The following is a 93,248-nucleotide window of genomic DNA, read 5'->3' as shown; positions in this document are numbered from 1 at the left end:
GGCACCAACGATCGCGATGCGGAGCGGGCGGGTCGCTGCACTCTGTTCGGTCATCTCTTACGCGCACCCTTACGAGTCGAAATACAATCTTGCGGTCAGTCCTAGCCGTCGTTCTTAGCTTAGGCTAAGTTGACGCCCGGGCTCGAATCTCCCCGAGGCCCCCGACGCTGCAGCGTTGCTGCGCCGTACTGCTATTCCCCCCGCGCGGGCGGAGAATTCAGACGATTCTATCGGTGGGGTGGACGGCGGCCCGCCGGGGTGCGGTGAACTGGGCGGATGCCCACTGCGTCGGGTACCCGGTGTCGAGGCTCCTACACCCCCGGCTACCAGGCATGATCTACCCCATGAGTGATCGAAGCGAGCGGCCGGAGAACGCGGCCGAGCGATCGGAGAACACGGCCGATGAGGAGGCCCGACCGATCCCGATCGACCAGACCGGGACCAGGTCGATGCTGCCGTTCCTGGCCGCCGCGGGCATTATCGCGCTGGTCGTGGTGGGAATCGTGATCGCGGGCCTGGTATCCCCGGCTGAGAAGAATGTCACAGATTCCGATCGGCTGGCGGTGGCCGCCCGCAACCTCGTCGGCGCGCTGGCCGCGGACGATCCGCTGAACGGGCGCATCGTCTGCGCGGGCTTCGACGACGACCGCTCTCCGGTGCGGATCGAATCCGACGACGCCGCACCGGCTCTGGAATTCGTGCGCCTCACCGACGCCCGCGTGGACGGCGACCGCGCCACCGCCACCGTCACCGTGCGGCTCGACGGGAACGAGAGCACCTCGACCTGGAACTTCACCCGTGCCGACGACCGCTGGGTGGTCTGCGACAGCTGACCGTCCCACTACTCGGACACATGCGTTTGACAGTCGGGCGGTGGTCCGGGCAATCTCAGATCCAGGTCATGAGTACCAGCGCCAAGCCCCGGCTGGCTGGTCGGCAACCCTCCTCCGCGGTGGGGTGCTCCGGGTGACGACCTGGCCACGCACCTCGGTGCGGCAAGTGCGGATTCACAGGAGGTTTCAAGCAATGAGCTATGCGGGTGACATCACGCCACGGCAGGCGTGGGAGCTGTTGCGCGACAATCCGGAGGCGGTGCTGGTCGACGTGCGCACCGAGGCCGAATGGCGGTTCGTCGGCGTACCCGACACCGGCGGCATCGGACGGCCGACCGTGCTCATCGAATGGGTGGACGTCACCGGCTCGCCCAATACCCGGTTCACCGATCAGCTCGAGCAGGCGCTGGCCGAGCGGGACCCGAACGGCGACGCGCCCGTGATCTTCATCTGCCGGTCCGGACAGCGCTCCATCGGCGCGGCCACGGCGGCCACGGCGGTCGGCTTCACGCCCGCGTTCAACGTGGTCGATGGCTTCGAGGGCGCGCTGGACGCGCAGGGCCACCGCGGCGGCTCCGGCTGGCGCGCCGAGGGTCTGCCGTGGCGGCAGTCATGACCCGACCGATAGCGGATTCGTGTGGCGCGCCGCCGGTGCTGTGTCGGATTGCGACAGTCATGACCCGACAGGTCGATGGGAGGCAGCTGTGATCACCGGAGGCGCTTTCGACAAGCCCCTGCCCGAAGGGGTGGGCCCCGCGACCCTGGGCGTACGGGGTGGCTTGCGCCGCAGCGGTTTCGAGGAGACCTCGGAGGCGCTGTACCTGAGTTCGGGATTCGTCTACGAGAGCGCCGAGGCGGCCGAGGCGTCGTTCACCGGCGATATCGAGCACTACGTGTACTCGCGCTACGGCAACCCGACCGTCGCCATGTTCGAGGAGCGGCTGCGCCTGATCGACGGCGGCGAAGCGTGTTTCGCCACCGCGTCCGGGATGTCGGCGGTGTTCACCGCGCTGGGCGCGCTGCTCGGCGCGGGTGACCGGCTGGTCGCCGCGCGCAGCCTGTTCGGCTCGTGTTTCGTGGTGGCCAACGAGATTCTGCCGCGCTGGGGCGTGGAGACCGTCTTCGTCGACGGTGAGGACATCGACCAGTGGGAGCGGGCGCTGTCGGTGCCCACCCAGGCCGTGTTCTTCGAAACGCCGTCCAATCCGATGCAGTCGCTGGTGGATGTGCGCCGCGTGGTCGAGCTGTCGCACGCCGCGGGCGCGAAGGTGGTGCTGGACAACGTCTTCGCCACGCCGCTGCTGCAACGCGGATTCGATCTCGGCGCGGATGTGCTGGTCTATTCCGGCACCAAGCACATCGACGGCCAGGGCCGTGTGCTCGGCGGAGCCATTCTCGGGTCCAAGGACTACATCGACGGTCCCGTGAAAACCCTGATGCGCCATACCGGTCCGGCGCTGAGCCCCTTCAATGCCTGGACGCTGCTCAAGGGGCTGGAGACCATGCCGCTGCGGGTGCGCCAGGCCAATTCCTCGGCGCAGCGCATCGCGGAGTTCCTGGCGGGCAAGGATTCGGTGGCCTGGGTGAAGTACCCGTTCCTGGCCTCGCATCCGCAGTACGAGCTGGCCAAGAGTCAGATGTCGGGCGGCGGTACCGTGGTCACCTTCGAGCTGAAGGCCGGTGCCGGCGAGGCCAAGAAGCGCGCCTTCGAGGTGCTCAACCGGCTGCGCATCATCGACATCTCGAACAACCTCGGCGACGCCAAGACCCTGATCACCCATCCGGCCACCACCACGCACCGGGCCATGGGGCCGGAAGGCCGTGCGGCCGTTGGCATTACCGACGGCGTGGTCCGCGTCTCGGTGGGCCTCGAGGATGTGGAGGATCTGCTCGGCGATCTGGACCATGCGCTGAGCTGACCGTTCGGCAGCGCGCGAAACCCCGGCCGCTCGACGGGCCGGGGTTTTTCGTACTCCCGCCATTGACAGCATTCTGTCAAATATGACAGGATGCTGTCATGATGAGAACAGTGCACACGGCCGTTTACGACACCTTCGCGGATTGGGAGGTCGGCCACGCCACCGCGCACATCAACCGCGCCGCGTGGCACCGGGAGCCGGGCACCTGGCAGGTGCGCACGGTGGGGATCGGCAGCGAGGCGGTCACCTCGGCCGGTGGCATGCGGGTGGTGCCGGATGTGACGCTGGCGGAGCTGTCCCCGGCCGACAGCGCCATGCTCGTCCTGCCGGGCGCGGACACCTGGGAAACGGGTGCGCTGACCCCCTTCGCGGACAAGGCGCGCGAATTCCTGGCGGCGGGCGTGCCGGTGGCGGGCATCTGCGGGGCCACCTTCGGTTTGGCGGCGGCCGGGCTGCTGGACGAGCGGGCGCACACCAGCAATGCGGCGGAATACCTTGCCTACAGTGGTTATTCGGGCGCGGACCGGTTCGTGTACGAGCCCGCGGTCACCGACGGGGATCTGATCACGGCCACCGGCACCAGGCCGGTCGAGTTCGCGCGGGCGATCCTCGCCCGGCTCGATATCTACGAGCCGCACATTCTCGACGCCTGGTACAAGCTCTACGGCGACAACGATCCGGCCGGATTCTTCGCCCTCGCCGAGTACGAACAGAGCCGGTCGGCCGAGGCGACGGCGTGACACAGCCCCGCTCCACCGGGCGGGCGGGCGGCGAGACCCGGCGCGAACAGGAACTGTTCAGCACGGCGGCGATCACCTCGTTCAAGCTCAACGGCCAATTCCTCGCCATCGCCGAGGAGTTGGCCCGTCCGGCGGGGCTCACCGCGGCCTGGTGGCAGGTGCTGGGCGCGGTGCTGCGGGAGCCGCTGCCCGTGGCCGGGATCGCACGCGCGATGGGCATCACCCGGCAGAGCGTGCAGCGGATCGCGGACCTGCTGGTCGACAAGGGCCTCGCCGAATACCGGCCGAACCCGGCCCACCGCCGCGCCAAACTCGTCGCCCCCACGGCCGCGGGCTACGCGGCCGTCCAGCGCATCGACCCCCAGCACGCGGACATCTCGGCCCGCCTCACCGAACACCTCGGCATCGAGGAGTTCACCCGCGTGGTCGACGCGCTCACCACCCTCACGGCCGCGCTCGACGCACTCGAGCGCGAGTGAATCTCACCGGCGCGGTCGGCGATGTCCGGCAGCGATGCCCTATGAAGGTGTCGGCCACTCCTGCGGCGGCGTGCGACAACTATGCCCGGTGGATTACACCGGGAACGGCGCGCCGATGCGTGTCGGAGGATCGGCGCGATGCACTTGGACGAGTACCGGGTGGCGTTCTCGGCCGTGGCGTACCCCGGATGATCGGTATCGCGAGGTCCGCCCGAGAGCTGGTCGATCCCGACCGCCGGCAGATACCGAACAGCTGATAGCGCCGCCGCACTGTGGTGCCACAACAGGTTCGGCGCGACCGGGCGTGAACCCAGCCCCGCCCCCGCTGGACCGCTGCGGGTCGGTGCCGGGGTGCGCTGCGAGTGCCGTGCGTCAGGCCGCCGAGAACGGGTCGCGCGTGCGGCCGACCAGATCGGCGACGGAGTCGAGAATGAGGGTCGGCCGGAAGGGGAAGTCCTCCGCGGTGGCCCGGCCGGAGATGCCCGTGGTCACCAGGATGGTGCGCAGCCCGGCCTCCAGTCCGGAGATCACGTCGGTGTCCATGCGGTCGCCGATCATGACGGTGGACTGCGAATGCGCGCCGATGCGCCGCAGCGCCGAGCGCATCATGAGCGGATTGGGCTTGCCCACGTAGTAGGGCTCCTTGCCGGTGGCGCGCGTGATCAGGGCCGCGACCGAGCCGGTGGCGGGCAGTACGCCCTCACGTGACGGACCGGTGGCGTCCGGATTGGTGGCGATGAACCGCGCACCCGCCAGGATCAGCCGAATGGCGGTGGTGATGGCCTCGAACGAATAGGTGCGGGTCTCGCCGAGCACCACATAGTCCGGATCGCTGTCGGTGAGCACGTACCCGATCTCGTGCAGGGCCGTGGTGAGCCCGGATTCACCCACCACATAGGCCGTGCCATTGGGCCGCTGCTCATTGAGGAAGGTCGCCGTCGCCAGCGCCGAGGTCCAGATCGACTCCACCGGAATGTCGAGCCCGGAGTGCCGCAGCCGCGCCTGCAGATCGCGCGCGGTGTAGATGGAGTTGTTGGTGAGCACCAGGTAGGGCATGCCATTGGTGCTCAGCTCCGCCAGGAATTTGTCGGCCCCCGGCACGAGATGGTTCTCGTGCACGAGCACACCGTCCATATCGGTCAGGTAGGACAGGATCGGCTCAGCATTGGTGGTCACGAGCCAATTGTCCGCTATCGGGAGCGAATCGGCGATCAGCGCGGTGGTTACCGGGCAGTCGGGGCCGCCGTAAGCTGGAGGTATGGGTCGGTTGCTGTTCCTTGTTCTGGTCTTGGCCGTCGTGGGCCTGGCCATCTGGTGGATCTCGCGGGAGTGGTCCGGGAACGTGGAGCGGGTGGCCGATGCGAAAGCGGAGGTGAATCGGCACCTGGACCGCATGTCCGGGGAGCTGGCCCAGCTGGATCCGGAGAACGACGAGGCGCTGCGGGCCATGTCCGAGGCCGTGGACCGGCTCAATATCGCCAGGACACAGGTGGTGAAGGCCACCACGCTGGGGCAGGTGCGCGTCGCCAAGGAAACCGTGCGCGGCGGGCTGTACTTCATCCGCAAGGCCCGCGAGGCCATGGGCTTGGACCCGGGTCCGCCGCTGCCGCGGTAGCCGGAGCCCGGGCGTCGGAGCCCGCGCTGCCCGTGGCGGCGGTCGCCGAGGAGGCGCTCGGAATACCCGTTCGGGCGCGTCGGTTCGTCTCGACGGATGCGACCCTCGCCACCTCGCCGCCCATTTCTGACCTAGGGTGCGAAGTAGGCCGTTCGCGCGCCGCCACAGCCAGCGCGCCCGAGCGGCCCCGCGGGCCGAGAGAACCCGCACACACAGCGCAATACAGGCGACAGGAGTGGCGCAGGTGAAGAACCTAAAGCTCGGATACAAGGCGTCGGCGGAGCAGTTCGGCCCGCGGGAACTGGTGGAGATCGCGGTGCTGGCCGAGGAGCACGGCATGGACAGCGCCACCGTGAGCGACCACTTCCAGCCGTGGCGGCACAATGGCGGCCACGCGCCGTTCTCGCTGGCGTGGATGGCCGCCGTCGGCGAGCGCACCCGGCGCATCCAGCTCGGCACCTCGGTGCTGACCCCGACCTTCCGCTACAACCCGGCCGTCATCGCGCAGGCGTTCGCCACCATGGGCTGCCTGTACCCGGATCGCGTCATGCTCGGCGTCGGCACCGGTGAGGCGCTCAATGAGATCGCCACCGGCTACTCCGGCGAATGGCCGGAATTCAAGGAGCGTTTCGCGCGGCTGCGCGAGGCCGTGGACCTCATGCGCGCGCTGTGGACCGGTGACCGCGTGGACTTCGAGGGCCAGCACTACACCACCGTCGGCGCGTCCATCTACGACGTGCCCAAGGGCGGCATCCCGATCTACATCGCCGCGGGCGGCCCGCTGGTGGCCCGGTACGCGGGCCGCGCGGGTGACGGCTTCATCTGCACCTCCGGCAAGGGCATGGAGCTCTACACCGAGAAGCTCATGCCCGCGGTGGCCGAGGGCGCGGCCAAGGTGGGCCGAACCGCCGAGGACATCGACCGGATGATCGAGATCAAGATCTCCTACGACACCGACCCCGAACTGGCGCTGGAGAATACGCGCTTCTGGGCCCCGCTCTCGCTGACCGCCGAGCAGAAGCACTCCATCACCGACCCGATCGAGATGGAGGCCGCCGCCGACGCGCTGCCCATCGAGCAGATCGCCAAGCGATGGATCGTGGCCAGCGATCCCGACCAGGCGGTCGAGCAGATCAGGCAGTACACCGACGCGGGCCTGAACCATCTGGTCTTCCACGCTCCGGGCCACGACCAGAAGCGCTTCCTGGAGCTGTTCGAGCGTGACCTCGCCCCGCGCCTGCGCGCCCTGAGCTGAGCGCCAGCGTGGCCGACACGTCGCCTTCACACCCGCACGGCTTCGATCGGCGACAGCTGCCACGCACCACCCCCGGTCAACTCCAGCCGGTGGGTGTGATGCCGGTCCACCGTGCTGCGGTGCGCCACGCTGACCAGCACGGTATCCGGCGTCTCGGTGCGCACCAGGTGGTAGAGCGTGTACTCGAGCCCCTCGTCGACGGCCGACGTCGCCTCGTCCAGGAACGCCACCTCGGGCCGCAGCAACAGGATTCGCGCGAACGCCACCCGCTGTTGTTCACCGGGTGAGAGGGTGGACGCCCAATCGGTCTCCTCGTCCAGGCGGTCGGTGAGGTGGCCGAGGTTCACGGTGATCAGCGTCGCCCGCAGCGTCTCGTCGTCCACTAGATCGGGGGCCGCCGGATAGGTGATGGCGGTGCGCAGATCGCCCAACGGCAGATACGGCCGCTGTGACAGGAACAGCGCGGCATCGCCCAGCGGACGGCTCACCTGCCCCTCGGTATACGGCCAGAGCTGGCCGATACTGCGCAGCAGCGTCGTCTTGCCCACCCCGGAACCGCCCTTCACCACCAGCGCGTCACCGGGCTCGAGCCGCAGGTTCAGATCGGTGATCAGCGGCGTCCCATCGGGTTTGCGCACCTGCACGGCGGTGAGTTCGAGCCCGGCCGCCACCTCGCGGGTGCCGACCACCGGCAGCGCCCGCGCCTTCCGGTCCGCCTCGCGCAGCCCGTCCAGGCGGATCAGCGTGGCCCGGTAGTAGGTGAACGCCGCATACGAGGACTGCGGCATCGACAGCGCGTCCTGCACCTGCCCGAAAGCGCTGGTGGCCTGTTGGAGATCGCCCAGGGTGGCGGTGCCCGCCAGCACCCGCGGCCCCACCAGCAGCACCGTGAACACGCCGCCGACCTGCTTGGTGGTCAGATTCCAGCCGAAGAACCGCAGCAGCCGGTACACCCGCGCCCACATATTGGCGATCACCGCCGCGAACCGGCGGTCCAGACCGCCCCGTTCCTCGCGTTCGCCGTTGTAGAAGGCGACGTTCTCGGCGTTCTCCCGCAGCCGCACCAGCGCGAAACGGTAGTCGGCCGTGCGGCGTTGGAACCAGAAGTTGAGTTTGATCAGCGGATGGGCGATCCAGAAGGCCACCGCCGTCGCGAAGGCCACCCACGCGAACGCCGCGAAGACCAGCGCCCTGGGCACGGTGACGCCGAAGACGTCCAGCGGGCCGGAGATGCGCCACAGAATGGGCGTGAACGACACCAGTGACAGCCCGGCCCCGATCACGCCGTTGCCGCTGATGCTGTACGGCCCGACATTGCCGCCGAAGCACAGCGCGTACGACCCCTCCACGAAGTCGTACACATCCTGCTGAATGCGCTGATCGGCATTGTCGACGGTCTCGTCGATGAACCGGCCGCGGTAATACGCCTTGCCGTCCAGCCAGTCGTCCAGAAAGCGGGTGTTCAGCCAGGTCCACCAGTGGATGTGGAAGGCCTGCTGCAACCAGTAGGACACCACGCCCATCACGACCAGGATCACCGACAGCACCCCGAAGACGCCAAGGCTCTGCCAGAACAGCGCGGCCGCCCGCTCGCTCTCCGGACTGCCCGCGCCGTCCACCAGCGCCTGCACGCCGAGCTGCAACGCGGTGAACGAGTCGTTGTAGAAGTAGGTGAACAGCACCGTCATGCGCACGCTGTAGACGGCCAGCAGCAGGACCACGGCGAACAGCGCCCAGGCGGGCCAGCTCTCCCGACCGGTGAAGTAGCCGCCGGTGATGCGCCAGAACATGCGCCCCCAGTCGGTGCACCGCACGATGGCGGTCGCGCCGAGCAGGAAGATCAGTGCGGTGATGGTGAAGGCTTTGGCGATCCAGAAGAGGCTGTGGAAAGTCTCGTGTCCCCAATCGAGACCGGAGGCGCCGATCATGGGCGCGAGCCTAACCGCTACGGTCCGGCGAACGGCGGCGTGAAACGCTGGCCGCTAAGCTCGTGATCATGGCCGCTTCCGCCCCGTCCACCGTGTACATCGCAGCCCCAGAGGGCGATACCGGAAAGTCGACCATCGCGCTCGGCGTGCTGCAGATGCTGGCCGCCACCACCCCGCGGGTCGGCGTGTTCCGGCCCATCACCCGGTCGGCCACCGAACGCGACTACATCCTCGAACTGCTGCTCGAGCACTCCACCGCCGACGACGACTACGACTCCTCCATCGGCGTCACCTACGAGCAGGTGCACGCCGACCCGGACGCCGCCATCAGCGAGATCGTCATGCGCTTCCACGAGATGGCCCGGCACTGCGACGCCGTGCTCATTCTGGGCAGCGATTACACCGATGTGGCCAGCCCCAGTGAGCTGCGCTTCAATGCCCGCATCGCGGTGAACCTGGGCGCGCCGGTGCTGCTGGTGGTGCGGGGCGCGGGTCGCACCTCCGCCGAACTGGGCCAGGTGGTGGAGCTGTGCGACGGGGAGCTGAAGGCCGAGCACGCGCGGCTGGTGGCGGTCATCGCCAACCGCTGCGACCCCGAGCAGCTCGAGGCCGACGCCGCCGCGCTGAAGGTGTGCGATGTGCCGTCCTGGGCGCTGCCGGAGGTGCCGTTGCTCACCGCGCCGACGGTGGAGGAGCTGTGCGGGGCCATCGACGGTGAGATCTACAGCGGCGACCCGGAACTCATGCAGCGCGAGGCGCTGCGGGTGATCGTCGGCAGTATGACCACCGAGCACATCCTGGAACGGCTCGAGGACGGCATCGCCGTCATCACGCCCGGCGACCGCTCCGACGTGCTACTCGCCCTGGTGAACGCCCATGAGGCGGCGGGCTTTCCGTCGCTGGCGGGCATCATCATGAACGGCGGCATGCTGCCCGAGCCGACCATCGCGCGCCTGATCGCGGGCATGAAACCGAAGCTGCCCATCATCAGCACGCAGCTGGGCACCTTCGAGACGGCCAAGGCGGTCTCGCTGACCCGCGGCCGGGTGTCGTTGTCGAGCATCCGCAAGGTGGACACCGCGCTGGCGCTCATGGAGGAGCGGGTCGACGGCGCGGAACTGTTGCGGCAGATCGAGGTTCGCACGCCGGGGGTGATCACCCCGCAGATGTTCGAATACCGGCTCATCGAGCGGGCGCGCGCCGACCGCAAGCGCATCGTGCTGCCCGAGGGCGACGACGACCGCATCCTGCGCGCCGCCGGTCGCGTACTCCAGCGCAAGATCGCCGATCTCACCATTCTGGGCGACGAGACCGCCGTGCGCGGGCGCGCCGCCGAACTGGGCGTGGACATCGATGCCGCCGAGGTGCTCGATCCGCGCACCTGCCCGCTGCGTGAGGAATTCGCCGAGGAGTACGCGCGGCTGCGCGCCCACAAGGGCATGACGGTGGAGCGGGCGCGCGAATTCATGACCGACATCTCGTATTTCGGCACCATGATGGTGCAGATGGGGGTCGCCGACGGCATGGTGTCGGGCGCGGCGCACACCACCGCGCACACCATCCGCCCGTCCTTCGAGATCATCAAGACCGAGCCGGGCGTGTCCACCGTGTCGAGCGTGTTCCTCATGTGCCTGGCGGATCGGGTGCTGGTGTACGGCGACTGCGCCGTGGTGCCGGATCCGACGTCCGAACAGCTGGCCGATATCGCCGTATCCTCGGCCCGCACCGCCACCCAGTTCGGCATCGACCCGCGCATCGCCATGCTGTCGTACTCGACCGGCGAATCCGGTTCCGGCGCGGATGTGGACAAGGTGCGCGCCGCCACCAAGCTGGTGCAGGAGCGCACGCCGGAACTGCTGGTGGAGGGGCCGATCCAGTACGACGCCGCCATCGAGCCGACGGTGGCGAGCACCAAGCTGCCGAATTCCGAGGTGGCCGGGCGGGCCACGGTCTTCATCTTCCCGGACCTCAATACGGGCAACAACACCTACAAGGCGGTGCAGCGCAGCGCGGGCGCGGTGGCCATCGGCCCGGTGTTGCAGGGGCTGCGCAAGCCGGTCAACGACCTGTCGCGCGGCGCGCTGGTCGCCGACATCGTGAATACGGTGGCCATCACCGCCATCCAGGCCCAGCGGGAGGCGTAGTCGTGAAGGTGCTGGTGATCAACTCTGGGTCCTCCTCGATCAAATACCAGCTGCTGGAACCGGATACGGCCACCGTGGTGGCCTCCGGCGTGGTGCAGCGCATCGGGGAGCAGGTGGGCGATGGCGCGCCCACCATCGAACACAGCTGTGACGGCAGGACATTCGAGCACGACGGACCCATCGCCGATCACGCCGCGGGGCTGCGGCTGGTCTTCGAGCTGTTCACCGAGAGCGGCCACGATCTCGCCGCCGAGGAGCTGGGCGCGGTCGGGCACCGGGTGGTGCACGGCGGTGAGGTGTTCTACGAACCCACCCTCGTCACCGACGAGGTGGTGCGGGCCATCGCCGACCTGTCCACGCTCGCGCCGCTGCACAATCCGGCCAATGTCACCGGCATCGAGAGCGCGCGGGCGCTGCTGCCGGACGTGCCGCAGGTGGCGGTCTTCGACACCGCCTTCTTCCATCAGCTGCCCGCCGCCGCCAAGACCTACGCCATCGACGCCAAAACCGCTGCCGCGCACGGTATCCGCAAGTACGGGTTCCACGGCACCTCGCACGACTACGTCTCGCACCGGGTGGCGGAGGTGCTGGGGCGCGACTACGCCGAGATCAATCAGATCGTGCTGCACCTGGGCAACGGTGCGTCGGCGTCGGCGGTGCGCGGTGGGCACGCGGTGGACACCACCATGGGCCTGACGCCGCTGGAGGGCCTGGTCATGGGCACCCGCTCCGGGGATCTGGATCCGGGCATCATCTTCCATCTGATCAGGGCCGCCGGGATGGACGTGGGTGAGGTCGACGACCTGCTCAACCGCGATTCCGGGCTCAAGGGCCTGTCCGGGGTGAACGACTTCCGCGAACTCGGCCGCCTCATCGACGCGGGCGACGCCGCCGCGAAGCTGGCCTACGACGTGTACGTCCACCGGCTGCGGCGCTATATCGGCGCGTACCTGGTGGAACTGGGCCGGGTGGACGCCATCGCCTTCACCGCCGGGGTGGGTGAGAACGACGCCGGGGTGCGGGCCGACGCGCTCGCGGGGCTGGCCGGTTTCGGCATCGAGGTCGACCCGGAGCGCAATGCGGTTCGCGACCGCTCCGCCCGCCGCATCTCCCCGGACGGCGCACCGGTGGCGGTGCTGGTGGTGCCGACCAATGAGGAGCTTGCCATCGCCCGCGCCAGCGCCGCACTGGTCGGCTGAAACCTGCTTCACCAGTTCTGAACTGGGTCTTAACGAAACTCTCAGCATTCGATCGGCATAGTGGTCACCGAGCCGGAACACAGCTGTCCGGCCGCGCCAGAGCCCGTGTCGTGCAAGCACAACCGCGGTCGGGCCGGAGCCATCCCTCGCCGGTTCCGCCCACATTCGATCGGCTGCCCCCGATCGGAGCCGCCCGCGACACGGGCTCTGTTGGTGCCCGGAGTTGATGCCCCGAGTTGATGCCCGGACGGGATCAGATCCAGGATTTCGCGCGGATCGCGTTCGCCAGATCCACCAGCGCGTAACGGTGGGTGCGCCCGGGTGCGGAACGGGCCAGGGCGCGCAGATCCGCTTCGATGCCGCGGCGCAGCTCGCGTTCGGTGAACGGGGCGCGGAAGATCTCGGCGTCCGGCGACTTCGGTGTGCGGCCCGCCTGGAGCCAGCCCAGGGCGGTGCCGAGCACCAGCACCCGCAGCTGGCCGGTGCGGCTCTCGCCCGGCGGCAGCGCCTGGACGCGGGCGGCCGCGATATGCAGTGTGGTCTCGTCCAACTCGTCGACGGGGGCGGAGGTCAGCAGCATGAGGATGGCGGTCATGCGGGCGTCGGCGTAGTAGCGGGAAGCCGGGGGCACCTGGTCCAGGGCGCCGACGGCGGCGGCGATGTCACCGGCGGCGGCGAGCTGGCGGGCCAGGCCGAAGGCGGCGGCCACCACGCCCCGGTCGGTGCGCCAGACGGTGGCGTAGTACCGCTCCGCGAATTCGCGCCACTGCTCGGGATCATCGGAATCCCAGTGCTGCAGAATCAGTTCCGCGGTGGCGGCCAGGGCCAGCTTGGGCGCGATCTCGCCCGGCAGCGCTTGGAGCACCGCGTCGAAGCGCCCGAAGGCGCGCTCGTAGTCCAGGTCCAGCAGTTCAGCGACGCCGAGATACCAGTCGACGCGCCAGTCCGAGGCGGGCGGCGCCGCGGTGTCGCCGAGCCGGTCCAGCAGCAGGCGGGCGGCGGCCGGTTCGCCGAGATCCAGGTGCGCCCGCGCTTCGGCCAGGGTCACCTCCAGTTCGAAACTGGCCGGCGCCCCGCCGGGTTCGGCTCCGGCGCGCTGGCGGGCGTGGCGCAGTTCGTCGAGGGCGTGCCGGGGCTCGGGGTGCGCCGCACCCGCCAGCAGCGGCGCGGAGGGGTCGGCCGGATCGATCAACGGCACCTGCAATGCCGCCGCCACATCCCGGGCGCGCAGCAGGGTGTCGCGTTCCAGACCGTCCACCAGCCCGTCGGTCTGCGCCACGTATTCCGCCGTGCCGAAACAGGTCCGGGGCGGGCTGAACAGGGTGGACAGCTGCGGATGCTCGGTGCCGGTCTCGACGGCCAGGATCTCGCGAAGCACCCCGGTGAGCTGATTGGCGAAGACGCGTGCGGTGGGGAAGCGGCGCGCGGGATCGGGGTCGGTGGCGCGCAGCAGCAGCCGGTGGAAGAACTCGTGGCGGGCCAGCACCGGCTGCTCGTCCGGGCTCGGGACGCCGTCGCAGTACGCGCCCTGCTGCATGGGCACGTTCAGGGTGAGCACCGCGAGCGTGCGGCCCACCGTGTAGATGTCCGAGGCCACCGTTGGGCCGGTGCGGGCAATCTCCGGAGCCTGGAAACCCCTGGTGCCGTACAGGTTTCCGTAGGACTCGAACGCGGCGACCGCGCCCAGGTCGATGAGTTCCACCCGGTCCTCGGTCACCATGATGTTGTCGGGCTTGAGGTCGTTGTACGCCAGGCCGAGCGAATGCAGGTAGTCCAGGGCCGGAAGCACCTCCAGCACATAGGCGATGGCCTCGGTGACCGGCATGCGCTCCGGGGCGGGGTGCGCGTCGAGCATATTGCGCAGCGAGCGCCCGCCGACGTACTCCATCACGATGTAGCCGACCGGATTGCCGTCCCGCCCCGGATGTTCCACGAAGTTGTGGATCTTGACGATGCTCGGGTGCACCACCTCGGCCAGGAACTGCCGCTCCGCCATCGCCACCGCCTGCGCCTCGGTGTCACCGGCGTGCAACAGGCCCTTGAGCACCACCCAGCGGTCGCTGACATTGCGGTCGATGGCGAGGTAGATCCAGCCCAGCCCGCCGTGGGCGAGGCAGCCCTGGATCTCGTACTGGCCCGCCACCCGGTCGCCGGGGTGCAGTCCGGGCCGGAAATCGTAAGGCGCACCGCAGGTCTCGCAGGTGCCCTCGGTGGTGGACGGCCTGGTCGGGGTGGCCCGGCCCACGGGTTTGCCGCAGCGCCAGCAGAAGCGGCGGCCCTCCGCGACCACCGGATCCTGCATGACCACCGCGGCCGGATCCACCGGTTCCACGGTCGGAATGGTCACCAGCCCGGCCCCGAGCCGCCGCACGGTGGGCCGGGGCCGGGTCATCCGGCCGCTGCGCTGCGAGGGCCGCGTCGGCACCCGGGGTTCGGTGTGGGATCGGTCGTGGGTGGCGTCGGCGGTCTCGACACCGTCCCAGCCTTCCGGCGTCCGGCCGACCGCCACGGTGCCGGGCGACGCCGCGGGATCGCCACCGGGCGTCGGCCGTGGCGTGAGTTCGGTGCCCTCACCGGCCTCGTCCGCGCGGTTCCCACGCCGCACGAATTCGGTGTCACCGTCTGGTTCGCCGGAGGGTGCTCGGCGGGCGGTGTATTCGGTATCGCCGCCGTGTTCCTCGGAAGGTGTCCGGCGGGCGGTGTATTCGGTATCGCCGCCGTGTTCCTCGGAGGGGGCTCGGCGGGCGGCGAGTTCGGTATTGCCGCCCGGTTCGCCGGAAGGCGTGCGCCGGGCGGCTGGTTCGGTGCCGTCGCCGGGTTCGTCGGATCGGCGTGGGCGGGCGGTGTATTCGGTCGCACCCGCCTCGGCGTCGCCGGAGCGCTCCGGTGCGCCGTCGCTGCCCCGCTGGCGTTCGGACGGTTCGCTCATGGCTCAGTCCCGGTATCTCGGCGGCGGGGGGACGGCGGCGGTGCCGAGTTGCGGGGCCAGCCAGCGCTGGTAGAGGCGGTCCCAGGTGCCGTCGCCGCGAATGCGTTCCAGGGTGCCGTTGACGAAGCGCACCAGATCGTCGCGATCCTTCGGAATGCCGATGCCGTACTGCTCGGTACTGAGGTCCTCCCCGGTCACGACCGTGAGCGGATCCTGCACCGCCAGCCCGGCCAGAATGGTGTCGTCGGTGCTGATGGCGTCCACCTGCCGCTGCTGGAGTACCACCAGGCAGTCGGCCCAACTCGGCACGGTGAGAATGGACGCGGCGGGCTGCTGGCGGCGAATCCGGTCCAGCGAAGTGGTGCCGCCCACCACGCACACCCGCCGCCCCGCCAGATCGGCCAGCCCGCCGATGCCGGAGTCGCGCACGGTCAGCACCCGCTGGTGCGCCTGTAGATACGAGGTCGAGAACGACACCCGCTCTCGCCGTTCACAGGTGATGGTCATGGTCTTCACCACCACGTCCACGGTGTGCTCGGTCAGCGCCTGCTCGCGGTCGGCCGAGCCCAGGATGCGGTACTCGATCTTCTCCGGATCGCCCAGCAGATCCCGGGCGATCTCCCGGGCGATGCCCACGTCGAAGCCGGACAGGGTGCCGGTGGCGGGATCGCGGAAGCTGAACAGATTGCTGCCCGGATCGAGTCCGACGAGCAGGCGTCCGCGGGCGCGGATGGCGTCCACGGCGGGGCCGCCGCGCCCGTCCGGGCGCAGGCTGGCGGTCGGGTCGGGGCAGCTGACCTGCTCCGGCGGCGGTGACGAATGCGGCTGGGCGGCAACGGCTCCCGACGGCAACGGCGGATCGGTGAAGCTGGGTACGCGGGTTGGCGGCGGCGCTGCGCTGTCCTCGCCGTGGCATCCGGCGGCCACCAGCGCCGCGAGGACGAGCAGGAGCAGTCGGCGTCTCATCGGTACTCCCGTAGTCGAGGCCACAGGCCGACCGCCACCAGCACGGCCGCCGCGGTGGCCAGCACGAGCGCGCCCGGGGCCAGCAGATCGAGCACCCGGGCGGCGTGTGCGGTGTCCTGGCGCAATGCGTTCCGGGTGGCGGCGATGCCGTCGGCCAGCGCCCGGTCCAGCGCCGCCACCTGCGCGCCCGCCTCATCGGCTCCCGGCCCGATGGCCACCGCCCCCGCGCCGATGAAGTCGCCGCGCCCCAGCGCCTCGTTCATCCGCTGATGTGCCGCGCGCCAGCGGTCCAGCGCGCCGACGGCATGGGTGATCTCGGCGGCGGCGGGCGCGTGCGACGGATAGCCGGTGAGTAGCTCGTGCAGCCGGTTCATGGCCGCGTCGTAGGTGCGGTCGTAGTCGCTGCCGGCGTCGCGGCGCACCAGTTTGAGGGTTTCGGCGGTGCGGGCCTGCTGCGCCAGGATGCGGCTCTCGGTGAGCGTCGCGGTCGGCCCGGAGCCGTTGTCGCGGGCATCGGTGGTCGCGACCGCGGAGATGCCGCCCGCCACCACCGTCCAGGCCAGCAGGATCACCATGGTGCAGGTGGCCAGCAGCAGCCCGGGATTGAGGACCCGGTTCCAATGCCGGGCCAGGAACAGCTGCGCCGCGATGAGCGCCGCCACCGCCAGCAGCGGCAGTGCGATGGCCGGCCACGGCGGGCGCACATGGGTGCGCTGGATCTCGCTGATGGCGGCCGCGCGGTTCTCCTGCAACCGCTGGGCCATGGGCAGCAGCGTGGCCTGCATGAGATGCGACGCCTCGCTGAGGTAGGCGGGCCCCACCGGCTGACCGGCACGGTTGTTGGCCCGCGCGGTCTCGATGAGCCCCGTGTACACGGGCAGCCCGCTCGCGATGCCGGTGCGCAGTTGCGTGTCGTCGGCGCTGGAGTAGTTGGAGTGGGTCACCAGTTCCGCGGCCGCCTCCCCGATGGCCCGGTTGTACTGTTCGCGCACCGGCTTCGGTTCCAGCCCGCCGGAAATGAAGGCGGTCCCGGCCGAGGCGTCGGCCACCGACAGCGCGGTGTAGAGCCGCTGCGCCGAATTCGCATCCGGTTCGGCCTGGTCGAGCAGGGCGTCGAGGGCCTGCTGCCGGTCGTTCACGCTGGTCGCGGTGACCGCGCCCGCCGCCACGCACAAACCCAGCAGCAGCAATCCGATGGCGATCAGCTTGGCGGGGGAGGAGCGGGCGAAGGCACGCAGCTCGGTGGTGTCGAGCCGTTCCCGCACCAGGGCGGCCGCCGCGCGCGGCGACAGCTCGTCGAGCCGCTGCTGCTCGATGCGAGCCATGCTCACCTCCCACTGGCCGGAAACGATCGCTCGACCGCTATCGGTCGATTGAGCATATTGTGGTCCTACCGGTGCCGCGGCGCGGCGAACACCCTTCCGTGGGTCGCCGCCCGTGGCGTGGAGCAGGTGGAGGATGTGACGAATGCGTGGTGACGGCGACGGCTGGGCGGACAGCCCCGACGGCACCCGCCAATGGGGCCGATTCGGTGCTGCCGGACTGTTGCTGCGCGCCCCGCTGGCGGGCGGAGGTGCGGCGGTGCTGCTCCAGCACCGCGCGGCCTGGAGCCATCAGGGCGGCACCTGGGCGCTGCCCGGCGGTGCTCGCGACAGTCACGAGACCACCGTGCACGCCGCCGTCCGGGAGGCCGAGGAGGAGGCGGGCATCCGGGCCGCGTCCATTCGGGTGCGCGGCTGCCGGGTCACCGCGACCGCACCCGGCGGCTGGACCTACACCACGGTCGTCGCCGATGCCGCCGAACCCCTGCGGACCCGCGGGAACGCCGAGAGTACGGCACTGGCCTGGGTCCCCGAGGACGAGGTGATGGCGCGCCCGCTGCACCCCGGTTTCGCCGCCGCCTGGCCGACCCTGCGCGCCGCGCCGAAGCGGGTGGCCTTCACCGGGCTGAACGATGCCCCGGCGGTTGCCGCGGCGCTGCCCCGCACCCTCGATCTGGCCGATCACGGGTTCGTCTGGCTGCATACCGAGGGCGACGGCGAGCCGGCCGCTCGAATCAGTGAATCCATACCGGCGGCCTCGAATCTGGCCGGAAATGTGTTGTTGCTCACGCTGGCGCAGGTGTTGTCTCGAGAGGGTGAGCAGCACCCGTGAGATTGCCACCTTCTGCCGGATCTGCGAACCGCTCCGCGGGCTGATCGCCACCGTCGAGGACGGGCGGCTGGTCCGGCTGCGCGCCGACGAGCGGCATCCGCTCTCCCGCGGCTTCGCCTGTCCCAAGGACATCGCGTTCAGCGCGATCCAGAACGATCCGGATCGCGTGCTGTATCCGTTGCGGCGCACCGCGTCCGGGGATTTCGAGCGGGTGTCGTGGGATACCGCGCTCGACGCGCCGGGGCGGTGTGAGCCTGAGCATGCTGCGCCGACATCCGCACGGGGTGGTGCTTGCCGACCACATCGACACCGGGGTGCTGGGGGAAATGGTGCGACACAAGGGCGGTCGGGTGCGGCTGGCTCCCGCGCCGATCATCGCCGAGCTGCGGGAACTCACGACACCCGCCGCCGATCCCGACTACCCGCTGCGGGTCATCGGCATGCGCGAGCTGAAATCCCACAACTCGTGGATGCACAATGTGGAAGCGCTCATGCGCGGGGATCGCGAGCATGCCGCCCGGATCAATCCCAAAGACGCTGCCGCGGCGGGGATCTCCGACGGTGAGCGGTGCCGGGTCAGCTCCGCGCACGGCTCCATCGAGGTGATCGCCCGGCTCAGCGAGGATATGACCGAGGGGGCGGTGGCGATTCCGCACGGGTGGGGGCATCACGGCGGCTGGCGGCGGGCCAATGCCGCGGGTGGGGCCAATGTCAACGACCTGATGTCGACCGAGGTGTCGGATGTGGAGCGGCTGGCGGGGATGTCGCACCTCAATGGCGTCCCCATTCGGCTGGAGCCGGTCGGGTAGGCGACTTCACCGCCCCCGTTCATTAGAGCTACGTCATGTAACAGATACCATCCAGTACGTGGCAAAGCTGAAGGTCTCCGTAGACGTCCCCATCGCGCCCGAGCTGGCCTGGGCCCGCGCCTCCGACCTGCCCGAACTCGACAAGTGGCTGACCCTGCACGAGGGCTGGCGCGGCACCGTGCCCGACGACCTCACCCCCGGTACCCGGCTGGTCGGCGTGGCCACCGTCAAGGGCTTCCGCAACCGCGTCACCTGGGTCGTCAAAGACGCCGAACCGCCGAACCGCCTGGTGCTCACCGGTTCGGGCATCGGCGGCACCAAATTCGGCATCCAGCTCGATGTGGCAGCGGCCGGGTCCGGCTCCAAGGTCACCGCCAATTTCGAACTCGGGGGCGCACCGCTGTTCGGTCCGATCGGATCGGTGGTCGCCAAGGCCCTACGCGGCGATATCGAACGGTCCCTGGACCGGTTCGTCGAACTCTACGGCTGAGTGCTCAGCGGGCGGCGTTGTCGAGCAGCCGCTGCTTCAGGGCGCGCGCGGCCGCTTCCGGATCGTCGGCCCGGGTGATGGCGCGGACGACGACCACACGGGTCGCACCGGCCTCGAGCACCTCCGGCAGCCGCTGATCGTCGATGCCGCCGATGGCGAACCACGGCCGCGTCGGATGGGCCTCGGCGGTGGAGCGGATCAGATCCAGGCCGGAGGCGGTGCGGCCGGGCTTGGTGGGGGTGTCCCAGACCGGGCCGGTGCAGAAGTAGTCGATGTGCTCGTCGATGGCGGCGAGTCCGGCCTGGGCGCGATTGTGCGTGGAGCGGCCGATCACCACATCCGGGCCGAGAATATGACGGGCGTACCAGGGCGGCAGATCGTGCTGTCCCAGATGCAGCACATCCGCCCCCGCCGCGAAGGCCACGTCGGCGCGGTCGTTCACCGCCACCAGCGCCCCGTGCCGCCGCGCGGCCGCCTTCAGCTCGGCCAGCGCGCCCAGCTCGGCCTTGGCCTCCAGGGTGCCGAACTGCTTCTCCCCGGCCGACCCCTTGTCCCGCAGCTGAATGATGTCTACGCCCCCGGCCAGCGCCGCCTCGGCGAACGCCGCCAGATCCCCGGTATCCCGGCGCGCGTCGGTGCACAGGTACAGGCGCGCACTCGCCAGGCGCTCCCGGGGAGGCAGGGGCCGGTTCGGATGGGAGGGTTGCACCCGTTCGACGGTAGTCGCACGCCCGAGGGCTGCCAATTCGACAATTCCGGCCGTGCCGCCGCCGGGCACGATGCGGGCGTTGGGGCCCGCGTGCGGATGGGGGTGTGCCGGATGTGCGGGTGGGCGGCGTGTGCCGGTCCGCCGCCGGTGCCGGACGGCTGGTGGGCGCGGGGTTCGTGCGGGGGTGGGTGGGTCTCGCGCTACCGTGGGTGGTCGAGAAATGAGGCGGCGCGAGTCGCGGGTGACCGTGACGGAATTCCGGACCCGGACCGCGCCGAGTAGGTGGCCCCGATGCGGGGCCGAGTGAGGTGGATCTGGTGCGGACCCTGGCCGTCGTCGGTGGCGGCGTGATCGGGCTGTCGGTGGCGTGGCGGGCGGCCGAATCCGGCTGGCGGGTCACGCTGTACGACCCCGCCGTCGGCTCGGGCGCCTCCTGGGTCGCGGGCGGCATGCTCGCCCCGCTCTCCGAGGGCTGGCCCGGCGAGGCCGCCCCGCTCGAATTCGGAGCCGCTTCCCTGGCCCGCTGGCCCGATTTCGCGGCCCGCCTGCATTCCGTCACCGGCACGGAGGTCTTCACCGCCGCCGAAACCCTGACCGTGGCCCTCGACGCCGCCGACGCCGCGGACCTGCGGACCATCGCCGACTGGGTGAACGCGAAACTCGCGGGGCTCGCCGAGAGCGGCCCGGCCGCGGCAGCCGATCAGCGCGCGGACTCCGACGCGACGGCAGCGGGTGCGAATCCGAGTGCGGGTCGCGCACTGCGCCTGCTCGACCGAGCGGGTGTGCGGGCGGCGGAACCCGGATTGGATCGTCGGGTGCGGGCGGGCCTGCTCTCGCCCGCCGAACCCGCGGTGGACAACCGCGCGCTCGTGACCGCCCTGCGGGAAGCGTGTGCCGTCGCCGGGGTCGAGATGCGGGCCGAGGAGGTGACGGCGCTGCGGGAGCTGCCGCAGGACCGCATCGTGCTCGCGACCGGAGCGTCCGCGCGGCTGTGGCCGGACCTGCCGGTGCGTCCGGTGAAGGGCGAGATCCTGCGCCTGCGCCGCCGCCCCAGCGCCCCGCCGCCGCCGACGCGTGTGGTGCGCGCCCGCGTGCACGGCCGCCCCATCTACCTGGTGCCGCGTCCGGACGGCATCGTGCTCGGCGCGACACAGTACGAGGCCGGATTCGACACCGTGGTCACGGTCGGGGGCGTCCGCGACCTGATCATCGACGCCGAGGCGGTCTTCCCGGGGGTGGGCGAGTACGAATTCGCCGAGGCCACAGCGGGTTCCCGCCCCGGCACCCCGGACAATCTGCCGCTGATCGGCTACCTGGACGAGCGGGTGATCGCCGCACTCGGCCACGGCCGCAATGGAATTCTGGGCGTCCCGGTCACCGCGGATGCCGTGCTGGCCTTGCTCGCCGACACCGAGCTGCCCGCGGCGCGCGCCGCCTCACCCACACGTTTCCGGGTGCCCGAGCCCCACTTCGCTGGAGGTAAGCAATGACCGCGATTCCCATCGGTGTCACCGTGAACGGTTCCGATCACACCTTCCCGGAACCGATTTCGCTGCGCGCCCTGCTGGAGACGTTGAATCTGCCCTGCCAGGGTGTGGCCGTCGCGGTGGACGGCGCGCTGTTCCCCAAGTCCCGCTGGGACGAGCCGGTCGGCCGCGGCTGGGAGATCGAGGTCCTGACGGCGGTGCAGGGTGGCTAGCCCGGTCGCGCCGCTGGAGATCGCGGGCCGCACCTTCGGCTCGCGGCTGATCATGGGCACCGGCGGTGCCGAGAACCTCACCGTGCTGGAGGAGGCGCTGCTGGCCTCGGGCACCGAACTCACCACGGTGGCCATGCGCCGCGTCGACGCCGCGGGCGGCACCGGCGTGCTCGACCTGCTCGAGCGCCTCGAGATCGCCCCGCTGCCCAATACGGCGGGCTGCCGCACCGCCGCCGAGGCGGTGCTCACCGCCCAGCTCGCCCGCGAGGCCCTCGAAACCGACTGGGTGAAGCTGGAAGTCATCGCCGACGAACGCACCCTGCTCCCCGACGCCATCGAACTGGTCACCGCCGCCGAGCAATTGGTCGACGCCGGTTTCACCGTCCTGCCCTACACCACCGACGACCCGGTGCTGGCCCGCCGTCTCGAGGACGCCGGCTGCGCCGCCGTCATGCCGCTCGGTTCCCCCATCGGCACCGGCCTGGGCATCTCCAACCCGCACAACATCGAGATGATCGTCGCCGCCGCGGGCGTCCCCGTCATCCTCGACGCGGGCATCGGCACCGCCAGCGACGCCGCCCTGGCCATGGAACTAGGCTGCTCCGCCGTCCTGCTGGCCACCGCCGTCACCCGAGCCCACCACCCCGCCCGCATGGCCACCGCCATGAAATACGCCGTCGAAGCCGGTTGGCTCGCCCGAGAAGCAGGCCGCATCCCCAAACGCTTCTGGGCCCAGGCCTCCTCCCCGACCCGCTGAGCCACACCACCCGTGGTTCGTGCCCCTTGCGGTGCGTGCCTCAGGTGCCGCCAGCAGCTCGCGCGGGCACACTGGGCGAATGAGCTTCGAGGGTCGGTCGCGCGCGCTGATGTCGCTGCGGGGCCTGGCGGTGGGGGACTACGAAGTCCGCGCCGTGATCGAGGCGATGATTACGAGGCCGGTAGGGCACACCGTTGCGCGCTTGGCCACTTGACCCGCTCCGGCCACAACCAGACGGGAGCGTTCGGGCTGGTAGTGCTTTCGCGCCGAGCTCAGGGTCCCCCTCATCCGGCAGGATGATCGGACGCGCGACCTCCGGTCGATAGTGCTGGCTCGAATCTTCGGGAAGACTGGACGCCATGATCGAACTGAGGGGCCTGACGAAACACTACGGGCAGACCGTCGCGGTGTCGGACCTGTCTTTCTCGGTCCGGCCGGGGCAGGTGACCGGCTTTCTGGGCCCGAACGGGGCCGGGAAGTCGACGACCATGCGGATGATCCTGGGGCTGGACACGCCGACCTCCGGTACCGCCCTGATCGACGGGAAGCGGTATCGCGACCTGAAGCGGCCGCTGACCGAGGTCGGTGCGCTGCTGGATGCCAAGTGGGTGCATCCGAACCGGTCGGCCCGGTCGCATCTGCGCTGGATGGCCGCGTCCAATGGCATTCCCGCCTCCCGGGTGGAGGAGGTGTTGCGGCTGGTCGGCCTGTCCGAGGTGGCGGACAAGAACGCGGGCGGCTTCTCGCTCGGCATGTCGCAGCGGCTCGGACTGGCGGGTGCGCTGCTCGGCGATCCCAAGGTGCTGCTGTTCGACGAGCCGGTGAACGGCCTGGACCCGGAGGGCATCCTCTGGATCCGCCGCTTCATGCAGCGGCTCGCGAAGACGGAGGGCCGCACCGTGCTGGTGTCGAGCCACCTGCTGTCGGAGATGGCGCAGACCGCCGACCATCTGGTGGTCATCGGCCGCGGCCGCCTCATCGCCGACACCACCACCAAGGAGTTCATCGAGCGCGCCTCGGAATCGTCGGTGCGGGTGCGCAGCCCGCAGCTGGATCAGCTGCGCAGCCTGCTCACCTCCAATGGCATGACCATCCGCGAGGACGGCGCCGACCCGGCCAGCCCGGCGCTGGTGGTCGCCAACGCGACCAGCGACGCGGTCGGAAAGCTGGCCGGAGCCAACGACATCACGCTCTACGAGCTGGCCCCGCAGCGGGCGTCGCTGGAGGAGGCGTTCATGCAGATGACCGGCAACGCGGTGGAGTACCACGGCGCGAACGCCGGATTCGACGAGGTCATGGGAGGTGCGCTCTGATGGGAGTGCTTGCGGCGGAACGGATCAAACTCACCTCGACAAGGTCGCCCTGGTGGTGTTCGGCGGTCGTGGTCGCACTGGGACTCGGTCTGGCGGCGCTCATCGCGGTGATCGCCCGCACGGCGCAGGACTCGGCCGACGCGGTGCCGATGGATGTGGCCGTCGCGGTGGGCGGGGTCAGCGGCTTCGGCGTCATGGTGCTCATGATCATGGCCACCCTCTCGGTGACCAGTGAGTATCGATTCGGCATCATTCGCAACACATTCCTGGCCACCCCGCAGCGCAGCACCGTGATCGTCGTGAAGACCGCGCTGCTCGCCGTGTACGGCGCGCTGTTGACCGCGGTGCTCTGCGTGGGCGCGCTGCTGATCTCCCGGGCCATCTACGGGACGTCGCCGGCCATGGACCTGTCCACCGGCGCGCAGTGGCGGGCGCTGCTGGGTGTCCCGGTGTACGCCCTGCTCAGCATTGTGCTGGCGATCGGTGTGGGCGTACTGGTGCGGCAGTCCGCGGCGGCCATCTCGATCATCGTGCTGTGGCCGCTGATCCTGGAACCGCTGCTGAGCGCGTTCGGCAGCTTCGGCCGCAATGTGGGCCCGCTGCTGCCCTTCTCCAACGGGCAGCGCTTCTTCTCGCTGACCGAGTCCAACGCGAACTGGCACTGGGGCCCGTGGGGAAGCCTGGTGTATTTCGCAGCATTTGTCACAATTGTGTTCGGGGCTGCTTTGGTCACGCTGAACAAGCGCGACGCCTAGCCCGCCCCGCAGAGACCCTGCCCGGGACCGTCGGCCACTGCCCGGCCGACGGATACATCGGCCCGACGCGAACTCCGCGTCGGGCCGATGCTGTGTTGGATTGCCCTCCGCTTCGCTGCGGGCGGGGTTCGCGGCGCTGGAGGTCTCGGTTCTTCCCTCCTCCGCTCCTCCGCTTCGCTCCCCCGCTCCGTCAGTCCAGAACCGAGACGCGCCGCGAACCAGGGGGCTGTGCTGCGTGGGTGGTTGGGGTTGTGCGGTGGGGTTGTGGGGGTGGGATGGCGGGTATGAAAACGGTCTGTGAACAGTCTCGCTTCCACCCGGAAAGGGCTGGTTCTCGTCCTGACCGCCCGGTAGCATCGCAACAGCAACCACGCCATTCGCACCATCGGGCGGGCCCGACGAAGTGGCCGCTCGCACCGATAGGGAGGTGACCGGTGGCAGCCATCCAGCCATGGGTGACAGATGTCGACTCATCCACCACGGAGCCGATGCTGGGCTACGCTCGGGACGTGAGCGAACGACCCTCCGGCGGCAGTGAATCCGCGCCCGGCGCGGACCGTGCGGACGGCAAGGGTAAGGGTCGCCCCCGGTCCTCGGAGGGCCTCGGGGAGCCGTCGCGCGTCCGGAGGCCGCGTATCGACCCCGACGTCGTGATTCCCTTGACCCCCACCGACGGTGCGGAACCGGACCGACGGCCCATGGCCCGGCTCTCCGGCCAACTCTCGGCACTCGTCTCCGCGGCCAATCAGCGGGGAGATCTCATCGGTGTGATTCGCAAGGCGCGCGAGAATCTGCCCGGTGACCCGGCTTTCGGTGATCCGCTGTCGGTCTCCGGACCGGGCGGGGTGCGCGCGGTGGCACGCGCCGCGGACAAGCTGGTCGGCGATTCGCCCAGCGCCGCACGCGAACTCGGCCTCGGCGCGCTCCAGGTCTGGCAGGCCGTGCTGGAGCGAATGGGCAAGGGGCGCGGCACCGCGGAGATCACCATCATGTTCACCGACCTGGTGGCCTTCTCCAGTTGGTCGCTCTCGGCCGGTGACGAGCAGACCCTGGAACTGCTGCGCCGCGTCGCCAAGGCCATCGAGCCGCCGATCGGCGAGCGCGGCGGCCACGTGGTCAAACGCATGGGTGACGGCGTCATGGCCGTGTTCCCGTCTCCGGACCGGGCGGTCCGCGCCGCGGTGGCGGCCAAACGGAACCTGGCCCGCGTCGAGGTGGACGGCTACACGCCGCAGATGCGCGTCGGCCTGCACACCGGCACCCCGCGGGAGCTGGGCGGCGACTGGCTGGGCGTGGACGTCACCATCGCGGCGCGGGTCATGGAGGCGGGCGGCAACGGCAACACCATGCTCTCGCACGCCACGCTGGCGGCCCTGGAGCCCGAAACCCTGGCGGAGCTGGGTTACGTGCCGAAGCCCTACCGGCGCAGCTTCTTCGCCGCGCCGCTGAGCGGCGTGCCGGAGGATCTGCGCATCTACCGGCTCGATCCCGAATAGAGCACCCGCTTCTCCACCGCCACAGCGCGCGTTCGAGCGCCGACCGGTCGGCGATCACTCCATCCAGAGAATCGCCCCGGCCACGGCCAATGCCGCGCACACGCCCAGGGCGATGGCCAGCGGCCGGGCGGTCTTCCAGGTGCTGTAGACGCCGCCGAGCAGGAATCCGGCGAGAGCGAGCAGGAGAATCGAGGCCACGCGCCCAGTGTGCCCTGCCGACCGCCCGGTTCCGCACGGACCCCCTCAGCATCCTGCTGGCAAACGCGGAGATGAATGCTGCCGATTAACAAGCGGGCGTGCTTGATTTTTTATGGATCGAATGTGACCCTGTAACGGACCGCAGCGGCGAGGCTGTGGCGATACGCGCACAGGAGGGCCCGCGATGAGTCAGCTCGCGGCCGATCCGGAGCTCATCCGCATCGGCAACTGTTCCGGTTTCTACGGCGATCGGCTCGGTGCCATGCGGGAGATGCTCGAGGGCGGTGAGCTCGACGTCCTCACCGGCGACTACCTGGCGGAGCTGACCATGCTCATTCTCGGCCGCGACCGGATGAAGGATGCGAACCTCGGCTACGCCAAGACCTTCGTCAAACAGCTGAAGGACTGTCTCGGGCTCGCGCTGGAGAAGGGCGTCAAGATCGTCGCCAATGCCGGCGGGCTCAACCCCGCCGGGCTGGCCCGGGCGATCGGCGAACTGGCCGAACAACAGGGCCTCGACGTCGCGGTCGCCCATGTGACCGGGGACGATCTGCTGCCCCGCGCCGGGGAACTCGGTCTCGGCGCGCCGTTGACCGCCAATGCCTATCTGGGCGCATGGGGCATCGCCGAATGCCTGCAGGCCGGAGCCGATGTGGTGGTGACCGGCCGGGTCACCGACGCGGCGCTGGTGGTGGGCCCGGCGGCGGCGCATTTCGGTTGGGGACGAGACGATTTCGACGCGCTCGCCGGAGCCGTGGCGGCCGGACACGTCATCGAATGCTCGACCCAGGCGACCGGCGGCAACTTCGCCTTCTTCACCGAGATCGCGGATATGGGCCGCCCCGGCTTCCCGCTGGCCGAGGTGCGCCGCGACGGCAGCAGTGTGATCACCAAACATCCCGGCACCGGCGGCGCGGTCACCGTGGATACGGTGGCGGCCCAGCTCATGTACGAGATCCAGGGCGCGCGCTACGCCGGGCCGGATGTGACCACCCGCCTGGACACCGTCGCGCTCACCCAGGAGGGGCCGGACCGCGTCCTCATCTCCGGGGTGCGCGGTGAGGCCCCGCCGCCACGGCTCAAGGTCTCCCTCAACACCATCGGCGGCTTCCGCAACGAGATGACCTTCATCCTCACCGGCCTGGACATCGAGGCCAAAGCCCAACTGGCGCAACGGCAACTGGAGTCGTGGTTGACCGTGCGCCCGACCGAGCTGGAATGGACGCTTTCGCGCCTGGACCGCCCCGACGCCGACACCGAGGAACAGGCCAGCGCCCTGCTGAAGTGCGTGGTGCGGGATCCGGACCCCGACCGCGTCGGCCGTGGCTTCTCCAGCGTCGCCGTGGAACTGGCACTGGCCAGCTATCCGGGCTTCTCGCTCACCGCACCGCCCGGAAACGGTTCGCCCTACGGCGTTTTCACCCCCGGCTATGTGGACGCGACCGAGGTGGCGCACACGGCGGTGCTGCCGGACGGATCGCAGCTGGCGATCGCGCCCGCCGCGCAGACCCTCGAGCTGGCCGAGGTGCCCGAACCCGCACTGCCGCAGCCGCTTCCGCCGGGCGATACGCGTCGCGTCCCGCTCGGCACCATCGCGCTGGCTCGCTCCGGCGACAAGGGCGGCAATGCCAATATCGGCGTCTGGGTGCGCACCGAGGAGCAGTGGCGCTGGCTGGTGCACGCGCTCACCGTCGACGAACTGCGCCTGCTGCTGCCCGAGACCGCCAAGCTGCCCGTCACCCGGCACGTGCTGCCGAATCTGCGGGCCGTGAACTTCATCGTCGAGGGTCTGCTCGGGCAGGGCGTGGCCTATCAGGCCCGCTTCGATCCGCAGGCCAAGGGGCTCGGGGAATGGCTCCGCGCCCGGCATATCGAAATCCCCATGGAGCTGCTCCCATGACCTACGTGAACCCCTGGACCACCCCGGAGCGGCGTGAATTGCGCGCCACCGTGCGCGGTTTCGCCGAACGCGAGGTGCTGCCGTGCCTGGACGACTGGGAGCGCGCCGGTGAGATCCCGCGCGAACTGCACAAGAAGGCCGGTGCGCTGGGCCTGCTCGGCATCCAGTTCCCGGAGGCCGTCGGCGGTTCCGGCGGAGACGGCATCGACGCCGCCATCGTCTGCGAGGAGCTGCACTACGCGGGCTGTTCCGGCGGGCTGTTCGCCTCCCTGTTCACCTGCGGTATCGCGGTGCCGCACATCGTCGCCTCCGGCAATGCCGAGCAGATCGAGCGCTGGGTGCGGCCGACCCTGGCGGGCGAGAAGATCGGCTCGCTGGCCATCACCGAACCCGGCGGCGGTTCGGACGTGGGCCACCTCACCACCTCCGCGGTGCGCGACGGCGACGAATTCGTTGTCAATGGAGCCAAGACGTTCATCACCTCCGGCGTGCGCGCCGACTACGTCGTGACGGCCGTGCGCACCGGCGGCCCCGGCGCGGCCGGTGTCTCACTGCTCGTGGTGGAGAAGGGCACGCCCGGTTTCACGGTGAGCCGCAAGCTGGAGAAGATGGGCTGGCTGGCCTCCGACACCGCCGAGCTGTCCTATGTGGACGTGCGGGTGCCGGTCTCGAACCTGGTCGGCGCGGAGAACTCCGGATTCGCCCAGATCGCACAGGCTTTCGTGAGCGAGCGGGTCGGGCTGGCCGCGCAGGCTTACGGGCACGCGCAGCGCTGCCTGGACCTGACCCTGCAATGGTGCCGCGACCGCGAGACCTTCGGCCGCCCGCTGATCAGCCGCCAGGCCGTGCAGAACACCCTGTCGGAGATGGCACGCCGCATCGACGTCGCCCGCGTGTACACCCGCCAGGTGGTGGAACGCGCGGCGCACGGCGAGACCGACCTCATCGCCGAGGTCTGCTTCGCCAAGAACACCGCCGTGGAAACCGCCGAATGGGTTGCCCACCAAGCGGTTCAGCTCTTCGGCGGACTCGGCTACATGCGCGAGTCCGAGGTGGAGCGCCATTACCGCGATGTCCGCATCCTGGGCATCGGCGGTGGCACCAACGAGATCCTGACCAGCCTCGCGGCCAAGCGATTGGGGTTCCAGTCTTGAGCACACTGCGCACCGCCGTAGATCCGAATTCGGCGGACTTCCGGGCCGCCGCCGCGGCCATGAGCGACAAGCTGGCCGAGGTGGAGGCCGAGTACGCCAAGAACATCGCGGGCGGCGGCCCCGACAAGATGGCGCGACACCGCAAGCGCGGCAAGCTGACCGCGCGCGAACGCATCGAACTGCTCATCGACGAGGACTCGCCCTTCCTGGAGCTGGCCCCGCTGGCCGCCTGGGGCAGTGAGTTCCATGTCGGCGGCAGCGTCATCGCGGGCATCGGCATCGTCGAGGGCGTCGAATGCATGATCGTGGCACCCGATCCCACGGTGCGCGGCGGCACCTCGAACCCGTGGACGCTGCGCAAGAACCTGCGCATGAACGACATCGCGCTGGAGAACCGCCTGCCGGTCATCGGCCTGGTGGAGTCCGGCGGCGCGGACCTGCCCACGCAGAAGGAGGTCTTCGTACCGGGCGGGCGCATGTTCCGCGATCTGACCCGGCTGTCGGCGGCGGGAATCCCCACCATCGCACTGGTTTTCGGCAACTCCACCGCCGGTGGCGCGTACATCCCCGGCATGTCCGACTACACGGTCATGATCAAGGAGCGCTCCAAGGTGTTCCTGGGCGGGCCGCCGCTGGTCAAGATGGCCACCGGTGAGGAGTCCGACGACGAATCGCTCGGCGGCGCGGATATGCACGCCCGCGTCTCGGGCCTGGCCGACTATCTGGCCGCGGACGAGCAGGACGCCATCCGGCTGGGCCGCTCCATCGTGAAACGGCTCAACTGGCACAAGCAGGGCCCGGCCCCGCGCCCGCGCGCCGAGATCATCGAACCGCTCTACGACGCCGAGGAACTGCTGGGCATCGTGCCCACCGACCTCAGGATCCCGTTCGACCCGCGCGAGGTCATCGCCCGCGTGGTGGACGGCTCCGATTTCGACGAGTTCAAACCGCTCTACGGCTCCAGCCTGGTCACCGGTTGGGCGGAGCTGCACGGCTACCCGGTCGGCATTCTCGCCAATGCGCGCGGCGTGCTGTTCTCCGAGGAGGCGCAGAAGGCGGCGCAGTTCATCCAGCTGGCGAATCAGTCGAATACGCCATTGCTGTTCCTGCACAACACCACCGGTTACATGGTGGGCAAGGAGTACGAGCAGAAGGGCATCATCAAACACGGCGCGATGATGATCAATGCCGTCTCCAACTCCAAGGTGCCGCACATCTCGGTGCTCATGGGCGCGTCCTACGGTGCGGGCCACTACGGCATGTGTGGCCGCGCCTACGATCCGCGCTTCGTCTTCGCCTGGCCCAGCGCCAAATCCGCCGTCATGGGCGGTGCGCAGCTGGCGGGCGTCATCTCCATCGTGGGCCGGGCCGCCGCCGAGGCCAAGGGCATGCCGTTCGACGAGGCCGCCGACGCCGGGATGCGCGCCATGATCGAGGCGCAGATCGAGGCCGAATCGCTGCCCATGTTCATGTCGGGCCGCCTCTACGACGACGGCGTCATCGATCCCCGCGATACCCGCACGGTGCTGGGAATGGCCCTGTCCGCCATTCACAATGCCCCGATCAAGGGCGCCGACGGCTTCGGCGTCTTCCGGATGTGAGGCCAGGTATGGAAATCCGCAATGTACTGGTCGCCAACCGCGGCGAGATCGCGCGCCGGGTCTTCGCCACCTGCCGCCGCATGGGCATCGCGACCACCGCCGTCTACTCCGACGCCGATGCCGCATCGCCGCATGTGGCCGAAGCCGATGCGGCGGTGCGCCTTCCGGGCAACACCCCCGGTGAGACCTACCTGCGCGGCGAGCTGATCATCGAGGCCGCGCTCTCGGCCGGTGCCGACGCCATCCACCCCGGGTACGGATTCCTCTCCGAGAACGCCGAATTCGCCGAGGCCGTGCAGGCGGCCGGGCTGGTGTGGATCGGTCCGCCGGTCTCCGCCATCGAGCAGATGGGCTCCAAGGTCGAGTCCAAGAAGATGATGGACGCCGCCGGGGTGCCGGTGCTGAAGCAACTGGACCCGGCCGAGGTCACCGCCGAGATGCTGCCGGTGCTGATCAAGGCGTCCGCCGGTGGCGGCGGGCGCGGTATGCGCGTGGTCCGCGACCTCGCCGAGCTGACCGGCCAGATCGAGGCGGCCCAGCGCGAGGCCGCGTCGGCCTTCGGCGATCCGACGGTGTTCTGCGAGCGCTACCTGGAGACCGGCCGCCATATCGAGGTGCAGGTCATGGCCGATACCCACGGCACGGTGTGGGCGGTGGGCGAGCGCGAGTGCTCGATTCAGCGGCGGCATCAGAAGGTGGTGGAGGAGGCCCCCTCCCCGCTGGTGGAGAAGATCGACCGCCTGCTCGGATCAGACCCGGAGGCGGCAGCGGAGCGTAACCATGGAGGGTCCGCGAGCGGGCGAGATGGGCGCAGCATGCGGGCGCGGCTGTTCGAGGCGGCTCGGTTGGCGTCCGAGGCCATCGGCTACGAGGGTGCGGGCACCGTCGAATTCCTGGCCGACGAGAAGGGCGAGTTCTTCTTCCTGGAGATGAACACCCGTCTCCAGGTGGAACATCCGGTCACCGAGCAGACCACCGGCCTGGATCTGGTGCGCTTGCAGTTGCAGGTGGCTGCCGGACGCCCGCTGCCCGCCCGGCAGCCCGCCACGCGCGGCCACTCCATCGAGGTGCGCCTCTACGCCGAGGACCCGGCGCAGGACTGGCAGCCGCAGAGCGGCACCGTGCACAAACTCGACATCCCCGGCACCGTGGGCGAATTCGCCGTGCTCACCGAACCCGGTGTGCGCCTGGACAGTGGCGTGGTGGACGGGTCGGTGGTGGGCGTGCACTACGACCCCATGCTCGCCAAGGTGATCTCCTACGCCGAGACCCGGGACGAGGCGGCGCATCTGCTCGCTTCGGCCTTGCAGCGCGCCAAGATTCACGGCCTGGTGACCAACCGCGATCTGCTGGTGCGGGTGCTGCGGCATCCGGCCTTCCTGGCCGGTGACACCGATACCGCCTTCTTCGCCACCCACGGCCTGGACGTGCTCGCCGCGCCGCTGGCCTCGGAAAGCGCCGAGACCCTGTCGATCACCGCGGCCGCCCTGGCCGATGCCGCCGCCAATCGCGCCGCGGCGCGGGTGGGCGGCGGGTTGCCCAGCGGCTGGCGCAATCTGCCGTCGCAGCCGCAGTCCAAGTCCTACGCGAGCCGGGGCACCGGCAAGCACGAGGTGCGCTACCGCCTGACCCGCGCGGGTCTCGAGGTGGACGGGCTGCCCGGCCTGGAACTGGTGGACCTCACCCCGGACGCGGTGGTGCTGTGTGTTCCCGGCGAGCGCGGCGCGGTGCGGCGGCGCTTCGAGGTGGCCCGCTACGGCGATCTGGTCGCCGTCGATTCCCCGCTCGGCCCGGTGACCGTGCGGCGGCTGCCGCGCTTCGAGGATCCGGCCGACCAGGTGGCCGAGGGCTCGCTGCTCGCACCCATGCCCGGTGCGGTCATCCGCCTCGGTGCGGAGGTCGGCGCACAGGTGGAGAAGGGCCAGCCCATTCTGTGGCTGGAGGCCATGAAGATGGAACACACCATCGCCGCCCCCACCGCCGGTACCCTCACCGAACTGAACGTCGCGGTCGGTCAGCAGGTCGACGTCGGCGCTGTGCTCGCCGTCGTGCACAACGAAAACCAGGAGTAGGCAATGAGCTTCATCGAAACCGACGAACAGAAGGCGCTGCGCGCGGCGGTGGCCCAACTGGCGGCCAAGTACAACTACCGCGACTACGTGCGCGCCAAGGCGTTGCGGAACGAGCCGCTCACCGAACTCTGGGACGAGGCGGGCGAACTCGGCTTCCTCGGCGTGAACCTGCCGGAGGAGTACGGCGGTGGCGGCGCGGGCATCTACGAGCTCGCGCTGGTGCAGGAGGAGCTGTCCGCGGCCGGTGCGGGCCTGCTGCTCATGGTGGTCTCGCCCGCCATCTGCGGCACCATCGTCACCAAGTTCGGCACCGAGGAGCAGAAGCGGAACTGGCTGCCGCGCCTGGCCGACGGCACCGCCAAGATGGTCTTCGGCATCACCGAGCCCGATGCGGGCTCCAACTCGCACAAGATCACCACCACCGCCCGGCGCGACGGCGGCGACTGGATCCTCAACGGCCGCAAGATCTTCATCTCCGGTGTGGACCAGGCCGAGGCCGTGCTCATCGTGGCCCGCACCGAGGACGCCAAGACCGGCAACCTCAAACCCGCGCTGTTCATCGTGCCGGTCGACACCCCCGGCTTCGTGAAGAACCGGCAGGAGATGGACATCATCGAGCCGGACAGCCAGTACACGCTGTTCCTCGACGACGTGCGGCTGCCCGCCGACGCCCTGGTGGGCCAGGAGGACGCGGCCATCGCGCAGCTGTTCGCGGGCCTGAACCCGGAGCGCATCATGGGTGCCGCCATGGCGGTCGGGATGGGCCGCTACGCCATCGACCGGGCCGTGGAGTACGCCAAGGAGCGCCAGGTGTGGAAGACGCCCATCGGCGCGCACCAGGGCATCTCACATCCGCTGGCGCAGGTGAAGATCGAACTGGAGCTGGCCAAGGTCATGATGCAGAAGGCCGCCGTGCTCTACGACTCCGGTGACGACTTCGGGGCCGCCGAAGCCGCCAATATGGCGAAATACGCTGCCGCCGAGGCCAGTATCAAGGCGCTCGATCAGGCCATCCAGACCCACGGCGGCTCCGGACTCACCTCCGATGTGGGCCTGGCGGGCATGCTCGCCGCCTCGCGCATCGCCCGGGTCGCGCCGGTCAGCCGGGAAATGATCCTGAACTTCGTCGCCCAGCACTCGCTGGGCCTGCCGAGGTCGTACTGAGATGACCGATACCGAACCCACCCCGGAATCCACGCCGGTCGTCCGCTACGAGGTGCGCGACGGCTTCGCGGTGCTCACCCTGGACTCCCCGCACAACCGCAATGCCATGTCCTCGCGGCTGGTGGCCGAACTCCTGGACGGTCTGGAGCGGGCGGGTGCCGACAAGGCCGTGCGCGGTGTCGTCCTCACCCACACCGGGACCACCTTCTGCGCCGGCGCGGATCTGAAGGAAGCCCTCGACGCCGACCCCGCGGCGGCCGCCGACATCCGCACCCGCTGGGCGGTCCAGGTGCTGCGGCGCATCCTCGAACTGCCCAAACCGGTGGTGGCGCGGATCGACGGCAATGTGCGCGCGGGCGGGATGGGCATCGTCGCGGCCTGCGATATCGTCGTCGCCGGTCGCGGCAGCAGCTTCGCCCTCACCGAGGCGCGGCTGGGCCTGGCCCCGTTCATCATCTCGCTCACCCTGCTGCCGCGGATGACCTCGCGGGCGGCGGCGCGGTACTTCCAGACCGGCGAGACGTTCGACGCCGACACCGCCGAGCGCATCGGCCTCGTCACCATCGCCGCCGACGACGCGGCGGCGGAGGTGGCGCGGCTGTGCGGTGAGCTGCGCAAGGGCTCCCCGCAGGGGCTGGCCGAGAGCAAGCGGCTCACCACCGCCCACATCCTGGCCGAATTCGATCGCAGCGCCGACGACCTGGCCAAGCGCTCGGGCAACTGCTTCGGAACACCCGACGTGATCGAGGGCATGACGGCCTTCTTTCAGCGTCGTCCACCGAGCTGGGCAGAATAGCGGCCATGGCGACACCCCACGAACCCAAGCAGGACCGCAGTCGGGCCACCCGGCAGCGGCTGCTGGAGGCGACTATCGACTGCCTGGCCGAGCTGGGCTGGGCGGCCGCCACCGTGGCCGTGGTGGCCGAACGCGCCGGGGTGTCGCGCGGGGCGGCGCAGCATCATTTCCCCACCCGGGAGGATCTGATCACCGCGGCCCTGGAGTACATGTTCGAGTCGCGGATGACGCAGTCGAAGAGCGAGGCCCTCGCCCTCGGCGAGGTCGCCGAGGGTGCGGGCCGCACCCAGGCCGTGGTCGCTTCCCTGGTCGAGTCCTACACCAGCCCGCTGTTCAAGGCGGCGCTCCAGGTCTGGACGCATGCCGCCGCCGATCCGGCGCTGCGGGAGCGCATCGTCCCCATGGAGGCACGTTTCGGCCGCATCTCCCACCGCATGGCCGTCGAGGCCCTCGGCGTCGACGACTCCGACCCGGTCACCCACCACCTGGTCCAGGCCACCCTGGACCTGGCCCGCGGCCTCGGCCTCGCCGACGTGCTCACCGACGACTCGTTGCGCCGCAAGGAGATCGTGCAGCAGTGGGCCGCCACTCTGCACAACACCCTGCATCCGGATTCCTGACGGCGCCGACGGCTCACCAGCCGAAAACCTCGGCGATCTCGATGGATTCGTCGTCCCAGCGCTGTTCGATGGCTTCCCGATCCCGCTCCGGGAGCGTCGGGGTCCACCCCGACCGACGCCAGAAGGATTCGCGGTGTTCGTCGCTGAGCGGCAGCGGGCGCTGGGGCAGGGGGCAGGTCATGGCGACATTCCCGAAATCGCTGGTGCAGTGCTGAATTCAGGGTAGATGTGCTGCGCGTTCGACCGCGCGGGAATCAACCCGGGTGAACGCGACGCCGCCCCCGCCGGGCGGTCGATCCTGGACTGGACTTCAGGCTTCGTGCAGCCGCCACAGCGGCGACACCGGGCCGTGCCCCGCGCCCAGATCGTAGGCCGCCGCCAGGCACCGTCGCGTCCACTCCTTGGCGAAGGCGGCCGCGTCCGGCACCGGGTAACCGTGGGCCAGGGCGCAGGCCAGGGCGGCCGCCAGGGTGTCGCCGCCGCCGTGGTCGTTGCCGGTGGCGATGCGCTCGGCGGTGAGTTCGTGGAAGTTCTCGCCGTCGAACAGCAGGTCGGTGCTGTAGGCGGAGCTGCGCAGGTGGCCGCCCTTCACGATCGCCCAGCGGGGGCCGAGCGCGTGCAGCGCCTCGGCGGCGCGGCGGGCGCTGCGGTCGTCGACGACCTCGACGCCGGTCAGCAGTCGCACCTCGTCGAGATTGGGGGTGACCACGGTGGCCAGCGGGAACAGGGTGTTGCGCACCGCGTCCAGGGCCTCGGCGTGCAGCAGCGGATCGCCGTGCATGGAGGCCGCCACCGGATCCACGACCAGGGGGATGTCGCCGTCGCCGTCGCCGCCGATGCCGACCTCGCGGCACACCCCGGCCACCGCCTCGATGATGGCGGTGGAGGCGAGCATGCCGGTCTTGGCCGCGCCGACGCCGATATCGCTCACCACGGTTCGCACCTGATCGGCCACGATGTGCGGCGGAATCTCGTGAAAACCGCTGACGCCCACGGTGTTCTGCACCGTCACCGCGGCCACCGCCACGCAGGCGTGCACCCCGCACAGGGCCATGGTGCGGCTGTCGGCCTGGATGCCGGCGCCGCCGCCGGAGTCGGTTCCGGCAATGGTCAGCACACGAACCGGAGTCTTGCCATTGGGCGTGAGCGGTAGCAGTTCCACGCCGCTGACCCTACGCGGAACCGGGTGCGCGGTGGGTCCGGCCGTGGGGTGCCGCGCAACCGTAAATGAAAACCGTTATCATTAAGCGGTGACCTCAGCCCAGACCATCCGCCCCCTGCCCGTGACCGTGCTCTCCGGCTTCCTCGGAGCCGGGAAGACCACCCTGCTCAACCACATCCTCGCCAACCGCGAGGGCCGCCGCGTGGCCGTCATCGTCAACGACATGAGCGAGGTGAATATCGACGCCGCCCTGGTGGCGGGCCAGGGCCACCTGGACCGCACCCAGGAGAAGCTGGTCGAACTCACCAACGGCTGCATCTGCTGCACGCTGCGCGAGGACCTCATCGAATCGGTCGGCAAACTCGCCCGCGAGGGCCGCTTCGACCAGTTGGTCATCGAATCCACCGGCATCTCCGAACCCATGCCGGTGGCGGCGACCTTCGAATGGGAGTTCTCCGACGGCTTCAAGCTCGGCGATATCGCGCGCCTGGACACCATGGTGACCGTGGTCGACGCCTCCACCTTCCTGCCCGAGGTGGTGCGCGGCGAATCCCTCGAGCAGCGGGATATGCGGGCCGGGGAGGGGGATGCGCGCACCATCTCCGATCTGCTGGTGGATCAGGTGGAATTCGCCGACGTGCTGATCATCTCCAAAACCGATCTGGTGAGCGCCAATGCCGTCGGCAGCGTGGAGGCCACCATTCGCCGCCTCAACCCCAAGGCCAGGATCCTGCGCGCGGTCAAGGGCTCCGTCGATCTCGCCGAGGTGCTCGACACCGGCCTGTACAACCCCGACCTGGCCGCCGAGACCGCGGGCTGGGACGAGGAATTGGCGGGCGGGCACACTCCCGAGACCGAGGAGTACGGCATCCGCAGCCTCACCTACACCGCTGACCGCCCCTTCCATCCCGAGCGCTTGGACGCCGTGCTGACGCGGTTGCGGGGCCTGTTGCGCAGCAAGGGATTCTGCTGGATCGCCAGCCGTCCGGACTTGGTCGCCATCTGGTCGCAGGCGGGACCGAACCTCACCTTCGAACCGGCCGCCTTCTGGTCCTCGCTCGATGAGCAGCCCGGCTCGGAGATCGTGCTCATCGGTGTGAAACTGGACCGCGAGCGGGTGCGCGCCCTGCTGGACGCGGCCCTGCTCACCGACGCGGAATTGGCTGCCGGACAGCGGGTATGGGTGAACTACGCCGATCCGTTCCCGGCCTGGGGTGAACTGCACTCACACACCTGAGCGTCGGCGGGGGAGCGGTGAGCTGGTGGGCGTCCATCAGGGAAGCCCCGGCCTGTCGGCGGGCAGTCGCGACAGGCGCGGGGTTTCGACCGAAGGTTATGGTGCGGGTACCATAACCGTATGGGTTTGAAGAAGACGACGGTCATGGTGGACGAAGCCGACCTCGAGCTGGTGAAAAAGGCCGCAGCGCGCGAGGGGCGGCCGGAGTCCGAGTACTTTCGTGAAGCCTTTCATCTGGCCGCGATACGTACTCGGCGATGGGATGAGGTGTGGGATATCCCGGTTCTCGACTACGGGCATGCCGTGACGGCGGATGAGATCGACAGCGTTGTGCGAGAAGCGATCACCGATACCGAAGCCGATGCCGGATGATAGTGATCGGCGATACCTCGGGCCTGATCGCCGCATTCAACTCGGCTGATCCTGAGCACGCGGACGCGCGCGCCGCGCTGCAGCAGGCCGCGCTGACCATCGTCTCACCACTCGTCTTGCTCGAAGTCGAGCACATTACCACTCGCAATCTCAATCGCCGGGCCGCTTATGCGGTCAATGACTGGTTGTTGGCGCAAGAGCGCACCGGACGCATCGAAGTGCCCACGGTTTCCGCGGACCTGTTGCGGGTCGCGCGCAAGGTGCAGGACAGGTACCTGTCCCTGCACCTGGATCTCACCGACGCCACCAATGTCTCGTTGGCGGAACGGTACGAAACGGTGGAGGTGCTGACGCTCGACCGTCGCGATTTCCGGGCGGTCACCCCGCTGACCGACCATAGCGCCTTTCGCCTGTTGCCCGACGACCTCTGAGGATGTGCCGTGCCCGCGAGGCCGCTCGCCGCCGCGTGCGCTCAAACGGATTCGGCCCGCACCCGTGTGGGTGCGGGCCGGGAATCGCTCGGCTCAGCGGTACTGCGCGAAGAACTCGGTGATCTCGCCGGACATCAGCTCCGGGGCGGCATGGTGCAGGTAGTGGCTGAACACGTCGTGGGTCTGCCAGGACACGATGTTGTGGTCGCGGTCGGCGAAGCGGCGGATGCCGTGGAAGTCGCCGTTCGAGCCGCTCAGCGCCATCGGCACGGTGGTCGGCTCGGTCGGCTGCTCGGCGCGCGCGTTCTCGAAGTAGATGCGGGTGGCCGAACCGGCGGTGCCGGTGAACCAGTGGATGGCGATATGGGTGAGCACGAAATCGTCGTCCAGATCCGGACCGAGCAGCTGCCCGAGCCAGCCCGCCAGACCGGCCGGCGAATCCATGATGGCGTGCGCCAGCGTCTGCGGCTGCTGGCTGTGCAGGATATTGAAGCTCATCTTGTTCTTGGCGAACCAGTCCAGCGTCTCGAGCGCCTGCGCCTCGCTCTCGGTGAGATCCGCCAGCTCCGCCGGATCGCCCGACGGGAACGAATACACCTGCGCCACATGTGATCCCACCATGTGCTCGGCGTCCACCCGGCCCAGCTCGGCGGAGATCTGGGAGCCGGCGTCATTGCCGACCGCGCCGTAGCGCCGGTATCCGAGCCGCCGCATGAGTTCGGCCCACGCGGTCGCGATGCGGGTGTTGTTCCAGCCCGCCTCGGTGGTCGGGCCGGAGAATCCGAAACCCGGGATGGAGGGGATGACCAGATCGAAACCCGCCGCGGTGAGCGGTTCGATGACGCCGAGGAATTCCACGAAGGTGCCCGGCCAGCCGTGGGTCAGGATGAGCGGGAAGGCGTTCTCCCGTTCCGAGCGCACGTGCAGGAAATGAATCGTCTGCCCGTCGATCTCGGTGATGAACTGCGGGTGGGCATTGAGCCGCTCCTCGACCTTGCGCCAGTCGAATCCGCCCTGCCAGTAGTCGACCAGGTGCCGCACCCGGTCGACACTCACCCCGTAGGTGTCGCCGGAGCCCGGGACCTGGTCGGCCCAGCGGGTGCGGGCCAGGCGGTCCCGCAGCTCGTCCAGATCGGCCTGCGGGATCTCGATGCGGAAGGGGCGGATGGCGTCGGCGGCGTTCATGATTCTCTCCTGATGTGGAACGGAATGTTTCGTTCTGTTCTAACTATAGCGGAACGGAGCATTCCGTTTCAAGTGTTATTCTGAAGTCATGACCGAGACCACCGAAACCCCAGCTCGGCGCGCACTGCCCGGCCGCAAGGCGCAGGCCGCCCGCAATGACGAGCTCATCCTGCGGGCCGCCCGCGAGGTCTTCCTCGCCGACGCCGGCGCACCGATCGCCGCGGTGGCGGAACGCGCGGGCGTGGGCATCAGCGCCCTGTACCGCCGCTACGCCAACAAGGAGGCGCTGCTGCGCACCCTCTGTCACGAGGGGCTGCGCCGCTACAACGCCGAAGCCGAGGCGGCATTGGCGGGTGCCGACGGCTGGCGGGAGCTGATCGGGTTCCTGGAACGTGTGGTGGACGCGGATGTGCACTCGCTGACCGTGCACCTGGCGGGCACCTTCACTCCGGACGACTCGATGCTCCCGGATATCCGGCGGTCCGGGGAGCTCAACGAGGAGCTGATCCGCCGGGCGCACGCGTCAGGTACCTTGCGCGCGGACGCGACCGTGGCCGATCTCGGCCTGATCCTCGAGGCGTGCGCCGCCATCTCGCTGCCGGACCCGGACCGCACCGCGCAACTGCGCCGCCGCGTCCTGGCCATGCTCGTGGACGGGCTCGCCGCCTCGGGAAAACTCCCCGGCCCGGCACCGCGGCCGGGCGAATTCGCACAGCGCTGGCAGCCGAAGCACTGATCTCCGGACATCGGACACACCGAATCGAGCGGGAACGACCACTTTCACCCGCCCGTCACGTCCATAGTGGTGACAGCTGTCCGCCCCGCAGGAAGGCTCGAGCCATGAACTGGACCCTCGAGGTCGTGATCGTCCCGGTATCGGATGTGGATCGCGCCCTGGACTTCTACGCCCGCCAACTGGGCTTCACCGTCGACCACGACACGCACATCGCCGAGGGGATGCGGGTCGTGCAGTTGACCCCGCCCGGCTCCGGCTGCTCCATCGTGATCGGCGAGGGCGTGGTGCCCCATATGGAGCCGGGCTGCCTCAAGGGCCTGCAACTGGTGGTGCCCGACCTGAAGCGCGCCCACGCCGAACTGGTGGAGCGCGGCGTCCCGGTCAGCGATATCGAGGTGGTCGGCGTGAATCCGTCCCCCACCGCCGACCCGCTCGACAATGTCGGCTTCATCTACTTCGACGACCCGGACGGCAACAGCTGGGGCGTCCAGCAGATCTCCGCGCGCGCCTGAGCACGGTGGTCCGCACCGACGGGTGCGGACCACCGTGCCGGGACTACGAGACGACCGGCAGGTACACCTGTTTGCCGCTGGCCGTGAATTCGGCGGACTTCTCGGCCATGCCCGCCTCGATGGCCGCCACATCGGTGAGGCCCTGCTTCTCGGCGTACTCGCGGACATCCGCGGAGATGCGCATGGAGCAGAACTTCGGGCCGCACATGGAGCAGAAGTGCGCGGTCTTGGCGGGTTCGGCGGGCAGCGTCTCGTCGTGGTACTCCCGCGCGGTGTCGGGGTCCAGCGACAGCGCGAACTGGTCGCGCCAGCGGAACTCGAAACGCGCCTTGGACAGCGCGTCGTCGCGCGCCTGCGCGCCCGGGTGGCCCTTGGCGAGGTCGGCGGAGTGGGCGGCGATCTTGTAGGTGATCACGCCGACCTTCACGTCGTCGCGGTTGGGCAGGCCCAGATGCTCCTTGGGCGTCACATAGCAGAGCATGGCGGTGCCGGCCTGGGCGATGATGGCCGCGCCGATGGCCGAGGTGATGTGGTCGTAGGCCGGTGCGATATCGGTGGCGAGCGGGCCCAGCGTGTAGAACGGAGCCTCCTCGCACAGTTCCTCTTCCAGGCGAACGTTCTCCACGATCTTGTGCATGGGCACGTGGCCCGGGCCCTCGATCATCACCTGCACGCCGTGGGACTTCGCGATCTTCGTCAGCTCGCCCAGGGTCCGGAGTTCGGCGAACTGCGCCTCGTCGTTGGCGTCGGCGATGGAGCCGGGCCGCAGGCCGTCGCCGAGCGAGAAGGTGATGTCGTACTTCGCCAGGATCTCGCACAACTCGGCGAAATTCGTGTACAGGAACGACTCCTGGTGATGGGCCAGACACCACGCCGCCATGATCGAGCCGCCGCGCGAGACGATGCCGGTGACGCGCTTGGCGGTGAGCGGGATGTAGCGCAGCAGCACGCCCGCGTGCACGGTCATGTAGTCCACGCCCTGCTCGGCCTGCTCGATGACGGTGTCGCGATAGATCTCCCAGGTGAGCTGGGTGGGATCGCCGTTCACCTTCTCCAGGGCCTGGTAGATCGGCACGGTGCCGACCGGGACCGGGGAGTTGCGCAGAATCCACTCGCGGGTCTCGTGGATGTTCTTGCCGGTGGACAGGTCCATGATGGTGTCCGCGCCCCAGCGGGTGGCCCACACCATCTTCTCCACCTCCTCGGCGATGGAGGACGAGACGGCCGAGTTGCCGATATTGGCGTTGATCTTCACCGCGAACTTCTTGCCGATGATCATCGGTTCGGATTCGGGGTGGTTGTGATTGGCCGGAATGACCGCCCGCCCCGCCGCGACCTCGTCGCGCACGAGTTCGGGGGAGACGCCCTCGCGGGCCGCGATGTAGCGCATCTCCTTGGTGATGACGCCCGCGCGCGCCCAGGCCAGCTGGGTGCGCGGTCCCGGCACCTCCGGCTTGGCCCAGGCGTCGCGCAGCTTGGGCAGGCCCGCCTCCACGTCGATGCTCGCGCTGGAGTCGGTGTACGGGCCGGAGGTGTCGTACACGTCGAAATGCTCACCATTGGTGAGGTTGATGCGTCGCACCGGAATGCGCAGTGTCGTGCCGTCGGCCTCGACCTGCTGGTAGTGCTTGACGCTGCCTTCGATAGGACCGGTGGTCACCGTGTCCACGGGCGCGGACTTGCCGTTCGTGGACGCGACTCGATCAGGTGACATTGTGAATCCTCCCTACGCCGGCATTACCCGGTCAGGTTCATACGGTCGACGGCCCACTAGCCGTCCTCTCAGCCCGCTGGTGCGAGCCCCCGTTGGCATGCGAATAGATAACGCTGCCGACCATACCGGTCCACCGTGAGTCGCGTCACGAGACCGCCGCGGGCGGCGGATACCCGCGTGCGCGCACTCGGGCCCCGACCGCTCCGGTTGCGGTCGGGACCCGAGTCACAGGGGCTGAGCGAGAAGGTTTCTCAGCGCTCCTGAGGTCCGATGGGCCAACCCAGCGCGCCGAAGGTGGCGTTGAGGTTGATCTCGGTCTGCATCAGGATGTCCTGGAGGTCGAAGAACAGCGACAGGTGGTTCTCCGTCCGGCAGCCCACCTGATCGGGCGCGCCGGGGGCCAGGCGGCCGCGCAGCCAGTTGAAGGCGTCGCCCATGCCCAGGGTGGGCAGGGTCAGATGCTCGCTGAGGTGGTCGCGCTTGTAGAGCACCGACGTGCCGCCCGCGCACCACTTGGGTACGAGCGCGTCATTGTCGAAGACCGGCACGGCTTCGTCGAAGACGCCCTGGTAGAGCATGATCGGCGTGGTCGGCGCGTGGTTGCCGAGCACCGTCGCGTCGAACACCTCGCGGACTTCCGGCAGCGCCAGGTACTCCGCGATGGGGATGGTCAGCATTTTCTGATAGTCGATGAACATCATGGTCAGCGCGTTGCGCGGCAGGCACTGGTCGTTGGTGCGGTGCATCAGCGCCCGCCCCTCGGGGGTGAGCACGCGCTCGGTCGCGGCGGCGAACTCCGGGTAGGCGTTCATGAGCGACGCGATGCCGATGCCGATGAGGCTGGAGAACATGGAGCCGTTCACGTGCAGCAGTGATTCCACGTCCGAGACCGGTGCGCCGATGGCAGCGCCCTCGATGTTCAGCTCCGGCGCGTAGGTGGGATGCATCTCCGCGGCCCAGCCGCTGGCCATGCCGCCGCCGGAGTACCCCCACAGCGCCACCGGCGTGTTCGTGCCGTCCAGGCCGAGCGGTTCGAAGCGTTGGGCGGCGCGAATGCTGTCGAGCACCATGTAGCCGGGTTCCTTGGCGACCGCCAGGTGCCCGTTCAGGCCCTCGTAGTCGGGCACGTTGATGGCGTAGCCCTGGCTGATGGAGGCCGCGAGTTCCAGGTACTCCACATTGGAGTGGATGCCCTCGACACCCGCCAGGCCGCCGCCCTGCTGCAACAGGAACGAGGGCGCGCAGTGCGGTGCGGCGCTGTCGTAGAAGAACTGGTGCGAGACCAGCGGTCTGCTGCGAGAGGTGTTGGCCCCCATGGGAACCGCCACCGTGGTCGCCGCCACCGTGGGCTGCTCGAACAGGTCGGTGGTGCGATACAGCAACTGCCAGGCGCGAACTCGCACCGGGAGCACCGTCAGCACCGCCAACTGCACTTCGCGCGACCGCAGAATGTCGCCCGGCGCGGCGGATTCGAAGCCCTCGGGCGCTTGATAGAACGGGTCCGTATCCACCGGCTGCGGTGCCGCGGCGGCCGTGCCCGCCGGGCCAGCCAGCAGTGCCGTGGTGGTCATGGCCACCGCCGTGCTCATTACCGCCGCGGTCGCGAGCACGGCCGCGGTGAAACGCCGCCACCCCCGCCTTCGGCGATCCCCATTGATCCCTGCCACGTCTGTTCCCTTCCTCATCGACGTGACGACGATTACAACACGCTATCCTGTTATCAACAAGAATTCTTTTTCGAAAGGACGCGGCTAAGGTTTGCCTATGACCCGCAGCAAATCCGCCGCGCGGCCCGACCCCGCACCGGCGCGGCGTCGGATCCGTGGCATGGACGCCGAGGAGCGCAGTGCGCAGCGGCGTCGTCAGCTCCTCGCGGCGGCGACCGAACTCTTTGCCCAGCAGAGCTATTCGGGCACCTCGATCGAGCAGATCTGTCAGCACGCCTATGTCGGCACCAAAGGCTTCTACGACCACTTCGACAGCAAGGAAGCCTGTTACCGCGCCCTGCTGGAGCAAATCACCGTGCAGTTCCAGACCCGGGTGGCGCAGGTGGCCGCGGAGACCGCCGAACTGCCGTGGCAGCAGCGGCTGCGCGCCCTCGTCGCGGCCTTCGTGCACGCCATCGCCGACGACGCGCGGCTGGCCAAGGTGACCTTCGGCGAGGCGGGCGGCATCTCACCCGCCGTGGAGAAACAGCGCCGCGGCAACCGCCGCTGGGCCGCGGCCTTCCTCGACACCCAGTGGCCTGAAGCGGACATGGACGAAAGGCGCAGTCTCGCCGTGAGTTTGGCGGCCATCGGCGGCATGTTCGAACTGGTCGCCGACTGGCTGCACCATCACGACGACGGCGGTGCGCCGGATTCGGTGGACAGCCTCATCGCGGACCTCACGCACTTCCTCACGGTCATGGAGCTGGGTCGCCGGGCGAGCGCGGAGCCGGGGCGGTAGCGTCCGCGCCTCGCCTTCGGCAGGCGGCCGGTCAGGAGCCGAGCTTCTGGAGGGCCGGCGCGGGCCGCTCCGGCTCCGCGCCCTCCTCTTCCAGTCCGATCCGCTTGTGCAGCGCCGCAAGGGGTTTCGGAGCCCACCAGTTGGCGGTGCTCATCAGCCGCATCAGCGCCGGGGCCAGCAGGCCGCGGATCACCGTGGCATCGGCCACGATCGCCAGGGCCAGGCCGATGCCGAAGAGTTTCATGGCCGCCACCTGGGAGGTGGCCACCGCCAGCAGCACCACCGCCATCAGGCCCGCCGCGGCGGTGAAGATGCGGCCGGTGCGGGCCACGCCCAGCGCCACCGAGCGGGCGTTCGCGTCGGCGCTGCGATCCGAGGCCAGCCACTCCTCCCGAATGCGGGAGAGCAGGAAGACCTCGTAGTCCATGGACATGCCGAAGGCCAGGCAGAACATCAGGATCGGCATGAACAGGTCGATGGTGCCGGTCGGGGTGAAACCGAGCAGGCCGGACAGATGCCCGTCCTGGAAGATCCAGATCATCGCCCCGAAGGTGGCGGTCACCGAGAGCAGATTCAGCAGCAGCGCCTTCACCGGCAGCACCACGCTGCCGGTGAACAGGAACAACAGGATCAGGGTGATCACCGCGATGAGCCCGACGGCCAGCGGCAGCCGTTGGATCACCGAATCCATGGTGTCCTCGTCCAGCGCCGCCGCGCCGCCGAACAGCACCTCGCCGGGTGCGGGCACCTCGCGCAGGGTGGCCAGCTGCTCCTTGCCCTCCACCGACGCGGGCGCGAGCCGGGTGCCCACCGACAGGTAGGTGCCCGCCGGTCCGGCCATCTCGGGCAGTCCGGCCGCCATCTTCGTACCGTCGACGTAGACGCCCGCACTCGACATCACCGCGGGCACGTCCGGCACCTTCGACAACGCGGCGGCGTAGGTGCCGATCTGCTCCCCGGTGCCCTGGAATTCCGGTAGCACCACCACGGCACTGGACGCCATATCGGCGGTGAAATCCTCGCGCAGCGCGTCGCCGACCTGGCGGCTGGAGGCGAAATCGCCGATCACCCGATCGTCCGGGCTGCCGAAATGCGCGCCGAGGAACGGTGATCCGAGCGCCAGCAGCACCGCGCCGGTCACCACGGCGACCGGGACGGACCGCCGCATGACCCACATGACCAGCCGGTACCAGCCACTGTCCTCGGGTCGCTGCGGCGTGGGCTCGGGCCGGCCGAGCGCGCGCCGCAGCGGTTTCCGCAGATCCAGGGCATTGATCCGATCGCCGAGCAGCACCAGCGCGGCCGGGAGCAGCAGCACCGCCGCGCCGACCGCCGCGGCCACCACCGCCACCCCGGCGTAGGCGAAGGATTTGAAGAACGGTTGCGGGAACACCGCCAGCGCCGCCAGCGCCAGCGCCACGGTCAGGCCCGAGAACACCACCGTGCGGCCCGCCGTCTGCACCGCGCGCAGAATGGCGGCGCGGGTGTCGCGGCCCGCCGCGAGTTCCTCGCGGTAGCGGCTGACGAGGAACAGGCTGTAGTCGATGGCCAGGGCCAGACCCAGCGCGCTGGTCATGTTCAACGCGAAGATCGACACGTCCATGACCGTGGTGAGCGCGCGCAGGATGCCGAGCGTGGCGACGATGGCGAACAGGCCGACGCCGATCGGCAGCGCCGCGGCCACCAGGGAGCCGAACACCAGCACCAGCAGCAGGCCCGAGATGGGAATGGCGATGGCCTCGGCCAGGATCAGATCCTTCTCCACCTGGTGGTTGATATCGGCGAAGGTGCCCGCCATACCGCCCACCCGCACCTGGACGCCGTCGCGGTCGCCACTGAGATCGCCGGTGAGTTCGGCGGCGCGGTTCTGGATCTCGGTGTCGGTGCCGAGCAGGGTGGCCATGACGAGGCCGCGCTTGCTGTCCTTGCTGCGCAGCGCGGTCGCCAGATCCGAGCGCTCGGTCACGGTGGTCCAGTACGACCGCACCCCGGTGATGCTCGAATCGGCGCGCAGCTCATCGGTGATGCGCTGTGCCTCGCCGCGCGCCTCCGGGCTGTTCACCCCGCCCTCGGCGGTGATCATGACAATGAGGTTCGGGTTGCCGCCGGGGAAGTTGTCCTCGATGAAGTCGTTGGCGCGCACCGACTCCAGTTCGGAGGTGAGGTAGCCGCCGCCGACCATGTGCGATTTCACGGTCGCGCCGAAGCCACCGCAGATGATCATCAGCAACAACGCGGCCACCAGCACGGCGCGCGGCCGTGCCATGGCGAAGCGGGCGAGATTGGTAAGCATCGACGCACTGCCCTCCGGAGTTTCCCAACTTCGGCACGGTAGCCGTCCACCTCCCGCCATAGCGATCGGCTGTGACCATGGTCATGGGCATGCCGATCGGCTATCGGATGGCGATCGCGGCGCTTCCGGAGGTCAGGGGCGTGCGGGCCGGACCGAGCCCCGGACCTCGCCGAGCGTGAGCCGTCCGCCGTCCACCGCCGGGGCCGACGCCGTGATCACCACCTCGTCGCCGTCCTCCAGATACGTCCGCTTCGCGCCGCCCACATCCACGGGTTCGGTGCCGCCCCAGCTCAATTCCAGCAGCGAGCCGCGCTCGTGGCGCTGCGGTCCGGAAACGGTGCCCGACGCGAACAGGTCGCCGGTGCGCACCGAGGCCCCGTTGACCGTCATATGGGCGAGCATCTGCGCCGGAGACCAGTACATGCGCGCGTACGGGGGAGTGGCGACGAGCTGCCCGTTCCACTCCACCCGCAGTTCGATGTCGAGACCCCACGGCGCGCTGTCGCGCAGGTAGGGCAGCGGTCGCGGCTCCTGCTCGGGCAGCGGGATCCGCGCCTCCCGCAGTGCGTCCAAGGGGGTCACCCAGGCCGCCAGCGATGTCGCGAACGACTTGCCGAGGAAGGGGCCCAGCGGCTGCGCCTCCCACGCCTGGATGTCACGGGCGGACCAGTCGTTGACCAGCGCCACCCCGAAGACGTGATCGGCGAACGCGCCGGTATCGACGGCGGTGCCGCGCTCGGAGTCCGCGCCGACCACGAAGCCCAGTTCCGCCTCGATGTCGAGCCGCTGCGTCGGACCGAAATCCGGTGCGCCCGAAGCGCCGCGGCGCTGGCCGCAGGGGCGGACCACCTCGGTTCCGGAGACCACCACGGTGCCCGCGCGACCGTGGTAGCCCACCGGCAGGTGCCGCCAATTCGGCAGCAGCGGTTCGGAATCCGGCCGGAAGATGCGACCGGCGTTGGTGGCGTGGTCGATGCTGGCGTAGAAGTCGACGTAGTCGCCGACCTCCACCGGCAACAGCAGCCGCACGGCCGAGACGGAATGGACGGCGGCGGCGGGGAATTCCCCCTCGGCCGCCGCCTGCAGCCGCTCGCGCACCTCCCGCCAGATGGCCGGACCCTGCGCCATGAAGGCATTGAGGCTGGGCCGGGCGAACATCGGATCATCCAGTGCCACCGCCAGATCCACCACGCAGTCGCCCAACCGCGCCCCCACGCGCGGTTCGCCACCGCTGGGTTGGAACACCCCGTAGGGCAGATGCCCCGGCCCGAATCCGGAATCCGCCGGCACCTCGATGCGCACTCGACTGTTCACCGTATCTCCTCCGAGCAGGCGGGACGGGCCCGCACCATCGTGCGGGCGGGGATGTCCCGCATTCACCGAATTCCCGGCCCGCGGCCGGACCAGGTCCACGCGTATTCGGGATCCTCGCAGGCCAGCGCGCCCTCACCGAGTCCGAGCGGCCGGAAGGTGTCGACCATGACCGCCAGCTCGTCGAAGAACTCCGCGCCGATGCTGCGCTCGTATGCCCCCGGCTGCGGACCGTGCGCGTAGCCGCCCGGATGCACCGACACCGAGCCCTGCGCGATACCCGAGCCCCGGCGCGCCTCGTAATTGCCGCCGCAGTAGAACATGATCTCGTCGGAGTCCACATTGGAGTGGTAGTAGGGCACCGGAATCGAGAGCGGGTGGTAGTCCACCTTGCGCGGCACGAAGTTGCACACCACGAAGTTGGAGCCCTCGAACGCCTGATGCGCGGGCGGCGGTTGGTGCACGCGGCCGGTGATCGGCTCGAAGTCGGCGATATCGAAGGTGAACGGGTACAGGCAGCCGTCCCAGCCCACCACATCGAACGGGTGTGTCGCGTAAATCAGTCGGGTGCCGACGATCTCACCGGCCGGGCGGTGCTTCACCAGCACCTCGACGTCCTCCCCGTCCGCCAGCAGCGGTTCGGCGGGGCCGTGCAGATCCCGCTCGCAGTACGGCGAATGCTCCAGGAACTGGCCGTATTTCGACAGGTAGCGCTTGGGCGGGGTGATATGGCCCGACGCCTCGATCACATAGGCCCGCAGCGGTTCCGGACCCTCCGGCAGCCAGCGGTGCGTGGTGGCGCGCGGCAGCAGCACCTGGTGGCCCTGGCGCACCGGCAGCGCGCCGAAGACCGTCTCCACCCGGCCAGCGCCGGACTCGATGTACACCAGCTCGTCGCCGACGGCATTGCGGTACAGCGGCGACGGCCGCGCCGCCGCCACGTACGAGATGCGCACATCGGCGTTGCCCAGCAGCAGCCGCCGCCCCGTCACCACGTCGGTGCCGTCCGGCTTGTCGCCTCCGAACAGCTCGTGCAGCCGCAGATGCCGGTGTTGCAGTGGATGATTCGGGAAGGTGCGCTGATCGGGCACCAGCCAGACCTCGCTGTCCACGATGGCCGGTGGCAGGCCGCGGTGGTAGAGCAGCGACGAATCGCCGGAGAAGCCCTCCTCGCCCATCAACTCCTCGTAGTAGAGCTTGCCGTGGGCATCACGGTGTTGGGTGTGCCGTTTGGGCGGCACCGTTCCCACCTGCCGATAAAACGCCATGACCGGACCTTCCGTCAGACCGCCTGTCCGACTCCCCTCGGCGTATATCGTAGCCACGGGCTCACGGCCCGCGTGGCAGATTGTCGTGAGCAATACGCACTATTTGTGCATCTGCTGTGGATTTTCATTGCGTTTCCGACGAGGTGGATCGAACAATCGCGACAGAAAGTGCAAGGTGGTTATGTCAGCTGGTGATTCGCAGGGTGTGGTGTTTCCGCTGGTCGACGGGGTGCGGTCGGCGTCGTCCGCCGGACGGGCCATCCTCGCGGCGGCGGTGCGCGACGCCGATCCCGGGCGTGCGGCACGGATCGAGAACGCCGCGTCCTGGCATACGGACTACCGCGAGCACTTCGTCGCGGCGACCGCCTTGGGGGCGCACGCGCCCGCCGACACCCTGCGCACCGCCGTGGCCGGACTCGACGCCGCCCGCCGGGTGCTGCGCTATCGCATCGGCGCCGAGGAGACCGCCATCGCGGATCGCACCTGGCCGGATACGGTGACCCACAAGGCCGTCACCATCCACGGCGACCGGCAGCCCGGCACCGTCCTCTCCGTGCCCTACGGGGGCACCCGCCTGTCCGGTGCGGCGCTGCGCGATCAACTGCACCGCTGGCACGAGCGGGGCATCGTGGAATACGGCTTCGTCACCGCGCTGGAGCGCGCCATCGTCGACCCGTCGGTGCTGCGCGTGCCCGGTCGGCAGATCGCGCTGCTCGGGGCCGCCGCAGCGCTGGGTCCCCTGGAACCGCTGTGCGAATGGGGCGCGCAGGTGCTCGCCGTCGACGTGCCGACACCGGCGGTCGCCGACCGGATCGGGGAGATCGCCCGGCGCGGGGCGGGCGCGGTCACCGTGCCGCATCGCGAGGGGGCCGCCGGCATGGATGTCACCGCCGCCGTGCCCGAGGTCACGGCCTGGCTGCTGGCCACCGCCGCCGCCGACCGGGACCTGGTGGTCGGCATGTACGGGTACGCGCACGGCGCGCGACACGTCGCGCTCACGGCCGCCGCCGACGCCGTAGCCGCGCAGCTGATGTGGCTGCGTCCCGGGACCGGGGTCGCCTACCTGAGCACGCCCACCGACGCCTACCTGGTGCCGGACCGCGTGGTCGACCACGCACGGCGCGGCTGGGCGGCGCGCGGGCGGATCATGCGCGTCGTGCAGGGTGGACTGCGGCTGGCCAGCGGTGGAGAGCTCTGTCGGCGCGGTTATTCCACCGAACACGCGGCCGCCGACGGGACGCGCTGGGGCGTGGCCGACCTGCTGCTGCCCATGCAGGGACCCAATTACGCGCTGGCCAAACGCATCCAGCGGTGGCGCGGACTAGTGGCGGCGGCGGACGGAAATCCGGTGTCGCTCAGTGTGGCTCCGGCCTCGTGGACCCGTTCGGTCACCGCCAACCGGGTGTTCCGGTACGCGTACGCCGGTGCGTCGCGGTTCGGGGTCGAGGTCTTCGACGCCCGGACCACGCGCTACCTGATGGCCGCGAAACTCGCCGTGGACCTGGCCGATCCGGTGCCGCCCACCGAACACCCGGAAGCGCTGCTGTACGCCGACGCCAATCACGGCGGGTTCTGGCGACAGCCCTTCGACCCGAAATCCGTGCTGCCGCTGGCCGCCCTGTTCGGCGCGCTCGGCACGCGCCGCGATCAGACCCGGGCGCGAATGAACTTGTAGGCCACCAGCAGGATGACCGCGCCGATGATCGCGCCGATGAAGGAGTGCTCCACCGGTGGCCGGAAGTCGAACTCGTGCGGTGCGAACACCAGGCTGCCGAGCGTGCCGCCGACGTACCCGCCCGCGATTCCGAGCAGGATGGTGGCGATCCAGCCCATATCCTCCTTGCCCGGAACGAGCAGGCGGGCAATGGCACCCGCGATGAGACCGATGATGATCATGACGATGATGCCCATGGCGGAGCTCCTTGTCACGTGCCGTTGACGCATGTCGACGGTAGCGCTGTCGCACTACAAAACCGGAGTGTCCCGGCAACTCGGGCGTGTAGGGCAGGCGAATTCTCCGGGTATCTGTTCCCCGGCTGCGCGGCCCCGGCGCACGAGCGTCACTGGTCAGGCGTGGCGCAGTGCGCGGTACACGGCCGCGCCGACGAATTCGCCCAGGGTGTCGGGGGTCCACTCGCCCGCGCCGGACAGCAGGGTGCGGACCGCGCCCTCGCCCGCGGAGACCCAGAGTTCCACCAGCGCGGGAAGTTTGCGGTCGGCGTCCGCGGTGCCCCAGGCGCGCAGGGTGGGCCGGAGGCGGCGGGTGCAGCGTTCCACCGCGAGTTGGCGGCCGCGGCCGAAGGAGTCGGCGACGGCCGGGTCGGGGTTGCCGTAGAGGAGTCGCCAGCTCTCCGGACGGTTGGCGACCACATGCAGCAGGGCGCGGAAGCCCTCCACGAACACCGCCTCGTCGGCCTCCACCCGGCGGCGCGGCAGCACATCGAGAATGCCGCGCAGCAGGTAGTCCTCCTCACGGCGCATGAGCGCCTCGATGAGTTCCACGCGATCGGCGTAGCAGGCGTAGACGACCGGGCGGGTGACCTTCATGCGGTCGGCCACGGCGGCGATGGTCACGGCCGCGATGCCGCTCTCCACCGCGATCTCCAGCGCGGTGTCCAGCACTTGCGGGCGGCGGCGCTCGGGCCCGAGATGCTGTGCGCGCTGGCGCGGCCGGACAGCCGGTTCGGTACCCATGGGCACCGACGATAGCAGCGCCCGCGTCGCGGTGATCAGCTGGTCACAGGGTTTCACACGATTGTTTCCTGCATTGGCGAATGATAATGCTACATTCACGAATGAAATCGACCGGATCGTCCCGCGCGCCGCCGCCCGGGGGCGGAGGAGCCGACCATGAGCGACACCCTGTTCAACCCGAAGACCTGCGAGTTCGCCGAGTTCGACGCGGAGACCCGCCGCCTGCTGCGCGCCACCGTGGACTGGTTCGAGCGCAAGGGCAAGGCGCGGCTGCTCGCCGACAGCCGCGACCGCGTCTGGTACTCCGACTTCCTGGATTTCGTGAAGAGCGAGAAGGTGTTCGCCACTTTCCTGACTCCCGCCGCGCAGGCCGACGGCGATCCGAACAAACGCTGGGACACCGCCCGCATCGCCATGCTGTCGAAGATCCTCGGCTTCTACGGCATGCAGTACTGGTACGTCTGGCAGGTCACCATTCTCGGCCTGGGACCCATCTGGCAGAGCCGCAACGAGGCCGCGAAGGCCCGGGCCGCGGCCGCTCTGGACTCCGGTGAGATCTTCGCCTTCGGCCTCTCCGAGCAGGCGCACGGCGCGGACATCTACGCCACCGACATGATCCTCGAGCCGAAGGCGCGCGGCGGCTTCACCGCCACCGGCGGCAAGTACTACATCGGCAACGGCAATGCGGCGGCAATGGTTTCGGTGTTCGGCCGCCGCGCCGACAGGCCGATCATCGACTCGGCCGACTTCCTGCGGAAGATGACCGACGAGGAGTACTCGGGCTACCTGTTCTTCGCCGCCGACTCCCGGCACCAGAACTACAAGCTGCGCAAGAACGTGGTGGACTCCCAGATGTACGTCGCCGCTTTCGATCTCGACAGGTATCCGGTGCGCGAGGAGGACATCCTGCACACCGGACGCGACGCGTTCGACGCCGCCATGAACACCGTGAACGTCGGCAAGTTCAATCTCGGCTTCGGCGCGGTGGGCGCGTGCGAGCACGCCATGTACGAGGCCGTCACCCACGCCGAGAACCGAATCCTGTTCGGGCACAAGGTGACCGAGTTCCCACAGGTGCGCGCGCTGCTGGCGGACAACTACGCGCGCCTGATCGGCATGAAGCTCTACAGCGAACGCGCCATCGACTACATGCGTTCGGCGCACGCGGACGACCGCCGCTATCTGCTGTTCAACGCCATCGAGAAGATGTCGGTGACCCGGCAGGGGCAGCGGCTCTACGAGGACATCGCCGATGTGATCGCCGCCCGCGGCTTCGAGAACGACATGTACTTCCCGATGGCCATGATCGGCATGTTCGGCCTGCCGCGCCTGGAGGGCACGGTGCACGTGAACCTGGCCCTGTCACTGAAGTTCATGCCCGCCTACATGTTCCACCCCGCCGACGCGGGCCTGGCCGCCCTGCGCTACCTCCCCGGCACGGCTCTCGCGCCGAAGGGAGCCGTACGCGCCCTCTCCGAAGCGTTGAGCTGGGCCAGCCGCCGCGTTGCCACCCCGGCGAGCAAAGCGGTGCCCAAGCTGCGGACCGAATTCGCCCGCGCCGCACACCCTCCCGTCCCCACCCGCCGCGACCCCGCCGACGACGAATTCCTCTTCCACCAGGGCCCCAGCAAGGGCCTGGGCCGCATCCGCTTCGCCGACTGGCGCCCGATCTTCGAGCAGCACGCCCATATCCCCAACGTAGCCGTCTTCCTCGACCAGGCCCGCGCCTTCCAAACCCTCCTCGCCGCCGCCACCCCCACCCCCGCCCAACAACAGGACGTCGACTTCCTCTTCGCCCTGGGCGAGCTGTTCACGATGCTCCCGTACGCCCAACTCATCCTGGAACAAGCCGCCATCGAAGGCACCGACCCAGTAATCCTCGACCAACTCTTCGACCTGTTCGTGCGCGACTTCTCGAAGCACGCCGTCACGCTGAACGGAAAGCCCTCCGCGACCAGGGCGCAGCAGGTGCGGGCCCTGGATCTGGTTCGTCGACCGGTGGCCGACGCGGAACGGTTCGAGCAGCTGCTCGATCGGGTTCGTGAGCTGGCCGGCGCTTACGCCATGACCGCGTAGGGAGTCATGGCCCGAGCAGAGCCAGGGGGATGACGGCGATGCCGTCGCCGCGCCGGTAAGCGTACTTTCCGGCGTAGATGACCGCCGAGTCGATGAGATCGCTTCCGATGCGGTCGCCGAGCCAATGCAAGTGTTTGACGTCGGCATCGGAAACGCGATCGGAGAGCTTGATCTCGAAGGCGACTATCCTCCCGTCCGGACGCTGTACCACCAAATCGACCTCGTGGTCGCCGTTTCGGGTGCGCAAGTGCCCGAGGCGCGCTTCTGCGGCCTCAGCGTAGGTGTGGATGCTGAGCGCCGTCAGGTGCTCGAAGAGGCTGCCGAGAATGGTGCCCTCCGTGAGTTTCGTACTGCCCTGCTCGGCGCGCAGCAGTGCCGCCGAATCCAAGCCGAGCAGGCGGGCGGCTAGAGCGGGATCGGCGAGCTGGTGCTTGGGAGACTGCCCCAGCCGGTCCAGGTGATTTCGGCTCGGAATCCACGCGGGGATCGGATCGAGCAGCCACAGCGACGACAACGCGTCTCGGTATGCGATGGTCGTTTCCTTCGCCGGCTTGCTGGACAGCCCGGCGGTCGCGGCATCGAGGACCTTCGAGTATGCCGCGGTGGTCGAAGTCGCGGCGGCATACGCCGCGAGCCAGGCGCGCAGAACTTCGGGTTTCCGGACCGGGTATCCCTGCTCCGGGAACTCTCGTTGAACGACGTTGGTGAGATAGGCATCGAGTTCTGCACGACGTACGCGCGGGGGCAGCACGCGGATCCCGGGAAAACCGGACGTCGTGATCTCTTCGACGTAGTCGGGCAGTCGAATCGAAGTGTGACCCGTGACCTCTCGCTGTCCGTCGAGCAAGGCGGCCAGTCGGACGGACGGTGTTTCGATGCCACGTTCGGCGATGCTCAGCGGTCGCATGCGCATAGGTACGATTCGGCCGGCACCGGAGTGGACGATTGCGCCACGAGGTGCGGAACTACCGGCGATGATGAAGTGACCTGCCGGCGATCCGGCATCAACGGCGTGGCGTACCTGGTCCCAGACCTCGGGAAACCGCTGCCACTCATCAATGAGCACGGGTCCGGGGGCGTCGGTCAGGATCGCGGCATCGGCCCCGACCAGTTCACGCTGTGCCGGCACACTCAGATCGAAAACCGTTCGAGCTCGCTGCAGGGCGGTCGCGGTCTTTCCGACACCCTTGGGACCAAAGATCGCCAGCGCCCGAAGCTGCGGTTGCAGCTCATCGAGCGTCGTATCGATGATGCGTCGACAGTACTCGGCCATTGCCGTAATCTACCGATCGCATAGCATCTAGTCTACTAATCGCATGACCAGTAATCGACTGTTCGCAGAGAGCAGCCATCCTCCCCTACGCCCAACTCATCCTGGAGCAAGCAGATCCGGACGTTCCGAACTGGATTGGTCCAAACCGCCGGGGCACGGTCCACATTCGGCATACGGTCTGTTCCGCGAAGGTGCTTGTTCCTGTTCCGAAATGCGGAGGACGCCGATATGAACAGTGACGAGGAACCGTTATCTCACCGCTAGTCCCGAAAGAATCGGCGACATTGCCGCACACATCCTCACCCATTTCGAACATGGCCGACACCGATGAAAGTCGCTGAGATCACCTCATTGAGGTCATCTCGGCGTCCTTCATTCCCGCCGGCGAGTGTGGTGCGCCTGGGTCGATTCTCGCCGACATGCGGCTGTGTGTGGCGTGCCTCTATCCCGGCTGACGAATCCGGCCGGGTGGTGTTTGCGAGTGGGTTGTGCCGCGGCGCGGCCTAGTGGCGTAGGTGGTCGCCCCGGGCTGTTCCGGGCTGTGGGCCGTGGTGGTTTGTGAGCCATTGCCGGGGGTGGTGGTGCAGGTTCACGCGGGGAGCGCGGGCGGGGTGGATACGGGTCGGGGGCGCCCACACGACACGGCCGGGATACCGGCCGCTACCGATGCCGGTGCTGCTGGCGTCGACACCGAACCCGCCGCTACCGCCACCGCCGCTGCTGCTGCCGCTGCTGCCGCCGCCGCTGCTGCCGCCGCCGCTGCCGCTGCTGCCGCTACCGCTACCGCTGCCGCCGGGGCTGCCGGTGCTGCTTCCGTTGCTGCCGGTGGCGGTGCCGCTGCTGCTGCTGCGGCGGCGGCGGCTGCTTTTGTTGGTGTTGGTGTTGGTGAGGCTGGTGCTGCCGTTGCGTCCGAGGGTGGCCCAGCCGGTCGGGTCCTCGGCGTCTTCGGGGATCTGGGCGTGGCAGCGGTCGCAGACCAGGGTGAGGTTGTCGATGTCGGTGCGGCCACCGCGCAGCCACGGGATCATGTGGTGTACCGCGCACATCGTGGCCGGGGCTTCGCAGCCGGGGCGGGTGCAGCCTCGGTCGGTGGCGATACACGCCAACCGCTGCCACGGTGAGGCGAGCCGGTACTTGCCGCGCCCCAGATGCAGCGGCAACCCTTTCCCGTCGAACAGCATCAACAACGGGTAGGAGCCTTCGGCCATGCGCAGGGCGTCGGGGATCGACATCACCGACCCGGACGCGGTGTGGGCGTAGCCCGACCCTGATTGCAGGTCGGTCAGGCTCAACGTCAGGACCACCGACACCGGCACGCCGCGATGGGTACCGAGTTGCTCGGGTCCTCCTCCGGCGGCCAGGAAGGCTTTGAGCGCATCGTGATTGCGTTGCCCGGCACTGCGCCGGTCCCGCCGCGCCGCCCCCTCCATGGTGTCCTTGTCGATCACACCGGGTCCCATGCGGGGGCTGTCGGGGTCTTCGGGATTACACATCCCCGGACGCGCCCACTTGGCCAGCACCACATCCAGCAGTGCTCGCAGTTGGGGGTCGAGGACGCCTTTGATCTCGCTCATGCCGTCGATGCGTTGCTTGCCCAGCACCAACTCCCGGTGTCGGGCGCGGTCGTCGTCGTTGGTGAGGACCCCGTCCGGGTCCAAACAGGTCAGTAGCACGTGTCCGACCTTGGTGACGTACTCCGGCGGCATCTGTGTGGCGGCCTCGGCGAGGTGTCGTTCGGCCTCGACCTTGCGCTCGGCGGGGACCGCGTTGGGGATACGGTCCATCACCCGCATGATCACCCGGGCGTGCTCGGGCGACACCACTCCTTCGGCCTGCAACCCGGCGGTGGTCGGCAACAGGGCGGGCGTTTCCTCCCCGCAGAAGGAGCGGGGCCGCAACGGGACCGAGGCACGCACCCGCGCTCCCGCCTCAGCCGCCGACAGGCGCAGCACATCGATCAGATACCCGCGCATGCCCTTGGCTCCGGCGCGTTCCCACAGATGCCTGCCCTCGACCTCGGCGATCATCCGATGCGACAGTGCCGCCATCCGGCACCGCACCGACTCGACCTCCCGCATCACATCCACGAGATCGGTGTCGGACAACCCGGTGAGGTCGGTGGCGAGCAGGGTGTCCATCGCCGCCGTCAATCCGGCCGCGGTATCACCGCCTCGCGTTTCCCCCTCCGGATTCATGCATTGATTCTATCGCGAATTCCGTTGCGGCAGAACGGTAATAGTCATGTGATATCGACATTTTCAGTGCGGTGATCTCGACGATTTCCGGTGAGTCGCCGATGTGCGATCTGGTCGCCTTTCCGCTGGTCGTCTTCTCTGGCGTGGTGGTCGGCGGCGGACACTTCGCCGTCTCACAGCGGTCCCACGCTGGTGTTGTCCCCAAGGGGATGGGACACCTGCACCGGTGGCCTTTCGAACGGCGAGTCGGATCATTCCGTCTGAGCGTTTTCGAGATTGCCTCGGCCTCGGCTCGTCGCCACGCTGCGTCGGGTTTGCCGGGATGCTTGTGCGCGATCTCTCAACAGGCGTCGCCGCGTCGATATGGCAAATATCTGGCAATCAAGGTGGGGCAGGTGCACGTGCTCGATGTGGTGTGTCGCCCGGTGACTCGCTCGGAGAGGTTCGAGCAGGTGCTTGGTCGGTCGAGTGCGCTGGCCGGGGCTTGTGTCCTGAGCTCATGGAACACGTTCCATAGGGTCGGCTATCTTCGGGCGCGCCCCGGTCTGGACCCTATGCGCCTGGTTGCACAAGAACCTACGGTTGCGTAATGGGACAAACGTACGGCAACCTCCAGTTATTCGATCATCGATGGCTTAGGAGGCCGGGCCCGTGACGCACTACAAGGCGAACCTGCGTGATATCGAGTTCAACTTGTTCGAAGTGCTAGGCATCGGGGCGCTGCTGGACGGCGGCGCCTACGGCGATCTGGACAGTGAGACGGCGCGGGCCATGCTGTCGGAGGCGGAGCGACTGGCGACGGGGCCGATCGCGGCCTCCTTCGTCGACGCGGATCGCAACCCGGTGGAGTTCCGTCCCGAGACCTACGACATCACCGTCCCCGAATCGTTGAAGAAGACCGTGGCGGCGGTGAACGAGGCGGGCTACTCCGGGCTCGGCATGCCCGAGGAGATGGGCGGCGTATCCGCCCCCAACGCCCTCATCTGGGGCATCCAGGAAATGCTGGTCGCCGCCAACAACTCCGCGAGCTTCTTCAATATGGGTCCGCTCATGCACCAGGTGATCTTCACCGAGGGCACCGACGAGCAGAAGCGCTGGGCCGCGCACGCCTGGGAGAACCGCTGGGGCGGCACCATGGTGCTCACCGAACCCGACGCCGGCTCCGACGTCGGCATGGGCCGCACCAAGGCCACCGAACAGCCCGACGGCAGCTGGCACATCTCCGGCGTCAAGCGCTTCATCTCCGGCGGCGACGTGGGCGACACCGCCGACAACATCTTCCACCTCGTGCTCGCCCGCCCCGAGGGCGCGGGACCGGGCACCAAGGGCCTATCCCTGTTCATCGTGCCGAAGTTCCTGTTCGACACCGAGACCATGGAAATCGGCGAGCGCAACGGCGCGTACGTGACCGGCGTCGAGCACAAGATGGGCATCAAGTCCTCGCCCACCTGCGAGATCACCTTCGGCGGCGAGAAGCCCGCCGTCGGCTACCTGGTCGGCGATGTGCACAACGGCATCGCGCAGATGTTCCGGGTCATCGAGAACGCGCGCATGATGGTGGGCACCAAGGCCACCGGCACGCTGTCCACCGGCTACCTGAACGCCCTCGAATACGCCAAGCAGCGTGTGCAGGGCGCGGACCTCACCCAGATGACCGACAAGACCGCGCCGCGCGTCACCATCACCCACCACCCGGATGTGCGCCGCTCGCTGGCCGCGCAGAAGGCGTACGCGGAGGGCCTGCGCGCGCTGTACATGTACTGCGCCGCCTACCAGAACGCCGATGTGGCGCAGGCGAACTTCGGCGCGGACGCCGAACTCGCCGAGCGCGTCAACGATTTGCTGCTGCCCATCGTGAAGGGCTGCGGCTCGGACCGCGCCTACGAGATGCTCACCGAATCGCTGCAGACCCTCGGCGGCTCCGGCTTCCTGCAGGACTACCCGATCGAGCAGTACATCCGCGACTCGAAGATCGACTCGCTGTACGAGGGCACCACCGCCATCCAGGCGCAGGACTTCTTCTTCCGCAAGATCGTCCGCGACAAGGGCGTGGCGCTGGCGCACGTCGCCGGGCTCATCCAGAAGTTCGTCGATCAGGGCACCGGCCTGGACGCCGAGCGCAAGCTGCTCGGCGCGGCCCTGGCCGACGTGCAGGCCATGGCCGCCGCCCTCAGCGGGTACCTGATGGCCGCCCAGCAGAACCCCGAGGAGATCTACAAGGTCGGCCTCGGCTCGGTCCGATTCCTCTACGCCACCGGCGATCTCGTCATCGCCTGGCGGCTGTTGGAACAGGCGAAGACCGCCCAGGCCGCCCTGGAGGCCGGAGCCGCCGACAAGGACAAGGCGTTCTACACCGGCAAGATCGGCGTCGCCTCCTGGTTCGCCAAGAACCAGCTCCCGCTGCTGAGCGGCGTCCGCACCGTCATCGAGAACATCGACAACGACATCATGCACCTGGACGAAGCGGCGTTCTGAGTGGCGGCGGGGGCTGAGCCCCCCCGCACCCATGAGATGGCAGCGGCCCGGCGACGCTCGATGCGTCGCCGGGCCTTGCTGTTCGAGGCCCCGGCCCGCCTCGCCGAACCCCGCCCTCCTCGCCCGGCCGCCCGGCGCTTCGGCGGCCAGCCCGACAGCGCCGAACGGCCGCACCGCAAGGAGCCGGCCGCGTATTTCGCGCCACGCCGGGCGGACACGCCCGAATTGCGTGCGACCTGCCGTGTTGTCGCGGACGTACCGGGTACAACTACCGCATGGTGTTCCCGGTGACCTTCGGCTGGATTCAGATCCTGCTCATCGTGCTCGGCGTCGCGGCACTGGCGCTGTTGGTGACCGCTGTCCTCAAGGCCCGCAAGGTCGGGTGGCGGGTGCTCGCGGGGCGCGGCTCGGCCGCCATCTCGCTCGTCCTGATCGCGGTGGTCATCCTCTGGGTGACAACGCTTTTGCAGACCTTCCTCGGCCTCACCGGAGAGGTGAAGGCGGCGCACATCGTCGCCACGCCGGTGGCGGGGGAGGAGCACATGATGAATGTGGAACTCACCCTGTTCGGGGACGAGGGGCACGAGGACCAGCACCTGAACTACCAAGTGGAGGGCGACCTCTGGGTGTTGCAGGCCAATATCGTCGAACTCGAGCCGTGGGTCAACGCGCTCGGCTTCAACTCCGGCTACAAGGTCACCCGGCTCTACGGCCAGCGCCTGGACGGCGTCGCCACCAAGCAGAACCACATCTTCCTCAACGGCGGCGACGGCGACTTCTTCGACGATATGAAGTCCCAGAGCTGGTACACCGACCCGTTCGTCCGCTCGGCCTACGGCAACGCCGTCATCGCCACCCCGGGGACCTACAACGTGTTCATCTCCCGCGACGCCATCAAAACCCGCCCCGCCGAATAACTTCCGGCGGGATAGGGGGCGTATCGGCGTGATCCGCGCCGACGAAGGACGGATCAGTCTCCCAGATCGGCGACGACGGGCGCGTGATCACTCGCGCCCTTGCCCTTGCGCTCCTCGCGGTCCACGTTCGCGTCGGTCACCCGCGCCGACAGCGCGGGGGAGCCGAGGATGAAGTCGATGCGCATGCCCTCCTTGCGCGGGAAGCGCAACTGCGTGTAGTCCCAGTAGGTGTAGACGCCCGGCCCTGGGTGGAAAGGCCGCATCACATCGGTGAACCCGGCGGTGTCGAAGGCGTGGAACGCGTCCCGTTCCGGCTGTGACACATGGGTTTTGCCCTCGAAGAACTCCGGCGACCAGACATCGGCGTCGGTGGGCGCGATATTCCAGTCGCCCATCAGCGCGATCTGCGCCGATGGATCGGCGGTGAGCCAGTCGGTGCCCGCGGCACGCAGCGCCGCCAGCCACTCCAGCTTGTACGCGTAGTGCGGATCGGTCAGCGTGCGGCCGTTGGGCACGTACAGGCTCCACACCCGCACCCCGCCGCAGGTCGCGCCGAGCGCACGCGCCTCGACCACCGGCGTGCTCAGCAGCGCCTCGTCGGCGTTCTTGTCGAAGCCGGGCTGGCGCGGGAAACCGATCTCGACATCGTCGAGACCCACCCGGGAGGCGATGGCCACGCCGTTCCACTGGCTGTGCCCCACATGCGCGACCTCGTACCCCGCCGCCTCGAACCGCTCGAACGGGAACTGCTCGTCCTTGCATTTGGTCTCCTGCATGGCCAGCACGTCCACATCGGCGCGATCCAGCCAGGACAGCACCCGATCCACACGGGAGCGAATCGAATTCACGTTCCAGCTCGCGAGCCGCACGAAAAACCTTTCGATCGAATATCGGCACGGTCGGGCGTCGCCCGCCGGTGACGGATCAGGGCGCCGCGTACCGGTACCGGTGGTGGTCGATGAAGCCCAGCTGCCCGTACATGGCCAGGGCCGCCGCGTTCTCGACCGCCACCTGCACGTAGGCGTGGGTCGCGCCGCGGGCCTGTCCCCAGCGGATCAGCTCCGCGCACACCAGTGTGCCCAGTCCGTGCCGACGATGCTCGGCGGCCACCCCCACGCACGTCAGGCCGATCCATCGGCGACCGTCGGGGGCGGTGGTGATCGCGCCGCGGCCGACGGCCAGCGGCGTCGGCAAACCCAGCGCGGCGAAACCCAGTTCACCCTCCCGGATGGCGGTCAGCACCTCCGTGTCGGGTGTGGTCTCGGCGTCGCCGCGGTGGGCCTCCAACCAGGCGTCGCTGGGCATGGGGTCGATCCGCACCATCGAAGGCCCCTGCGGCAGCACCATATTCGCGATGTCGACGGCCAGGACCGCGGTCTCGTTCCACGTGCGCCAATCGGGCGGCACCGGGGCGAGGCGATCCGGCAGCGACAGCCGCAGCGGCAGCCCGTGTGCGGCATACCACTCGCCGATGCGATGGAGGGTCTCCGCGGACGCCGCCGCGGGTTGGCCCGTACTGCCCAGCGGTACGGCCGAATTCGCGCGATTGGTGTAGTCCGCACCGGCCCGTACCAGCCAGCCGTCGATCCAGGTGCGCTGCAAGCCGGGCCAGCCGTCGGCGGCCGCCCCCTCCAGCGCGCGGATCTCCTTGGTACGAATCGGCCGCGCGCCCAGCGCCTTCCATGCCACCACGCGGTCGGGTGCGATCTGCGTCACCTCGCCGTCCGCGGTGCGCACGGTCACCGGGTCGACCGCGAGCAGTTCGCCGATCACATCGGTCAGCGGCTGCGGATAGCCCTCGGGCAGGCGGTAGCGCACCACCACCCGGCGGCCGACCTCGGGCGTGCCGGGATCAGTCGTCATGTCCGAACGGGTCCGGGACCGTGCCCGGAACCCAGGTCAAACCCGGTGTGCCCCAACCATTGCGCTTGATGGCCTTCTTGGCCGCGCGGGCATTGCGGCCGATCAGCACGTCCACGTACAGGAAGCCGTCCAGGTGTCCGGTCTCGTGCTGGAGCATGCGGGCGAAGAAGCCCTTGCCCTCGATGTCCACCGGTTCGCCGTGCTCGTCGACGCCGGTGACGCGCGCCCACTCGGCACGGCCGGTGGGGAACTGCTCGCCCGGCACGGACAGACAGCCCTCCTCGTCGTCGTCCGGGTCCGGCATGGTCTCCGGGAGCGCGGAAGTCTCCAGGACGGGATTGATCACGCAGCCGCGGCGGCGCTTGACGGTGCCGTCCGGGAACTCGTCCGGGCAGTCGTAGACGAACAGCCGCTTGGCCACCCCTACCTGATTGGCGGCCAAACCCACGCCATTGGCGGCGTCCATGGTCTCGTACATGTCCGCGATCAGGGTCGCCAATTCCTCCGGGGACTCGGTCACCGGGGCCGTCGGGCTGTGGAGAACCGGGTCGCCGACGATCACGATCGGGAGGATAGCCATGGTCGAGAGCCTACTGGGTGCGCTCCGGCAGTAGTGCGCTGACCTGCGCGCGGTGCTTCTGAAGTGTTGATTGTTCAACTCCAACACGCCGGGCCTTCGTGTCGCGAACACGCCGAGCGGTACGCACTGACAAGTCTGCGTCGCGTGGTTGAATGATCGGCGAGGAGACAAGCACCATTTTCGTCTGGTGACAACTCGGCGAGGGAGCATCATGGACGGCGCAGCGGCACGGAACATCTCCGCAAGCGAGGACAGCCCTTCCGCGAGCGATGAGATCGCGGTGAACGCCGCGCAGCCCGACGAGGATGGGGCCCATGGCCTTTCCCGCCGGGAGCTCGAGATTCTCGGGTTCGAGCGGCAGTGGTGGAAGTACGCCGGTGTCAAGGAAGAGGCCATTCGCGAGCTGTTCGGTCTCTCGCCCACCCGGTACTACCAGGTATTGAACGCCGTGGTGGACAAGCCCGAAGCCCTGGCGGCCGACCCCATGCTGGTCAAGCGCCTGCGGCGGCTGCGGGCCAGTCGGCAGAAGCAGCGGGCGGCGCGCCGCCTCGGCTTCCAGATCTGACGCGACCGGTATGCGCGCGATATCCGCGACCCAGGGATTTTCGGGTGTTTCGGCACTCAATCGCGGTGTGATACGGCATCGCAGCGGCGCGTGGGATTAGGCTCGGGGCCGTGAGTAACCCGAATTCGCCGTCCGGCGGCCCGCCGCTGCGGGCGCTGGCCATGGTGCTGATCGCGCTGGCCATCGTATTCGCGGGCCTCGGCGCGATGTCGTTGTCGAGTTCGGATTCGGAGGGCACGGACACCGCGTCCGGCCCGGAGACCACGACGACCACGAGTGTTGTGGCGACACAGGCGAATACGCCGCCGCCCGCCACCAGCACGACCGCCGACGCGCCGACCACCACCCCGGCGCCGACCACGACCACCACCACGACGACCACGGCCGCCGTCGACAAGTCGGTTCCGGTGCGGGTGTACAACAACAGCGATATCCAGGGTCTGGCCGCGACCACCGCGAGCCAGCTCCGCGAGAGCGGCTGGAGCATTGCCGAAACCGGCAACTACGCCGCCGGTGTGATCCCGAAAACCACGGTGTACTACGGCAGTTCGGCGGGCGAGCGGGCGGCGGCCACGGCCATCGCGACCGAGCTCGGCGTGACCGCCGAACCGCGTTTCCCCGGCATCGCCGACTCCCCGGCGGGAGTCATCGTCATCGTGACCCGCAACTGAACGACCGCCCGGCCCCTGCACGGGACAACACCATGTCTCTGGCATCATCTTGTCCGGTACGAAACCTGTCCGCAGTGCTGTACCCGTAAACTCGGTACACGATAAGGAGTTCCCCGATGGCCCCGTCCACAACTCGTCGCCCGTCCTGGCGGACTGTGACCCCGGTGCTGGCCGTCGCGGCCTTCGGCCTGGTGGCCTGCACCAACAGCCAGGAGTCGAGCGACGCCCAGGGGACCACGCCGCCGGTGTTCACCAGCTCACCCGCCCCGGCGGGCGGCACCGACACCGGACACGGAACCGACACCCCGCCCAGCGAATCGGTCAGCGCGCAGCTGAAGGATGTCAACGGCAACACCGTCGGCACCGCCACCTTCGGCAAGACGGGCAACCACCTCGAACTCACCGTCGAGGCGCACGGACTCGAGCCCGGCTTCCACGGCATGCACATCCACCAGTTCGGCAAGTGCGAGCCCAACTCCACCGCGCCCACCGGCGGCCCCGCCGGCGCGTTCCTCTCGGCCGGCGGACACCTCCAGGTCGGCGACCAGAACGCCCGCCCCATGAGCGGTGACCTGACCTCGCTCGAGGTGCTCGCGGACGGCAGCGCCAAGCTCGTCACCACCACCGACAAGGTCACCCTGGACGACATCGAGGGCAAGGCCCTGATGATCCACGCCGGAGCCGACAACTTCGGCAACATCCCCGGCCGCTACAACCACCCGGGCGGCAGCGGACCGGACGCCGAGACGCTGGCGACCGGCGACGCGGGCGGCCGGGTCGCCTGCGGCGTCATCGGATAGCTACAGGAGAGCCATGGGCGGGGCAGATATCGCGAAGGTTCCCTTCAACTCATCGCCCCGGCCCACGCTCGGCGTGGAATGGGAGGTCGCGCTCGTCGACAAGCACACGCGCGACCTCTCCAGCAAAGCCGCGGCGGTCTTCGACGCCTGCGGGGATATGCGCGCCTGGGACGGCACCCCGCAGATCACCAAGGAACTGCTGCGCAATACGGTCGAGATCGTCAGCGGCAAGCACGACACCGTCGGCGAGGTGGTGGACGAGCTGTCCGACACCATGACCGCCGTGCGCCGGGCCGCCGATCCGCTCGGGGTCGACCTGTTCTGCGCCGGCACCCACCCCTTCGCGCAGTGGTCCAGCCAGCAGCTCACCCGCACCCCCCACTACGACGAGCTCATCGAACGCACCCAGTGGTGGGGACGCCAGATGCTCATCTGGGGCGTGCACGTGCACGTGGGCGTCTCGCATCCGGACAAGGTCTTCCCGATCCTCAACACGCTGCTGCTGTCGTATCCGCATCTGCTGGCCCTCTCCGCGTCCTCGCCCATGTGGGCCGGGGTCGACACCGGCTACGCCAGCAACCGGGCGCTCATGTTCCAGCAGCTGCCCACCGCCGGACTGCCCTTCCAGTTCGAGAACTGGCGGCAGTTCGAGGGATTCGTGCACGACCAGATGAAGACCGGCGTGTTCGAACAGCTCGGCGGAATGCACTGGGATATCCGGCCCGCCCCGAAATGGGGCACCATCGAGGTGCGGGTCTGCGACGGCACCCCCACCCGCACCGAACTGGCGGCGCTGGTGTCGCTCATCCACTGTCTCGTCGTCGACCTGGACCGCCGCGTCGAATCCGGCGAGATCCTGCCCACCATTCCGCCGTGGCACGTGCAGGAGAACAAATGGCGCGCCGCCCGCTACGGGCTCGACGCCATCATCATCACCGATGCCGACAGCAATGAACGCCTCATCACCGACGACCTGACCGAACTGCTGAACCGGCTCGAACCGACCGCCAAGAGCCTCGGCTGCGAGAACGAGCTGGCCATGGTCGCGGAGATCCCGAAGCGGGGAGCCTCCTATCAGCGGCAGCGCCGGGTGGCCGCCGCCGCGCAGGGCGACCTGGTCGCGGTGGTGGACTCGCTGGTCGAGGAACTCGATCAGTAGCGCGTCAGCGCCTGCCGGTTCGACTTGCCCGGAGTCCCGTTGCTCGCCCGGCGTTCAACTGCCTCGCGGGCCGCGTTCATGCGATGTTTACTATGGTCGTCGTGCTACTCGACGATCCGCGCCCCGATTCGACATATCCGGGGCGCGGGAGTCGGGACCGGACCTCCGTCCGCCGCATCGCACCGGGCGCGGCCATCGCCGCCGTCCCCGTCCTGCTGATCGTCTTGCAGGCGGCCGCCAGCCACCGGGGATTCGAAGGGCCGCTCGCGAGCCTGTGGCGCGACTACGTCGGGACGCCCAAATCCATCTCCGTGCCGTGGGCGGGACTGGCCCTGGCGCTGGTCGGCCTGAACTGGAAATGGCGCGGCATCGCGCTCGGATCCGCCATCGCGATCGACGTCGTCTTCGCCGCCGCGCGCCTGCTGGGCGACGGGCCGTTCGCCCTCGGCAACGGGCCTACCATCGTGCTCACCCTCATGGGCGTCGGCGCGGTCCGGGGCTGGCGACGGGCGCGCCGGGACGGCGCCGACACCACGCCGTTCACCACCGCCGTGCGCGCGACCGCGCTGGGCGCACTGCTGATCCTCGCCACCAAGGTCGGCGACGTCTGGCTGCACATCACCATCCTGGCCGGGCCGAATGTGCTCGACCCCTACCTGGTGCTGGCCGATCACGCCCTCGGCGACCCGTCCTGGGTGCTGGGCCGGGTGGTGGAGGCGCTCGGACCGGTCGGCTACGCGGTGCTGCACTGGGTGTACATCGAACTGCCGGTGGCCGCCATGGCGGTCGCGGTCTGGCAGTTGCGCGGCGTGGTGACCGAGCGGGCGTGGCCCCGGCACTACCTGGTGCGCACCTTCCTGGTGCTGGGCCTGGTGGGGCCCGTCGTCTACGTGTTCTTCCCGGTGGTCGGGCCGATGTTCGTCTACGGACCCGACGGCGACGGACTGCAACTGGGCAACTACTGGCCGCAGCTGGTGCCGCCCATCGACCCGACCCCCGCGGCACTGCCGTTCGACGAGGTGACGCCTCGCAACTGCATGCCCTCCATGCACACGGCCTGGGCGCTGGCGGTATTCCTGCACTCGCGCCGGGACGCCGACGGTGCGCCCGCGCCACGATGGCTGCGCTGGGGCGGCACCTTCTGGCTGGTCGCCACGCTCACCGCGACGCTCGGCTTCGGCTACCACTACGGGGTCGATCTGATCGCCGGTGCCGTGCTGTGCCTGACCGTCGAATCCGCGCTGCGCGCGCCCGAGCGGGGCTGGGGCAGGTTCCGTATCCGGCTCGTCGGCGGCGGTGCGGTGCTGCTGATAGCACTGCTGCTGAGCTACCGGTATCTGGCCGCCGCCATGGCCGAGCACCCGGTGGCGGCGGGCGCGGTGCTGCTCGGCCTGTTCGCCGCCTACGTCACCGCCTTCTACCGCACCTGGTTCGGCTCGGCGGGGCCGTCCGAACCCTCCTCGCCCGCATCGGAATCCGCGACCGCGCGCTCGTAGACCGGACGGCTGCGGCACAGCAGCAGCCAACCCAGCAGACAGCCCGCCGCGATGACGAAGGCCGTCCACGCCGGGGCGGAGGTGTCCTGGGTTGTCACCGTGCACAGCACCGGATCGTCCGGACTCTCCCGCAGCGCGTAATGCCCGCGGGAGACGTAGTCGCGCAGACCGAGCACCGCCGAGGGCACATAGAGCATGACCGTGCCCAGCACCCGGTTGGGCACATAACGCGGTGCGGCCGAGGCCAGACCGTAGCCGCTGGCCCACGCCAGCACGGTGGTGCCGGTCATGATCAACAGCGAACTCTCGGTATTGGCGGTGGCCGCCGTGAACACCGCCAGCGCCAACAGGATCACCAGACAGATCGTCGGCGCGGCTCGGCGCGAGCCCGCGTACAGGCCCAGCGCCGTCACGATCACCAGCAGTGGAATCGACCAGGCGGGCACCGATGCCGCGATGGCGGCGCTGCCCACCGCGCTGATCGCCACCGCCACCAGCACCAGGGCGCCGTCCCGGCCCGGCAGGAGCATGGCGGCGATGACCGCGCCGCCCAGCACCGCCACCACCGCGACGCCGATATCGGCGATGCTGCCGCCGTGACGGGCCAGCCATTCCGCGCTGAACAGGAACACCAGCACCAGCACCACGCCCGCCAGGATCGGGGTCATGGGCAATTCGATCGACGGCCGATCCGCCGGTCGGCGTTTGCGATTGGCCAGCATGCTCATGGTCACCAGTGCCACCGCCACCACGATCATCCAGGTGGGTGGCATATCCATCGATTGCCAATTCGCCGACGGTATGGATTCGTTCAACAATCCGCCCACATTCGGGAGCGGATTCACCGAGCCGAGCAGAATGCTGGCGAGTGCGCCGAGCGTCCACCCGTAAGCCGGCAGCCGATGGTGCAGCACCGCCGCGCCGAGTGCGCCCAACGCCACCCCGCCCGCCAGGGAATCGATGAAATTCATGGTGGACAGCGAGGCCGCCCCGGAGTTGCTCTGCCCGACGGTGTGATTGGCCAGCAGCACCAGCAGCCCCGCCAGCGCGGTGGCCCACGCGGTGACGATGCTGCTCAGCGTGGTGATGAGCACCGCCGTGATCAGGGCCGCGAGCGCGCCCGCCGCGGTCGCCCGGGGCAGACTGTAGAAGAGCAGATCCAGTTCCAGCGCCGAGGTCTGTGAGGTCCAGGCGAAGTCGATAGGCATAGCCAGCGACAGTCCGGCAACCATTGCCGCCACCAGCGCAGTGATAGTTTCGGCCGCTATCTGATACGCCTTCACCAGGCTGAAATTACCTTTGTGCGGGCTACTCGCCACTCCGACTCGCCCTGACGAAATTGTTAGCTGGATGAATTCCACCGCGGTGACTCGGCGGCTGTATAGCGTTCAACCGCATTATCCGTGCGGGGTCGCCGCGGATTTTCGGGGCGTGTCCCCGCGGCTGTTCAGCGCTGCCGCCCGCCCGCCGATGGGGGTTTTCCCAGCCCGGGTCCTGCGTGCTCCAAGCGGTCGCGACCGTGAGCGTGCTGGCCGGGAAGTGCCGGGCCGTGGCCGCTGGCCGAGAGCGCTGCGTCTCAGCCCGCGGAGGCGCGCTGGGCCGCGAATCGGCGTAGCGACTCCACCTGGAGCGGATCCAGCGACGGCCGCACCGCCGCCCGCGCGGCCATGACGTCGGCCGAGGTCACATCGGCGGCCAGCACATCGCGGCGCATGGCGGCCAGCGCCGCCTCCCGCAGCAGCGCCGCGCAGTCGGCGGCGGAGTAGCCGTCCAGTTCGGCGGCCAGGGTGCGCAGGTCGACACCGGGTGCCAGCGGTACGGATTTGGCCGCGGTGCGCAGGATCTCGGCGCGGGCGGCGGCGTCCGGCGGCGGCACGAACACCAGCTTCTCCAGGCGGCCGGGCCGGGTGAGCGCCGGATCGATGAGGTCCGGGCGGTTGGTCGCGCCGACCACCACCACGTCGCGCAGCGGTTCCACCCCGTCCATCTCGGTGAGCAGCGCCGCCACCACCCGGTCGGTCACGCCCGAATCGCTGCTCTGGCCGCGCCGGGGCGCGAGGGAATCGATCTCGTCCAGGAAGATGAGTGCCGGGGCGGAGTCGCGGGCGCGCTGGAACAGTTCCCGCACGGCGCGCTCGGAGGAGCCGACCCACTTGTCCATGAGTTCGGCGCCCTTCACCGCCTGCACGCTCAGCTGGCCGGTTCCGGCCAGCGCGCGGACGAGGAAGGTCTTGCCGCAGCCGGGCGGCCCGTACAGCAGCACCCCGCGCGGCGGGTCGATGCCGAGGCGGGCGAAGGAATCCGGATGCCGCAGCGGCCACAGCACCGCCTCGGTGAGCGCCTGCTTGGTCTCCTTCATATCGCCCACATCGTCGAGGCTCAGGCTGCCGATGGCCAATTCCTCCGCGCCCGAGCGCGACAGCGGCCGGATCACCTCCAGCGCACCGGCCAGATCGTCCTGGACCAGCACCGGGTCGGATTGCTCGCGGCTGGCCCGCGACGCCGCCCGCAGCGCCGCCTCGCGCACCAGCGCGGCCAGGTCCGCCACCACGAATCCGGGTGTGCGCGCGGCGATCTCGTCCAGCTTCAGTCCGTCGGTCGGCACCTTGCGCAGCAGTTGTTCGAGCAGGGCGGTGCGCACCGCGGCGGTCGGCAGCGGCAGTGCCAGCTCGCGATCGCACAGATCGGGTGCCCGCAGCCGCGCGTCCACGCCGCCCGGATGGGCCGTGGTCGCCAGCAGCGCCACCGCGGGCGCGGCCACCGCCGCCCGCAGCTGGTCGAGAATCAGGGTGGCGACCGGTTCCGCATCGGCGGGCAGCAGCGCGTCGATATCGCTGATGAGCAGCACGCCGCCCGCGCCCGAACAGAGTTCGGCGACCGCCATGCCCACCTCGCGCAGCCGGGTGCCGCTCTCGGTCGCTCCGACCGACGGGCCGTCCAACTCCACCACCCGCCGCTGCGCGCACACCGCCCGCGCCAGCGCCGATTTGCCCACCCCGGCGGGACCCGAGATGAGGACACCGAGATGCGCTGGGGCCCCGAGTGTTTTGAGCAGCTCCGGCTCGTCCAGGGCGAGATTCAGCCATTCGGTGAGCTTGGCCGCCTGGGTCTGCACCCCGGCCAGATCGGCCACCGGGATCACCGGGGCCGGACCGGTCTGCGGTACGCGCCCGTAGTCCGCGCCGCCGTCGCTGATGGACAGCGGCCGGTCGGTGGCCGCCACTCCCGGTCCCCACACCACCGCGCTGTTGGGTTGCACGCTCACCGGCCCCGGTGACGGATCGGTGGCGGTCACCGTCAGCAGCTCGGAGGTCCAGGCCACCCCGAACGTGCGCGAGAGCGCCTGTGTCGCAGCCGAAGTGCTGGTTCCCGGCCCCAGGTCGCGGGGCAGCAGCGACACCGTGTCCCCGACCGTCACCACCTTCCCCAGCAGCGCCTGCCGCAGTGTCGTTTCGGGAATGGTGCCCGCCGCCAGTGCCGACCCCATGACCGAGATCTGCTTGGCCCCGTACACGGTCACCGGTGAGATCACCACCGTCGCGCTCTCCCGCACCCCCGCGTTCGACAGCGTCACGTCATCGAGCAGCGCCACCCCCGCGGGCGTACCCGCCGGTGCCACGGCCACCACCGCGGCCGTGCGCCGCGCCCCCATCAACGCGATCCCGTCCCACTCCCGCAATCCCAGCGCCGCCAGTGCCTCGGCATGCAATCGCACCAATCCCCGGCGCGCATCCGCGGCAGACGTATTGAGGCGAGCGGTCAAAGCGAGTTCAGGCACGCCCCCCATTGTGCCTGCCGCGCCTCGCCCCGCGACCGCCACCGAAATTCCGCACCTCTTCCGTAATTCCCGCACGGCCTTCCAGGACCGGTCCGCCTTCGGGCCGCGTTACCCCGTGCGGGACCGATCGGTGACCGTCGCCGACGATCCCGGGAACCGCTGCTCCCAATCGTCGATGCGCCCTGGCTGCGCCGCTCCAACCCGTACTGCCGCCGCCGGGGCGACCGACTTCGCCGCCGCGCCGCTGGTCCGCGCCACGCTCGGTCGCGTGTTCGTCACTGGGGTGCGTGCCGACCGGATCAGAGACGACGAAGCCGCGCGGTATCGCCTACCGCGCGGCTCCGGTCCGGTTTCGATCGGAGGTGACTCAGTGCTTGATGTCCTCCGGGTAGCGCTGGCGGGTGCCCGGGCGGCGCAGGCGCAGCCGAGCCGAGGAGACGCGGCCGGTGGGGCGGGTGCGGCGCTGGGCCTTGCGCTGGGCCCGGCGCTCGGCGGGCTTGTGGTGCCACGTCTCCGGGCGCGCGGCCACCCAGCGGGCCGAACGCACCGCGAACGGGATGTGCGCGAGGTAGATGGTGACCAGGCCCATCATGAGGATGAGCGGGTAGGTGACCAGCAGGGCGGCGGCCAGGGCCACCAGCACCAGCAGGATCGGCGCGGTCCGCGGGGCGACCGACACCGATTTGATCGCCAGCGTCGGCAGCGTGCTCACGCACAGCAGGCCGGTGATGACCGTCCACACCGCCACCGCCGGGAAACTCACCCACCAGCCGTCGCCGAACTGCTCCGCCAGCGCGATGGGCAGCAGCACGATGAGCGCACCCGCCGGTGCGGGCACGCCGGTGAAGTACTCCCGCTGCCAGTCCGGACGATTGTCGTCGTCCATCAGCGTGTTGAACCGCGCCAGCCGCAGCACCATGCACACCGCGAACATGAGCGCCAGAATCCAGCCCACGCTGTCGGCGTGCAGGAAGGTCACGTACAGCACCAGTGCGGGCGCGACGCCGAAGGCGATGGCGTCGGACAGCGAATCCAGTTCCGCGCCCATCTTGGTGGTGGCGTCCAGCATGCGGGCGATGCGGCCGTCCAGCATGTCGAAGATGGCGGCCGCGCCGACCAGCGCGAGCGCGATGCCGAGTTTGCCCTCGATGCCGAACTTCACCGCCGACAGACCCGAGCACAGTCCGAGAATGGTGACCATCGACGGCAGCAGCCGGACGGTGCGGCGGCGGCGATCCTTCTCGGGCGCGGGCGCGAGCTGCTCCATCACGAATCCAGTTCGGCCAGCACCGTTTCCGCACCGATGGTGCGTTGGCCCGGAGTGACCAGCGGGCGCGTCCCGGCGGGGAAGTAGGTGTCCACGCGGGAGCCGAAGCGGATCAGTCCGTAGGTGTCACCGATATTCAGCTTGTCGCCGGCCCTGGCCTCGCACACGATGCGCCGCGCCAGCAGTCCGGCGATCTGCACGACCACGAGCCGCTGACCGTTCTCGGTCTCGAGCACCATGGAGTTGCGCTCGTTGGCGTCGCTGGCCTCGGGCAGATCGGCGGAGCGGAATTCGCCCTTCTGGTAGGCGATCTCGGTGACCACGCCGCTGACCGGCACCCGTTGCACATGCACGTCCAGCACCGACAGGAAGATGCTCACCCGGGGCAGCGGCGCATCGCCCAGCCCCAGTTCGGCGGGCGGCACGGCGGTGTCGACCAGTGCGACCTCACCGTCGGCGGGGGCGACGACCACCCCGGCCCGGTTCGGCGGCACCCGGTGCGGGTGGCGGAAGAAGGTGGCGCAGGCCGCGGCGGCCGCGAGTCCCGTGCGGCGCACCCACTTCTTGCGGTATCCGAGCGCGGCTACCGCCAGCGGGGCCGCCACGAACGGCAGTCCGGCGGGGTGCAGCGGCGGAATCGCGGCGCGCACCAGATCGGCCACGTGGGCGAGGCCGGTGCGTTCGGGGGTGCCGGGCGGGGTGGGACGGCGGGCCACAAGCTCCTCTTTCATGCGCGGATGGGTGCGGTCAGGGACCGCGCTCACACCTTACGGGAACGTGGCTCACCGCCGGCGTCCTCGGGCGGGTACGGGCCGGAAATCGCATGGCGTTCCGCGATCGTCCGCGTTTCGGGGACGTGCGAGGGCACCGGTGCGGCCCGAGGCCGCCCGGTGCCCTGTGAGGTCCGGACCTCAGACTCCGGCGCGGCGGCCGGTTACCAGGCTCACCAGCCAGAGCAGGAGGACCGCGCCGCCGAGGCAGGTGAGGAAGCTGAAGATCAACCCGGCGCCCTCCACGTCCACGCCGAAGAGCTTGAGAATGAAGCCGCCGAGCAGACCGCCGATCACGCCAACGACGATATTGAGCAGAATGCCCTGTTGAGCATCGGTCTTCATGATCTTGCTGGCGATCCATCCGGCGAGGCCGCCGATGATGATCCAGCCGATGATGCCGAGGCCGAGCATGCTGTCCTCCCTTGTCCGAGGAACGGTGTGAGCCCCGCCGACTTTCGGCGAGACGCACTTGGCAATACCCCTCGATTGTGAGAATACGCACTCGCGGAGGACTATGTTCCGATTAATATGAGGAAGCCTCATGTCTACGGCGTCGTGTAGGCCATGACCGTGGGGGACCGGATGAAGGACAGCTCGACGCGCAGTACAAAGGGGAAGAATATGGCGGCCCGACTTGCCTCGATTCGAGGGGCGGAGCACACCGCGATCCTTGGGCTCGGCGTCTATCGCCCGGCTCGGGTCGTCACCAACGACGAGGTCGCGGGACCGATCGACTCCAGTGACGACTGGATTCGCACCCGCTCGGGCATCAAGACCCGCCGTTTCGCCGGGGATGACGAGACGGTCAAGAGCATGAGCGTGGCGGCCGGCCGCGACGCCATCGAGGCCGCCGAGATCGAGGCCGCCGAGATCGACTGCGTCATCGTCGCCACCTCCACCTGGCTGCTGCTCACCCCGGCCGCCGCCCCGCAGGTCGCCACCGAACTCGGCATCACCGGGGCCGCCGCCTTCGACGTCTCCGCCGGATGCGCCGGGTTCTGCCACGCACTGGCCATGGCGTCGGATCTGGTCAAGGGCGGTACCGCGCGGCACGTGCTGGTGGTCGGCGTCGAGAAGCTCACCGACACCGTCAACCCCAAGGATCGGGGCACCGCCTTCCTGTTCGCCGACGGCGCGGGCGCGGTGGTGGTCGGTCCGTCCGAGGAGCCCGGCATCGCGCCCACGATCTGGGGTTCGGACGGCACCCAGCACCACGCCATCCGCCAGGACAAGGACTGGATCGAGTTCTTCCGCGAGATCGACGAGCAGGGCACCGACGCGGTGCGCCCGTACCTCGCGATGGAGGGGACGGCCGTGTTCCGCTGGGCCGCGCACTCCCTGGAGAAGGTGTGCCGCGACGCGGTGGAGGCCGCCGGAATCACCGTCGACGAACTGGACGCCATGATCCCGCACCAGGCCAACGGCCGGATCATCGAGATCATGGCGCGGGTGCTGAAGCTGCCGGAGAGCTGCGCGCTGGCCAATGACATCTCCGAGACCGGCAATACCTCGGCCGCCTCGATCCCGCTGGCCATGGAGCAGCTGTTGCGCAACGGCGACGCCAAGCCGGGCGGCACCGCCCTGCTCATCGCCTTCGGCGCGGGCCTGTCCTACGCCGCGCAGGTCGTGACGCTGCCCGACTGGAAATAGGAGTGTTCGGGTGCCCCGCACCCGAACCCCCGGCGGCAGGTTCCCTCGCGGTCGACTCCGCGGTGGATCGGATTCGGGCCTACTTCAGGTTCCAGGTGACGTTCACGGTGAACGTCACCGTCTGCTGGCCCGGTTCCAGGCTGAATTCCGGCGACGCCGCATCCGCCCGCATCGGTCCCGGCGGGTAGTTGGCGCTGCTGTCCTCGGTGATCGTCTCGACGTCGCCGAGTTTCAGTCCGGCCAGGTCGGCGTACTGCTGGGCGCGGGATTTGGCGTCGGCGAACGCGCGGGCCCGGGCGTCCTCGAGCAGTTCGGTGTTGTCCGACAGATCGAACGACACATTGCTGATGCGAGTGTCGTTGCCCCCGGCATCGACCCCCGCGTCGAGCACGGCCGAGGCCTTGTCGAGGTCGCGCACCACGACGTGCACGGAATTGGTGGCGCGGTATCCGGTGATGACGCGGCCTTCGGATCCGTACTCCGGCTGTACCGACAGCTCGCTGGTCTGGATGTCCTCGCGTGCCACCCCCGCTTCCACCATGGCGTCGGTCATGGCCTTCGCCTTGGCGTTCACGCCGTCCACGGCGGCGGAGACGTCGCCCGCCTTCACCTGCGCGCCGAGATCGGCGTTCAGCACGTCGGGCGCGCCGCGAACCTGCCCGGTACCCACGACCGTGACGTCGCGGTCGTGGTCGGATCCCGCGCTGCCGCAGCCGGTGAGCAGCAGCGCGACGCCGGTGGCCGCGGCGCAGATGCCTGTCATTCGTCGCATGGCAGCGAACCTACGCATCGCGCGGCCGTCGCGCCGGTAGAAACGCGACTGTCAGCGCTCGACAGTGTTCTTGATTTTGCCGAGGGTTTCGTTCATGCCGCGCACCAGCGCCTCCTCGAAAGGCTGTTCACCGCCCATGGCGGCATTGATGGAGGTGCGGGAGAACCAGGTGGTGCCGTTCGGGCAGTCGCGCCGCTGGACGAGCCGGGTGCCGGTGTCGGTGGGTTCGAGGGTGAAGCTCCAGATGGTGCGGTTCTCGTTGACCTTGAAGGCGATGGCGCGATTCGGCTCGTAGCGGACCACCCGGGAGGTGGTCGGCCAGAACTTGTTGCCGTCCCGATTGATATTGATGGTCCAGGTGCCGGTCTTGATCCCGCCGATCGGCTGCATGCGCACGCACTGCGGGCTGAACTCCGGCATCCGCTTCAGATCCGAGACGACGGCCCAGACCGTGTCCGGTGACGCGGCGATGTCGATGGTGGCTTCGAGATTCTTCGGCAACGCTGCCTCCGGGAGATGTAACGAGGGGTATCAGCAATCCTAGAGCCCGATGCTGTGGCGAACGCAATCGAACATGTGGCCGAACACTGAAAATCAACTAGATCACATTCCGGTGCGGTGGCGGCGACACCCGTAATAGCCAGCGCACAATGTCCTATAGACGAAGCAAGACACTGCCTCCAGCTTCCCGAACGAAACGTGAGGTGATCGGCCGTGAATCTGCGCTCGCTTCTTCATCGCAGGCAGGCACACAAGGGGGTCCCCCTGCTTCCCAACCCCGACGACGAACAAGCGCGATCCGCGCCCGCGCCCCGGTCCAAGCCGCCGAACGAGGAGCGACTGGAACGACTGCTCACCCAGTCCGAGCTGGATCTCGTGCATCAGCACCGGATTTGAGCCCGTGGTGAACAACTCGGCCGTATTCGACCGTGCCATCCATACTCGTTAGGTGACCTCACCTGCTGCCGTGAAACCGGCCATTCTCAGCGTGGACGACGATCCGGGCGTCTCGCGCGCGGTGGTTCGCGATCTGCGTCGCCGCTACGGGGCGGAGTACCGGATCCTGCGGGCGGAGTCGGGGGCGGCCGCGCTCGACGCGCTGCGGGAGATGAAGCTGCGCGGTCAGCCGGTCGCCGTCCTCATCGCCGACTACCGCATGCCGGGTATGGACGGCATCGAATTCCTCGAGCAGGCCATGGACCTGCATCCGCACGCTCGGCGCGTGCTGCTCACCGCCTACGCCGACACCAATGCCGCCATCGAAGCCATCAATGTGGTCGATCTCGACCACTACCTGCTCAAGCCCTGGGATCCACCGGAGGAGAAGCTCTACCCGGTGATCGACGCCCTGCTGGAGGCGTGGCGCGGCGACATCCACCGGCCGGTCACCGAGACCAAGGTGGTCGGCCACCGCTGGTCGGCGCGCTGTTCGCAGGTGCGGGAGTTCCTGGCGCGCAATCAGCTGCCGTATCGCTGGTATCTGGCCGACGAACCGGAGGGGTCGCGCCTGCTGGCGGCGGCCGGGGCCACCGAGGACCAGTGCCCGGTCGTCATCAATCCGGCCGGTGAGGCGCTGCTGGAACCGAGCGACGCGCAGCTGGCAGCGAGCGTGGGCCTGAATACCGACCCATCCGGCGAGTTCTACGACCTCATCGTGGTCGGCGGCGGCCCGGCCGGTCTCGGCGCGGCCGTCTACGGCGCGTCCGAGGGCCTGCGCACGGTGCTGGTGGAGCGCACCGCCACCGGCGGCCAGGCCGGACAGAGCTCGCGCATCGAGAACTACCTGGGCTTCCCGGACGGACTCTCGGGCGCGCAGCTGGCCGATCGGGCGCGACGGCAGGCCGTCAAGTTCGGCGCCGAACTGGTGACCGCCCGTGAGGTGCACTCGCTGGAGGCCTGCGGTTCGGCGCGGGTGGTGAAGTTCGCCGACGGCGGGCACATCGCCGGGCACGCGGTGCTCATCGCCACGGGCGTGAACTACCGGCACCATCCCGCCCCCGGCGTGGACGACTTCACCGGCCGCGGCGTGTACTACGGCTCGGCCATGACCGAGGCGGCCGACTGCGCCGACCGCGACGTCTACATCGTGGGCGGCGCGAATTCGGCGGGCCAGGCGGCGGTGTTCCTGGCACGCAACGCCCGCACCGTGCACATCCTGGTGCGGGCGGCGTCGCTGGAGGCGTCCATGTCGCACTACCTGATCCAGCAGATCGAGCAGATCCCGAATATCAGGGTGCACACCCGCACCGAGGTGGTGTCCGCCGACGGCGACGACCACCTGGAACGGATCGTGCTGCGCGACAACACCACCGGGGTGGAGGAGAAGGTCGACGCGGAACGGCTGTTCCTGTTCATCGGCGCCGCACCGGAAACCGATTGGCTCGACGGCACCGTCACCCGCGACACCGCCGGTTACGTGGTGGCCGGACCCGACCTGATGGTGGAAGGCGAACGGCCCGCGGGATGGGAGCTACCCCGTCCCCCAGGGCATTTGGAGACCAGCGTGCCCGGGGTGTTCGTCGCCGGCGACGTGCGGTCGGAGTCGGCGAAGCGGGTGGCCTCGGCGGTGGGCGAGGGCGCGATGGCCGTCATGCTGGTCCACCGCTACCTGGCGAAACAGTAGGAGGCCGCGATGGGTGACCGATTGATCTGCGACCCCGACGAATTGAAGGAGCTGTTCCTCTTCGAGAAGCTCGACGACGAACAGCTGGCGTGGCTGTGCCGAGACGGCCGGGTAGAACGCTTCGAACCGGGGCTGGTGTTCCGCGAGGGCGATCCGGCCACCTGCTTCTACGTCCTCATGGAGGGCGAGGTCGTGCTGACCAAGATGTCGGGCGGCGAGGAGATCGAGTTGGTGCGCACCGACCACCACGGCTCCTACGCGGGCGCGTGGTCGGCGTACATGGGCGACAAGGTCGACCAGAACTACACCGGCTCCTTCTATGTCACCCGGCCGTCGACCTTCTTCGTGCTGGACGCGGGCACCTTCGCGCGCATGGTCCAGACCTGGTTCCCCATGGCGCTGCACCTGCTCGAGGGCGTGTTCTTCGGCAACCGCAATGCCAACGAGCGGGTGGGCCAGCGGGAGCGGCTGCTCGCCCTCGGCTCGCTGTCGGCGGGGCTGACCCACGAGCTGAACAATCCCGCCGCGGCGGCCGTGCGGGCCACCTCCTCGCTGCGGGAGCGGGTGGCCGGGATGCGGCACAAGCTGAAGATGATGGCGCACGGCAAATTCGACTCCCAGACGCTCGAGTCGCTGGTGCAGTTGCAGGAGGAGGCGGCCGCGCAGGTCGGCAAGGCTCCCACCCTGACCCCACTGGAGGCCGCCGACCGCGAGGACGAACTCGGTGACTGGCTGGCGGACCACGGCATCGCCGACGGCTGGGATATCGCCCCCACCTTCGTGCAGGCCGGATTCGACATCGACTGGCTGGAGAAGGTGCACGGCACCCTGACCGAATGCTCCGACGGCGTGTTCGAGGGCGCGATCCGCTGGCTCAACTACACGGTCGAGACCGAGCTGCTCATGAACGAGATCGCCGATTCCACCACGCGCATCTCGTCGCTGGTGAACGCCGCCAAGCAGTACTCGCAGATGGACCGCGCCCCGTTCCAGGTGGTCGACATCCACGAACTGCTCGACAGCACGCTGGTCATGCTGGGCCGCAAGATCGGCGACCACATCGAGGTGGTCAAGGAGTACGACCATGCCCTGCCGCCGGTGCCCTGCTACGCCGCCGAACTGAATCAGGTGTGGACCAACCTGATCGACAACGCCATCGCCGCCATGCGGGGGCGGGGCACGCTCACGGTGCGGACATATCGTGAGAACGATTGCGCCGTAGTGGAAATCGGCGACACCGGGCCGGGGGTGCCGGATGAGATCAAGCACCGGATCTTCGAACCGTTCTTCACCACCAAACCGGTGGGCGAGGGCACCGGCCTGGGCTTGGACATCTCCTTCCGCATCGTGGTGAACAAGCACGGCGGCGATATCCGCGTCGTATCCGAACCCGGCGACACCCGTTTCATCGTCCGTCTGCCGCTGACGCCGCCCACGGGTGCGGAGGTCGCCGCGGCACAACCCGAAACCGGAGGTGAGTGATGTCGGAGCAGATCCAGGGCATCGATCCCGCGGTCGCCCCCAGCGGCCCCGGCTGCGTGGAATGCGATGCGGCGCAGGGCTGGTGGGTGCATCTGCGGCGCTGTGCCCAGTGCGGTCACGTCGGTTGTTGCGACAGTTCGCCGTCGCGGCACGCCACCGCGCACTACCGGTCGACCGGCCACCCGTTCGTGCAGAGCTACGAACCGGGCGAGGACTGGTACTGGAATTACGCCACCGGTGAGATGTACGGCGAGGGTCCGGAACTGGCCGCGCCGACACACCATCCGGCGGATCAGCCGGTGCCGGGCCCCCGCGACCGTGTGCCCGCGGACTGGCGGAGCCGGTTGAACTGAGACATCCCGAGGAACGACAGCCGAGGAACCGAGGAGTCTCCCGCTCGCGGTCTCGGCGGGCGGGACCGCGTGTCACAGGTGTGGACAACGTCGTCCGGCGGGTGCGACAGGCGGTCCCCGGGGGGTTGCCCGCGACATTCGTATCCGAGCAGCGAGCGGGAGTCTTTCCTCACCAGCCAGCAAAGGAGCCGGTTTCGCAACCCTAGATCGACCGCGCGAACGATAATCGACCGTGCGCGCCCAGTATTGGGCCCACAGTGCACGATCGGCCGGTGGCGGTGTGGACCGCCACGCTCGTTCGCGGAGGTTCACCGTGGTAGTGCTGCTCGACACCGACGGCATAGAGCCGGACCAGCGGGTGGAGAGGGCGAGGGAGACGGTGCGGGCCATCGCCGGTCCGCAAGACGTGCTGCCCGAACAGTCCGACGGACCGATGTCCGCATATCTGGAGGCATGGGAGCTGGGCGGTATCGGGCTGTATCAGGCGCGCAGCTCCGCGCTGCGGCTGGTGCGCACCGAGCGGCACGTTCGCTGTGAGCCGGCCCCGACGTTGGGTTTCGTCGTGGGGCAGGCCGCCATCGAACATCGCTGCGACACGACGACAGAGGTGGTTTCCGAGGGCGCACTGTGCCTCTTGGATCTCAATGCCCCCTACGAACTGGCCTGGCGGGAGCGCGGGTTGACGGCTCTGCTGCTGCCGCTGGATGCGCTGGCCCTGCCGTTCGAGGTGATCCGCACCGCCATGCGCCGGGCTCCGGCCAGTCCGCTCTATCCGCTGGTCCGCGCACACACCATGATGCTGGCGGCTTCCGCCGAGGCGCTCGCGGCCGATCTGGCGGTGCGGGAAACCGCCAGTGCCACAGTGGAGTTGGCCCGCGCGCTGCTGACCTCGGCGGCCGGTGTCACCGCCGGTGACGGGGGTGCGGTACCGGCCGCGCTCCTGCTCGGCCGCATCCGCGAGTACGTGCGAGATCATCTGGCCGATCCGCTGTTGGGCGCGGAATCCATCGCCCGGGCGCACAGTATCTCGGTGCGCTACCTGTACAAGCTGTGTGCCGGAGCGGATCTCAGCCTGGAGCAGTGGATCATCGCGGAGCGGCTGGAGCGGGTGCGCGCCGATCTCGCGCGACCCGAGTACGCGCATCGGTCGATCGGTCTCGTCGCGAGTGCGTGGGGCTTCCGGGACGCGTCGCATTTCGCGCGCCGGTTCCGCGCGGCGTACGGCATGACGCCGCGGGAATGGCGGCGGTCGGCGGCGGGCTCCTGTTCGCCGGCGAATGGCCGGTGACCTGTAGCGACCGTCCTGTTCGCTGGTCCCCTCCCGGGCGGAGCGTCCACCCGGTACGCTGCTGCGAGCGTCGGGCAGGTCCGGCGTTCTGAACTGCACTCGGAGAGCTCGGAAAGCACGGTATGAAGCGAATGTCGGTTGTCGCCTGCGTGTTCGGCGCGCTGGCGCTGGGACTATCCGGCTGTGGGTCGGATGAATCGAGTGATGTGAGCGGACTCGGCCGAGCGGCGACGTCCACCACGACCGCGGCCGAGACGACCGCGGCACCCACCACTACCTCCTTCACCTACGTGGAACCGCCCGCGACCGCACCCACCGCCCCGGCCGCGGCCAAGCAGAGCACCGCCGACGGTGCGCACACCACCTGCGGCCAGTTCCGCGACCTCACCGACGACACCCAGAAAGAGGTCATCGACCAGGTCCTCGCCGCCCATCCCGGCTCCCAGCTGGAGGGCAGCCCCAACATGGCCCTCGGCACCGCCAAACTCGCCTGCCTCGCCAGCTCCTACACCGACACCCCGGTCGCCGTTGCCATCCGGGTCGCCGCGGAGTAACCGCCCGCGCGGGGGTGTTGCCCGGTCGCGCCGGTAGGACTTCGGCCGACCTGCCCATCCGCCGTCGGCATCGCACGCCGGGCGGGTCGCTGTGCACCCGTGCGTCCCGGCACCGGTGGCGAGGCGGCATCCTTCGTCGGCGTCCGCGCCGGGTGGCGAGTACGCCCCGGCGGTCGCTTCGGGACGCGTCCGCGTCGACCGAATCGAGGTACCGCGGCGGGACGCACCCGGCGGCGGTCCCGGTCCCGTGGTGCGGCGGGCGCGTTCCGGCCGCGGCCGTGCGGCTGGGCGTAATGTCCGGATGCGATCGATGATGTGAGGTGGGTGGTCGCGTGGACGCCGAAGGGCTGGCGGAGTTCGAGCGGCAGCGCGGGCGGCTGTTCGCGCTCGCGTACCGCATGCTGGGGTCGGCGAGCGAGGCCGAGGACGCGGTGCAGGAGACGTATCTGCGCTGGGACGCCGCCGATCGCACCGCCGTCCGCGCCGCCGAGGCGTGGCTCACCACCGTGGTGGTGAACCTGTGCCGCACCTGGCTGGATTCGGCACGGGCCCGCCGCGAGACCTACGTGGGTCCGTGGATTCCCGAGCCGGTGCACACCGGGGGCGGGGAACTCGGTCCGCTGGAGTCGGCGGAGCAGCGCGAGCTGGTATCGCTGGCCTTCCTCACCATGTTGGAGCGGTTGACGCCCGCCGAGCGCGCGGTCTTCGTGCTGCGGGAGGCGTTCGGCTATCCGCACCGCGAGATCGCCGAGATGCTCGAGCTCACCGAAGCCAACTCGCAGCAGCTCTACCGGCGCGCCGCCCAGCGGGTGCGGGAGCAGCGGCCGCGCTTCGCCGCCGCCCCCGGTCAGGTGCGAGAGTTGTTGTCCCGCTTCCTCGCCGCGGCCCGCTCCGGTGACGTGGCCGCCCTGGAGAGCCTGTTCGCCGCCGATATCGTGTCGGTGGCCGACGGCGGCGGCAAGGTCAGCGCCGCGCGCCGGCCGATCGTGGGCGCATCGCGGGTGGCCCGCTACATCCTCGGCCTGATGGCCCAGGAGATCGAGGGCCTGACGATCGGCATCGAGGAGGTGAACGGCATCGCGGCCGTGGTGGTTCGGGTCGACGGCGTGGTGCTGCTGGTGCTCGGGGCGGATGTGTCCGAGGAGCGGATCCATGCCCTTCGTCTCGTGCTGAACCCCGACAAGCTGGCGTATTTCCGGCGTGCGGATCCGGTGTCGCCCTAGCCGAGGCACGTGACGCGGCACACGGTCCGGGACTGTCAGGGATCGCGCCGCTATCCGGTCTGGAGGGTGTCGGCCCTTCGAAAGGAGTCACCCTCATGACCGGAACACATCGCATCGTCGTACTCGGCGCGGGCTACGCGGGGCTGTCCGCGGCCAAGCGGGCGGCGCGCATCCGCGCCGCGCGGGTCACGGTGATCGACCCCCGCGCCGAATTCGTGGAACGCGTCCGCCTGCACCAGCTGCTGGCGGGCCAGGCGGTGCCGCGCTGGGAGCTGCGGGAACGGCTGGAGCGCAAGGGCATCGAGTTCCTGCGGGCCCGCGCCACGACGATCGACGCCGACGCCCGGACGGTGCGTGTGGACACCGGCGCGGAGATCGCTTACGACTCGCTGATCTACGCCCTCGGCAGCGTCGCCGACACCCGCACCGTGCCCGGCGTCGCCGAGTATGCCCACACCGTGGCGACACCCGAGGACACCGCCCGCATACCCGCGCTCACCGGCCGGGTGGCCGTGGTGGGTGGCGGTTCCACCGGTATCGAGGTGGCCGCCGAACTGGCCGAGGCGAATCCGGATCTCGACCTCACGCTGGTGTCGGCCGAGGAGCCCGCCGCATGGCTCTCCGACCGCGCCCGGACCCATGTGGCGGCGGTCCTGGATCGGCTCGGCGTCCGGGTCCGTTCCGGCGTCAAGGTCGTCGCGGTCACCGGCACCGGCCTGGAGCTGGCCGACGGCGAGCGCCTCGATGCCGAAACCGTGTTGTGGACAACCGGTTTCGCGGTCCCCGACCTGGCCGCCGCCTCCGGTCTGGCCGTCGATCCCCGGGGCCGCGTCCGGACCGACGCCACCCTGCGCTCACGCTCGCACCCGGGCGTCTACGCCGCGGGCGATGCCGCCGTCATCGCGGGCCCGGGTGACCGCGATCTCCGCATGGCCTGCGCCACCGCCCTCCCGACGGGCAAGCACGCCGCCGCCTCGGTCGCGGCCGCGATCGCCGGAAACACCCCCGCGCCCTTGAAATTCCGCTATCAGCTCCAATGCCTGAGCCTCGGCCGCCGAGACGGCGTCATCCAATTCCTCGACCCCGACGACACTCCCGCCCGCCGCGTCCTCACCGGCCGCCTCGCCGCCCGCGTCAAGGAATCGATCGTCCGCTTCGCCGCCTCCGCCGCCCGCCCGTAACCGCGAACGGCACCCGCGGGGCGACGGCGACCCCGAGCCGGGCGATCGGCCGGGACCCGCCACCAGTGCCCGCCGCTCCCGGATTCGGTCACGCCTCCGGTGAGCAGGCGGGCGGTGCCGGACCGCACCGCGAGAACATCGCCGATGGCAGCGGAGCGTTCGCCATCGACGAAATCGTCAACGATTGGTTGACTGACTCGGTTGAGTCAACCTATCGTTGACGCATGACGCACTCGCTCCGCCTCGATGATCTGATCGACGGCATCAAGAAGGCCCGCCCCGACAATGTGCTGGAACAGCTCACCGACGCGGTCGTCGTCGGCGGGCATCTCGACGAACTCGCCGATCACCTGATCGGTCACTTCGTGGATCAGGCCCGCCGCTCCGGCGCATCCTGGACCGATATCGGCGCCAGTATGGGCGTCACCAAACAGGCCGCTCAGAAACGCTTCGTCCCCAAGGCTCCCGGCGACCCGGCCGACGCCGCGACCATGGACCCCAATGCGGGCTTCGCCAAGTTCACCCCCCGCGCTCGCGCCGTGGTGGTGGCCGCGCAGGAGGAGGCTCGCGCCCGCGGCAATGCCGAGATCACCACCGCGCATCTGCTGCTGGGCCTGCTCAGCGAGCCGGACGGACTCGCGGTGCAGGCGATCATCGCCAAGGGCGTCTCGGTGGACGCCGTGCGCCGGGTGGCCGAGGGCGCGGTGCCGACGCCGTCGGGCGCGGAGGTGCCCGCGCTGGTGCCCTTCGACGCGCAGGCCAAGAAGTCGCTGGAGCTGACCTTCCGGCAGGCGCTGCGCATGGGGCACAACTACATCGGCACCGAACACATCCTGCTGGCGATGCTGGAGCTTGAGGACGGGTCGGGTCTGCTGTCCGGCCTCGGCCTGGACAAGGAGTCCATCGAGGCGGATATCACCGCCCTGCTCGAATCGATCATGGCGACGAAGAAATAGGTACCGACCAGGTTCGGCGGCAGGCCGGGTAGGCTTGCCGACGGGCCGTGACTGGCGCGCTGGGATGGGAACGACCATCGGGGAGCGGCCTGTGAACGAAGTGCCGTGCGCCTGGGCCACGGTGACCGTTCCCACCCGACCCGGAGGCCCTCATGACCCAGCAGCCCGTTTCCCCGGAATCCCCGTCCCCGGAGTCCCTGTCGCCGGAGTCCACGGCGTACCGCGCCGCACTGGACGTCATCCGCGCCGTCGAGCCGCGCGTCGCCGACGCCATCGGCCAGGAACTCCACGATCAGCGCGAGATGCTCAAGCTCATCGCGTCGGAGAACTACGCCTCCCCGGCCACCCTGCTGGCGATGGGCAACTGGTTCAGCGACAAGTACGCCGAGGGCACCATCGGCCGCCGCTTCTACGCGGGCTGCCGCAATGTGGACACCGTCGAGTCACTGGCCGCCGAGCACGCCAAGGAACTCTTCGGCGCGCGGCACGCCTATGTGCAGCCGCATTCCGGAATCGACGCCAATCTGGTCGCCTTCTGGTCGATTCTGGCGCAGCGGGTGGAGGCTCCCGCGCTGGAACGGGTGGGTGTGCGGCAGGTCAACGACCTGTCCGAGGCCGATTGGGCCGCATTGCGCGGGGCGTTCGGCAATCAGCGCATGCTCGGCATGTCGCTGGACGCGGGCGGGCATCTCACTCACGGTTTCCGCCCGAACATCTCGGGCAAGATGTTCGAACAGCGCTCCTACGGCACCGATCCGGCCACCGGCCTGCTCGACTACGAGGCGGTGCGCGCCACCGCCCGCGAGTTCCGGCCGCTGATCATCGTGGCGGGCTACTCCGCGTATCCGCGGCTGGTGAACTTCCGCATCATGCGCGAGATCGCCGACGAGGTCGACGCCACGCTCATGGTCGATATGGCGCATTTCGCCGGTCTGGTCGCGGGCAAGGTGCTGACCGGTGATTTCGACCCGGTGCCGCACGCCCAGATCGTCACGACCACCACCCACAAGTCGCTGCGCGGTCCGCGCGGCGGCATGGTGCTGTGCGACGACTCGCTGCGCGATCAGGTCGACCGCGGCTGCCCGATGGTGCTGGGCGGTCCGCTCCCGCACGTCATGGCGGCCAAGGCCGTCGCGCTCGCCGAGGCCCGCCGCCCCGAGTTCCGCGACTACGCCCAGCGCATCGTCGACAATGCCCGCGCGCTGGCAGAGGGCCTCGGGCGTCGCGGCGCGACCCTGGTGACCGGCGGCACCGACAATCACCTCAACCTCATCGACGTCGCGTCCTCCTTCGGTCTGACCGGCCGTCAGGCGGAGGCCGCCCTGCTCGATTCGGGCATCGTCACCAACCGCAACGCCATCCCGTCCGACCCCAACGGCGCCTGGTACACCTCGGGTATCCGCATCGGCACCCCCGCCCTGACCACCCGCGGCCTGGGTGCGGCCGAGATGGACGAGATCGCCGCTCTGATCGACCGCGTCCTCACCGCCGCCGAACCCGGCACCACCGGCAAGGGGGTCCCGTCCAAGGCGCAGCACGTGCTGGAACCGAAGGTCGCCGAGGAGATCTCGCAGCGGGCCGCGGACCTGCTCGCGGGCTTCCCGCTCTACCCGGCCATCGATCTCGGCTGACCTTGCACTCGACACCTGTGAGTGCTAAAAAGGGCTTTGGCACTCGCGACCTGTGAGTGCCAGGTCAGAACGGTGAGGCCGGGACTCACACATCCCCTGGTCGTCCGTCGCGGGCACCGAGCCTGGCCAGATCGTGTCAATCCCCTGATCTGGAGGATCTCAACGCAATGGCCAAGACAATTGCGTACGACGAAGAGGCTCGCCGGGGTCTCGAGCGGGGGCTGAACGCCCTCGCGGACGCTGTCAAGGTGACGCTGGGCCCCAAGGGCCGCAACGTCGTGCTCGAGAAGAAGTGGGGCGCCCCCACCATCACCAACGATGGTGTCTCGATCGCGAAGGAGATCGAGCTCGAGGATCCGTACGAGAAGATCGGCGCCGAGCTCGTCAAGGAAGTCGCCAAGAAGACCGACGACGTCGCGGGTGACGGCACCACCACCGCGACCGTCCTCGCCCAGGCGCTGGTGCGCGAGGGCCTGCGCAATGTCGCGGCCGGCGCGAACCCGCTGGGCCTGAAGCGCGGCATCGAGAAGGCCGTCGAGGCCGTCACCGCCAAGCTGCTCGACGTCGCCAAGGAGGTCGAGACCAAGGAGCAGATCGCCGCCACCGCCGGTATCTCGGCGGGCGACTCGTCCATCGGTGAGCTGATCGCCGAGGCCATGGACAAGGTCGGCAAGGAAGGCGTCATCACCGTCGAGGAGAGCAACACCTTCGGTCTCCAGCTGGAGCTGACCGAGGGCATGCGCTTCGACAAGGGCTACATCTCGGGCTACTTCGTCACCGACCCGGAGCGTCAGGAAGCGGTCCTCGAGGATCCGTACATCCTGCTGGTCGGCTCGAAGATCTCGACCGTCAAAGATCTCCTGCCTCTGCTCGAAAAAGTCATCCAGGCCGGCAAGCCGCTGCTGATCATCGCCGAGGACGTCGAGGGCGAGGCCCTGTCGACCCTGGTCGTGAACAAGATCCGCGGCACCTTCAAGTCCGTCGCCGTGAAGGCCCCGGGCTTCGGTGACCGTCGCAAGGCCATGCTGGCCGATATCGCCATCCTCACCGGTGGCGAGGTCATCAGCGAAGAGGTCGGCCTCTCCCTGGAGACCGCCGGTCTGGAGCTGCTGGGCCAGGCCCGCAAGGTCGTCATCACCAAGGACGAGACCACCATCGTCGAGGGCGCCGGCGACGAGGAGGCCATCAAGGGCCGCGTCGCGCAGATCCGCACCGAGATCGAGAACTCGGACTCCGACTACGACCGCGAGAAGCTGCAGGAGCGCCTGGCCAAGCTGGCCGGCGGTGTCGCGGTGATCAAGGCGGGCGCGGCCACCGAGGTCGAGCTCAAGGAGCGCAAGCACCGCATCGAGGACGCCGTCCGCAACGCGAAGGCCGCCGTCGAGGAGGGCATCGTCGCCGGTGGTGGCGTTGCCCTGCTGCAGTCGGCTCCGGCCCTGGACGGTCTGTCCCTGTCGGGTGACGAGGCCACCGGCGCGAACATCGTCCGCGTCGCGCTGTCCGCCCCCCTGAAGCAGATCGCCTTCAACGCGGGCCTGGAGCCCGGCGTCGTCGCCGAGAAGGTCTCGAACCTCCCGGCGGGCCACGGCCTGAACGCCGACTCGGGCGAGTACGTCGACCTGCTGGCCGCCGGCGTCGCCGACCCGGTCAAGGTCACCCGCTCGGCGCTGCAGAACGCGGCCTCCATCGCGGCCCTGTTCCTCACCACCGAGGCCGTCGTCGCCGACAAGCCGGAGAAGGCGGCCCCGGCCGCCGATCCGACCGGCGGCATGGGCGGCATGGACTTCTGAGTCCTGCCTTCCGGCAACGGGTTTCGAACAACCGAAGGCCGATCACCCACCGGGTGGTCGGCCTTCGGGCCGTTCGGCCCCACTGCCGCCGTGCGGGATGCGTCCGACCCGCTCCGGCTCTACTGTCGTGGTGTCACGCATGAGTGGTTACGCCAGTGGAACAGGATCGAGGACCCATGTCCCTGCACGTCGTCATCGGAGCCGGCCCCGTGGGAGCGGCCACCGCATTACTGCTGGCCGAGCGGGGTGACGAGGTCCGGCTGCTGACTCGCAGCGGGTCCGGACCCGAGCATGCGCGCGTCCGGCGCCTGCGCGTCGACGCGGCCGATGCCGCCGCGCTGGCGGAACACTGCGCGGGGGCGACCGCGATCCACCAGTGCGCCGGACTGCCGTACGCCCGGTGGGCCACCGACTTCCCGCCGCTCAACGCCGCCGCGATCGGCGCCGCGGAATCCTCCGGCGCGGTGCTCGTCACCGCCGGAAACCTGTACGGATACGGCGAATTCGACGGTCCGGTCACCGAATCGCAACCGCTGCGGCCCAATTCGTCGAAGGGGAGGGTGCGGGCCGAACTCTGGGAGGCGGCGCTGGCGGCGCACCGGGCGGGACGCATCCGCACCGCCGAGGTGCGGGGGTCCGACTATCTCGGCGCGGGCGCGAAGTCGACGTTCACCGAGGTCGTCCTGTCCGCCGTCACCGCGGGCCGGACCGCCTTGTTCCCCGGCGACCCGGATGCCCCGCACAGCTGGACCGCCGTCGAGGATGTGGCCCGCACCCTCGTCGCGGTGGCCGCTGACGAGTCGGCCTGGGGCCGGGCCTGGCACGTGCCCACCGCGGACCCGATCTCGGTGCGCGCCCTCGCCGAGCTGGCCACCACTCTCGCGGGCGCGTCGCCGGCGCGCGTGCGCCGGATGCCGTCGGCCCTGCTGTGGGCCGCCGGTCTCTTCGATGCCGACGCTCGGGAGATCCGCGAACTGCGCTACCAGTTCGACCGCCCGTTCGTGCTGGACTCAACGGCCGCGACCAAGGAGTTCGGCATCGAGCCGACGCCGACCCGGGAAGCACTGCGGGCCACGCTCGATACCCGCGACGCCGCCATCACATAGCGATGCCACCGCGTGGACGACGCCACCGCGTGGACTGGCAGCGCAATGAACGACGCCACCGCGTAGCGGAACCCCGCGTGCCGAATACCGCCCCGCCGTCCGGCAACGCGTCGGTTTCCGCCGCGCGAGGCCGGGTAGCTCGATGGTGGGTGATGCGATGCCATCGCCCACCTCCTTCCGCCACCGACGTACAGAGGGGTTGCCGATGTTGACGCGTTCGGATCTGTCGCAGCTCATCGAGGCCGCGCCCGATCGCGGTGTCTCGATCTTCCTGCCGACGCATCGGGGCGGCAGGGAGACCAGGCAGGACCCGATTCGCCTGCGTGACCTGCTGGATGAGGCGCGGGAGAAGCTCATCGCCGCCGGTATGTCCGCGGCCGACGCGGACGCGCTGCTGTGCCCGGCCGCCGCGCTGCGCGACGACTACGACTTCTGGCAGCACCAGAGCGACGGACTGGCGCTGTTCCTCGATGCCGACGGGTTGCGTGTGTACAAGGTGCCCCTGTCCCTCGAGCCGCGGACCCATGTGGGTCCGGAATTCTCGGTCAAACCGCTGCTGCCGCTGTTCGCCGCGGACGGCGGCTTCCATATCCTCGCCGTGACCGCGCATACGGCCCGCCTGTTAGACGCCACCCGGCACACCGTGGACGAGGACCACGACGTGGAGTTTCCCGCCGATGTCGCGGAGACGGCGGGGGAGAACGACTACCAGGGTCCGATCCAGGGCAGCCCGGCGTCGCGGCCGCGGACCGGTCGACCGATCGCGGCCCGGACCCAGGTCTACGGTGACGCCCCACCCGAATGGCGCAAGGCGGGGCTCGAGCAGTACGCGGGAGCCGTGGCCACCGCCGTCGCGCAACGCATCGCCGACGACCGGTTGCCGCTGGTGCTCGTCGGCGACGCCGAACTGACGGGCCACATCCGCAAGAACCCGAGGCTGTCCGGGCGGATCACGGGCACGGTCGAGACGAATCCGGAAGCCCTCGACGACGGGAACCTGCACGCGCGGGCGTACGAGATCGTCCGGCCCGCCTTCGACGGCAGCCGGGACGAGGCGCTGCACCGGGCGGCCGAACTGATCGGCCAGGGCAGTCCGCGGGCGGTGACCGCCATCGGCGATGTGGTGCGCAGCGCGTATCGCGGCCGGGTCGACACGCTGTTGCTCGCGGCCGACGCGACCGTGCCGGGGTGGTACGACGTCTCCTCCGACGCGGTGCTCATGATGGCCGACCCGGCTCATCCGGACGCGGATCTGACCGAGGCCGCCGCCGTGCGCACGCTCACCGATGACGGCAGCGTCTATCTCGTCGAGTCGGAACGCTTGGCGGGACTGCTGGAGGGCACCGAGATAACCGGGCCGGTGGGGGAGAAGGCACCGGAGTTCGCGGCGATCCTGCGCTACTGAGTGGATGGCTCCCGAGTCGATCCGGCAGCAATAAAGGCGACCGGTCGCATTAATACGCGAGTTGTCGAGCGGTTCGACGCGACAGGATGCAAGAAGGCGAACGCGTGAACGCAGAATTGGGCCTCTGACCAGGCGATTTGACACTGCATTCGCGGACACGTAACTTATTCCAGGTCAGAGCGACACGGACACCGACCAGGGGCCGAGACGCCGAGCCGAAAGGTTCAGCGAAGCCCCTCGGAAACGAGGTTGTACGAGGAGCGCCTGATGATCACACGAGCTCGACCTG

83 protein-coding genes, 1 pseudogene and 3 riboswitches are annotated in these 93,248 nt (G+C 69.3%); of the genes and pseudogenes, 55 read left to right on the top strand and 29 right to left on the bottom strand.

Translation table 11 applies throughout. From position 1 onward, the window contains the following. The first annotated feature begins 344 nt into the window (after window positions 1-344). The 5 genes from QMO76_RS32500 to QMO76_RS32480 all read left to right on the top strand — a co-directional run bounded on the left by QMO76_RS32500 (window position 345) and on the right by QMO76_RS32480 (window position 3,971). The gene (locus tag QMO76_RS32500) at window positions 345-833 is read left to right on the top strand and encodes a hypothetical protein (RefSeq protein WP_306365187.1); all 489 of its coding nucleotides are present in this window, start codon (window positions 345-347) and stop codon (window positions 831-833) included. Between the two features lie 64 nt (window positions 834-897). Next, a riboswitch (SAM riboswitch) is annotated at window positions 898-1,008 on the top strand. An 18-nt stretch (window positions 1,009-1,026) separates the two neighbouring features. Continuing rightward, on the top strand, window positions 1,027-1,449 hold the full coding sequence (locus QMO76_RS32495; protein WP_306365186.1) for a rhodanese-like domain-containing protein: 423 nt from the start codon (window positions 1,027-1,029) through the stop codon (window positions 1,447-1,449). A gap of 88 nt (window positions 1,450-1,537) precedes the next feature. Then, on the top strand, window positions 1,538-2,752 hold the full coding sequence (locus QMO76_RS32490) for an O-succinylhomoserine sulfhydrylase (RefSeq protein WP_306365185.1): 1,215 nt from the start codon (window positions 1,538-1,540) through the stop codon (window positions 2,750-2,752). Window positions 2,753-2,850: 98 nt separating this feature from the next. After that, entirely contained in the window at window positions 2,851-3,492 is a 642-nt protein-coding gene (locus QMO76_RS32485) for a type 1 glutamine amidotransferase family protein (RefSeq protein WP_306365184.1), read from the top strand. Further along, window positions 3,489-3,971: a MarR family winged helix-turn-helix transcriptional regulator gene (locus QMO76_RS32480; RefSeq protein WP_306365183.1), complete on the top strand. Its 483-nt coding sequence runs from the start codon at window positions 3,489-3,491 to the stop codon at window positions 3,969-3,971. Before QMO76_RS32485 ends, QMO76_RS32480 begins: the two co-directional genes overlap by 4 nt. A 372-nt stretch (window positions 3,972-4,343) precedes the next feature. Here the strand turns inward: QMO76_RS32480 and QMO76_RS32475 are convergent, their stop codons facing one another. Then, window positions 4,344-5,105 carry an HAD-IIA family hydrolase gene (locus QMO76_RS32475; protein WP_306365193.1) on the bottom strand — a complete coding sequence of 254 codons (762 nt, stop codon included), beginning with the start codon at window positions 5,103-5,105 and terminating at the stop codon, window positions 4,344-4,346. 124 nt (window positions 5,106-5,229) lie between these two features. Between QMO76_RS32475 and QMO76_RS32470 the strand changes: the two genes are divergently transcribed. Both QMO76_RS32470 and fgd read left to right on the top strand, forming a co-directional pair. Continuing rightward, window positions 5,230-5,586: a hypothetical protein gene (locus QMO76_RS32470; protein ID WP_306365182.1), complete on the top strand. Its 357-nt coding sequence runs from the start codon at window positions 5,230-5,232 to the stop codon at window positions 5,584-5,586. A gap of 244 nt (window positions 5,587-5,830) precedes the next feature. Beyond that, the gene (gene fgd / locus QMO76_RS32465; protein WP_306365181.1) at window positions 5,831-6,841 is read left to right on the top strand and encodes a glucose-6-phosphate dehydrogenase (coenzyme-F420); all 1,011 of its coding nucleotides are present in this window, start codon (window positions 5,831-5,833) and stop codon (window positions 6,839-6,841) included. Between the two features lie 26 nt (window positions 6,842-6,867). On the opposite strand, the gene QMO76_RS32460 is transcribed toward fgd, so the two are convergent. After that, window positions 6,868-8,769, bottom strand: a complete 1,902-nt coding sequence (locus QMO76_RS32460; protein WP_306365180.1) for an ABC transporter ATP-binding protein/permease — start codon at window positions 8,767-8,769, stop codon at window positions 6,868-6,870. 68 nt (window positions 8,770-8,837) lie between these two features. On the opposite strand from QMO76_RS32460, the gene pta reads away from it, so the two are divergent. Both pta and QMO76_RS32450 read left to right on the top strand, forming a co-directional pair. Beyond that, window positions 8,838-10,913 carry a phosphate acetyltransferase gene (gene pta / locus QMO76_RS32455; RefSeq protein WP_306365179.1) on the top strand — a complete coding sequence of 692 codons (2,076 nt, stop codon included), beginning with the start codon at window positions 8,838-8,840 and terminating at the stop codon, window positions 10,911-10,913. A gap of 2 nt (window positions 10,914-10,915) precedes the next feature. After that, window positions 10,916-12,112, top strand: a complete 1,197-nt coding sequence (locus QMO76_RS32450; protein WP_306365178.1) for an acetate kinase — start codon at window positions 10,916-10,918, stop codon at window positions 12,110-12,112. Window positions 12,113-12,365: 253 nt separating this feature from the next. On the opposite strand, the gene QMO76_RS32445 is transcribed toward QMO76_RS32450, so the two are convergent. Genes QMO76_RS32445 through QMO76_RS32435 form a run of 3 tightly spaced genes read right to left on the bottom strand, consistent with a single transcriptional unit; the run spans window position 12,366 to window position 17,332 of the window. Beyond that, the gene (locus QMO76_RS32445) at window positions 12,366-15,041 is read right to left on the bottom strand and encodes a tetratricopeptide repeat protein (protein WP_306365177.1); all 2,676 of its coding nucleotides are present in this window, start codon (window positions 15,039-15,041) and stop codon (window positions 12,366-12,368) included. A 3-nt stretch (window positions 15,042-15,044) separates the two neighbouring features. Next, on the bottom strand, window positions 15,045-16,007 hold the full coding sequence (locus QMO76_RS32440; RefSeq protein WP_306365176.1) for a glutamate ABC transporter substrate-binding protein: 963 nt from the start codon (window positions 16,005-16,007) through the stop codon (window positions 15,045-15,047). Beyond that, a complete protein-coding gene (locus tag QMO76_RS32435) occupies window positions 16,004-17,332 on the bottom strand; it encodes a hypothetical protein (protein WP_306365175.1) in 1,329 nt (442 codons plus the stop codon). The genes QMO76_RS32440 and QMO76_RS32435 overlap by 4 nt, the downstream gene beginning before the upstream one ends. A gap of 142 nt (window positions 17,333-17,474) precedes the next feature. Here QMO76_RS32435 and QMO76_RS32430 point away from each other — a divergent pair, with 142 nt between their 5' ends. From QMO76_RS32430 to QMO76_RS32420, 4 genes and pseudogenes are all read left to right on the top strand, one after another. Continuing rightward, window positions 17,475-18,161, top strand: a complete 687-nt coding sequence (locus QMO76_RS32430) for an NUDIX domain-containing protein (protein WP_306365174.1) — start codon at window positions 17,475-17,477, stop codon at window positions 18,159-18,161. Beyond that, window positions 18,103-18,276: pseudogene (locus QMO76_RS35475) on the top strand (hypothetical protein); the annotation flags it as partial. The gene QMO76_RS32430 and the pseudogene QMO76_RS35475, both read left to right, overlap by 59 nt. 145 nt (window positions 18,277-18,421) lie before the next feature. After that, entirely contained in the window at window positions 18,422-18,970 is a 549-nt protein-coding gene (locus QMO76_RS32425) for a molybdopterin dinucleotide binding domain-containing protein (protein ID WP_306365173.1), read from the top strand. A 58-nt stretch (window positions 18,971-19,028) separates the two neighbouring features. Then, on the top strand, window positions 19,029-19,460 hold the full coding sequence (locus tag QMO76_RS32420) for an SRPBCC family protein (RefSeq protein WP_306365172.1): 432 nt from the start codon (window positions 19,029-19,031) through the stop codon (window positions 19,458-19,460). A 4-nt stretch (window positions 19,461-19,464) separates the two neighbouring features. Here QMO76_RS32420 and thiE read toward each other — a convergent pair whose 3' ends face one another. Beyond that, window positions 19,465-20,169, bottom strand: coding sequence for a thiamine phosphate synthase (gene thiE / locus QMO76_RS32415; protein WP_306365171.1), 705 nt, complete (start codon window positions 20,167-20,169; stop codon window positions 19,465-19,467). Between the two features lie 317 nt (window positions 20,170-20,486). Here thiE and QMO76_RS32410 point away from each other — a divergent pair, with 317 nt between their 5' ends. From QMO76_RS32410 to QMO76_RS32385, 6 genes are all read left to right on the top strand, one after another. Beyond that, window positions 20,487-21,659: an FAD-dependent oxidoreductase gene (locus tag QMO76_RS32410; RefSeq protein ID WP_306365170.1), complete on the top strand. Its 1,173-nt coding sequence runs from the start codon at window positions 20,487-20,489 to the stop codon at window positions 21,657-21,659. Continuing rightward, entirely contained in the window at window positions 21,656-21,868 is a 213-nt protein-coding gene (gene thiS / locus QMO76_RS32405) for a sulfur carrier protein ThiS (RefSeq protein WP_306365169.1), read from the top strand. Before QMO76_RS32410 ends, thiS begins: the two co-directional genes overlap by 4 nt. Beyond that, complete coding sequence (locus QMO76_RS32400) at window positions 21,861-22,625, top strand: thiazole synthase (protein ID WP_306365168.1); 765 nt, start codon at window positions 21,861-21,863, stop codon at window positions 22,623-22,625. The genes thiS and QMO76_RS32400 overlap by 8 nt, the downstream gene beginning before the upstream one ends. A gap of 359 nt (window positions 22,626-22,984) precedes the next feature. Next, complete coding sequence (locus QMO76_RS32395; protein WP_306365167.1) at window positions 22,985-23,938, top strand: ABC transporter ATP-binding protein; 954 nt, start codon at window positions 22,985-22,987, stop codon at window positions 23,936-23,938. After that, the gene (locus tag QMO76_RS32390) at window positions 23,938-24,693 is read left to right on the top strand and encodes an ABC transporter permease (RefSeq protein WP_306365166.1); all 756 of its coding nucleotides are present in this window, start codon (window positions 23,938-23,940) and stop codon (window positions 24,691-24,693) included. Before QMO76_RS32395 ends, QMO76_RS32390 begins: the two co-directional genes overlap by 1 nt. 698 nt (window positions 24,694-25,391) lie before the next feature. Further along, window positions 25,392-26,189 (top strand): adenylate/guanylate cyclase domain-containing protein, encoded by a 798-nt coding sequence (locus QMO76_RS32385; RefSeq protein WP_306365192.1) that lies wholly within the window; start codon window positions 25,392-25,394, stop codon window positions 26,187-26,189. Between the two features lie 54 nt (window positions 26,190-26,243). On the opposite strand, the gene QMO76_RS32380 is transcribed toward QMO76_RS32385, so the two are convergent. Then, window positions 26,244-26,387: a hypothetical protein gene (locus QMO76_RS32380; RefSeq protein ID WP_306365165.1), complete on the bottom strand. Its 144-nt coding sequence runs from the start codon at window positions 26,385-26,387 to the stop codon at window positions 26,244-26,246. Window positions 26,388-26,571: 184 nt separating this feature from the next. Here QMO76_RS32380 and QMO76_RS32375 point away from each other — a divergent pair, with 184 nt between their 5' ends. The 7 genes from QMO76_RS32375 to QMO76_RS32345 are packed head-to-tail and all read left to right on the top strand — an operon-like array spanning window position 26,572 to window position 35,694. Next, window positions 26,572-28,287: an acyclic terpene utilization AtuA family protein gene (locus QMO76_RS32375; protein ID WP_306365164.1), complete on the top strand. Its 1,716-nt coding sequence runs from the start codon at window positions 26,572-26,574 to the stop codon at window positions 28,285-28,287. 5 nt (window positions 28,288-28,292) lie between these two features. Next, window positions 28,293-29,441, top strand: a complete 1,149-nt coding sequence (locus QMO76_RS32370) for an acyl-CoA dehydrogenase family protein (RefSeq protein ID WP_306365191.1) — start codon at window positions 28,293-28,295, stop codon at window positions 29,439-29,441. Next, the gene (locus tag QMO76_RS32365) at window positions 29,438-31,042 is read left to right on the top strand and encodes an acyl-CoA carboxylase subunit beta (RefSeq protein ID WP_306365163.1); all 1,605 of its coding nucleotides are present in this window, start codon (window positions 29,438-29,440) and stop codon (window positions 31,040-31,042) included. Before QMO76_RS32370 ends, QMO76_RS32365 begins: the two co-directional genes overlap by 4 nt. 8 nt (window positions 31,043-31,050) lie before the next feature. After that, on the top strand, window positions 31,051-33,114 hold the full coding sequence (locus tag QMO76_RS32360) for a biotin carboxylase N-terminal domain-containing protein (RefSeq protein ID WP_306365162.1): 2,064 nt from the start codon (window positions 31,051-31,053) through the stop codon (window positions 33,112-33,114). A gap of 3 nt (window positions 33,115-33,117) precedes the next feature. Further along, window positions 33,118-34,278 (top strand): acyl-CoA dehydrogenase family protein, encoded by a 1,161-nt coding sequence (locus tag QMO76_RS32355; RefSeq protein WP_306365161.1) that lies wholly within the window; start codon window positions 33,118-33,120, stop codon window positions 34,276-34,278. A 1-nt stretch (window position 34,279) separates the two neighbouring features. Next, window positions 34,280-35,074, top strand: a complete 795-nt coding sequence (locus tag QMO76_RS32350) for an enoyl-CoA hydratase family protein (RefSeq protein ID WP_306365160.1) — start codon at window positions 34,280-34,282, stop codon at window positions 35,072-35,074. Window positions 35,075-35,079: 5 nt separating this feature from the next. After that, the gene (locus tag QMO76_RS32345) at window positions 35,080-35,694 is read left to right on the top strand and encodes a TetR/AcrR family transcriptional regulator (RefSeq protein ID WP_306365159.1); all 615 of its coding nucleotides are present in this window, start codon (window positions 35,080-35,082) and stop codon (window positions 35,692-35,694) included. 13 nt (window positions 35,695-35,707) lie between these two features. On the opposite strand, the gene QMO76_RS32340 is transcribed toward QMO76_RS32345, so the two are convergent. Both QMO76_RS32340 and thiD read right to left on the bottom strand, forming a co-directional pair. Continuing rightward, window positions 35,708-35,875, bottom strand: a complete 168-nt coding sequence (locus QMO76_RS32340; protein ID WP_306365158.1) for a hypothetical protein — start codon at window positions 35,873-35,875, stop codon at window positions 35,708-35,710. Window positions 35,876-36,004: 129 nt separating this feature from the next. Beyond that, a complete protein-coding gene (gene thiD / locus QMO76_RS32335; RefSeq protein WP_306365157.1) occupies window positions 36,005-36,856 on the bottom strand; it encodes a bifunctional hydroxymethylpyrimidine kinase/phosphomethylpyrimidine kinase in 852 nt (283 codons plus the stop codon). Window positions 36,857-36,962: 106 nt separating this feature from the next. Here thiD and QMO76_RS32330 point away from each other — a divergent pair, with 106 nt between their 5' ends. The 3 genes from QMO76_RS32330 (at window position 36,963) to QMO76_RS32320 (ending at window position 38,896) form a co-directional block, all read left to right on the top strand. Beyond that, window positions 36,963-38,093, top strand: coding sequence for a GTP-binding protein (locus QMO76_RS32330; RefSeq protein WP_306365190.1), 1,131 nt, complete (start codon window positions 36,963-36,965; stop codon window positions 38,091-38,093). A gap of 120 nt (window positions 38,094-38,213) precedes the next feature. Further along, the gene (locus QMO76_RS32325) at window positions 38,214-38,465 is read left to right on the top strand and encodes a ribbon-helix-helix protein, CopG family (RefSeq protein ID WP_039817850.1); all 252 of its coding nucleotides are present in this window, start codon (window positions 38,214-38,216) and stop codon (window positions 38,463-38,465) included. Then, the gene (locus tag QMO76_RS32320; protein WP_306365156.1) at window positions 38,462-38,896 is read left to right on the top strand and encodes a type II toxin-antitoxin system VapC family toxin; all 435 of its coding nucleotides are present in this window, start codon (window positions 38,462-38,464) and stop codon (window positions 38,894-38,896) included. Before QMO76_RS32325 ends, QMO76_RS32320 begins: the two co-directional genes overlap by 4 nt. 93 nt (window positions 38,897-38,989) lie before the next feature. On the opposite strand, the gene QMO76_RS32315 is transcribed toward QMO76_RS32320, so the two are convergent. Continuing rightward, on the bottom strand, window positions 38,990-40,081 hold the full coding sequence (locus tag QMO76_RS32315) for an epoxide hydrolase family protein (protein ID WP_306365155.1): 1,092 nt from the start codon (window positions 40,079-40,081) through the stop codon (window positions 38,990-38,992). Window positions 40,082-40,169: 88 nt separating this feature from the next. Between QMO76_RS32315 and QMO76_RS32310 the strand changes: the two genes are divergently transcribed. Both QMO76_RS32310 and QMO76_RS32305 read left to right on the top strand, forming a co-directional pair. Continuing rightward, a complete protein-coding gene (locus QMO76_RS32310; RefSeq protein WP_306365154.1) occupies window positions 40,170-40,817 on the top strand; it encodes a TetR/AcrR family transcriptional regulator in 648 nt (215 codons plus the stop codon). A 104-nt stretch (window positions 40,818-40,921) separates the two neighbouring features. Continuing rightward, on the top strand, window positions 40,922-41,329 hold the full coding sequence (locus tag QMO76_RS32305) for a VOC family protein (RefSeq protein ID WP_039817845.1): 408 nt from the start codon (window positions 40,922-40,924) through the stop codon (window positions 41,327-41,329). A gap of 43 nt (window positions 41,330-41,372) precedes the next feature. On the opposite strand, the gene thiC is transcribed toward QMO76_RS32305, so the two are convergent. Both thiC and QMO76_RS32295 read right to left on the bottom strand, forming a co-directional pair. Continuing rightward, entirely contained in the window at window positions 41,373-43,043 is a 1,671-nt protein-coding gene (thiC, locus tag QMO76_RS32300) for a phosphomethylpyrimidine synthase ThiC (RefSeq protein WP_306365153.1), read from the bottom strand. Then, window positions 43,036-43,146, bottom strand: a riboswitch (TPP riboswitch). (Overlaps the previous gene by 8 nt.) A 148-nt stretch (window positions 43,147-43,294) precedes the next feature. Beyond that, window positions 43,295-44,632, bottom strand: a complete 1,338-nt coding sequence (locus tag QMO76_RS32295; RefSeq protein WP_306365152.1) for a lipase family protein — start codon at window positions 44,630-44,632, stop codon at window positions 43,295-43,297. Between the two features lie 175 nt (window positions 44,633-44,807). On the opposite strand from QMO76_RS32295, the gene QMO76_RS32290 reads away from it, so the two are divergent. Next, window positions 44,808-45,491 carry a TetR/AcrR family transcriptional regulator gene (locus tag QMO76_RS32290; RefSeq protein ID WP_306365151.1) on the top strand — a complete coding sequence of 228 codons (684 nt, stop codon included), beginning with the start codon at window positions 44,808-44,810 and terminating at the stop codon, window positions 45,489-45,491. A 31-nt stretch (window positions 45,492-45,522) separates the two neighbouring features. On the opposite strand, the gene QMO76_RS32285 is transcribed toward QMO76_RS32290, so the two are convergent. The 3 genes from QMO76_RS32285 to QMO76_RS32275 form a co-directional block, all read right to left on the bottom strand. Beyond that, window positions 45,523-47,784: an MMPL family transporter gene (locus tag QMO76_RS32285; protein WP_306365150.1), complete on the bottom strand. Its 2,262-nt coding sequence runs from the start codon at window positions 47,782-47,784 to the stop codon at window positions 45,523-45,525. 132 nt (window positions 47,785-47,916) lie between these two features. Beyond that, window positions 47,917-49,098 (bottom strand): fumarylacetoacetase, encoded by a 1,182-nt coding sequence (gene fahA, locus QMO76_RS32280; protein ID WP_306365149.1) that lies wholly within the window; start codon window positions 49,096-49,098, stop codon window positions 47,917-47,919. A gap of 62 nt (window positions 49,099-49,160) precedes the next feature. Next, complete coding sequence (locus QMO76_RS32275) at window positions 49,161-50,363, bottom strand: homogentisate 1,2-dioxygenase (RefSeq protein ID WP_306365148.1); 1,203 nt, start codon at window positions 50,361-50,363, stop codon at window positions 49,161-49,163. A gap of 181 nt (window positions 50,364-50,544) precedes the next feature. Between QMO76_RS32275 and QMO76_RS32270 the strand changes: the two genes are divergently transcribed. Then, window positions 50,545-52,038 carry a hypothetical protein gene (locus QMO76_RS32270; RefSeq protein WP_306365147.1) on the top strand — a complete coding sequence of 498 codons (1,494 nt, stop codon included), beginning with the start codon at window positions 50,545-50,547 and terminating at the stop codon, window positions 52,036-52,038. On the opposite strand, the gene QMO76_RS32265 is transcribed toward QMO76_RS32270, so the two are convergent. Next, window positions 52,011-52,274 carry a GlsB/YeaQ/YmgE family stress response membrane protein gene (locus QMO76_RS32265; protein WP_306365146.1) on the bottom strand — a complete coding sequence of 88 codons (264 nt, stop codon included), beginning with the start codon at window positions 52,272-52,274 and terminating at the stop codon, window positions 52,011-52,013. The two genes, QMO76_RS32270 and QMO76_RS32265, sit on opposite strands and share 28 nt — an antisense overlap. A gap of 156 nt (window positions 52,275-52,430) precedes the next feature. Further along, on the bottom strand, window positions 52,431-53,057 hold the full coding sequence (locus tag QMO76_RS32260) for a TetR/AcrR family transcriptional regulator (RefSeq protein WP_306365145.1): 627 nt from the start codon (window positions 53,055-53,057) through the stop codon (window positions 52,431-52,433). Window positions 53,058-53,213: 156 nt separating this feature from the next. Between QMO76_RS32260 and QMO76_RS32255 the strand changes: the two genes are divergently transcribed. Continuing rightward, window positions 53,214-55,133, top strand: a complete 1,920-nt coding sequence (locus tag QMO76_RS32255; protein WP_306365144.1) for an acyl-CoA dehydrogenase family protein — start codon at window positions 53,214-53,216, stop codon at window positions 55,131-55,133. Window positions 55,134-55,137: 4 nt separating this feature from the next. On the opposite strand, the gene QMO76_RS32250 is transcribed toward QMO76_RS32255, so the two are convergent. Next, window positions 55,138-56,406, bottom strand: a complete 1,269-nt coding sequence (locus QMO76_RS32250) for an ATP-binding protein (RefSeq protein ID WP_306365143.1) — start codon at window positions 56,404-56,406, stop codon at window positions 55,138-55,140. Window positions 56,407-56,909: 503 nt separating this feature from the next. Continuing rightward, window positions 56,910-58,601, bottom strand: coding sequence for an HNH endonuclease signature motif containing protein (locus tag QMO76_RS32245; RefSeq protein WP_306365142.1), 1,692 nt, complete (start codon window positions 58,599-58,601; stop codon window positions 56,910-56,912). Window positions 58,602-59,252: 651 nt separating this feature from the next. Between QMO76_RS32245 and QMO76_RS32240 the strand changes: the two genes are divergently transcribed. Both QMO76_RS32240 and QMO76_RS32235 read left to right on the top strand, forming a co-directional pair. Beyond that, window positions 59,253-61,076, top strand: coding sequence for an acyl-CoA dehydrogenase (locus tag QMO76_RS32240; RefSeq protein ID WP_306365141.1), 1,824 nt, complete (start codon window positions 59,253-59,255; stop codon window positions 61,074-61,076). A gap of 275 nt (window positions 61,077-61,351) precedes the next feature. Continuing rightward, the gene (locus QMO76_RS32235) at window positions 61,352-61,993 is read left to right on the top strand and encodes a hypothetical protein (RefSeq protein WP_306365140.1); all 642 of its coding nucleotides are present in this window, start codon (window positions 61,352-61,354) and stop codon (window positions 61,991-61,993) included. Window positions 61,994-62,046: 53 nt separating this feature from the next. Here the strand turns inward: QMO76_RS32235 and QMO76_RS32230 are convergent, their stop codons facing one another. From QMO76_RS32230 to QMO76_RS32220, 3 genes are read right to left on the bottom strand one after another with little or no spacing between them, the layout of a single operon-like run. Beyond that, window positions 62,047-62,862: an exodeoxyribonuclease III gene (locus QMO76_RS32230; protein WP_306365139.1), complete on the bottom strand. Its 816-nt coding sequence runs from the start codon at window positions 62,860-62,862 to the stop codon at window positions 62,047-62,049. 55 nt (window positions 62,863-62,917) lie between these two features. Further along, the gene (locus QMO76_RS32225) at window positions 62,918-63,856 is read right to left on the bottom strand and encodes a GNAT family N-acetyltransferase (protein WP_306365138.1); all 939 of its coding nucleotides are present in this window, start codon (window positions 63,854-63,856) and stop codon (window positions 62,918-62,920) included. Then, window positions 63,846-64,436: a peptide deformylase gene (locus QMO76_RS32220; RefSeq protein WP_306365137.1), complete on the bottom strand. Its 591-nt coding sequence runs from the start codon at window positions 64,434-64,436 to the stop codon at window positions 63,846-63,848. The genes QMO76_RS32225 and QMO76_RS32220 overlap by 11 nt, the downstream gene beginning before the upstream one ends. A 211-nt stretch (window positions 64,437-64,647) precedes the next feature. Between QMO76_RS32220 and QMO76_RS32215 the strand changes: the two genes are divergently transcribed. The 5 genes from QMO76_RS32215 to QMO76_RS32195 all read left to right on the top strand — a co-directional run bounded on the left by QMO76_RS32215 (window position 64,648) and on the right by QMO76_RS32195 (window position 69,127). Continuing rightward, complete coding sequence (locus QMO76_RS32215) at window positions 64,648-65,001, top strand: DUF3263 domain-containing protein (protein ID WP_029932962.1); 354 nt, start codon at window positions 64,648-64,650, stop codon at window positions 64,999-65,001. A gap of 110 nt (window positions 65,002-65,111) precedes the next feature. Then, window positions 65,112-65,672: a LytR C-terminal domain-containing protein gene (locus tag QMO76_RS32210; protein ID WP_372342134.1), complete on the top strand. Its 561-nt coding sequence runs from the start codon at window positions 65,112-65,114 to the stop codon at window positions 65,670-65,672. A 116-nt stretch (window positions 65,673-65,788) separates the two neighbouring features. Continuing rightward, a complete protein-coding gene (locus QMO76_RS32205) occupies window positions 65,789-66,472 on the top strand; it encodes a superoxide dismutase family protein (RefSeq protein ID WP_306365136.1) in 684 nt (227 codons plus the stop codon). A gap of 13 nt (window positions 66,473-66,485) precedes the next feature. After that, window positions 66,486-67,631 (top strand): glutamate--cysteine ligase, encoded by a 1,146-nt coding sequence (locus QMO76_RS32200; protein WP_306365135.1) that lies wholly within the window; start codon window positions 66,486-66,488, stop codon window positions 67,629-67,631. Between the two features lie 92 nt (window positions 67,632-67,723). Further along, complete coding sequence (locus QMO76_RS32195) at window positions 67,724-69,127, top strand: phosphatase PAP2 family protein (RefSeq protein WP_306365134.1); 1,404 nt, start codon at window positions 67,724-67,726, stop codon at window positions 69,125-69,127. Here QMO76_RS32195 and QMO76_RS32190 read toward each other — a convergent pair. From QMO76_RS32190 to QMO76_RS32170, 5 genes are all read right to left on the bottom strand, one after another. Beyond that, window positions 69,049-70,368, bottom strand: a complete 1,320-nt coding sequence (locus QMO76_RS32190) for a hypothetical protein (protein ID WP_306365133.1) — start codon at window positions 70,366-70,368, stop codon at window positions 69,049-69,051. The two genes, QMO76_RS32195 and QMO76_RS32190, sit on opposite strands and share 79 nt — an antisense overlap. Window positions 70,369-70,703: 335 nt before the next feature. Beyond that, the gene (locus QMO76_RS32185) at window positions 70,704-72,905 is read right to left on the bottom strand and encodes an AAA family ATPase (protein WP_306365132.1); all 2,202 of its coding nucleotides are present in this window, start codon (window positions 72,903-72,905) and stop codon (window positions 70,704-70,706) included. Window positions 72,906-73,272: 367 nt separating this feature from the next. Continuing rightward, window positions 73,273-74,172 (bottom strand): CDP-diacylglycerol--serine O-phosphatidyltransferase, encoded by a 900-nt coding sequence (pssA, locus tag QMO76_RS32180; protein WP_306365131.1) that lies wholly within the window; start codon window positions 74,170-74,172, stop codon window positions 73,273-73,275. Beyond that, complete coding sequence (locus QMO76_RS32175; protein ID WP_306365188.1) at window positions 74,172-74,888, bottom strand: phosphatidylserine decarboxylase; 717 nt, start codon at window positions 74,886-74,888, stop codon at window positions 74,172-74,174. The genes pssA and QMO76_RS32175 overlap by 1 nt, the downstream gene beginning before the upstream one ends. 195 nt (window positions 74,889-75,083) lie before the next feature. Continuing rightward, on the bottom strand, window positions 75,084-75,356 hold the full coding sequence (locus QMO76_RS32170) for a GlsB/YeaQ/YmgE family stress response membrane protein (protein WP_029932953.1): 273 nt from the start codon (window positions 75,354-75,356) through the stop codon (window positions 75,084-75,086). 210 nt (window positions 75,357-75,566) lie between these two features. Here QMO76_RS32170 and QMO76_RS32165 point away from each other — a divergent pair, with 210 nt between their 5' ends. Then, window positions 75,567-76,595 carry a beta-ketoacyl-ACP synthase III gene (locus QMO76_RS32165; RefSeq protein WP_306365130.1) on the top strand — a complete coding sequence of 343 codons (1,029 nt, stop codon included), beginning with the start codon at window positions 75,567-75,569 and terminating at the stop codon, window positions 76,593-76,595. A gap of 79 nt (window positions 76,596-76,674) precedes the next feature. Here the strand turns inward: QMO76_RS32165 and QMO76_RS32160 are convergent, their stop codons facing one another. Together QMO76_RS32160 and QMO76_RS32155 are read right to left on the bottom strand one after the other, a co-directional pair. Next, window positions 76,675-77,367 (bottom strand): SIMPL domain-containing protein, encoded by a 693-nt coding sequence (locus QMO76_RS32160; protein ID WP_372342133.1) that lies wholly within the window; start codon window positions 77,365-77,367, stop codon window positions 76,675-76,677. 51 nt (window positions 77,368-77,418) lie between these two features. After that, window positions 77,419-77,868: an SRPBCC family protein gene (locus QMO76_RS32155; protein WP_306365128.1), complete on the bottom strand. Its 450-nt coding sequence runs from the start codon at window positions 77,866-77,868 to the stop codon at window positions 77,419-77,421. 213 nt (window positions 77,869-78,081) lie between these two features. Between QMO76_RS32155 and QMO76_RS32150 the strand changes: the two genes are divergently transcribed. The 13 genes from QMO76_RS32150 (at window position 78,082) to QMO76_RS32090 (ending at window position 92,959) form a co-directional block, all read left to right on the top strand. Beyond that, window positions 78,082-78,264: a hypothetical protein gene (locus QMO76_RS32150; RefSeq protein ID WP_306365127.1), complete on the top strand. Its 183-nt coding sequence runs from the start codon at window positions 78,082-78,084 to the stop codon at window positions 78,262-78,264. A gap of 52 nt (window positions 78,265-78,316) precedes the next feature. After that, the gene (locus QMO76_RS32145) at window positions 78,317-79,990 is read left to right on the top strand and encodes an FAD-dependent oxidoreductase (RefSeq protein WP_306365126.1); all 1,674 of its coding nucleotides are present in this window, start codon (window positions 78,317-78,319) and stop codon (window positions 79,988-79,990) included. Window positions 79,991-79,999: 9 nt separating this feature from the next. Next, window positions 80,000-81,472 carry an ATP-binding protein gene (locus QMO76_RS32140; RefSeq protein ID WP_306365125.1) on the top strand — a complete coding sequence of 491 codons (1,473 nt, stop codon included), beginning with the start codon at window positions 80,000-80,002 and terminating at the stop codon, window positions 81,470-81,472. Further along, window positions 81,472-81,825: a UBP-type zinc finger domain-containing protein gene (locus QMO76_RS32135; RefSeq protein ID WP_029932947.1), complete on the top strand. Its 354-nt coding sequence runs from the start codon at window positions 81,472-81,474 to the stop codon at window positions 81,823-81,825. Before QMO76_RS32140 ends, QMO76_RS32135 begins: the two co-directional genes overlap by 1 nt. A 313-nt stretch (window positions 81,826-82,138) precedes the next feature. Continuing rightward, window positions 82,139-83,113, top strand: coding sequence for a helix-turn-helix domain-containing protein (locus tag QMO76_RS32130; RefSeq protein WP_306365124.1), 975 nt, complete (start codon window positions 82,139-82,141; stop codon window positions 83,111-83,113). A 122-nt stretch (window positions 83,114-83,235) separates the two neighbouring features. Then, window positions 83,236-83,667: a hypothetical protein gene (locus QMO76_RS32125; protein ID WP_306365123.1), complete on the top strand. Its 432-nt coding sequence runs from the start codon at window positions 83,236-83,238 to the stop codon at window positions 83,665-83,667. Between the two features lie 332 nt (window positions 83,668-83,999). After that, window positions 84,000-84,890, top strand: a complete 891-nt coding sequence (locus tag QMO76_RS32120; RefSeq protein ID WP_306365122.1) for an RNA polymerase sigma-70 factor — start codon at window positions 84,000-84,002, stop codon at window positions 84,888-84,890. Window positions 84,891-84,985: 95 nt separating this feature from the next. Further along, the gene (locus QMO76_RS32115; protein ID WP_306365121.1) at window positions 84,986-86,071 is read left to right on the top strand and encodes an NAD(P)/FAD-dependent oxidoreductase; all 1,086 of its coding nucleotides are present in this window, start codon (window positions 84,986-84,988) and stop codon (window positions 86,069-86,071) included. Between the two features lie 224 nt (window positions 86,072-86,295). Continuing rightward, window positions 86,296-87,027, top strand: coding sequence for a Clp protease N-terminal domain-containing protein (locus QMO76_RS32110; protein ID WP_306365120.1), 732 nt, complete (start codon window positions 86,296-86,298; stop codon window positions 87,025-87,027). A gap of 37 nt (window positions 87,028-87,064) precedes the next feature. Continuing rightward, window positions 87,065-87,151: riboswitch (ZMP/ZTP riboswitch) on the top strand. 28 nt (window positions 87,152-87,179) lie between these two features. Beyond that, entirely contained in the window at window positions 87,180-88,658 is a 1,479-nt protein-coding gene (locus tag QMO76_RS32105; protein WP_306365119.1) for a glycine hydroxymethyltransferase, read from the top strand. A gap of 167 nt (window positions 88,659-88,825) precedes the next feature. Next, entirely contained in the window at window positions 88,826-90,448 is a 1,623-nt protein-coding gene (gene groL / locus QMO76_RS32100) for a chaperonin GroEL (protein ID WP_306365118.1), read from the top strand. A 176-nt stretch (window positions 90,449-90,624) separates the two neighbouring features. Further along, window positions 90,625-91,554: an NAD-dependent epimerase/dehydratase family protein gene (locus tag QMO76_RS32095; RefSeq protein ID WP_306365117.1), complete on the top strand. Its 930-nt coding sequence runs from the start codon at window positions 90,625-90,627 to the stop codon at window positions 91,552-91,554. A 205-nt stretch (window positions 91,555-91,759) separates the two neighbouring features. Further along, on the top strand, window positions 91,760-92,959 hold the full coding sequence (locus QMO76_RS32090) for a hypothetical protein (protein WP_306365116.1): 1,200 nt from the start codon (window positions 91,760-91,762) through the stop codon (window positions 92,957-92,959). The last annotated feature ends 289 nt before the right edge of the window (window positions 92,960-93,248 follow it).

Source organism: Nocardia sp. CC227C (assembly GCF_030767025.1).
GTDB lineage: Bacteria > Actinomycetota > Actinomycetes > Mycobacteriales > Mycobacteriaceae > Nocardia.
The sequence above is the reverse complement of the archived record's forward strand: the minus strand, read 5'-3'. Positions and strand labels throughout refer to the sequence as shown.

Coding starts and splice junctions, on each gene's coding strand:
- QMO76_RS32320 (WP_306365156.1), top strand. CDS start 38,462: ATGATAGTGATCGGCGATACCTCGGGCCTGATCGCCGCATTCAACTCG.
- QMO76_RS32495 (WP_306365186.1), top strand. CDS start 1,027: ATGAGCTATGCGGGTGACATCACGCCACGGCAGGCGTGGGAGCTGTTG.
- QMO76_RS32285 (WP_306365150.1), bottom strand. CDS start 47,784: ATGCTTACCAATCTCGCCCGCTTCGCCATGGCACGGCCGCGCGCCGTG.
- QMO76_RS32500 (WP_306365187.1), top strand. CDS start 345: ATGAGTGATCGAAGCGAGCGGCCGGAGAACGCGGCCGAGCGATCGGAG.
- QMO76_RS32220 (WP_306365137.1), bottom strand. CDS start 64,436: ATGGCTATCCTCCCGATCGTGATCGTCGGCGACCCGGTTCTCCACAGC.
- QMO76_RS32340 (WP_306365158.1), bottom strand. CDS start 35,875: ATGACCTGCCCCCTGCCCCAGCGCCCGCTGCCGCTCAGCGACGAACAC.
- QMO76_RS32290 (WP_306365151.1), top strand. CDS start 44,808: ATGACCCGCAGCAAATCCGCCGCGCGGCCCGACCCCGCACCGGCGCGG.
- QMO76_RS32425 (WP_306365173.1), top strand. CDS start 18,422: ATGCTGCGCCGACATCCGCACGGGGTGGTGCTTGCCGACCACATCGAC.
- QMO76_RS32385 (WP_306365192.1), top strand. CDS start 25,392: ATGGCCCGGCTCTCCGGCCAACTCTCGGCACTCGTCTCCGCGGCCAAT.
- QMO76_RS32470 (WP_306365182.1), top strand. CDS start 5,230: ATGGGTCGGTTGCTGTTCCTTGTTCTGGTCTTGGCCGTCGTGGGCCTG.
- QMO76_RS32395 (WP_306365167.1), top strand. CDS start 22,985: ATGATCGAACTGAGGGGCCTGACGAAACACTACGGGCAGACCGTCGCG.
- QMO76_RS32360 (WP_306365162.1), top strand. CDS start 31,051: ATGGAAATCCGCAATGTACTGGTCGCCAACCGCGGCGAGATCGCGCGC.
- QMO76_RS32125 (WP_306365123.1), top strand. CDS start 83,236: ATGAAGCGAATGTCGGTTGTCGCCTGCGTGTTCGGCGCGCTGGCGCTG.
- QMO76_RS32325 (WP_039817850.1), top strand. CDS start 38,214: ATGGGTTTGAAGAAGACGACGGTCATGGTGGACGAAGCCGACCTCGAG.
- QMO76_RS32485 (WP_306365184.1), top strand. CDS start 2,851: ATGATGAGAACAGTGCACACGGCCGTTTACGACACCTTCGCGGATTGG.
- QMO76_RS32430 (WP_306365174.1), top strand. CDS start 17,475: ATGCGTGGTGACGGCGACGGCTGGGCGGACAGCCCCGACGGCACCCGC.
- QMO76_RS32140 (WP_306365125.1), top strand. CDS start 80,000: ATGGGTGACCGATTGATCTGCGACCCCGACGAATTGAAGGAGCTGTTC.
- QMO76_RS32235 (WP_306365140.1), top strand. CDS start 61,352: ATGGTGTTCCCGGTGACCTTCGGCTGGATTCAGATCCTGCTCATCGTG.
- groL (WP_306365118.1), top strand. CDS start 88,826: ATGGCCAAGACAATTGCGTACGACGAAGAGGCTCGCCGGGGTCTCGAG.
- QMO76_RS32460 (WP_306365180.1), bottom strand. CDS start 8,769: ATGATCGGCGCCTCCGGTCTCGATTGGGGACACGAGACTTTCCACAGC.
- QMO76_RS32090 (WP_306365116.1), top strand. CDS start 91,760: ATGTTGACGCGTTCGGATCTGTCGCAGCTCATCGAGGCCGCGCCCGAT.
- QMO76_RS32295 (WP_306365152.1), bottom strand. CDS start 44,632: ATGAGCACGGCGGTGGCCATGACCACCACGGCACTGCTGGCTGGCCCG.
- QMO76_RS32170 (WP_029932953.1), bottom strand. CDS start 75,356: ATGCTCGGCCTCGGCATCATCGGCTGGATCATCATCGGCGGCCTCGCC.
- QMO76_RS32250 (WP_306365143.1), bottom strand. CDS start 56,406: ATGGCCGAGTACTGTCGACGCATCATCGATACGACGCTCGATGAGCTG.
- QMO76_RS32350 (WP_306365160.1), top strand. CDS start 34,280: ATGACCGATACCGAACCCACCCCGGAATCCACGCCGGTCGTCCGCTAC.
- QMO76_RS32310 (WP_306365154.1), top strand. CDS start 40,170: ATGACCGAGACCACCGAAACCCCAGCTCGGCGCGCACTGCCCGGCCGC.
- QMO76_RS32110 (WP_306365120.1), top strand. CDS start 86,296: ATGACGCACTCGCTCCGCCTCGATGATCTGATCGACGGCATCAAGAAG.
- QMO76_RS32135 (WP_029932947.1), top strand. CDS start 81,472: ATGTCGGAGCAGATCCAGGGCATCGATCCCGCGGTCGCCCCCAGCGGC.
- QMO76_RS32165 (WP_306365130.1), top strand. CDS start 75,567: ATGGCGGCCCGACTTGCCTCGATTCGAGGGGCGGAGCACACCGCGATC.
- thiS (WP_306365169.1), top strand. CDS start 21,656: ATGACCGCGATTCCCATCGGTGTCACCGTGAACGGTTCCGATCACACC.
- QMO76_RS32265 (WP_306365146.1), bottom strand. CDS start 52,274: ATGGGCATCATCGTCATGATCATCATCGGTCTCATCGCGGGTGCCATT.
- QMO76_RS32475 (WP_306365193.1), bottom strand. CDS start 5,105: ATGGACGGTGTGCTCGTGCACGAGAACCATCTCGTGCCGGGGGCCGAC.
- QMO76_RS32355 (WP_306365161.1), top strand. CDS start 33,118: ATGAGCTTCATCGAAACCGACGAACAGAAGGCGCTGCGCGCGGCGGTG.
- pta (WP_306365179.1), top strand. CDS start 8,838: ATGGCCGCTTCCGCCCCGTCCACCGTGTACATCGCAGCCCCAGAGGGC.
- QMO76_RS32315 (WP_306365155.1), bottom strand. CDS start 40,081: ATGAACGCCGCCGACGCCATCCGCCCCTTCCGCATCGAGATCCCGCAG.
- QMO76_RS32105 (WP_306365119.1), top strand. CDS start 87,180: ATGACCCAGCAGCCCGTTTCCCCGGAATCCCCGTCCCCGGAGTCCCTG.
- QMO76_RS32445 (WP_306365177.1), bottom strand. CDS start 15,041: ATGAGCGAACCGTCCGAACGCCAGCGGGGCAGCGACGGCGCACCGGAG.
- thiC (WP_306365153.1), bottom strand. CDS start 43,043: ATGTCACCTGATCGAGTCGCGTCCACGAACGGCAAGTCCGCGCCCGTG.
- QMO76_RS32255 (WP_306365144.1), top strand. CDS start 53,214: ATGAGCGACACCCTGTTCAACCCGAAGACCTGCGAGTTCGCCGAGTTC.
- QMO76_RS32440 (WP_306365176.1), bottom strand. CDS start 16,007: ATGAGACGCCGACTGCTCCTGCTCGTCCTCGCGGCGCTGGTGGCCGCC.
- QMO76_RS32260 (WP_306365145.1), bottom strand. CDS start 53,057: ATGGGTACCGAACCGGCTGTCCGGCCGCGCCAGCGCGCACAGCATCTC.
- QMO76_RS32435 (WP_306365175.1), bottom strand. CDS start 17,332: ATGGCTCGCATCGAGCAGCAGCGGCTCGACGAGCTGTCGCCGCGCGCG.
- QMO76_RS32390 (WP_306365166.1), top strand. CDS start 23,938: ATGGGAGTGCTTGCGGCGGAACGGATCAAACTCACCTCGACAAGGTCG.
- QMO76_RS32305 (WP_039817845.1), top strand. CDS start 40,922: ATGAACTGGACCCTCGAGGTCGTGATCGTCCCGGTATCGGATGTGGAT.
- pssA (WP_306365131.1), bottom strand. CDS start 74,172: ATGGAGCAGCTCGCGCCCGCGCCCGAGAAGGATCGCCGCCGCCGCACC.
- QMO76_RS32270 (WP_306365147.1), top strand. CDS start 50,545: ATGTCAGCTGGTGATTCGCAGGGTGTGGTGTTTCCGCTGGTCGACGGG.
- QMO76_RS32225 (WP_306365138.1), bottom strand. CDS start 63,856: ATGACGACTGATCCCGGCACGCCCGAGGTCGGCCGCCGGGTGGTGGTG.
- QMO76_RS32205 (WP_306365136.1), top strand. CDS start 65,789: ATGGCCCCGTCCACAACTCGTCGCCCGTCCTGGCGGACTGTGACCCCG.
- QMO76_RS32215 (WP_029932962.1), top strand. CDS start 64,648: ATGGACGGCGCAGCGGCACGGAACATCTCCGCAAGCGAGGACAGCCCT.
- QMO76_RS32345 (WP_306365159.1), top strand. CDS start 35,080: ATGGCGACACCCCACGAACCCAAGCAGGACCGCAGTCGGGCCACCCGG.
- QMO76_RS32195 (WP_306365134.1), top strand. CDS start 67,724: ATGGTCGTCGTGCTACTCGACGATCCGCGCCCCGATTCGACATATCCG.
- QMO76_RS32115 (WP_306365121.1), top strand. CDS start 84,986: ATGACCGGAACACATCGCATCGTCGTACTCGGCGCGGGCTACGCGGGG.
- QMO76_RS32375 (WP_306365164.1), top strand. CDS start 26,572: ATGAGTCAGCTCGCGGCCGATCCGGAGCTCATCCGCATCGGCAACTGT.
- QMO76_RS32275 (WP_306365148.1), bottom strand. CDS start 50,363: ATGGCGTTTTATCGGCAGGTGGGAACGGTGCCGCCCAAACGGCACACC.
- QMO76_RS32245 (WP_306365142.1), bottom strand. CDS start 58,601: ATGAATCCGGAGGGGGAAACGCGAGGCGGTGATACCGCGGCCGGATTG.
- QMO76_RS32160 (WP_372342133.1), bottom strand. CDS start 77,367: ATGCGACGAATGACAGGCATCTGCGCCGCGGCCACCGGCGTCGCGCTG.
- QMO76_RS32095 (WP_306365117.1), top strand. CDS start 90,625: ATGTCCCTGCACGTCGTCATCGGAGCCGGCCCCGTGGGAGCGGCCACC.
- QMO76_RS32200 (WP_306365135.1), top strand. CDS start 66,486: ATGGGCGGGGCAGATATCGCGAAGGTTCCCTTCAACTCATCGCCCCGG.